At 45.7% G+C, this 115,343-nt stretch carries 101 protein-coding genes, 3 tRNA genes and 1 riboswitch (1 of these 105 cut by a window edge); of the genes, 38 read left to right on the top strand and 66 right to left on the bottom strand.

What is annotated here, in order from left to right:
• Positions 1-93, bottom strand: the 5' portion of a protein-coding gene (locus tag ACO0KY_RS06130; RefSeq protein ID WP_423044858.1) for a hypothetical protein. The gene continues 807 nt to the left of window position 1, outside the view; the window shows 93 of its 900 coding nt (coding positions 1-93); it begins with the start codon at positions 91-93; its stop codon lies beyond the left edge, outside the window.
• Positions 94-327: 234 nt separating this feature from the next.
• Between ACO0KY_RS06130 and hpnD the strand changes: the two genes are divergently transcribed.
• On the top strand, positions 328-1,161 hold the full coding sequence (gene hpnD / locus ACO0KY_RS06125) for a presqualene diphosphate synthase HpnD (RefSeq protein WP_423044857.1): 834 nt from the start codon (positions 328-330) through the stop codon (positions 1,159-1,161).
• Positions 1,154-2,503, top strand: a complete 1,350-nt coding sequence (gene hpnE, locus ACO0KY_RS06120; RefSeq protein ID WP_423044856.1) for a hydroxysqualene dehydroxylase HpnE — start codon at positions 1,154-1,156, stop codon at positions 2,501-2,503. The genes hpnD and hpnE overlap by 8 nt, the downstream gene beginning before the upstream one ends.
• Before the next feature lie 28 nt (positions 2,504-2,531).
• Here the strand turns inward: hpnE and radA are convergent, their stop codons facing one another.
• On the bottom strand, positions 2,532-3,911 hold the full coding sequence (gene radA, locus ACO0KY_RS06115) for a DNA repair protein RadA (protein WP_423044855.1): 1,380 nt from the start codon (positions 3,909-3,911) through the stop codon (positions 2,532-2,534).
• Positions 3,912-4,046: 135 nt separating this feature from the next.
• Here radA and lplT point away from each other — a divergent pair, with 135 nt between their 5' ends.
• On the top strand, positions 4,047-5,309 hold the full coding sequence (lplT, locus tag ACO0KY_RS06110) for a lysophospholipid transporter LplT (protein ID WP_423044854.1): 1,263 nt from the start codon (positions 4,047-4,049) through the stop codon (positions 5,307-5,309).
• A gap of 15 nt (positions 5,310-5,324) precedes the next feature.
• Here lplT and ACO0KY_RS06105 read toward each other — a convergent pair whose 3' ends face one another.
• From ACO0KY_RS06105 to tsaB, 4 genes are all read right to left on the bottom strand, one after another.
• Positions 5,325-6,305, bottom strand: a complete 981-nt coding sequence (locus ACO0KY_RS06105; protein ID WP_423044853.1) for a DUF1853 family protein — start codon at positions 6,303-6,305, stop codon at positions 5,325-5,327.
• Positions 6,302-7,162, bottom strand: a complete 861-nt coding sequence (locus ACO0KY_RS06100) for a uracil-DNA glycosylase (RefSeq protein WP_423044852.1) — start codon at positions 7,160-7,162, stop codon at positions 6,302-6,304. The genes ACO0KY_RS06105 and ACO0KY_RS06100 overlap by 4 nt, the downstream gene beginning before the upstream one ends.
• A complete protein-coding gene (gene rimI, locus ACO0KY_RS06095; RefSeq protein WP_186910557.1) occupies positions 7,162-7,608 on the bottom strand; it encodes a ribosomal protein S18-alanine N-acetyltransferase in 447 nt (148 codons plus the stop codon). Before rimI ends, ACO0KY_RS06100 begins: the two co-directional genes overlap by 1 nt.
• Before the next feature lie 67 nt (positions 7,609-7,675).
• Complete coding sequence (gene tsaB, locus ACO0KY_RS06090) at positions 7,676-8,365, bottom strand: tRNA (adenosine(37)-N6)-threonylcarbamoyltransferase complex dimerization subunit type 1 TsaB (protein WP_423044851.1); 690 nt, start codon at positions 8,363-8,365, stop codon at positions 7,676-7,678.
• Between the two features lie 72 nt (positions 8,366-8,437).
• Here tsaB and ACO0KY_RS06085 point away from each other — a divergent pair, with 72 nt between their 5' ends.
• On the top strand, positions 8,438-8,848 hold the full coding sequence (locus tag ACO0KY_RS06085; RefSeq protein ID WP_186910555.1) for a thioredoxin family protein: 411 nt from the start codon (positions 8,438-8,440) through the stop codon (positions 8,846-8,848).
• A gap of 121 nt (positions 8,849-8,969) precedes the next feature.
• Here the strand turns inward: ACO0KY_RS06085 and ACO0KY_RS06080 are convergent.
• The 5 genes from ACO0KY_RS06080 to hpaR all read right to left on the bottom strand — a co-directional run bounded on the left by ACO0KY_RS06080 (position 8,970) and on the right by hpaR (position 13,233).
• Positions 8,970-9,046 (bottom strand) — tRNA-Arg (locus ACO0KY_RS06080).
• Between the two features lie 243 nt (positions 9,047-9,289).
• A tRNA-Arg gene (locus ACO0KY_RS06075) sits at positions 9,290-9,366 on the bottom strand.
• 56 nt (positions 9,367-9,422) lie between these two features.
• Complete coding sequence (locus ACO0KY_RS06070; protein WP_423044850.1) at positions 9,423-11,312, bottom strand: potassium transporter Kup; 1,890 nt, start codon at positions 11,310-11,312, stop codon at positions 9,423-9,425.
• Between the two features lie 232 nt (positions 11,313-11,544).
• On the bottom strand, positions 11,545-12,483 hold the full coding sequence (locus ACO0KY_RS06065; RefSeq protein WP_423044849.1) for an exopolyphosphatase: 939 nt from the start codon (positions 12,481-12,483) through the stop codon (positions 11,545-11,547).
• A gap of 294 nt (positions 12,484-12,777) precedes the next feature.
• Positions 12,778-13,233 carry a homoprotocatechuate degradation operon regulator HpaR gene (hpaR, locus tag ACO0KY_RS06060; RefSeq protein ID WP_423044848.1) on the bottom strand — a complete coding sequence of 152 codons (456 nt, stop codon included), beginning with the start codon at positions 13,231-13,233 and terminating at the stop codon, positions 12,778-12,780.
• Positions 13,234-13,424: 191 nt separating this feature from the next.
• Here hpaR and ACO0KY_RS06055 point away from each other — a divergent pair, with 191 nt between their 5' ends.
• Both ACO0KY_RS06055 and ACO0KY_RS06050 read left to right on the top strand, forming a co-directional pair.
• Positions 13,425-14,366, top strand: a complete 942-nt coding sequence (locus ACO0KY_RS06055; protein WP_423044847.1) for a bestrophin family protein — start codon at positions 13,425-13,427, stop codon at positions 14,364-14,366.
• Between the two features lie 86 nt (positions 14,367-14,452).
• Positions 14,453-16,024: an acetyl-CoA hydrolase/transferase family protein gene (locus ACO0KY_RS06050; protein WP_423044846.1), complete on the top strand. Its 1,572-nt coding sequence runs from the start codon at positions 14,453-14,455 to the stop codon at positions 16,022-16,024.
• Positions 16,025-16,120: 96 nt separating this feature from the next.
• On the opposite strand, the gene ACO0KY_RS06045 is transcribed toward ACO0KY_RS06050, so the two are convergent.
• Complete coding sequence (locus tag ACO0KY_RS06045; protein ID WP_423044845.1) at positions 16,121-16,984, bottom strand: substrate-binding periplasmic protein; 864 nt, start codon at positions 16,982-16,984, stop codon at positions 16,121-16,123.
• A gap of 471 nt (positions 16,985-17,455) precedes the next feature.
• Between ACO0KY_RS06045 and ACO0KY_RS06040 the strand changes: the two genes are divergently transcribed.
• Entirely contained in the window at positions 17,456-19,171 is a 1,716-nt protein-coding gene (locus ACO0KY_RS06040) for a PAS domain-containing sensor histidine kinase (protein WP_423044844.1), read from the top strand.
• Positions 19,172-19,218: 47 nt separating this feature from the next.
• On the opposite strand, the gene ACO0KY_RS06035 is transcribed toward ACO0KY_RS06040, so the two are convergent.
• From ACO0KY_RS06035 to ACO0KY_RS05995, 9 genes are all read right to left on the bottom strand, one after another.
• Positions 19,219-20,007: a thioesterase II family protein gene (locus tag ACO0KY_RS06035; RefSeq protein ID WP_423044843.1), complete on the bottom strand. Its 789-nt coding sequence runs from the start codon at positions 20,005-20,007 to the stop codon at positions 19,219-19,221.
• A gap of 70 nt (positions 20,008-20,077) precedes the next feature.
• Positions 20,078-20,917, bottom strand: a complete 840-nt coding sequence (locus ACO0KY_RS06030) for an alpha/beta fold hydrolase (RefSeq protein ID WP_423044842.1) — start codon at positions 20,915-20,917, stop codon at positions 20,078-20,080.
• Position 20,918: 1 nt separating this feature from the next.
• Positions 20,919-22,442 (bottom strand): MFS transporter, encoded by a 1,524-nt coding sequence (locus tag ACO0KY_RS06025; protein ID WP_423044841.1) that lies wholly within the window; start codon positions 22,440-22,442, stop codon positions 20,919-20,921.
• A 128-nt stretch (positions 22,443-22,570) separates the two neighbouring features.
• Positions 22,571-22,948 carry a nuclear transport factor 2 family protein gene (locus tag ACO0KY_RS06020; RefSeq protein ID WP_423044840.1) on the bottom strand — a complete coding sequence of 126 codons (378 nt, stop codon included), beginning with the start codon at positions 22,946-22,948 and terminating at the stop codon, positions 22,571-22,573.
• Between the two features lie 36 nt (positions 22,949-22,984).
• Positions 22,985-23,959, bottom strand: a complete 975-nt coding sequence (locus ACO0KY_RS06015) for a 3-oxoacyl-ACP synthase III family protein (RefSeq protein WP_423044839.1) — start codon at positions 23,957-23,959, stop codon at positions 22,985-22,987.
• Positions 23,960-23,966: 7 nt separating this feature from the next.
• Positions 23,967-24,947 (bottom strand): ketoacyl-ACP synthase III, encoded by a 981-nt coding sequence (locus ACO0KY_RS06010; protein ID WP_423044838.1) that lies wholly within the window; start codon positions 24,945-24,947, stop codon positions 23,967-23,969.
• Positions 24,948-25,031: 84 nt separating this feature from the next.
• On the bottom strand, positions 25,032-25,262 hold the full coding sequence (locus tag ACO0KY_RS06005) for a hypothetical protein (protein WP_423044837.1): 231 nt from the start codon (positions 25,260-25,262) through the stop codon (positions 25,032-25,034).
• Positions 25,263-25,274: 12 nt separating this feature from the next.
• Complete coding sequence (locus tag ACO0KY_RS06000) at positions 25,275-25,940, bottom strand: HAD family hydrolase (RefSeq protein WP_423044836.1); 666 nt, start codon at positions 25,938-25,940, stop codon at positions 25,275-25,277.
• Between the two features lie 19 nt (positions 25,941-25,959).
• Positions 25,960-26,676 (bottom strand): AfsA-related hotdog domain-containing protein, encoded by a 717-nt coding sequence (locus tag ACO0KY_RS05995; protein WP_423044835.1) that lies wholly within the window; start codon positions 26,674-26,676, stop codon positions 25,960-25,962.
• A 388-nt stretch (positions 26,677-27,064) separates the two neighbouring features.
• On the opposite strand from ACO0KY_RS05995, the gene ACO0KY_RS05990 reads away from it, so the two are divergent.
• Complete coding sequence (locus ACO0KY_RS05990; RefSeq protein ID WP_423044834.1) at positions 27,065-28,693, top strand: FAD-dependent monooxygenase; 1,629 nt, start codon at positions 27,065-27,067, stop codon at positions 28,691-28,693.
• A 143-nt stretch (positions 28,694-28,836) separates the two neighbouring features.
• Here ACO0KY_RS05990 and ACO0KY_RS05985 read toward each other — a convergent pair whose 3' ends face one another.
• From ACO0KY_RS05985 to ACO0KY_RS05960, 6 genes are all read right to left on the bottom strand, one after another.
• Positions 28,837-29,559, bottom strand: a complete 723-nt coding sequence (locus ACO0KY_RS05985) for an autoinducer binding domain-containing protein (RefSeq protein WP_423044833.1) — start codon at positions 29,557-29,559, stop codon at positions 28,837-28,839.
• Positions 29,560-30,162: 603 nt separating this feature from the next.
• Positions 30,163-30,256, bottom strand: a tRNA-Ser gene (locus ACO0KY_RS05980).
• Positions 30,257-30,421: 165 nt separating this feature from the next.
• Positions 30,422-31,672 carry an aspartate kinase gene (locus ACO0KY_RS05975; RefSeq protein WP_186910547.1) on the bottom strand — a complete coding sequence of 417 codons (1,251 nt, stop codon included), beginning with the start codon at positions 31,670-31,672 and terminating at the stop codon, positions 30,422-30,424.
• A 610-nt stretch (positions 31,673-32,282) separates the two neighbouring features.
• Positions 32,283-32,852, bottom strand: a complete 570-nt coding sequence (locus ACO0KY_RS05970) for a DUF1415 domain-containing protein (protein WP_422992646.1) — start codon at positions 32,850-32,852, stop codon at positions 32,283-32,285.
• Between the two features lie 145 nt (positions 32,853-32,997).
• Positions 32,998-34,584: a malate synthase A gene (gene aceB, locus ACO0KY_RS05965; protein WP_423044832.1), complete on the bottom strand. Its 1,587-nt coding sequence runs from the start codon at positions 34,582-34,584 to the stop codon at positions 32,998-33,000.
• Positions 34,585-34,635: 51 nt separating this feature from the next.
• Entirely contained in the window at positions 34,636-35,316 is a 681-nt protein-coding gene (locus ACO0KY_RS05960; RefSeq protein WP_423044831.1) for a haloacid dehalogenase type II, read from the bottom strand.
• Between the two features lie 204 nt (positions 35,317-35,520).
• Here ACO0KY_RS05960 and ACO0KY_RS05955 point away from each other — a divergent pair, with 204 nt between their 5' ends.
• On the top strand, positions 35,521-36,426 hold the full coding sequence (locus ACO0KY_RS05955; RefSeq protein ID WP_186910543.1) for a LysR family transcriptional regulator: 906 nt from the start codon (positions 35,521-35,523) through the stop codon (positions 36,424-36,426).
• Between the two features lie 78 nt (positions 36,427-36,504).
• Here ACO0KY_RS05955 and ACO0KY_RS05950 read toward each other — a convergent pair whose 3' ends face one another.
• The 3 genes from ACO0KY_RS05950 to ACO0KY_RS05940 form a co-directional block, all read right to left on the bottom strand.
• Positions 36,505-38,229, bottom strand: coding sequence for a methyl-accepting chemotaxis protein (locus ACO0KY_RS05950; RefSeq protein WP_222612983.1), 1,725 nt, complete (start codon positions 38,227-38,229; stop codon positions 36,505-36,507).
• 260 nt (positions 38,230-38,489) lie between these two features.
• Positions 38,490-38,693 carry a cold-shock protein gene (locus ACO0KY_RS05945; RefSeq protein WP_186910542.1) on the bottom strand — a complete coding sequence of 68 codons (204 nt, stop codon included), beginning with the start codon at positions 38,691-38,693 and terminating at the stop codon, positions 38,490-38,492.
• A gap of 303 nt (positions 38,694-38,996) precedes the next feature.
• Positions 38,997-39,476 (bottom strand): thioesterase family protein, encoded by a 480-nt coding sequence (locus ACO0KY_RS05940; RefSeq protein WP_186910541.1) that lies wholly within the window; start codon positions 39,474-39,476, stop codon positions 38,997-38,999.
• 290 nt (positions 39,477-39,766) lie between these two features.
• Between ACO0KY_RS05940 and ACO0KY_RS05935 the strand changes: the two genes are divergently transcribed.
• Positions 39,767-40,201 carry a hypothetical protein gene (locus tag ACO0KY_RS05935; RefSeq protein WP_186910540.1) on the top strand — a complete coding sequence of 145 codons (435 nt, stop codon included), beginning with the start codon at positions 39,767-39,769 and terminating at the stop codon, positions 40,199-40,201.
• 1 nt (position 40,202) lies between these two features.
• Positions 40,203-41,240: a CapA family protein gene (locus ACO0KY_RS05930; RefSeq protein ID WP_186910539.1), complete on the top strand. Its 1,038-nt coding sequence runs from the start codon at positions 40,203-40,205 to the stop codon at positions 41,238-41,240.
• Between the two features lie 6 nt (positions 41,241-41,246).
• Here the strand turns inward: ACO0KY_RS05930 and ACO0KY_RS05925 are convergent, their stop codons facing one another.
• On the bottom strand, positions 41,247-41,558 hold the full coding sequence (locus tag ACO0KY_RS05925; protein ID WP_186910538.1) for a 2Fe-2S iron-sulfur cluster-binding protein: 312 nt from the start codon (positions 41,556-41,558) through the stop codon (positions 41,247-41,249).
• Between the two features lie 106 nt (positions 41,559-41,664).
• Here ACO0KY_RS05925 and ACO0KY_RS05920 point away from each other — a divergent pair, with 106 nt between their 5' ends.
• Positions 41,665-42,003, top strand: a complete 339-nt coding sequence (locus ACO0KY_RS05920) for a hypothetical protein (RefSeq protein ID WP_186910537.1) — start codon at positions 41,665-41,667, stop codon at positions 42,001-42,003.
• A 96-nt stretch (positions 42,004-42,099) separates the two neighbouring features.
• Here the strand turns inward: ACO0KY_RS05920 and ACO0KY_RS05915 are convergent, their stop codons facing one another.
• The 4 genes from ACO0KY_RS05915 to ACO0KY_RS05900 all read right to left on the bottom strand — a co-directional run bounded on the left by ACO0KY_RS05915 (position 42,100) and on the right by ACO0KY_RS05900 (position 44,899).
• Positions 42,100-42,396 (bottom strand): SCP2 sterol-binding domain-containing protein, encoded by a 297-nt coding sequence (locus tag ACO0KY_RS05915; RefSeq protein WP_186910536.1) that lies wholly within the window; start codon positions 42,394-42,396, stop codon positions 42,100-42,102.
• Between the two features lie 115 nt (positions 42,397-42,511).
• Positions 42,512-43,165 carry a class I SAM-dependent methyltransferase gene (locus ACO0KY_RS05910; RefSeq protein WP_423044830.1) on the bottom strand — a complete coding sequence of 218 codons (654 nt, stop codon included), beginning with the start codon at positions 43,163-43,165 and terminating at the stop codon, positions 42,512-42,514.
• Entirely contained in the window at positions 43,158-43,961 is an 804-nt protein-coding gene (locus ACO0KY_RS05905) for an HAD family hydrolase (protein ID WP_423044829.1), read from the bottom strand. Before ACO0KY_RS05905 ends, ACO0KY_RS05910 begins: the two co-directional genes overlap by 8 nt.
• A complete protein-coding gene (locus tag ACO0KY_RS05900; RefSeq protein WP_423044828.1) occupies positions 43,958-44,899 on the bottom strand; it encodes a CysB family HTH-type transcriptional regulator in 942 nt (313 codons plus the stop codon). The genes ACO0KY_RS05905 and ACO0KY_RS05900 overlap by 4 nt, the downstream gene beginning before the upstream one ends.
• Before the next feature lie 118 nt (positions 44,900-45,017).
• Here ACO0KY_RS05900 and ACO0KY_RS05895 point away from each other — a divergent pair, with 118 nt between their 5' ends.
• Positions 45,018-47,273 carry a patatin-like phospholipase family protein gene (locus ACO0KY_RS05895; RefSeq protein ID WP_423044827.1) on the top strand — a complete coding sequence of 752 codons (2,256 nt, stop codon included), beginning with the start codon at positions 45,018-45,020 and terminating at the stop codon, positions 47,271-47,273.
• A gap of 45 nt (positions 47,274-47,318) precedes the next feature.
• Here the strand turns inward: ACO0KY_RS05895 and ACO0KY_RS05890 are convergent, their stop codons facing one another.
• Both ACO0KY_RS05890 and ACO0KY_RS05885 read right to left on the bottom strand, forming a co-directional pair.
• A complete protein-coding gene (locus ACO0KY_RS05890; protein ID WP_423044826.1) occupies positions 47,319-48,485 on the bottom strand; it encodes an ABC transporter substrate-binding protein in 1,167 nt (388 codons plus the stop codon).
• Between the two features lie 137 nt (positions 48,486-48,622).
• The gene (locus ACO0KY_RS05885; protein ID WP_423044825.1) at positions 48,623-49,615 is read right to left on the bottom strand and encodes a fumarylacetoacetate hydrolase family protein; all 993 of its coding nucleotides are present in this window, start codon (positions 49,613-49,615) and stop codon (positions 48,623-48,625) included.
• Between the two features lie 176 nt (positions 49,616-49,791).
• On the opposite strand from ACO0KY_RS05885, the gene ACO0KY_RS05880 reads away from it, so the two are divergent.
• The 4 genes from ACO0KY_RS05880 (at position 49,792) to ACO0KY_RS05865 (ending at position 55,345) form a co-directional block, all read left to right on the top strand.
• Complete coding sequence (locus tag ACO0KY_RS05880) at positions 49,792-51,504, top strand: methyl-accepting chemotaxis protein (RefSeq protein ID WP_423044824.1); 1,713 nt, start codon at positions 49,792-49,794, stop codon at positions 51,502-51,504.
• 186 nt (positions 51,505-51,690) lie between these two features.
• Complete coding sequence (locus tag ACO0KY_RS05875; protein ID WP_423044823.1) at positions 51,691-53,544, top strand: DUF885 domain-containing protein; 1,854 nt, start codon at positions 51,691-51,693, stop codon at positions 53,542-53,544.
• Positions 53,545-53,769: 225 nt separating this feature from the next.
• Positions 53,770-54,645 carry an HDOD domain-containing protein gene (locus ACO0KY_RS05870; RefSeq protein ID WP_186910527.1) on the top strand — a complete coding sequence of 292 codons (876 nt, stop codon included), beginning with the start codon at positions 53,770-53,772 and terminating at the stop codon, positions 54,643-54,645.
• A 172-nt stretch (positions 54,646-54,817) separates the two neighbouring features.
• Positions 54,818-55,345, top strand: a complete 528-nt coding sequence (locus ACO0KY_RS05865; protein WP_423044822.1) for an NADPH-dependent FMN reductase — start codon at positions 54,818-54,820, stop codon at positions 55,343-55,345.
• A 98-nt stretch (positions 55,346-55,443) separates the two neighbouring features.
• Here the strand turns inward: ACO0KY_RS05865 and prpF are convergent, their stop codons facing one another.
• The 4 genes from prpF to prpB form a co-directional block, all read right to left on the bottom strand.
• Complete coding sequence (prpF, locus tag ACO0KY_RS05860) at positions 55,444-56,634, bottom strand: 2-methylaconitate cis-trans isomerase PrpF (protein ID WP_423044821.1); 1,191 nt, start codon at positions 56,632-56,634, stop codon at positions 55,444-55,446.
• 49 nt (positions 56,635-56,683) lie between these two features.
• The gene (gene acnD, locus ACO0KY_RS05855; protein ID WP_186910524.1) at positions 56,684-59,278 is read right to left on the bottom strand and encodes a Fe/S-dependent 2-methylisocitrate dehydratase AcnD; all 2,595 of its coding nucleotides are present in this window, start codon (positions 59,276-59,278) and stop codon (positions 56,684-56,686) included.
• Between the two features lie 125 nt (positions 59,279-59,403).
• Complete coding sequence (gene prpC / locus ACO0KY_RS05850) at positions 59,404-60,558, bottom strand: bifunctional 2-methylcitrate synthase/citrate synthase (protein ID WP_422999047.1); 1,155 nt, start codon at positions 60,556-60,558, stop codon at positions 59,404-59,406.
• A gap of 127 nt (positions 60,559-60,685) precedes the next feature.
• Positions 60,686-61,576, bottom strand: coding sequence for a methylisocitrate lyase (gene prpB, locus ACO0KY_RS05845; protein WP_423044820.1), 891 nt, complete (start codon positions 61,574-61,576; stop codon positions 60,686-60,688).
• A 323-nt stretch (positions 61,577-61,899) separates the two neighbouring features.
• Here prpB and prpR point away from each other — a divergent pair, with 323 nt between their 5' ends.
• From prpR to phnE, 8 genes are all read left to right on the top strand, one after another.
• Entirely contained in the window at positions 61,900-63,513 is a 1,614-nt protein-coding gene (gene prpR / locus ACO0KY_RS05840; RefSeq protein WP_423044819.1) for a propionate catabolism operon regulatory protein PrpR, read from the top strand.
• 101 nt (positions 63,514-63,614) lie between these two features.
• The gene (locus ACO0KY_RS05835; RefSeq protein WP_186910520.1) at positions 63,615-63,974 is read left to right on the top strand and encodes a response regulator transcription factor; all 360 of its coding nucleotides are present in this window, start codon (positions 63,615-63,617) and stop codon (positions 63,972-63,974) included.
• Positions 63,975-63,976: 2 nt separating this feature from the next.
• Positions 63,977-64,588, top strand: coding sequence for a chemotaxis protein CheC (locus tag ACO0KY_RS05830; RefSeq protein ID WP_186910519.1), 612 nt, complete (start codon positions 63,977-63,979; stop codon positions 64,586-64,588).
• Positions 64,588-65,577, top strand: coding sequence for a diguanylate cyclase (locus ACO0KY_RS05825; protein WP_423044818.1), 990 nt, complete (start codon positions 64,588-64,590; stop codon positions 65,575-65,577). The genes ACO0KY_RS05830 and ACO0KY_RS05825 overlap by 1 nt, the downstream gene beginning before the upstream one ends.
• Positions 65,578-65,694: 117 nt before the next feature.
• Complete coding sequence (locus ACO0KY_RS05820; RefSeq protein WP_423044817.1) at positions 65,695-66,573, top strand: putative selenate ABC transporter substrate-binding protein; 879 nt, start codon at positions 65,695-65,697, stop codon at positions 66,571-66,573.
• Entirely contained in the window at positions 66,573-67,427 is an 855-nt protein-coding gene (locus ACO0KY_RS05815) for a phosphonate ABC transporter ATP-binding protein (RefSeq protein ID WP_423044816.1), read from the top strand. Before ACO0KY_RS05820 ends, ACO0KY_RS05815 begins: the two co-directional genes overlap by 1 nt.
• Positions 67,428-67,438: 11 nt before the next feature.
• Complete coding sequence (locus ACO0KY_RS05810; protein WP_423044815.1) at positions 67,439-68,284, top strand: PhnE/PtxC family ABC transporter permease; 846 nt, start codon at positions 67,439-67,441, stop codon at positions 68,282-68,284.
• A complete protein-coding gene (gene phnE / locus ACO0KY_RS05805) occupies positions 68,281-69,102 on the top strand; it encodes a phosphonate ABC transporter, permease protein PhnE (protein WP_423044814.1) in 822 nt (273 codons plus the stop codon). The genes ACO0KY_RS05810 and phnE overlap by 4 nt, the downstream gene beginning before the upstream one ends.
• A gap of 27 nt (positions 69,103-69,129) precedes the next feature.
• On the opposite strand, the gene ACO0KY_RS05800 is transcribed toward phnE, so the two are convergent.
• Positions 69,130-69,630 (bottom strand): Dps family protein, encoded by a 501-nt coding sequence (locus ACO0KY_RS05800; RefSeq protein ID WP_281388275.1) that lies wholly within the window; start codon positions 69,628-69,630, stop codon positions 69,130-69,132.
• 307 nt (positions 69,631-69,937) lie between these two features.
• On the opposite strand from ACO0KY_RS05800, the gene ACO0KY_RS05795 reads away from it, so the two are divergent.
• The 3 genes from ACO0KY_RS05795 to ACO0KY_RS05785 all read left to right on the top strand — a co-directional run bounded on the left by ACO0KY_RS05795 (position 69,938) and on the right by ACO0KY_RS05785 (position 75,001).
• Positions 69,938-70,753 carry a mechanosensitive ion channel family protein gene (locus ACO0KY_RS05795; RefSeq protein ID WP_423044813.1) on the top strand — a complete coding sequence of 272 codons (816 nt, stop codon included), beginning with the start codon at positions 69,938-69,940 and terminating at the stop codon, positions 70,751-70,753.
• Between the two features lie 297 nt (positions 70,754-71,050).
• On the top strand, positions 71,051-71,863 hold the full coding sequence (locus tag ACO0KY_RS05790) for a substrate-binding periplasmic protein (RefSeq protein WP_423044812.1): 813 nt from the start codon (positions 71,051-71,053) through the stop codon (positions 71,861-71,863).
• Positions 71,864-71,998: 135 nt separating this feature from the next.
• Positions 71,999-75,001 carry an ATP-binding protein gene (locus ACO0KY_RS05785; protein ID WP_423044811.1) on the top strand — a complete coding sequence of 1,001 codons (3,003 nt, stop codon included), beginning with the start codon at positions 71,999-72,001 and terminating at the stop codon, positions 74,999-75,001.
• Between the two features lie 57 nt (positions 75,002-75,058).
• Here ACO0KY_RS05785 and ACO0KY_RS05780 read toward each other — a convergent pair whose 3' ends face one another.
• The 4 genes from ACO0KY_RS05780 to ACO0KY_RS05765 all read right to left on the bottom strand — a co-directional run bounded on the left by ACO0KY_RS05780 (position 75,059) and on the right by ACO0KY_RS05765 (position 77,548).
• Positions 75,059-75,520 (bottom strand): DoxX family protein, encoded by a 462-nt coding sequence (locus ACO0KY_RS05780; RefSeq protein ID WP_423044810.1) that lies wholly within the window; start codon positions 75,518-75,520, stop codon positions 75,059-75,061.
• A 71-nt stretch (positions 75,521-75,591) separates the two neighbouring features.
• Positions 75,592-76,371 carry a putative DNA-binding domain-containing protein gene (locus tag ACO0KY_RS05775; protein WP_423044809.1) on the bottom strand — a complete coding sequence of 260 codons (780 nt, stop codon included), beginning with the start codon at positions 76,369-76,371 and terminating at the stop codon, positions 75,592-75,594.
• Position 76,372: 1 nt separating this feature from the next.
• The gene (locus ACO0KY_RS05770) at positions 76,373-77,254 is read right to left on the bottom strand and encodes a DUF692 domain-containing protein (RefSeq protein ID WP_423044808.1); all 882 of its coding nucleotides are present in this window, start codon (positions 77,252-77,254) and stop codon (positions 76,373-76,375) included.
• Between the two features lie 36 nt (positions 77,255-77,290).
• Entirely contained in the window at positions 77,291-77,548 is a 258-nt protein-coding gene (locus ACO0KY_RS05765; RefSeq protein ID WP_186910509.1) for a DUF2282 domain-containing protein, read from the bottom strand.
• 440 nt (positions 77,549-77,988) lie between these two features.
• Here ACO0KY_RS05765 and ACO0KY_RS05760 point away from each other — a divergent pair, with 440 nt between their 5' ends.
• Positions 77,989-78,207, top strand: a complete 219-nt coding sequence (locus ACO0KY_RS05760) for an RNA-binding S4 domain-containing protein (RefSeq protein WP_186910508.1) — start codon at positions 77,989-77,991, stop codon at positions 78,205-78,207.
• 21 nt (positions 78,208-78,228) lie between these two features.
• Here the strand turns inward: ACO0KY_RS05760 and ACO0KY_RS05755 are convergent, their stop codons facing one another.
• On the bottom strand, positions 78,229-78,666 hold the full coding sequence (locus ACO0KY_RS05755) for a hemerythrin domain-containing protein (RefSeq protein WP_423044807.1): 438 nt from the start codon (positions 78,664-78,666) through the stop codon (positions 78,229-78,231).
• A gap of 174 nt (positions 78,667-78,840) precedes the next feature.
• A complete protein-coding gene (locus ACO0KY_RS05750; RefSeq protein WP_423044806.1) occupies positions 78,841-79,059 on the bottom strand; it encodes a YjfB family protein in 219 nt (72 codons plus the stop codon).
• 303 nt (positions 79,060-79,362) lie between these two features.
• On the opposite strand from ACO0KY_RS05750, the gene ACO0KY_RS05745 reads away from it, so the two are divergent.
• Positions 79,363-79,938 (top strand): outer membrane beta-barrel protein, encoded by a 576-nt coding sequence (locus ACO0KY_RS05745; protein WP_423044805.1) that lies wholly within the window; start codon positions 79,363-79,365, stop codon positions 79,936-79,938.
• 82 nt (positions 79,939-80,020) lie between these two features.
• Here the strand turns inward: ACO0KY_RS05745 and ppc are convergent, their stop codons facing one another.
• The 4 genes from ppc to edd form a co-directional block, all read right to left on the bottom strand.
• Positions 80,021-82,807, bottom strand: a complete 2,787-nt coding sequence (ppc, locus tag ACO0KY_RS05740) for a phosphoenolpyruvate carboxylase (protein ID WP_423044804.1) — start codon at positions 82,805-82,807, stop codon at positions 80,021-80,023.
• Positions 82,808-83,058: 251 nt separating this feature from the next.
• Positions 83,059-84,693, bottom strand: coding sequence for a glucose-6-phosphate isomerase (gene pgi / locus ACO0KY_RS05735; protein WP_422992734.1), 1,635 nt, complete (start codon positions 84,691-84,693; stop codon positions 83,059-83,061).
• Between the two features lie 158 nt (positions 84,694-84,851).
• Entirely contained in the window at positions 84,852-85,493 is a 642-nt protein-coding gene (eda, locus tag ACO0KY_RS05730; RefSeq protein WP_423044803.1) for a bifunctional 4-hydroxy-2-oxoglutarate aldolase/2-dehydro-3-deoxy-phosphogluconate aldolase, read from the bottom strand.
• Between the two features lie 16 nt (positions 85,494-85,509).
• Positions 85,510-87,351: a phosphogluconate dehydratase gene (gene edd / locus ACO0KY_RS05725; RefSeq protein ID WP_423044802.1), complete on the bottom strand. Its 1,842-nt coding sequence runs from the start codon at positions 87,349-87,351 to the stop codon at positions 85,510-85,512.
• A 339-nt stretch (positions 87,352-87,690) separates the two neighbouring features.
• Between edd and zwf the strand changes: the two genes are divergently transcribed.
• The 4 genes from zwf (at position 87,691) to ACO0KY_RS05705 (ending at position 91,823) form a co-directional block, all read left to right on the top strand.
• Positions 87,691-89,151, top strand: coding sequence for a glucose-6-phosphate dehydrogenase (gene zwf, locus ACO0KY_RS05720; RefSeq protein WP_422992740.1), 1,461 nt, complete (start codon positions 87,691-87,693; stop codon positions 89,149-89,151).
• Positions 89,152-89,156: 5 nt separating this feature from the next.
• Positions 89,157-89,834 (top strand): 6-phosphogluconolactonase, encoded by a 678-nt coding sequence (pgl, locus tag ACO0KY_RS05715; protein ID WP_423044801.1) that lies wholly within the window; start codon positions 89,157-89,159, stop codon positions 89,832-89,834.
• A 148-nt stretch (positions 89,835-89,982) separates the two neighbouring features.
• A complete protein-coding gene (locus ACO0KY_RS05710) occupies positions 89,983-90,876 on the top strand; it encodes an SIS domain-containing protein (protein ID WP_422992744.1) in 894 nt (297 codons plus the stop codon).
• A gap of 104 nt (positions 90,877-90,980) precedes the next feature.
• Positions 90,981-91,823, top strand: coding sequence for an HDOD domain-containing protein (locus tag ACO0KY_RS05705; RefSeq protein ID WP_423044800.1), 843 nt, complete (start codon positions 90,981-90,983; stop codon positions 91,821-91,823).
• 100 nt (positions 91,824-91,923) lie between these two features.
• On the opposite strand, the gene ribA is transcribed toward ACO0KY_RS05705, so the two are convergent.
• Complete coding sequence (ribA, locus tag ACO0KY_RS05700; protein ID WP_186910497.1) at positions 91,924-92,556, bottom strand: GTP cyclohydrolase II; 633 nt, start codon at positions 92,554-92,556, stop codon at positions 91,924-91,926.
• 356 nt (positions 92,557-92,912) lie between these two features.
• The gene (gene ilvD, locus ACO0KY_RS05695; protein WP_423044799.1) at positions 92,913-94,790 is read right to left on the bottom strand and encodes a dihydroxy-acid dehydratase; all 1,878 of its coding nucleotides are present in this window, start codon (positions 94,788-94,790) and stop codon (positions 92,913-92,915) included.
• Positions 94,791-95,010: 220 nt separating this feature from the next.
• Here ilvD and ACO0KY_RS05690 point away from each other — a divergent pair, with 220 nt between their 5' ends.
• Entirely contained in the window at positions 95,011-95,682 is a 672-nt protein-coding gene (locus ACO0KY_RS05690; RefSeq protein WP_423044798.1) for a hypothetical protein, read from the top strand.
• A 24-nt stretch (positions 95,683-95,706) separates the two neighbouring features.
• Here the strand turns inward: ACO0KY_RS05690 and ACO0KY_RS05685 are convergent, their stop codons facing one another.
• The 11 genes from ACO0KY_RS05685 to ACO0KY_RS05635 all read right to left on the bottom strand — a co-directional run bounded on the left by ACO0KY_RS05685 (position 95,707) and on the right by ACO0KY_RS05635 (position 107,766).
• Positions 95,707-96,168, bottom strand: coding sequence for an AraC family transcriptional regulator (locus ACO0KY_RS05685; protein WP_423044797.1), 462 nt, complete (start codon positions 96,166-96,168; stop codon positions 95,707-95,709).
• Positions 96,165-96,704: a GNAT family N-acetyltransferase gene (locus ACO0KY_RS05680; RefSeq protein ID WP_423044796.1), complete on the bottom strand. Its 540-nt coding sequence runs from the start codon at positions 96,702-96,704 to the stop codon at positions 96,165-96,167. Before ACO0KY_RS05680 ends, ACO0KY_RS05685 begins: the two co-directional genes overlap by 4 nt.
• Before the next feature lie 50 nt (positions 96,705-96,754).
• A complete protein-coding gene (locus ACO0KY_RS05675) occupies positions 96,755-97,177 on the bottom strand; it encodes a DUF6691 family protein (protein ID WP_423044795.1) in 423 nt (140 codons plus the stop codon).
• A gap of 18 nt (positions 97,178-97,195) precedes the next feature.
• Entirely contained in the window at positions 97,196-97,630 is a 435-nt protein-coding gene (locus ACO0KY_RS05670) for a YeeE/YedE family protein (protein WP_186910491.1), read from the bottom strand.
• Positions 97,631-97,735: 105 nt separating this feature from the next.
• A complete protein-coding gene (locus ACO0KY_RS05665; protein WP_423044794.1) occupies positions 97,736-98,962 on the bottom strand; it encodes an MFS transporter in 1,227 nt (408 codons plus the stop codon).
• 161 nt (positions 98,963-99,123) lie between these two features.
• Entirely contained in the window at positions 99,124-103,158 is a 4,035-nt protein-coding gene (locus ACO0KY_RS05660; protein WP_423044793.1) for a translocation/assembly module TamB domain-containing protein, read from the bottom strand.
• Between the two features lie 115 nt (positions 103,159-103,273).
• The gene (locus ACO0KY_RS05655; RefSeq protein ID WP_186910488.1) at positions 103,274-105,229 is read right to left on the bottom strand and encodes an autotransporter assembly complex protein TamA; all 1,956 of its coding nucleotides are present in this window, start codon (positions 105,227-105,229) and stop codon (positions 103,274-103,276) included.
• 6 nt (positions 105,230-105,235) lie between these two features.
• A complete protein-coding gene (locus tag ACO0KY_RS05650; protein ID WP_423044792.1) occupies positions 105,236-105,679 on the bottom strand; it encodes an ExbD/TolR family protein in 444 nt (147 codons plus the stop codon).
• A gap of 13 nt (positions 105,680-105,692) precedes the next feature.
• Positions 105,693-106,388: a protein TolQ gene (gene tolQ, locus ACO0KY_RS05645; RefSeq protein WP_423044791.1), complete on the bottom strand. Its 696-nt coding sequence runs from the start codon at positions 106,386-106,388 to the stop codon at positions 105,693-105,695.
• A gap of 87 nt (positions 106,389-106,475) precedes the next feature.
• Positions 106,476-106,877 (bottom strand): tol-pal system-associated acyl-CoA thioesterase, encoded by a 402-nt coding sequence (ybgC, locus tag ACO0KY_RS05640; RefSeq protein ID WP_423044790.1) that lies wholly within the window; start codon positions 106,875-106,877, stop codon positions 106,476-106,478.
• Between the two features lie 136 nt (positions 106,878-107,013).
• The gene (locus ACO0KY_RS05635) at positions 107,014-107,766 is read right to left on the bottom strand and encodes an SDR family NAD(P)-dependent oxidoreductase (protein WP_423044789.1); all 753 of its coding nucleotides are present in this window, start codon (positions 107,764-107,766) and stop codon (positions 107,014-107,016) included.
• Positions 107,767-108,022: 256 nt separating this feature from the next.
• Positions 108,023-108,150: riboswitch (ZMP/ZTP riboswitch) on the top strand.
• A 105-nt stretch (positions 108,151-108,255) separates the two neighbouring features.
• On the opposite strand from ACO0KY_RS05635, the gene glyA reads away from it, so the two are divergent.
• From glyA to ACO0KY_RS05620, 3 genes are all read left to right on the top strand, one after another.
• Positions 108,256-109,506, top strand: a complete 1,251-nt coding sequence (gene glyA, locus ACO0KY_RS05630) for a serine hydroxymethyltransferase (protein ID WP_186910483.1) — start codon at positions 108,256-108,258, stop codon at positions 109,504-109,506.
• 99 nt (positions 109,507-109,605) lie between these two features.
• Positions 109,606-110,085: a transcriptional regulator NrdR gene (nrdR, locus tag ACO0KY_RS05625; RefSeq protein ID WP_186910482.1), complete on the top strand. Its 480-nt coding sequence runs from the start codon at positions 109,606-109,608 to the stop codon at positions 110,083-110,085.
• A gap of 633 nt (positions 110,086-110,718) precedes the next feature.
• Positions 110,719-111,597, top strand: a complete 879-nt coding sequence (locus ACO0KY_RS05620; protein WP_423044788.1) for a hypothetical protein — start codon at positions 110,719-110,721, stop codon at positions 111,595-111,597.
• A 129-nt stretch (positions 111,598-111,726) separates the two neighbouring features.
• On the opposite strand, the gene ACO0KY_RS05615 is transcribed toward ACO0KY_RS05620, so the two are convergent.
• The gene (locus ACO0KY_RS05615) at positions 111,727-114,945 is read right to left on the bottom strand and encodes a PAS domain S-box protein (protein WP_423044787.1); all 3,219 of its coding nucleotides are present in this window, start codon (positions 114,943-114,945) and stop codon (positions 111,727-111,729) included.
• Positions 114,946-115,343: the final 398 nt, after the last annotated feature.

Here is a 115,343-nt window from a genome sequence, read left to right as displayed (position 1 = left end):
AGTACCACCAACAGTCGTATAGACGAAGCCACCACAGCCAGCGAGGACAATGGCCACACCGCTTAAAATTCCAGCAATTTTCGATTTATTCAAGATATTTGTCCAAATTTAGAGTTTTGTACCAAAAGCAAGCTCATTTTTATCTGAGCAATAATATAATGCGCCCACTATTATACGAGCTAGCGCATTTTGGATTCAGAATTCTGCGATCCGATTACATTAAGATACTTATTTTAGCCGCGTCATGGCAAGTACTTCATGTTTGCACAAAGTTTGTTAGCATATCGACTTTACTCGGCTTTGTGCCGATTACTTACATAAAAAAGCATGTCTCCAGACGAATATTGCCAACAAAAAGCAGCCCAGAGCGGCTCCAGTTTTTATTACAGCTTTCTGTTTCTGCCAGCAGAAAGAAGAAAAGCCATCACGGCACTCTACGCATTTTGCCGCGAGGTTGACGATGCCGTCGACGAAAGCAGCGATGATATGCTCGCTCGCACAAAATTGGCCTGGTGGCGAAAAGAGCTTCAAGCTATGCTGGAAAATGCGCCAACTCACCCGGTAACCAAAGCCCTGCTTCCGCATATGGCAACCTACCAGCTACAGTCAGAACATTTATTTGCCATCATAGACGGCATGGAAATGGATCTCAACCAGACGCGATACCTGGATTTCACCGGATTACAAAAATATTGCTGGCATGCCGCTGGCGTTGTTGGTATTTTGTCCGCAAGCATTTTTGGTATAACCAACCCCAAAACCCGCGAATTTGCGGAAAAATTGGGGCTGGCTTTCCAGATGACCAACATCATCCGCGATGTTGGAGAAGATGCGCGTAAAGGCCGGATATATCTACCGGTCAACGAGTTACAAGAATTCAAAGTCACCGCCGCTGATATTTTGAATGCAAAACACAGTCCGCAATTTGAAGCCTTGATGCAATTTCAATACGAACGTGCGCAAAAATTATATGACGAAGCGCTCGCTTTACTACCAGCAGAAGATCGCCGCGCACAGCGCACGAGTCTGATTATGTCATCCATCTATCGCACTCTTTTAGTAGAAATTCAGCGCGATCATTTTCAGGTGTTGAATCAACGTATTTCCTTAACGCCGATCCGGAAACTGTGGCTCGCCTGGAAAACCTACGTCCGTGGCTAAATCCTCACGTAAGCACATTGCAGTCATTGGCGGCGGCTGGGCAGGTTGTGCGGCCGCGGTCCAATTAACCAAGCAAGGACACCAGGTTAGTTTATTTGAAGCGTCGCGCACGCTCGGCGGACGTGCACGCGCCGTTGAAGTGAATGGGCTCAAAGTCGACAACGGTCAGCACATTCTACTTGGCGCTTATCAGCAAAGTCTGCAAATGATGCGCGAAGTCGGTATCGATATGGAGCAATCCTTCTTACGCCTGCCTTTGCAAATGATTTACCCATCTCATGAAGATGGTATGCAGTTCATTGCGCCAAAATCCGGATTCATCCCTGCCCCGCTGCACTTATTGATCGCTTTGTGGCAATCAAAAGGATTAGAGAAAGCCGACAAACTGGCACTCGCTCGCTTCTCTTCGACAGCGCGCTGGATGGGCTGGAAGTTATACCAAGACTGCAGCGTCAGCGAGTTGCTGCAACGTTTTGATCAGACCGAACGCTTATGCCGGTTGATGTGGAACCCCTTATGCGTTGCTGCTCTCAATACACCACCTGAACGCGCATCAGCGCAGGTATTTTTGAACGTTTTGCGAGATAGTCTTGGCGCCAAGCGTGCAGCATCCGACATGTTGATTCCACAGTTGAATTTATCCGCACTGTTTCCGGAGCAAGCCGCGGTTTTTATCCAAAGCAAAGGTAATAAGCTGAATTTAGGACAAGCCGTCACAGGGGTAAGTCAACATACGGGTATGCCGGGTAAATGGCAACTCAATTTAAGCAAACAAGAAACATCAGACGAGCATGCGTATTACGATGGCATTATCATTGCCACCGACTGCAGCAACGCAAAACGTTTATTGAAGTCAGCGAACAGCGATACTGTCTTGCCAGAATTTGCATTTGAAGCGATTACTACCTGCTACCTGAATTACGCAGCCGATATACGGCTACCAGGTGCGATGCATGCCTTATGCGATGCGCCTCAACAGGAAAAATGGGGGCAATATGTATTTGATCGCGGCTACTTGCACATTGAACATGCTGGCCTCTTGGCAGTAGTAATCAGCGCGCCACAAAATCCCAATTCTATCGAACACGATAAGATTGCCAGCGCGATTGCAAGCCAGTTGGCTGAGAGTTTTCAGTTACCTGCATTAAAACTACCGCTCTGGCATCAGATCATCACAGAAAAAAGGGCAACGTTTAGTTGTACACCTGGGCTTGCTCGCCCGCCAAACACGACCGACCAGACAGGTCTGTTGTTAGCGGGCGATTATACCGCTGGCGATTATCCCGCCACTATCGAGGCAGCAGTAAGAAGCGGCATTTCTGCCGCCAAACGACTGCAATAATAACCGGCATACCACCAATCAAAAGACGCTAACTCGCATCATCAACGTCACGTATCTTGCTCATTGCTTCATCAATACGATCAACCGCAATGATGGTCAGGCCTTCTATTTTTTGCTTAGGGGCGTTCGCCTTGGGAATCATGGCAATGGTGAAGCCAAGTTTTGCAGCCTCTTTGAGCCGCTCCTGACCGCGCGGCGCTGGTCGTATCTCACCCGCCAAACCAACTTCACCAAACACCACCAGACTGCGCGGCAAGGGCTTATTGCGCATGGACGAGTTAATTGCCAACAAAACTGCCAGATCAGCCGCAGGCTCAGCAATTTTGACTCCGCCAACCGCATTGATGAACACATCCTGATCAAATGCCGCAACTCCCGCATGTCTGTGCAAGACTGCCAACAGCATTGCCAGCCGGTTTTGTTCTAAGCCGACTGATAAGCGACGTGCATTTGGCGCGTGGGAACTATCCACCAATGCCTGAATCTCTACAAGCAACGGACGGGTTCCCTCTTGCGTCACCATCACGCATGAGCCTGCGACTTGCGCATCATGCTGCGATAAAAATAAGGCGGAGGGGTTTGATACACCTCTCAAACCCCGCTCACTCATGGCAAATACACCCAACTCATTGACCGCGCCAAAACGATTTTTAATGGCGCGTACCAGACGGAAACTGGAATGCGTATCTCCCTCAAAATACAACACCGTATCAACAATATGCTCAAGTACGCGCGGCCCAGCTAGCGCGCCTTCCTTGGTCACATGACCAACCAGAATCATCGTGATATCCATAGTCTTGGCGACACGCGTCAATTGCGCCGCACATTCGCGCACCTGTGCCACCGAGCCGGGCGCCGAGCTTAATGCATCCGAATATAAGGTTTGTATCGAATCTATCACCACAACTTGCGGCTTATGATCCGACAGGGTGTTAAGAATTTTTTCAAGCTGAATTTCCGCCTGCAAAGCCAAACCCTTGGTATCAAGACCAAGCCGATTCGCACGCAAAGCAATTTGCGCCCCAGATTCTTCACCACTCACATACAAAACTTTTTTGATCTTGGCCAGATTGGAGAGCGCCTGCAACAACAAGGTTGACTTACCGATACCAGGATCACCACCAATGAGCACCACACCGCCAGGCACCAGGCCACCACCCAACACCCGATCGAATTCTTCAATACCGGTGCCAAAGCGCGGTACGTCCGACGCTTCGATATCAGATAAATTCAGCACAGGCGCCGTTTGCGCCAGGCTTTGATGTTTTCCAGAAAAACGATTACCTGCAGCCTCAACCACCGTTTCGACCAAGGTATTCCACTGCCCGCAAGATGGGCACTGTCCCGCCCATTTATTAACGATGCCACCGCATTCAGTGCAGGTGTAATTTGTTTTTGCTTTCGCCATATTTTTCCAAAAACCGAGTAAACACTGGTATTTTACTCAGTATTCAAACATAAGCTTGTGCTAATTCACATGGTTTTTGAGTTTTTCATGGTATAAAGCTGACCGATAACACTTTGTAACAGGCAAATCATAAGCATGAAACGCGGTTTCTATACGATTATGGCGGCACAGTTTTTTTCATCGCTGGCCGACAACGCATTGCTCATCACTTCGATGGCCTTACTTGCAAGCATGAACTCGCCGAGTTGGATGACCCCACTCCTCAAGTTATTCTTTGTATTGTCATACGTTTTGCTGGCTGCCTTTGTTGGCGCTTTTGCCGACGCACTTCCCAAAGGGAAAGTGATGTTCATCACGAACATGATCAAGGTTACCGGTTGCGCGCTCATGTTTGTTCATGTGCACCCGCTGATTGCATATGGCGTGGTCGGCTTTGGTGCCGCAGCGTATTCACCGGCCAAATACGGAATCCTGACAGAGCTACTCCCACCCGAACACTTGGTAGCAGCCAATGGCTGGATTGAAGGCTTAACTGTCAGCTCTATCATTCTGGGAACCGTGCTCGGTGGCGCGTTAGTAACGCCACATGTGACAGATATCCTACTCAGTATGAAATCGCCCCTGATTCACTTACCCATCAATACCGCTATGGAAGCCGCATTGACGGTCATTACCGGGTTTTATGGTCTGGCTGCGATTTTTAATTTGAGAATTCCCGACACCGGCGCACGTTATGCGCATCAAAAACATCAACCCCTGCAATTGATTGCTGATTTCTCGAATTGCTTCATGAAGCTTTGGCAAGACAAGCTGGGTCAAATTTCTCTCGCTGTCACGACTCTGTTTTGGGGTGCAGGTGCAACCTTGCAATTCATCGTTTTAAAATGGGCCGAAGCCTCATTGCACATGCCACTAAACCAGGCAGCCATCTTGCAGGGCATCGTCGCCGTTGGAGTTGCCATCGGCGCATGTGCTGCCGCCAAATTTGTACCGCTCAAAAAATCATTATCAGTCATGCCTATGGGTATCGCGATGGGCGCGGTAGTAATGACCATGATTTTTGTTCATAGCAAAGAAGTTGCTTACCCATTGCTCATTTTAGTTGGTGCGTTATCAGGTTTCTTTGTGGTTCCGATGAACGCTCTTTTACAGCATCGTGGTCATGTTTTGATGAGCGCTGGTCATTCCATCGCTGTACAAAATTTTAATGAAAATTTATCCGTACTAACGATGTTGACGGTGTACGCAATCATGATCTCACTAAACCTGAATATTCAAGTTGTGATCGTGTTGTTCGGTGGATTTGTGATGAGCACCATGTTTATGGTAATGAAAAAGCACCAGGCCAACCAGCGTGAATTTGATTCCATTGCCTTAATTGGTGAACACAAGCATTAACGTTTCAAAGCGTAGTCAAGCAAGAGGCGCTAAGCGCTTCCTTGCGTCAACCGCCTGCCGCCACCAATTATCAGGCACAACCATGCCGCGGCAAACTTCTCTCGCATAGCCATTTTGCATTTCGGTGATCGCCAGCACGACTGGTGTTTTAACGAGCGTAAATTGCACTCCAACTTGTTCAATTAACTGTTCTTTACTGAAAACTTTGTGGGCAGAGAGCTGAACCGGCGCCAGCCACATCAGGCGATCAAGTATGACACCAGAAAAATCCTCCATATCGTAAAAATCGCTCATTTGCCAGATGTAGCCACGACAATGATCCGCTGCGACGCCATCCACCAGATTTGCCACATCAAGTGCTAAGGGTTTACGGTAAAACAACCAGCCCTTGATCAAAGCTTGAGCGGTAGTAACAGGAAATGGCAATTGAACGCGTGCTTGCGGATGCTCACTCAGACGCAATTGTTGATTCACAATCTTGTGCATCTTAGCACCTAGCGTATCGGCTAGATTTGGGCCTAGATAATCGAATAAATCCGCATGTTTGCTATCGGACTCGAAAATGTCGTTTTGAAAGAAGAGATAAAATTTAGTCGCAAGCTCCCAGTGACTGAGACTTTGACCGTTCTGCACCAAAAAATCAAACTCGCCGATCGTCCGCGATTTGTCATCATGAATTTGCAAGCCGTGCGCATATAAATTGCTCAACTGCGACAGATAGAAAGCTAACAGTGCTTCAGCATATAAGCCCAAACGTCTGGTTGGATGTAAAGCTAAGGCAGCATACAAAGCGGCAGGATCTCGATCAAGTGCATGCAAAAAATCACTTAAACCAGATGCACCCGGCAAAGCCGGCGCAATATTCGCGCCATTCCAGATCGGCGTATCGTTATTAAGCAGATGCGGTGAGCTCAACAACCATGCCAAGGCGCGCACATGCGGATCGCGTAACCCACCCCACTCAATATGAAATTGCTGTTGCACGGTGAAAGTCACGCGGCTTTTCCATCAAGTGCTTGCTGAGCCAGACATAAATCCTGCCACGCTTTGCTCTTCTCCCTTGGTTTGCGTAACAGATACGCTGGATGATAAGTTGCTACCATAGGAATCCCGGCTACGATATGTACTTTATTGCGCAATTGTGTAACTGGCGTATCAGGATCAGATCCCGTTAAAGCAATCGCTGCAGTTTTACCCAAAGCCACAATCACTTGTGGTTGAATCAAAGCGATTTGCCGCTGCAAATACGGTAAGCAAGAAGCAATTTCATCGGCGACTGGAGGCCTATCGTTACCATTCTGATCGTTTGGCCTACACTTGACCACATTCGCTATATAAGTGCGATCACCACGGCGCACACCGAGTGAAAGCAACATATTGTCGAGCAATTGTCCGGCAGCGCCGACAAACGGTACACCCTGAATATTCTCTTCCGATCCCGGACCTTCACCTACAAACAACCAAGCTGCCGAACGTGCGCCGACACCGAATACAGTTTTTTGTCGTCCCGCGCATAAGCCACAAGCACGACATGATGTGACTGCTTGCTCTAAATCATCCCAGCCCATCTCCGACACTGATTGCACCACGGACAATGGCAATGCAGACGCATCAGGAACTAGAAGCTCATCAAGCCATGCGACTCCATTTACTTTTGTCTCGCCAGTTGCATCAATACTCGGCTCTACTACAGTCGCAAAAGACGACTTCTCAATATGCACAGGGCCAGCATCAACTAATACAGAAACCCCGCCCACCTCGTGGCTCGCTTCCGCATAGCGCGGCAACCAAACAGGTCCGATTCCCATCTCGGTCAACATTTTGATCCGAGCCGTCGCTTGGTTCGAGTGCATTAACATAATCTCCGCATCACTATGGCGTCTTCTCGCGCATCACCTTCCAACGGGTAATAGCCCTTGCGACGGCCAATTTCTTCAAAACCATCACTCAAATAGACTTCGATGGCGCGATAATTGCTGCGCCTTACTTCCAGCAAGATAGACCCATATCCATGCTCTATCGCATATTCACGCATGTATTTCAGCATCGCACTTGCGTAACCTTGTTTTTGATTTTGCGTTCTGACCGCAAAATTAAGCAGATGCAACTCGTCTACCACTGGCATCACCAAAAAATAGGCGATGATCTGACTGGACTCATCACGCAAACCAAACGCGTCATGGCCATTCATCAAGGAATCTGAAAAATTACCGCGCGTCCAAGGGTGCGAATAAACCGCCTCCTCAATAGAGAGAATCTGATCAATATCTGCAAATCCCAGCCTTACAAATTCATGCATATATATTCCACCGGAAAATCATCACTTTCGATCTTTTCACGTCAGTTCTGGCCTATAAATAATTCGATTACTGCGCTTCTTTTGCAATTGCCCGTTCGGCGGTCGTCAATGCAATTTTATTACGCAAATACAAAGGCTGCGCGTCTTCAGGCGAGACGCACGAACCCGCCTTAAAACCCCGCAAGCCTAATTGCGCTACTTGTCTTGCATGCGGCATTAATTGCACAGGAGTGTGTGATTGTAATTGCGATGGCAACACCAAGCCATTACCCAACACCACGAGGGCGTGTGCATGCTGCTCAGAGACTTGAATATCGTCGAGCTTCGATAAAGTGGGTGGACTCATTTCTGTCCAGGCATCGCCATTCAATTGGTAATGCGCCCAATATACCTCGCTCATACGGGCGTCAAGCACGCACACGAAATCGTTCACGCTGCTGTTTTCAGCCGCCGCCAAAGCCATTGCATGCAGACTCACCACCGGAATCACGCCAATATCTGCGCCAAATGCCAGACCCTGCACAACCCCGCAGGCGGTTCGTATACCAGTGAAGGCACCAGGCCCACAGCCAAAGGCGATCGCATCGCAATCGCTTAAAGCAACACCCGCCTCTGTGAGCAAGCTTTGCAGTGCTGGTAAAATTCCCTGAGAATGTGTCTGAACGCCGGATAATTCGCGTACGAACATCTGATCTTCAACAAACAAAGCTGCTGAAGCGAGTTCTGTCGTAGTTTCTATTGCTAAAATCGTAGTCATGGACGTATTTTACCGTGTTCACCGCTCAACAAGGCTGAATTCTCAAGCGCTTGGATAGGTTAAAATTGAAAAATGACTGCTTATACCCACTCCGATGACCTGAAACAGGTGCAAACCCAACTCGCCAACAAAAATTGGCTGGTCGCCTGCCTATGCGCTGCCTGGTGCGACACCTGCACCGCTTATCGCTCCGCATTCAACCAATTAGCAGCACAACATCCGGATAAATGTTTTACCTGGATAGATATAGAAGACTGTGCGCATCTGGTAGAAGAGATAGAAATTGAAAACTTCCCTACCATTTTGATACAACATCTCGATCAAGTTGCTTTTCTGGGCACGATGCTCCCAGATACGATGCAATTGCACCGACTGATTAACTCACTCGATGACAGTATCAAAATTGGTCCAATCAAGCGCAGCGCACTCAATCAGGAAGCGCCAGAGGATTGGAGTCTCAGGCAACTGATCTTGACTGAATGAACACTACCTCCGACTTAAAAACAAAAGCCGCCAATGACACTTTGGCGATTTTTTATTACCCCGTTTAATTCTGAACTAAAAAAGAAAAAAGGGACTAGATTTGCATCTAGTCCCTTGAATCTGGTGCGGCTGGCAGGAATCGAACCCACGACCCCTTGGTTCGTAGCCAAGTACTCTATCCAGCTGAGCTACAGCCGCGAAGAACAAAATTATAGCAAACCCAAGCACTCGTGAGAAGCCCCTTGGCGCAAAAACTTTGGAAAAGCTTACTGAAACCTCAAAAGCATTGGAAACACTTAAGTAAATAGCACCAAATATTTATACAAAAGCACCAGCAAGAAGCAACCGACTCGCAAATACTCTCAGCAAAGGATCGCAAATACGGAAATCAAAAACACAAAAAGAAAAAAGGGACTAGATTTTCATCTAGTCCCTTGAATCTGGTGCGGCTGGCAGGAATCGAACCCACGACCCCTTGGTTCGTAGCCAAGTACTCTATCCAGCTGAGCTACAGCCGCGAAAAACAAAATTATAGCACAGGGGTTTTGATTTGATAAGCCCCCATGCCAAAGTTTTAGATTTCGACCTGCGAACCCACTTCAATCACGCGATTAGTTGGAATGCGATAGTAGTCCGCGGCATCACGCGAATTGCGTGACATGGTCACAAACAACCACTCGCGCCACAAGGCCATGCCACGCTCTGGCTTGGAAACGATAGTCTGTCTGGAAATGAAATAAGAAGTTTCAAGCGGCTCGAATGTTAAGCCTTTGGATGCACAAAGATCCAATGCTTTTGGAATATCAGGCTCATTCTTGAAGCCATATTTCACATCCACCTGGAAACAATTATGTCCAAGATCAGTCACCTGCACACGATCAGCCACTGGAACCCAAGGGATTTCTTGGTTATGCAAAGTTAAGAAAATCACTCGTTCGTGCAAAATTTTGTTATGCGATAAATTATGCAGTAAAGCATGTGGCACACCATCAGCTTCACCGCGCAAGAAAATAGCGGTACCCGCGACACGCTGCGGTGGCGAAACAAACAAGGATTCCAAAAAGTCATTCAAAGGAATCGCATGTTTTTTGAGATTGTTAAACACCAATTCACGACCACGCTTCCAAGTCATCATCACAACAAACATGACCACACCCAACACTAGCGGGAACCAACCACCGTGGAAGATTTTCAAAGCATTGGCTGAAAACAGCGCCAAATCAATCATCACAAAAAAGCCCGTCGCCAGGAAACACAGCAATGGGTTGTATTTCCAACCGTAGCGAATCACAAAAAAAGTAAGCAACGAGGTTACTAACATTGTGCCAGTCACTGCGATACCGTAAGCAGATGCCAGATTTGAGGAAGAACCAAATCCAATAACCGCCGCAACAACAACGACCAACTGCGCCCAGTTAACTGCAGGAATGTAAATTTGGCCAATTTCTTTCGCCGATGTATGAATGATTTGCATACGCGGCATAATTCCAAGAGAAATCGCCTGCTTTGTCATTGAGAATGTCCCGGAAATCGTCGCCTGAGAAGCAATCACCGTCGCTACCGCAGAGATGACGACTAAGGGGTAAATACTCCAAGCCCCCAACTGCTGGTAGAACGGGTTACTCACTGCAGCAGGATTAACAATCAACAAAGCCCCCTGCCCCAGATAATTCAAACCCAGCGCCGGAAATACCACGAAAAACCATGCGGTACGAATGGGTTGACTACCGAAATGACCCATGTCCGCGTACAGCGCCTCAGCGCCAGTAAACGCCAGTACGACAGCACCCAAAGCCAAAAACGCAACCCAACCATGCACCTGCATGAAGCGTATCGAATGCATAGGGTTTAAAGCGCCGATGATCGCAGGATCTTTCGCTATGTTATAAACACCCATCACCGCCAGCGCAATAAACCAAATCAACATAATCGGGCCAAACCAATTTCCAATCCCGGCAGTACCTTTGTACTGAACTGCGTACAACGCAACAATGACCACTACTGTGATTGGTACCACATAAGGGCCAAAAGCCGGGGTCGCCACCTCCAACCCCTCAATCGCAGAGAGCACAGAGACGGCCGGCGTGATCACGCCATCGCCATAAAACAAGGCTGCGCCAAACAAACCCAGTACAAATAGGGTTAAATGGAGTTTTGAAGATTTTCCAACCGACTCCAGCGCCAACGCTGTCAGCGCCATGATACCGCCTTCGCCTCGATTATCGGCTCGCAGAATCAGAGTAACGTACTTCAATGCCACGATGATTATTAGACCCCAACAAATCAATGAAATAACACCGAAGATGTTGAATTCATTGAGCTCGAGACCGTGTTCCGGGGAGAATACTTCTTTTATTGTATAGAGAGGACTAGTGCCAATATCGCCATAAACGATCCCGATAGCGGCAAGTGATAAAGCAGCGAGACTGCTTTTAGTGTGATCCTGATGATTTTCCAATTGCATACCTTATTGTTTTTTGTTGCATTGCACAGTAGGCGAATCTGACATCAATTTCAATAGTACTTAACAAAAAATCTCTTTATAGAATTTTTACACAACACTTCAATACTTTTACAAGCACTTTTGTGATAATAAAAATATCGACAAAAAATTGATTCTGCCAGCAAACACAAAGCAATCGCAATCGCTAAACAATCAACGCACCCCCCTCCCCTCCAAAAAAACAACAAGCGCGCTACCCATCCGCATTAATCCTATGGACCAGTGCCGACAAAACATCTTCCATCAAATCATTCTCGATCTGACAAGTACCCGCATTTTCATGTCCACCACCACCATACTCCAACATCAACGCGCCAATATTGGTTTTTGAACTGCGATTCAGTATTGATTTACCAGTTGCAAAGACGGTATTTTGGTTTTTCAATCCCCACAGGACATGAATGGAGATGTTAATGTGAGGGAAAAGCGCATAGATTAAAAATCTGTTACCAGCATAAATAATCGGCTCGTTCCGTAAATCCAAAACGACCAGATTGTGATGGATCTTCGAGCAACGCAAAATCTGCTCTTTGCATTTTTCCTGGTGCTCTGCATACAAATCCACCCGCTCTTTCACATCGGGATGTTGCATAATTTCAGCGATGGATTGCGACTTACATAGGTCGATTAATTCCATCATCAAGGCATAATTTGAAATTCTGAATTCACGAAAACGCCCCAACCCCGTGCGGGCGTCCATTAAAAAGTTCAACAAATCCCAGTCTTTTGGATGCAGGACTTCTTCGCGATTAAACTGGGCTGAGTCACCTTTATCGACCGCAGCCATCATTTCATCCCAAGATTTTGGGAAAGCCTTTAAACCGCCGTAATAGTTATAAACGACCCGCGCAGCAGAAGGTGCGTCAGGGTCAATGACATGGTCAGTGCGCTCACCGCTATTGCGGATGGTTTCAGATGAGTGGTGATCAAAGGCGATATGAACGCCTGCAACGTAAGGTAAGTTGGTGCTAATGTCGTTACTGGTGACAGTGACCTTGCCATCCTGCATATCCTTAGGATGAACAAACAAGATCTCGTCAATCATATTGAGGTGCTTTAACAGCACGGCGCAAACCAATCCGTCAAAGTCACTGCGAGTAATGAGTCGGAACTTCTTAACTTCAGTAGACATAATATTCCCCTGGCAGTTAGTGGCACGCAAAAACAATAAGAATTTCGCAGATTTTTTGAGTAAGGTTCAGGCAAGACTTGGAGCAAAACACGTGCAGCCCATAGATTGGCGCATCCATCCATTTAAGCCCAATTCAGGCTGTCTTGCATAAGTCCTAATGTAGTGCCTTTTAATGCTGATGTCCATCTATCCCCGTGCGCATCTCACAAAATCTTGCTTTTTACGACACTGCTTCGCGTGGATCCTTGCCCCCTCAAATGACACTTCCGGAGGAAATTTCTAAAATGAAATTATTTACTTGAGCTCCACATGCTCAACCGTTTCCTCAGCTGCTGCATTAAACTTCTCCAGCGTCGCAACCAATTCGCTCATTGCTTCCAGACCAAAGGTGTGCTCTATGTGCTTGTATTGCAAATCGATCAGTGGCGCCATTTCAGTCATCAATACATCTCCCGAAGCAGACAATCCTATGGAAACGCGGCGCTGATCGCCACTGACTGGGCTGCGCTGTATCATGTCCAACTCCTCCATGCGCTTTAACACGCCAGCCATGCTTGGACTAGAAATCTGGCACAAATCACATAATTCTCGTGGCTCCAGTTGCCCGTACTCATCCAACACCCGCAAGATGCGCCACTGCTGATCTGTGAGACCAAAATGACCAAGGATGGGCTTGAAATGCGCCATCAAATTTCCACGCGCTTTTAAAAACAATTGTGGCAAATTGCGGTATGCAATTTTGTGACTCATTACGACTCCTGGCTTTCTCAACAACTCAATCTGATGACATTAACATCAATCTTAATATCAGCTTCAACACCGCTATTGTACATACTGAACCAGCGTACGATTTGACTTACTAACATATTAGTGATTTAATTCACTAATATGTTAGTAATAGTCGGGGCGAATTTGAACCACATCAAACAAATGGGCGCAGCATGATCGTCCGGGACAGGCCCTCAGGCTTTCGCCTGTTTTTACTATTGCGCGGATCAGTATTGCCACGCATCCTTCCTGCGCTCATCATCAATATCTTCATTGCGACCCTCGTTACCCTTTCTCATGGTGACCTGTTCGAATTAAAAATCACGCTCACCACGATTCCATTCACCCTCATCGGCTTACCAATTTCTATTTTCCTGGGCTTTCGGAACAACGCTGCTTACGACAGATTTTGGGAAGCACGTAAGTTATGGGGGGAACTACTCCTGCGCAGTCGCAACTTATCGCGCCAATGCCAGAGTTTGATTGATTATCCCGACCCAGCGTTCGCCAGCAACGGATTCAATGACATCCGCGTGCGGATGGTGTTCCGCTCGATTGCTTACTGCCATGCATTGAGAGATCTTTTGCGCAATCAAGAAACCAAAAGCGAAATGCAGCAATGGCTCAAGCCCGATGAAATGCATCAGCTAACAAAGGCCAGAAACAAACCTGATTTACTCATGTTAAATATGGGACAAGATTTGCGCCAGAGCTTAAAAGAAAATCGTATCGATGGATGTCTTGCTGCAAATTTGGATGCTACCTTATCAGCCATTACCGCTGCTGGCGCAGCCTGCGAACGAATTCGTAATACACCAATCCCGTTTTCTTACACACTACTTCTTCATCGCACTGCCTACATTTATTGTTTCTTACTACCGTTCGGTCTGGTCGACTCCATCGGCTTTATGACGCCATTTGTGGTGGCAATTGTGGCGTACACTTTTTTTGGCCTCGATGCTTTAGGTGATGAAATCGAAGAACCATTTGGACTCGAAACAAACGATCTTCCATTAGATGCCATTTGTCGCACTATAGAAATTGAACTACGTGAATCTCTGCAAGACAGCGAAATTCCTGAAGCTTTAATACCGATTAATTACTGTCTGACGTAAACACATCAAACAGATGCAAACAACAAACAATAGATCAACAATCAGCCGTGAAGAAACTATCGATTTCCAGATACAAAGGAAGCAAAATGCCTGAAGCTACGCAATCGCAACACACCGGATTAACACAAACAGCACGGGAAATTCAAGAGCAAAGAATACGCCTGCCGGAATTAAGAAACCGTATATGTAGCGCTGAACATGCAGCCTTATGGATAGAAGATGGCATGACGATAGGTATGAGCGGATTTACGCGCGCAGGCGATGCAAAGGTCGTGCCATTAGCGATCGCTGAACGTGCGAAGACAGAGCATTTAAAAATTAGCTTGATGACTGGTGCCTCGTTGGGCAACGACGTGGACAAGACCTTAACTGAAGCAGGAGCAATGAGTCGCCGCATGCCATTTCAGTCCGATCCGACACTACGTACCGCAATTAACCGTGGCGAAGTGATGTACGTCGACCAGCATCTTTCTGAAACTGTAGAGCAGTTACGGACGCGGCAAATCAATGCCATTGATGTGGCCATTATCGAAGCCATTGCTATCACCGAAACGGGCGCCATCATCCCTACTACATCAGTGGGCAATAGCGCCAGTTTCGCGATTCTCGCAGATCAGGTCATCGTCGAAATCAATCTGACACAATCACTGGAACTCGAAGGACTGCACGATATTTTTATCCCAAAACATCGTCCACGACGCGAACCAGTTCCCATCATGTCGGTCAGTGATCGCATAGGCAGCACTGCGATTTCCATCCCGCCAGAAAAAATCGTCGCCATCGTTATCACACAAAAATCGGATAGCGCATCCACAATACTTCCTCCCGATCATGACACCGCCAAAATCGCGAGCCATCTGGTCAATTTTTTCAAAGATGAAGTACGAGATGGTCGCCTGTACAACAGCTTGATGCCATTGCAGGCTGGGATAGGCACCATCGCCAATGCTGTCATGAGTGGCTTTATAGATAGCCCGTTTGAACATCTGACGATGTATTCTGAAGTATTGCAAGATTCAACGTTTGATTTATTTGATGCTGGTAAACTTGATTTTGCATCTGGTTCATCGATTACACTTTCTTCGCAAAAAAGTCGCGAAGTTTTCGACAACATCGGCAAATACAAAGATCGCTTAATTCTCAGGCCACAAGAAATCAGCAATCATCCAGAAGTAATACGCCGCCTGGGTCTGATCACGATCAATACTGCGCTCGAGGCGGACATCTATGGCAACATCAACTCCACACACGTGCTTGGTACGCATATGATGAATGGCATTGGTGGCTCTGGTGATTTTGCTCGCAATGCCTATTTATCTGTGTTTGCAACAAAGTCGACTGCCAAAGATGGGAAAATATCCAGCATCGTCCCTATGGTCACACATGTGGATCATACCGAACATGACGTCGACATCATCGTCACAGAAATTGGCCTAGCAGATCTGCGCGGCTTAGCACCACGTGAACGCGCACAAAAAATTATCCAGCATTGTGTCGCCGAACCTTACAAACAAATGCTATTCGACTATCTTGCTGAAGCGGAATTACGAGGCGGACACACGCCTCATGTGCTGGAAAAAGCCTATGCGTGGCACACCCGCTATCGCGAAACGGGTACGATGTCAGAGGCTGCGGGCACACGCAAAGCAGTCGCTTAAATACTCAGTAAATAACTCAGTATATCCATCAATGCAAAAACGGAGTGAATATCACCCCGTTTTGCATTGAATCCAGCATGATCAAATCACCGAAATTTACTTCACGTTAGCACAATCAGCATTGTAATCATCCCAAACTTGTCTCTGGATTTTCTTGATCGTGCCGTCTCGTGCCATCTCTTTTAAAATTTGCTCCAATTTAGGTATTAAATTCTGATGTGTGGCACTAAGCCAATGATATCCCAGAACACTTGCAAGCGACGGCTCCAACATAACGACATTGTTAAGCCCTAATTTCTTTGCAGTGCAAAGGCTGGCTCGCGACTCAACCACAAGATCGGTGCGACCTGCTGAAAGCTTTCTTAACAAAGATTCTTCACTAGGGGCAGTTTCAGTGCGCATCTCTTTGAGGTTATCATCAAAAATACGGGCACCGTTCAGATATCCGATCGAATACGGACGCAAACTCTGGTATCCATTCACAACAAACTTTTTGTCGACCGTATAAACGCAAAGGTCTTCGCTAGTTATCGGAACCGATAGCTTGACTAAATTCTGGATCGGGGCATCAGAAAAACGATAACTCATCCCATCCACCTCGTGATTCTCGAGCAAAGTCTTAGTGCGCAGGTTTGGAACCAGAAGAAAAGTAATGCCTATCCCCATACGCTGATAAGCAGCACGCAAAACTCGTTGGGCAACAATTGAACTGGGAAGCTGATCAACAATGTCAGTAAATATCAGTTGCGTTTTTTCCCCGCTAAAACTTGGCGGGCAGAAAATCAACGCCAATATGCAAAACAAAACCCTGATATTTTTATTATTTACACACAACTTCATTCTCTGAATCCATCTGACCATCACCGAAATCTCATGCCATTTGCACAAAATAACGAAATGAGCGCATTTTGTGCACTCATCAAATTCAATCTTTAACCGGTGACATTTGTATTTGGTCAACAGCTTCGCATACGGCGCTATCTTCCCAAACTTGCCTTTTGTGACAAGATAAGGCTTTTACCATTGCAAATACTAAAGCATTGCAGTGTTACAAAACGCCAAAGAACAAGGCATACATTCAAAAATACTGCATGCCTTAATAACCCGATCATACCACTGACGAATACAACTTGGCTAACGCTGCCGCTAACACCATGACAATCTGACGGAGTTTTTACTGATGCGTAGGTAGTTTTAAAAAGATGCGAAAACTGGATTCACAATTTTTTTCATCAGTATTTTTTTATTTATATAAAATAAGTGACTAAACTTGCTTGAAATTTTAATAAAGCATCCAATCCATACTCGCTATTTCTCACAGGAAATTAATTTCCAAAAGTATTTTAGCAATATCTTCTTGCGACCTTTATCTTTCATGAAGATTTGATCATCTGAAATGAAACCTCATTTATAGAAGTGTAAAGATCAGATATGGGACTTCTCTCTCGCTTCATGCCTCCAGCATTCAAACATTGGATTCTTGCCGAACTTGGCGATGGTGAGGAAAAATTTACGCGCATCTTTCACACCAGTGCGGATTGGATCGTGATCACCAGAATTAGCGATAGTAAAATCGTTGAAGCCAACGCTGGCTTCGAAACAATCAGCGGTTACAGTCGCGATGAAGTCATTGGACACCCAATCAAGGACTTTAACGTCTGGGCAGTTCCGGAACAACGTGTTGAACTAGTTCAAGAACTCATGGCCAAAGGTAACGCGCGCGACTATCTGGCAAAGATGAGAACAAAAGACGGCAGCATTCGTGACTGCCTGGTGAATTGCGCCTTAATCGCCCTCAAAGGCAACGTCAACTCTCACGCAGTCTGGATCGCACGTGATATTACTGATCAATTAATCGCCTCAGAACAATCCAGCGCTGCGTTCCGCCTCACGCCTGATTGCATGACGATATCGCGCCTGAAAGACGGTACCTATATCGAGGTCAATAGTGCATTTGAAAAAGCGATGGGAATGCATCGAAAAGATATTATTGGCAAGACCGCCCAGGATTTAAATGTATGGAATTCTGCTGACGATAGAAGTAAGTTAGTTTCATTGTTACGACAAAATACTACCGTCATCGATTACCCAGCTCAGATCAAGTTAGGTGATGGCAAAACCAGGGATATCCTGATTAACAGCACCTTATTTGAATCGCGTGGCGAAGAACTCATGATCGCCCTGCTTCACGATGTAACCGAATTACGCGCTGCGGCAAAGGAAATCCTGAATCTCAACGCCAACCTCGAACATCGAGTACAAGAACGGACCGCCGAGTTGCAAGCGGCAAACCTCGACCTAAAGACAGCACTCGCGACCCTTAATATAGCGAAAGACCAAATCGTACAATCAGAAAAGTTAGCCGCATTAGGCTCATTGGTCGCAGGCGTTGCTCACGAACTTAACACGCCAATCGGCAACAGCTTAACGGTAGCAAGCACACAAGAAGAAATGCTAAACAGACTAGTCGAGCAAATCGATACGGGCCTAAAACGTTCGGACTTAAAGAAATTTGTCTCAGAAATTAGTATGGCTACCGATATTCTGACTCGCAATCTTATGCGTGCAGGTGATCTGGTCACCAGCTTCAAACATGTGGCCGTAGACCGTACCAGCTCAAAACGACGTAGATTTTCATTAGCAGAATTAACTTCAGAAATTTTGCTGACAATGAATCCAACCTTGTCAAAGAAAAAATGCACCATACAGACGGATCTCAACGACGCCATTATTCTCGATAGCTTCCCCGGCGCTCTGGGGCAAGTCCTGATCAACTTGATCAATAATGCAATTGTTCATGGCTTTGATTCAGACTACGCAGGCATGATCAGCATTTCGGCAAATTTTACCGAAGATCAACATGCCATAATTGAGGTACAGGACAACGGAAAAGGAATTCATCCCGACAATTTACGGCGAGTGTTTGAGCCTTTTTTTACAACACGCCTGGGTCAAGGTGGGTCAGGGATGGGGTTGCACATTGTACACAATCTGGTCACTGGATTACTTGGTGGAAAAATCAGCGTATTAAGCGACCAAGGGATCCATGGCACCACATTCAAATTAATTTTACCACTAGAAGCGCCGTATATTGACGCAGACAATGACACTAATCAGTTACCAAATGACACTCGTTCAAACATGTGAAAGAGGGAAATTCAGCATCCTATAAACCAACGTTGGTGATTAAAATATTATTCGTCAGAAGTTAAGCTTACCTCTGGCACCGAGAATAACGCTTTCTGAATATGAAAAATCATTTCCTCAGTGCTTTGAGATTCAAAAAAATGCCCGCCAGACAGCGTATAAAGCTGACAGTCCCTACTCGTTTCAGCTTTCCACGCGCATAGTTCCCCCTCAGAAACCAACGGATCTGCCGAACCTCTAAAAGCAACAATTGGCAGCGCCAGTAATCTATCCGACATAGGTTGATAACATTCTGATAGCCGCAAGTCAGCGCGCAATGTCGGCAGCAATACCGATATTGCCTTCTTATTTTGCATAAGAGAAGCTGGCAAACCGCCCAACATTTTTAATCGCTCAATAACCTCATCATCTGACCGCACATGGATCGGTGAACGTCGCAACGGACAACTGGGAGCACGATGTCCGGAAACCGAAAGCAGAAAAGGTATTGATAACTCGGCAGAAATAAGCTGATGAGTCAACTCAAATGCGATCAGCGCCCCCAAACTATGGCCATAAAAAGCGAAAGGTACAGGTGTAGGATCCGCCTCCTGCCGTAATGCAATTGCATGACTCAATTCAACTGCCAACGCGCGTATGCTAGCCTCCCTTTCAACATTCGCTGCGGCGTAACGATGAGGTAATTGAACGGCAACGATTTCAACCTCCGCCGAGAATAAATTGGCCCAAGATAAAAATGCTTTCCCAGTTCCCCCCGCATGGGGGAAACAATAAAGTCGAATTACCGGACAATGCGTCGCGGCATTTCGTATCAAGATAATCGGTTTTAATTGCATTGCAATTCAAAAATCCTCTGTAAGATATTTTCGCGATTTCTAGGTAATATCGAGATATCAATAAACCAAATTATAGGCAAAGTGCATGAATAAACTGATGAATGTAATTCGCACAACTTTCAGGATCTTCAAGATGCGGTATATGACCGACATGATCCAGAATATAGACAGTGCTCTCCAGGGCAGGAACTATTTCACTCAACTTGCGATAATGTTCACTCCCAATAAAAACATCATTACGTCCACCAATATAAATCTGCGGAACTAAACTTGTACGCAAGTTCTTAATTTCGTCTGGCCATATCTGCATCGGCATATGCCGGACAATCTGTTCACGGAACTGACCATCAGCATGAAATATATCTTCAAACATTAACCGGTGCACATCACTATCCCACTTGGATGCGTCAATAAATGCGCGAGTCAAGGTATTCACTTCATCAACAGTTAGTACCCGTTTTAAGGATAACTTACTTGGCGCATCTGGATTCACCTGATTGAAAAAATCTTCTTTACCAGATGAATGAATGCTAGCCATTAAAATTAAGCCCTGCAGCCCGTTAAGTGAAGGCATAGATTGTGCAAGTATGTTTGCACCAAGACTATTACCCGCAGCAATATAATTTGAAAAACCAATAGCCGCTAGCACGATTTCGATCACCTTTTTCAATCCTTCCATGCTGTAGTAATAGCAGAAAAGATCCGCATTTAAAAACTCAGACTTCCCATGTCCGGGAAAATCTAATGCGACCAAATTGAAATCGTTATCAAGAAGTCGCATCATCGGCAGAAATGAAGCCGCAGACGATGCGTTGCCATGTAAAAGAAAAAGATTGGGTCGATCATCTCGCCTTGAATTAGCGATGTAATGCAATCGACCGAATTCGCACTGTATAAAATTTGAGCGCATATCAAACACTTCTTTCGTTAAAATTTGTCTGCGGGCGGAGCATCAAAGAACCGCATAATGCGATGGCTAACATAGATAAACCCGCATTGAAAAACATTAAGGTACGGAATGCGGAAAAGAAACTGACTGAAGCTAAAGTTGACAGATTGCCAGACACAAAATTCAAATGTGTTGATGTTAGTTCGTTAATGTTATGACTACCGTTAGCGTAAGAAGCAAGTGTTAAAAATTCAGGAGTATTAATACCAATCGAATCACCCAACATTTGCGTAAGCTTAAAATGACTGAATAAATCAATAAATAAACCAGAAATGCTGACACCAAACAATGACCCGATCATAACCAATGTAAAAAAAAGTCCCATCGCGGTACCCGCCTGCCCCTTAGGTGCATTTGCATTAACACCGGCAATAGTAGAGGTCGTTAATATTCCATTGGCTACGCCAAAGCACAACAATCCCATAGAAAATAGTGCAATTGGCATCGACTCTCCTGAGAATGAAAATGCAAGGGAACAAAATGTCAACAATAGTAGCGCTACAAAAATTGGTAGTTTATAGCCCACCGTATCCACCACTTTACCGGCAAGAGGGGCAACAATAGCAACCGAGAAAGTCATGGCGAGTAACCAGATACCAGACTTTAACTTCGAATAATTGAGAACATTCTGCATCAGGGTCGGTAGCACAAATAAAAAGCTTGCCATGGTGTAGTTAAAAATCATTCGGATTAAGATGATTTTTAAATAGCTGACATTCTTCATCAAGGAGACATTTATCAACGGAAAAGATACTCGAACACTTCGTTGCACAAACAAGAATGTACCAATCAGAAAAAGTCCGAAAACAAGAGCGCTTTTAAGAACGCTGATGTGGTTCACCATATTCGATAAATAAATGAGACATCCCAATGCAAAGAGATACAGCGGAACACCTGGCAAATCCAGCTTCAATTTACTTTTTTCTGCTGGGTCATCCTTGTCGACCGTCAATATAACGAGAGTAATAGATAACAAACCCAACGGGACATTGATCAAAAATATCCATCGCCAATCGAGATATTGCAAAATGACCCCACCAAGTGGCGGCCCTAAAGCCATACCAACACCTGTCACCGTGACTGCAACACCAGTCGCAAACCCTTTTTTGTCTTGAGGAAACGCTTTAGCAATAAGCAGTAACGCGAGTCCCAAGGTGGCAGCAAAACCTGCACCCTGTACAAACCGTGCGAAAATCACTTGTTCAATCGTCGCTGCCCACACACCGATATAAAGAGAAGAAAGAGTGAATAACAAACTACCAAATATAAATACGCGTCTTTTACCAATTGAATCTGCTAATCTTCCGAATAAACAAAAAAATGCGGCTGCGGCAGTTAAGTAACTCACAACAACCATCTGAATTTGTGGCATCGTTGCCCGAAAGACTTGAGAAAACTCGGGCAAAGCCAAGTTCACGATGGTCATATCTAAATTAGCCAAAAATAAAAAAATACCTATTGAGAAAAGTACCAACCACTTTTTCATTGCGCTTCCTCATTGAGTTCTGCGTTAAGGCGCGAAAACGATTTTTTTCGCAGAATACGCTTCTGCAACAATCAAAAATCAGGCCGCATTGATCATTACGATCAATAGCGGCCCCTTGCATACTTCGTTTAAGCCAATTGTTTTTCCAAAGTTTTTAGATCAAAGTAATCTTTAAATTTAATCAGCTTGCCGCTATCGTTAAATTCAAGAATAACCAGCATTGGCAAGGAGACATTTTTATCACCAAAAGCTAATTGACTAATACGCTCAACGACGACTTTTTTTCCATCGACAATAATGTCATTTAAGTCCCATTTGTAGTATTGGATTTTTCCAAAAAGATCTGAAATTTTCCCAACAACATTAGATTTTCCCTTGTGCTTATCTGCCATTGGTACATCTTCCAAAACAATATCGTCAGCCAAAATATCAGCAACTGCGTGGATATCTTTATTTTCAAAGGCACTAATTAATTGTTTGGCCAGTTGTGTTACTGCTTGAGTCATAGAACCTCCTTGTAAATCATAAATATTCTCGCAAAATTAATAGTCCATAATGCAAGAATTCCAGGAAAGTCCGGCGCCAAAACCTGCAAATACAACTTTCTGACCCGGTACTAACTTTTTGGCTTGAATTGCTTGAGATATCGCAATAGGAATACTAGACGACCCTGTATTTCCGACATCATTCATAGCAACAAAGAATTTGTCACGTGACACGTCCATTTTTGCGCGAACGCTTTCCAGCATGTGCGAATTTGCCTGATGAAAAATAAATAGATCAATATCACTTAATTGCAAAGACATCCTTGCAATTAATTTCGAGATCAAATCGGGTAAGGTAGAAATAACAAAATTAAATACCTCGCCTCCGTTCATTTTGAAATCCTGCAAATAAGGCGAACCACTTAATAGCCCCTTCACTCCTGAAAATTCAGCCGTTATTGATTGCGCACCAGCTCCATCAGTTCCAAATTCAAAATGATGAAATCGACGGTCATTACCAGCAGCACTTATCACTGTCGCCGAAGCTGCATCGCTCATAATTGTTTTCAAACTTCGGTCATCTGGATGTAGCAGTTTGGTGTACGTATCCGCAGTAATTAAGAGAACGCGCTCGGCATGCTGACACTGGATCAGACTATTGGCGAGCATCAAACCAGTTACGTAACCGGAACATCCTTGATTTAGATCAAAAGCACCAATATGTGTAGGCAATCCCAGTGCATGCTGCAACACGCAAGCCGAGGTCGGAATTAAAAATTTTGGCGTCTGACTACAAAAAATCACGTAATCAATGGAATCTGGTCGTATGTCATGTTCAAGAAAAAGCTTCCTCCCGGCTTCAATGGCCAACTCGAGACTAAAGCAATTTTCTTTAGAAATATGACGTAAATGAATTCCCGTTTTTTCTGCAATTTTGTGAACAGGCCAATCCGGTTGCCTCGCCGTCAAAGTTTCATTATCGAGCTTTTCTTCTCCAAGATAAAAGCTAACAGCTTCAATCATTGCTCCCATACCACCCTCATTTATATTGATAGATTAAAGGCAAGCACTGAATTCGCTTTTGCTCTAAAAATGCGCCCCCCCAAGAAAAACCAACACCAAACCCAATCATTCCCATTTTTGTAAAATTTGATTCCATTCGTGCGGAAAACTGTTCACTCACCATCAACAACGGAATTGATGAAGGGCTAGTATTGCCGAATCGAGCAACGTTCATAGGAAATTGTGCTTCTGTAACTCCAAATTTTTTCGCAAAATATTCCACCATGAATTGATTAGCCTGGTGAAATAGCCATTGGCTCACATCCCCTTGCTTCCAGCCAGAGACTTGATATAGTTGGTCTACGAGCGCCGGAACATGTTTAAGCGTTAGTCCAAATACCGCGGCTCCGTCCATATAGAGATCTTCAAGTGAACGAGCGCTTCCATCTTTTTCATTTACCTCCCGTACGGAAGTATGTTCATTACTGGGTTGCCTGTAAGCACCCGCTGGAATAATGAGAGATTTACTCCCTGCCCCGTTTGTTCCAACAACAAAATGACTCTCCCCAGCATCTTCGTCAAACGTGATAGCGGTAGCCGTTCCAGCATCACCAAAGAGGATATTGGCGGGTATATCAAATGGAGAAATCATTTTGCTTGGTGTATCACCAACCAGTAGCAAAATCCGTTTCATCCCTTGTTTTGCTAACATGCTAAATGCTGTCATCAAAGCATAGACATAGCCCGAACAGCCCAAACCCATATCAAATGCGCCACATGCATGAGACAAGCCAATGCGCTCATGAAGAACACAACTTGTTGCTGGCACAATATAGTCTGGGGTCTGCGTTAAATAGATCAACAAATCAACGCTCGATTTTTCCCAACGAATTTGATCAAGCAAGGCTTCTGCCGCGGTATAGCAAAGATCAGATGCACACACATCGCTCGGGGCAATATACCTTTGCTCCACTCCGCAAATTCTGGCAGTCCTGTTCACATCCTCAACCGTACCCAAGATATCTGCATTAGATCGGCAAATGCGTGGAACGGCAGCAGATACACCTACTATTCGAGCGTGCTTGAACGTGCGATATCCCATTTAGACCTCAGCAACTTCCAATATGTCGAGTAATTGCCCGAAACGTACCACGTTCATGAGCTCAGCCGGATCGACTACCATTTGGTAATGCTTATCGATCAAAGCCATTGTGCTGAGAAAAGCTAATGAATCCCAAACAGCCCCCTCAACCAGATTAAAATCCGACGTTAGTTTCTCGCAAGGTATTTCCAACACCGCCGCAAAGTCTTTCTTAAAATCTTCATGACACATCTTGTTCTCCATTTAAAAATCTAAACATTGCCAGCCCCGGCTAACTGCTAGCTTTTTCAATTCGACTGAATTGCCTACTGCACATGGATGATCAACAAGTTCTAGCATTGCCACGTCGGATATGTGATCGCCATAGCCATAACTATCTTTCATGTTGACCTGATGTTCTTTGACAAAGCTTGCCAATGCTTCGGCTTTTCCAACACCAATCACTGGGCTTCCAAAAATACGTCCGGTATAACAACCATTTTCAATTTCCTGGTTCACACATAAGACATAATCAATACCCAGGTCATTTTTGATCGGTAAAACTGCGTCAAAAAATGAGCCGGTAACGACGACAATCAAAGTACCGTTATCTCTATGACGCTTAAGTTCTGCCACAACAGCATCGTTATAGATGGCGTACTTTTCACGCAGAAACCACGCCTCTGCCGCGCGTCTAATCCGTTGCCGCTCAAAGCCAGACATCAGATGATAGAAATAGCGATTTTGTTGTTGGCGACCCTCATTACTTTCAACAAACTTGCTGATGTGGTCCATAAAATCAGTGAAGCCAACATCTCTGGATTTTTCAATATCACTGCCAAGTTCAAAATATTGCCTCACCACAGATAGCATGCTTTTTTGTCTGATAATGGTTTCATCCAAATCAAAAACCGCAATACGATTTCTCATCTCTGCTTCACCTCATCATTCATGCTGCCAACCTGGCATCAATTCCTTTTAATGCCATCGACTCCAATGTGGAGACAAATTTTTTATCCATCACCGTGAAAGAAATGACGATCTCAGCAACGCGCTTTCCCGACTGGAAAAATTGAATTTGTGACGTCAACTTACCGTCACCAGAAGCGCGTATTTTTTTATCCAACATCAAAAAATTTATATCGACAGCAAAAGGATACGCAAATGATTCAAAGCTGATATTCATATTTTCTGCCATATAAATTTTGGAGTCATTTGAATAAAATTTTTGCGTTACGGCATTTGCCATTTGTCGGCCAGCTTCGATCAGAACCATAAATTGAAGATGCTTGCCAGTGACGTGATCAGATAACTCGGCACATTCATCGTCAATCATTAATATGCTGTGAAATATATCCTCATCAATTTTTCCTGGATCTGAGATCAGCGTATTTTCTGCTTTTAGCTTATGCGTCAACACACCATTACAGCGTTGATATTGATCGAAATACGAAGTCAAGATCGGTGCTTTAAATAGCCCCACATTGTCAATTGCCTCTTTGATCCTGATTGCCTGAGTATGAGATACACCTTGCTCGATTGAAATACCATCACTCAATAAAGCCGGATCAATGTTTTGTAATTTCAACGATGCCAAAAACTGATCAACGGTTTTGACGGAATTGCCGTTTGATACGCCAATAAATTTGTTTCCAACAATTTTCATTTTTCTTCCTAAATCATGATCACATTAAGGTAACCAGTTAATCGACGATTAAACTTGCGAAGCATGCTCAACTCAAACGCCTTTGATACTTTTCGATATTGCAGCCGTATAAGAGTCATCGATAAATTTCATTATTGATGTTCAACAAATCATCTCGGTTGTAGCACTTTCTTTTTTCTTTTAATCGATCGTATAAAATTTATATACGCTTCAATATGACGTAATGACATAAGAAAAATTGAGTGTTTCGATTCAGATATGGATGCAATGTTAGCAGCGAAAAAAATAACAACAAGTGTAAAAAAGTACAGCTGACAAACCGCTATTTGAGGGCTAGCATCTGAATCATTTTTAATTATTTTTATTGATTTTTGGGAGGCAAGAAAATATGAAAAACGGAAATACGGTATTGATCGTTGGTGCAGGACCAGTTGGTTTGGTTCTTGCAGCACAACTCACTATTTATGGAATTAAAGTTCGAATTATTGAAAAACGACAAGAAAAAATGCAAGGCTCTAAAGCATTAGGGGTGAATGCCGCATCGCTAAAAGCATTTCAGCAAATGGGCGTGGCAGACAAGTTCATCAGCGCCGGAATAAAGATCAAGCATATTTATTCTTACTGGTCAAAAAAGAAGTTAATGCACATTGATTGCGACAGACTCTCGCACTCCCCTTACCGTTACTCAATTGCATTACCTCAACCGCAGAGTGAGCAAATTCTTGAAGATCATCTCAGTAGTTTGGGTATCCAGGTAGAAAAAGGCACTGAATTAAAACATCTTGTTCAAAACAATGGTGGTGTAGAGGCCACTTTACACCAGGCACCAGGAAAAATAGAAACTGCTACTTTTGAATTTGCGATCGGATGCGATGGTAGCCGAAGTAAAGTGAGAGAATTATTAGGCGTCGCATTTGAAGGTAAAAATTACAATGCTTTCATGAGGCTTTTTGATGCCGAAATAGTATGGAAGAATAAGCAACGTGAAGATGCGCATTATTTCATTCAAGAAGAGGGCTTCCTGATTGCAATCCCCATTCCAGGTGGCTTGACGCGTATCGTCATTTCCGAAAACCATATGCCTATAGATTTAATAAATCAGAAACTCAAAAAAGACGACTACCAGCAGATATTAAATAAATACGCCGATGAAGAAGTGATGGTCCGGGAAATCACTTGGGAATCAAGTGCACCTTTATATAATCGGCTTGCATCAAGATACCGCGTTAAACGCATTTTTTTAGCAGGAGATTCGGCACATTTATTTAGTCCCATCGGTGGACTAGGAATGAATACAGGCATTCAGGATGCCCGCAACCTCGCCTGGAAACTTGCTGGCGTCATACAAGGTGATTATTCCGAAAGTATGCTCGACACCTATGAAATCGAGCGACGAAGAAAAGCGGAACAGCTCATTGCCAGCACCGATGACACAACTGAAATTATCAGTTGCGGCAATCCAGGCAAACTTTCCAATATTCAATATTGGTTACCAACGATGAGTAACCGTGGACACTTTAGAACAACCCTGCCGCATGCATTTTCTGGCTTAAGTCAGGTCTACGATTCCAATTCAATTATACGCAAGTCGAGTATCACATCTGCGGTCGGAGGGCATGTTCCTTTTGCAAATTTAATTGATGGCAATCATCAGCACGTCACGACCTACCAACTATCAGACTCACATTTACTAATCGCAATTATTTTTGATAACGATGGCCGCCATTTTGATTGCACTCGCCATTTGATGGAAGCATACAGAATCACTTTTTTTGCAGTAAGTGAGAAAGGTTTAAAGAATATCCCGTCGGCGCAACATAATTTACTTGATCGGTTCGCCACGCTACAAAAAAGTCTTGCGGCCAAAGAAGGCGACGTCGTACTAATACGGCCAGATGGATACATCGCTTATCACGCAGAAAGCAAAGATTTACATGCTTTGAATGAAATGCTCGCAGAGATCTTGAGAGGGGTAACTCAAACTGAGAAGGTAGTGTGCGCACCTGATTACGCCTGACATCTCATTGTTTCATTTGACGACCGCATGCAAGAGCAAAGCACAGCTTCAGCTCCTCTTCCACAGATGTGCCATTGCCACACAACCATACGAATAAGTATTAACCTGAAACAAGTTCAGGAGCCTGTAAATAACTTTGTTTTTTATATCAGCGTTCGAGGAATTAGGCCCAACAAGGCAGCTGTCACCACCGTTTGGGTCTTATTTGAGGTATTTAGCTTTTTCATGGCATTCTGAATATGGAACACGATATTACGCTCAGATATATTCAAAATCATTGCCACCTCGGTTACTGTTTTCCCTTCGGCAGACCAGAGCAAAATTTCTTTCTCTCGATTGCTTAACTTCGCAGCGCCGTTGGGAAGCATTTCAAAATAAATTTTATTACTTAAAGTTGCGTGCGCAGTTTGTGCTATCCAAATCATTTTTGGAGTAATCTCATTCAACTCATTCAATGTCATCTCTTTACGATGAGATGCTGCAGAAAAAATTCCAATGCAACCACGGTGATCCCTCACCGCCTGTGACCACCCTGCATGTATCTTATGAGCAGCAGCAGTTTGCCAATACTCTTTATTTTGCGGGTCAGAAACATCCCAAATAAACGGCTTAGTACAATTCAGACCATATTTAAGAATTGGATCACGGTCCATACCAAATTTATCTGATCGCTGAATTTCCCACGCATCCGGAAAATTACTAAATATTCGTGTATTTAATTTTGTTACCGGTGTCGCAACAATCAACGTATAGGAATAATAATCAAATCCTAAGTCCTGCACATGCTTCTGCAGCTTTGAAAACGCTTGATCAAATGTTTCCTCAGGTAATTCTGAAACAACTTCATCTTTCCAGCTATGCCGCATATATCACCATAATCATCGTTGATTGCCCCTGCCAAATGCATGTACGCTGAGTCCAGACTTCGTCATCACAGGTCAGCATGCATCACTTCAGTCTGAACATTTCATAAGAAGCATTGGCATATCTTCCTGTACTACGTGTATTCGATAACCCAAGTACTCAAGAAAAAATGAGAAGCAAATATTTTGTTAACTAATTGTACATTTCAAAATATTCTTCGTAAACCATCATTTCCCAGAGTAAACATTCAAATCTGACATCATTGCTTCGATTGCAGTAAAAAGGTTAACGGTTCGATCATAATCCAGCATATCCCTTCGGTATTTTCTGACTAATTGCTGTAAACAATGTCACGAACAGTTGATTCACTACATCGAATTTAAGTTGATCGTAGGTCAGAACAGAGATAGCTGGTTGCAGTGAACGAAGTGATAAGCATGACCGCAGGAAAGACCCTGGCGGGATGATAAGCGATACCGTTGCAGTACGCCTTCGAGTGATCTTCGCATTTTAGCTAAAAGCGTTGGTGATCTATCGGCCAAATATAGCGAGTCATCGCTAAAAAGAAAAAGCCCCTGACGAATCAGGGGCTTAATCAGAATTACTGGCGGAGGCGGTGAGATTCGAACTCACGATACAGGTTTAAGCCCATATGCTTCCTTAGCAGGGAAGTGCCTTCGGCCACTCGGCCACGCCTCCACACTATTACAAACTTTGCCCTAGAGCTCGGTAGTAATCGAGATCAAGATAATAGCGGTTCAACTGCTTTTGGTCAACTATTGCGACCAACAAAAATAGTTTTTTTCAAACTACAACAGCATTAAACCGCCAACGATCGCTCTGATCGCGGTTACAACTTAAGGATTAAGAGTTTTCCAGACCAAATGCCTTATGCAATGCACGCACTGCAAGCTCCATGTATTTCTCGTCGATCAGAACAGAGATTTTGATTTCAGATGTAGAAATCATCTGAATATTGATCCCCTCTTCCGACAAGGTGCGGAACATCTGGGATGCAATACCTACGTGGCTACGCATACCTACGCCAACCACGGAGACTTTCGACACTTTGGAATCGCCGACGATACTGGTTGCGCCGATGTGGGCTTTAACACTACCTTCGAGCACTTCCATCGCTTTTTGGTACTCGCCGCGTGGAACAGTGAAAGTGAAGTCGGTTTTTCCTTCTACCGACTGGTTTTGTATGATCATATCGACTTCGATATTTGCATCAGCAACCGGGCCGAGAATCTGGTACGCAATACCTGGACGATCAGGCACGCCCAGAACGGTAATTTTGGCTTCATCACGGTTAAACGCGATGCCAGTGATGGTAGCTTGTTCCATGTGTGTATCTTCCTCAAACGAAATCAGTGTGCCGGATTTTGCTTCTTCTTCCAGCGGCATTAATGGGTCAGTCAAAGATGACAAAACCCGAGTAGGCATCCGGTAATTACCCGCAAATTCTACAGAGCGAATTTGCAACACCTTGGAACCTAAGGATGCCATTTCCAGCATTTCTTCAAAGGTCACCGTGTTCAGGCGACGTGCATCTGAGACCACGCGCGGATCTGTGGTATAGACACCATCAACGTCGGTGTAGATCAGGCACTCTTGCGCCTTTAAAGCTGCCGCAACGGCCACCGCCGATGTATCGGAACCACCGCGCCCCAGCGTTGTAATATTGCCTTGCTCATCTACACCCTGAAAACCAGTAATGATGACAATCTTGCCCGCATCCAGATCAGCTTTTACTTTTGCATCATCAATCGATGCAATACGTGCTTTGGTGTAAGAAGAGTCGGTCTTGATGGCAACTTGCCAGCCGGCATAAGACACAGCTTGCTTACCAATAGCCTGCAAGGCCATTGCCAGCAATCCAACGGAAACCTGTTCGCCGGTCGAGGCGATCATGTCGAGTTCACGTGGATCAGGTTGCGCCATAATTTCTTTAGCGAGACCGATGATACGATTTGTTTCGCCAGACATTGCCGAAGGCACCACAACTATCTGGTGACCGGCATCATGCCATTTGGCGACGCGCTTGGCGACGTTCTTGATGCGTTCTGTTGAACCCATCGAAGTACCGCCGTATTTGTGGACGATTAAAGCCATAGATATAGAAGACTAAGGGTGAGAAATGAGGTAAATCAACCTCTTACTGTACATGCTGCTCTGCAAAATAACAAGGAGCTTTTAGGCAAAATTTCTGAAGAATCCGCGGCATTGCTGAGAGTCAGAGCGAATTTTCCACAGAAAATGAGCCAAACAAATAAGAAAACTGAAAATCAACATGACAAAAAACATGCCTGACGGCAGCAATCCGCGCACATCAGCGTCGACAAGAAACAGATCCGGCATGCTGTAGTGAGTGTAGAAACACATAAAAATCAGGGAGTATATTTAATTTATCGCCATATCTCATTGATATATAAGGATAAAAAATTATACTCCCCCTCAGTACAAAATCCGGTTGTCGATATTCACTACTCAAAATCAATTCTGTGACAAATCGCTTATCACGATAATGCGACTACAAAAAAACAAGAATCGCCACATGACTTTTTCATATATCGATATAAATAATTAATTGCAGAAAAGCGGCAACCCTATTCTTTTTTTGCTGCAAATTCGTAAATCACTCGAGTCCAAGACCTACTTCATGAACGAATCCAAAAAAATCAAAGCGAGTTTAGAAATACCGCGGCCTGGGCACTGATAGCGGTTATTTATTCAAGTAAGAAAGATCCAATTTATCCCAGCCCTCAAAACCAAGTTTTTGCATGGTTTCGATATTCTTTTCATAAATCATGCCAGCATCAGGAAACGCTTCTACCGCCCTATCGATACTTTCTTCACGTAACAAATGCATCACTGGGTAAGGCGAACGATTAGTATAGTTTTCAATATCATCAATTTCTGTACCATCAAACTGGAAATCAGGATGAAAACTCGCCACCTGCAAAATACCATCCAGTTCCAACTCTTCCAGCAAACCATCAGCGACGTCGAGGAAGTCATTAAAATCCAAAAAATCTGTTAATACCTGAGGGTGAATCAATAACGTCGTATCAATCTTTTCCGGACTCGTTTCAGCCAACAATTCCAACTCGCTGTGCAATTGTTCCAGCAAAGCTTCTGGTGTCGTCGCTTCGCTGACCACATAGCGGATTTGCTTTTTTACTTGCACCGCTTTAGCAAACGGACAGAGGTTGAGACCGATAACCGCTTTTTCCAGCCATTCTTCAGTATGGGCAATGACGGTTTCTGGTGAAATAGGTGTGGACTGAGGCATGATCAATACGCTTTCAAAAAACTGCAGGACAAGACGTCGCAACACAGTGTAGAAAATAAAACGACAGTATGCCACCACCAATAAAAACAGCCCGTTTTTTTCGGGCTGTTTTTTTGATCCTGACTAACTTTAGTAATGAAATATTTTAGATTTCTTCGTATAAAGGCAAAGTCAAAAATTCTGCAAAGTTTTCGGAAGTCGACATTTCTTCAAAAATGACGGCAGCTCTGTCATACGTTGGGCCATCACCCGCAACTTCTTTGACCTTCGCCAATTCTTCAGGAATCATGGCGCGCACCATTGCCGCTGTCACTTTACGTCCATCTTCCAGATTACCTTTGGCAGACCGTATCCATTGCCATACTTGTGAACGACTAATTTCAGCAGTCGCTGCATCCTCCATCAGATTATGGATAGGCACACAACCGTTGCCCGCTAACCATGCGCCGAGATAATGAATACCGACGTTGATGTTGTAACGCAAACCTGCTTCTGTGATTGGCGTTTCAGGCTGGAAATTCAACAAATCTTTCGCTGTCACTTCGATGTCAGGACGCTGTTTCGAAATTTGGTTAGGTGCATCACCCAACACTTTTTTGAATTCCGTCATCGCCAACTCGACCAGACCCGGATGGGCAACCCAACCACCATCATAGCCATCTGTCGCGTCACGTGCCTTGTCATTACGTACGCCGCCCATGGCGATCTCATTTTTTTCAGGATCGTTTTTGATCGGAATCAACGCAGCCATTCCACCAATTGCTGGCGCATTACGTTTGTGGCATGTTTTCAACAACAGCAAAGCATAAGAACGCATAAATGGCGCTGTCATCGTGACTTTAGCGCGATCAGCGAGGCAAAAGTCTTTATCGTTTTTGAATTTTTTAATGCAAGAGAAAATGTAATCCCAACGACCCGCATTCAGACCCGAGCTATGTTCACGCAGTTCATACAAGATCTCATCCATCTCAAATGCAGCGACGATAGTTTCGATCAAAACAGTTGCCTTGATCGTCCCTTGTGGAATACCGATTTCATTTTGTGCCATCACAAAAATATCGTTCCACAAACGCGCTTCCAGATGTGATTCCATTTTTGGCAAATAGAAATATGGGCCAGCGCCGCGAGCCAATTGTTCTTTGGCATTGTGAAATAAGAATAAAGCAAAATCAAAAATACCGCCTGAAACTCGTTTGCCATCAACCAGCACGTGTTTTTCATCGAGATGCCAACCGCGTGGACGTACCACGAGAGTGGCGATTTTGTCGTTCAGTTTGTAGGACTTGCCATTTTGCTCCAGGCTGATCGTACGACGAACTGCATCGCGCATATTGATCTGACCGCTGATCTGATTATCCCAATTTGGTGTATTGGAATCCTCAAAGTCAGTCATATAACTATCTGCACCTGAATTAAACGCATTAATGACCATCTTGCGTTCAACCGGACCAGTGATTTCTACGCGACGGCATTCAAGTGCTTTAGGAATAGGGGCAATTTTCCAATCGCCTTCGCGGATATGCAAAGTTTCTGGCAAAAAGTCAGGCTGCTCACCAGCATCGAGGCGCTTTGCACGTTCGACACGTGCTGCCAGTAACTCTTGACGGCGCGGTTCAAATGCACGGCTCAGTTTCGCTACCAATGTCAACGCGTCAGGCGTCAAAATTTGCTCAAAACCTGGTTTGATTTCACCAGTAATTTGCATACCTGCAGGTAAGTTCAATTGCGTCATATCCATCTCCAAGCGAAAATTAAAAATAAGAATAAAAATGAAAACTAAATTCTAACTACGAAACTTTTCCACAAAATCAATCACATCAGTCAATGTGCTACCAATACCATGGGGCACCACACCCAGCTCTTCCAAAGGCGCACCTGCGCGGTTCACCCAAAAAGTGGTGTAACCAAACCAGGTGGCGCAACATACATCCCAACCATTACTCGATACGAATAAAATATCTTTAGCTGGCACACCAAACACGTCAGGTCCCAATTGATAGGCCTCAGGAGCTGTTTTATATTTGCGCACTACCTCTACCGACATCAAATGACTAAAAATACCCTGCATTCCGGCTGCATCGACCGCTGATTGCAACATCGGTGTCGTGCCATTGGACAAAATAGATAACTTAACGCCGGAAGCGCGCAACGTTTTCAAGGCTGCCAAATTCTCGGGAAACGCCTCGAGGCGTGCATATTGCCCCATCAAACTATTTTGCGCATCCAGGCTTAAATTCAGACCCAGTTTTTTACAAACATAGACCAAAGCATCCTGGGTTACTTCCCAAAATGGCTTGTACATACTGCACATGGTACGCAATTGGGTATATTCAATCTGCTTACTGCGCCACATTTGCGCTACCTCAGTGCCACGCCCCGGGAAAAATTTTTCCGCAAGTTGAGCAATCGAATACACATCGAACAAAGTACCGTACGCATCAAAAGCAATCGCGTGGATAGCCATGAATTTTTATCCCTCAATTTGGCAATGCAGACAATACAGACAATACGCTGTAGTGTATTCAATAAAAACCAACATAAATACTTAGTTTTATCACTTTATCTTTTACTTTTAGTTAAAAATAGACACACAATCAACCGTATAGACTATCAACATTAGCGACAATGAGCAGCAATTATTGATCAACTTACAAGTTCAGAGAAAAACATGGATCAATTCAAACAAATCAGCACCTTCGCTGAAGTGGCGAATCGCGGCAGCCTATCCGCTGCAGCCCGCGCAGAAGGTGTTGCGCCAGCGATGATCAGTCGTCGTCTTGACGCACTGGAAGCGAGATTAGGGGTCAAACTCATACAAAGAACGACGCGAAAAATTGCCCTCACTAATGAAGGCGCTGCATTTTTAGATGATTGCATGCGAATACTGGCCGATCTGGAAGAAGCCGAATCCTCGGTCTCTGAGCGTAGTGCGCATGCGAGCGGCACGCTGACAGTTTCAGCACCGGCAGGCTTTGGAAGACAACACGTCGCGCCCTTAATTCCTTCATTTCTGACCGAACATGCAGATCTGAAATTGACCCTGAGTTTGAATGACCGGGTGGTTGACCTCATCGGAGAGGGCATTGACGTTGCCATCCGCATCGCGTCGCTGACTGATTCGAATTTAATTGGCGTTAAATTAGCTGATAACAAGCGCGTGGTGGTCGCAGCACCGAACTACCTTAAGCGCTATGGCGCACCAAAAAGCATCGATGAATTAAGCGACCACAACTGCTTAGCCTTTAGTAGTGACGGCAGCCAACGAGGCTGGACCTTTCGCCAACATGGCAAAAACGTGACCATCAAAGTCGATGGCAATATGGTCTGCAATGACGGCGAAGTCTTACACGACTGGGCAATGGCAGGCAAAGGACTGGCGTGGCGCTCGATGTGGGAAGTTGGCTCTGAAATTGAATCGGGAAAACTCATCACCGTGCTAGACGAATATACCGCACCAGGCAATGATATTTATGCCATTTTTGCGCAACGACGACATCTTCCTTTGCGGATTCGTGCGTTCATTGACTTCTTACGTCAAGCGTATAGCAACCCTTACTATTGGAAGAAAAAATAGTCGTTTGAACTTCCTATCCATAAAAAAACGGGCCGCAGCCCGTTCTTTTGTTCGGTCTATAGCTCTGTATAGCTCTACTCAGAACTCCTCCCAATCACCATCACCGCTGGATTTCATTGGTTTTACTTCACGCGGTTTAGTCTTCGGTGCTTCTGATCTGGCAATCGCCGTTACTGGTTTCGCTACGGATTTAGACTGACTCGCCACGTGCTTGATCACTGGTGCTGGCGTCGAATTCACTTGACGCACATGAGTTTCACTCGCCTGCACTTTAAAAATTCCCACGGCGTGATTCAAATTATTTGCCTGTTCACGCATGCTACCTGCGGCAGCGGCGGCCTCTTCGACCAAAGCCGCATTCTGCTGTGTGGCTTCATCCATCTTGGTGATTGCCTGATTGACCTGTTGAATACCATCACTTTGCTCAGCGCTGGCAGCCGTAATTTCAGCCATGATATCGGCAACACTTTTAATGGATACCACGATTTCATCCATGGTTTTACCAGCATCATCCACCAGACGCGAGCCTTCTTCTACCTTATCTACCGAGTTACTGATCAGCTCTTTAATTTCCTTGGCTGCACCAGCTGATCGTTGAGCAAGATTGCGAACTTCACTTGCAACCACTGCAAAACCGCGACCTTGCTCGCCCGCGCGGGCAGCCTCGACCGCAGCGTTTAACGCCAGAATATTGGTCTGAAATGCAATGCTATCGATGACGCCGATGATATCGACAATTTTTCTGGAGCTTTCTTTAATCGAAGACATGGTATGCACAACATCACCAACCACCCGGCCACCTTTGCTTGCGACATCGGACGCTGTCAACGCCAAAGTATTCGCCTGCCGCGCATTATCTGCATTTTGCTGCACGGTTGATGTCAATTCTTCCATAGAGGATGCGGTCTCTTCGAGGCTAGCTGCCTGAGCCTCAGTACGGGAAGATAAATCCATATTACCAGCGGCGATCTCTTCTGCTGAAATAGCAATAGAACCACTACTTTGACGCACCATCGTCACAGTTTGCACCAGACTCTGGCGCATATTTTCCAAGCCAGAGACCAACTGCCCCATTTCATCATTAGACTCAGGTTTCAATTGATTTGTCAGATCGCCATCACCAATGGCAGTAAATTGAACCAATGCCTGCTGCAAAGGATGAGAAATGGCACGCAACAAGAAATGTGCGGATATAAAAACCGCCGTCAAGCCTGCGATGACGCCTAAAATATCAACCCACATAAAAATCGTGAAGTCGCTTTGGCTTTTTTTTAGTAAGTCTGCCGAACTGGCAAACTGATGCTCGGCAAGCTCGCCAATTTTTGCCGAGTAAATAGAAAATTTAACCGGAACAACCTCAGTATTAATTCGATCAGCTTCTTCTTTATTACCCGCCTTAATTGCCGCCAACATAGGTTGGTGAGCTTCTTTTAAATAGGTATCACGAAGTGAAATAAGATCCGTTGCTAATTTTTTTTCTGCCTCATCCTGCGGCAAAGCAAGATATTTTTTAAAACTTTCATCAGACTTAACAACGAACTCTTCCGACTTACTTATCGTTGTCGATACATCTGTAGCATCTGGATGGGCAATCGCCCTATCAAGTGCGGTTCTGGAACTCAATAGCCAGACCCTGGATTGCTCTAAACTATCGACCGAAGGTAACTGATTTGTGAATAGCTCCTGGATGACTGCATTACTATTACGTACACCGTAAATACCCATCAAGCCACCAATAGTCAGCATGATAGCCATAAAGGTCATGGTACCAATCAACCTCAGCCTGATCGTTAAATTCATCATCACTACCCTCTCAATCAGTTTTTCTCAAATACGCCAGCGTACAAATATCAAAAAAATTGGTATTGATCAGAAACAAGAATAAGTAAAAAATGTTTCAGCAAGGCATCATCTTCACTATTCAAGATTTCATCCATGTGCTACGCAGTATAAAGTTGTTTTATTAAAAAGTGCGAGACACATTTACAACGACCAAAAAAAATCCCCGACAAATCGGGGATTTCTTATTGCAAGGCTGTTATATCAGCCCATCAACTCTCTAATTACAGAGGAGCGATGTTGGAAGCTTGCTTACCTTTAGGGCCTGTCGTTACTTCGAAAGAAACGCGTTGGTTTTCTTTCAAAGATTTGAAGCCGGAAGATACGATTGCGGAGAAGTGAGCGAACAAATCTTCGCCGCCTTCATCAGGAGTAATGAAACCAAAACCTTTAGAATCATTGAACCACTTAACAATACCTGTTGCCATTACTATTTCCTATTTCAGTTAATTTGGGCATTTGCCCGATAGATCGTTTCAACCAAGTAAGAAATGACAGACTGATACTGCACTACCACTTTGAATCTCAACGACTAGTTGATTATACGCACAATCTGCAAGAGAAAGTAAATAAAAAATGAAGATATCTACAAATATATTCAACTTTTAGCGCAACTTGTCCAATTTCAGCCAAATTGGCGACCTCATCTGCATCAAATCGATACTAAATGTTAGCTATAAGGCATTTTCATGAGCGCATTCAAAGGTGCGCACAGCCAAGCGGCATCTTACTTAAGTACGTCCGTGCAACATAAATGCAGCAGCACCGGTTGCAATACGCTCGTTTTTTTCATTTCGCAAATCCATCAAGACATTCGCGACACGCTTACCCAATCGCGTCACTTCTGCATTGGCTGTAAAACTCGCCCCCTTCCCTGGTTGCAGATAATCAATTCTTAAATCGATCGTGCTCATCAGGCCAAATTCTCTTAGTTGAGAAAAGACATCTTCTTTAGGATGTAACGCTGCCATTTTTAACAGAATCGCGATACCAGCAACGCTATCGAGCACTGAGGCAATCACTCCGCCATGCAACATGCCTTGCGCAAAATTACCAAGTAATTCTTCACGCATATCAAACTGGAGTCGAGGACGATCCGGATCAAGACTGGCAACCTTTACGCCCAACAAGTGACAAAACGGGATTTTTTCTTCTAACACCTGCGTCAGCAAAGTTTGAAATTCTGGATTGTTCACCATCTCTTGTTTCATTCGTTGACCATTTAAAAAATTTCTATCGTGGATGAATGCCAATAAGGTCGGGGATTAGAAAGGACACGCTTGGCAAGACGATAAACTGTACCCGAAATAAACAAAAGAAAAAGACACTGCGACAACATCTGGACGAAAACCTCTAGACCGGCACTACATTTCAGGACTTACGGACAAAGCTTCAATCGCGAAAAATTAACAATATGAGTAGCAATTTCTCACAAACCCAACATATAGAAGACTGAGTTGGCGTTATGATACGGCACCCACATTTTCTCGCGTGTACGAGTATGCAAATTCCTTTATCAAAAGCAATCTTCAATTTTGCCATCAAGAATTTTCTCTTATTTGGAGCCTTGAGTGTTGCAGGCCTACAAAGTACGGCACAGGCCGCGCCACTTCTGCGCTGTTACGCCACATATGCGGGAGAGACACAGATTATCGAAGCGCACCCCTCCGACAATCCCTATCAAATTGAACCAGTTGATATCGGTGGCCGCTTTAAATTAAAGATGGAAATGAACGGCGAGCAGAATGCCATTAACTACATCAAAATTTACGCTTACTTTCAAACCTCGCACGGCGACGTCCCCATCCACGAAGCAAGTTATTACCCGCCTTTTCAACGACGCAACGAAGAATCTGTCTTAACACCATTCAATCGCCTATATGCAGGGCCACTAGAGCGCGAGCTACAATATCATTGCACTTTGCAGGACAAATAATATGAAACTTACCTCAACACTGCAACAAACCGCACGACTACTGGTCATCGTTTCAAGTTTTATTGTCACAAGCAACACAACCCTCGCCATCAGCGCCGAAACACCAAAACCTACAGTCAGCATGTTATTCGCTGGAGACATTGTTCTAGACGGAGTGCCAGCGCAGTGGATCGCAGAAAAAAAAGATCCTCTAGAGGCTTATTCTGCCATCTTAGCGAGCACTGATATCCGTATTGGCAATTTGGAGTGTGTAGTTGCAACAACGGGTGACAAAGCGGAGAAAATTTTTACTTTTCGCGGCAATCCCATCGCCCTACCAACGATTCATCAGCATTTTGATGCCGTGTCACTCGCCAACAATCATTCAGGAGACTTTGGTCGCGCCGCTTTCACAGAAATGTTAGGGCATTTAGAACAACAAAAATTCTCCTATTTTGGCGGTGGCAGAAATTTAAAAGCAGCGCATAAGCCACTGATACTTGAACGCAAAGGAATCAGGATCGCCCTATTAGGTTACGACGAATTCATGCCGCGCAGTTTTGAAGCAACAGCAACGGAAGCTGGCGTCGCCTGGAGTGAAGACGATGAACAGGTGGTCCGCGATATTAAAAATGCCCGCCTCACCTACCATGCCGACGTAGTTATTCCATTCATGCATTGGGGCTGGGAAAATGAACCATTATCCGGAGAGCGGCAACACCAGCTTGCTCATCTCATGATTGATGCGGGCGCCGACGCAGTGATAGGCGGACATCCGCATGTAACTCAGGATACCGAACAATATAAAGGCAAACCTATCATATACAGCATTGGTAACTTCATGATCGATTCGCTTGATAATGAACCACAAACCCGTGGTTGGATAGTGAGGCTAGAGGTGAGCACTTCGGGCGTTAATGCATGGGATACACGCCTGGCAAGACTCAACGATGACGGGATTCCCTACCCCGACAAAGAGGCTATGACGCCATGCTGGCATGGCAAGGGTGAGGCAATACAACAGTGTAGCAATGCGGAAACACGATTTATTCCGCATTAATCGACATTAATCCGCATCCAACTCATTAATGGCAAGCGGCGCCTGAATGACCAGGTGTCCGTTCGCTTCCGCTACACAAGGCAAAATCCAGGTTTCTGCTTTCTCTTCCGCACTTAAGCCCGGCCATTCAATACGATATTGAATCGTTCCCTCAAGCAACTTACACATACAAGCGCGGCAGACACCGTTTCGGCACGAGCTCGGTAAGCGTATGCCTGCGTTCAACGCAGCCTCTAATATAGTTTGCCCCGAAGGAATCTGGCAGGACCACCTTTGCGGCAGCACAAGTAATTCCTTAGCATTATTACTTTGTTCCATGAGTTTCAAAGCATCCCTTGTTATTCCATCCGAATTTTACTAAATTGAGGTGCGCCTCCGGATTATTCTCAAAGTCAGGGCGCAAGTAACATTTCAGGAGTTCAACATGAATCATGTTAGCAGCACTGTGATACAAGCACAGCCACACTTCTCCAGCGAACGCAGAAATCAACGCGCACCAGAATTCACCCTGCTAGAAGTAGACCCCAGAGATGTGGTCGATGGAGCCATTGTAGACGGCGGATTTTATGCTGAAGATGTGCAATCGGTAGGCAAGATGCGCGAACATTGCCCTTACTGTATCACGGTACAATTGCAATTGGTCTTACGTTACAAACACGTCAAACGTTCGCATTTATTCTGCAATTCATGCACCCGTTGCTTTGATGCACTATACCCGGATGGCACCTCTGCATTGATTGTTGGCGCGATGTCGCTGGTTTAGCATTTTCCAATAAAAAACCGCAGCATCGATAGATTTCTGCGGTTTTTTTCCGGCTTTAGAATTCAGATTTGAATTCTGGCTTGAAGTAACAAGTTCTTAGACTACTGTTTGCAAGCGCATTGCGACGCCCATATCGCCAGCGACTTTCAACTTGCCCATCATAAATCCATTCATAGGGTTCAATTCACCCTTCAACAAAGCTGCCAAGTTTTCCAAAGAAATGGTAATTGTGCAGGAAGCTTCTTTATTTTCATTGGATACCGTGTTTGGCGTCGCTGTCGCATCGACAAAAACCACGCCATCACTACCACAATCAAATTTCAGGGTGGCATTCAAACCGCTATCATCACCAACTTTAGTGCGAATTGTCTCTGTGCATGTTTGTAAATCCATGTCTACTCCTTCTATCCAAGTTTAAAAACCCAAGCAATGTAGCACGTCTCGGTTTCGAGGAACAATACTAGACGCCTAGGATTAAAAATAAATTACCAATTAAACTGAGCTCAACTTACTTCAGAATACAGGTCAATAACCAGTAATGTTCGTTCCGCACCACCCTGATATCTCTGACCAATGGACCGAATTTTTTACGCAAAGCACTATCAGTCGGGAAATTTTTGACGATCAAAACCCGTTCACCATCGGCGCGTATGCGAAACTGAAAGGTATTTCCTTCTGCATCTGTACGGGCAATAGGGGTACTGCTACCTTCAATATAATTATTATCCATCAGTACCAACAAACTCCCCTTACCCGCACCCTTACTTAACTTTGCCAACAGGGCGGCTTGTTCTTCGCGCTTCACATGTGACCAAAAAAATCCTGCAAAGCAAGCTGAATATTGCCCCTCTTTGGCATCTGGCAAATCATAAATGTTTGCCAGTGCAAATTCAGGTTTGACATCCGGATAGTTTTTAGCTTGCGCCAAGTCAAGCATAGGTTGATTGATGTCTGTCGCGTACACCGATTGCGCATGTGGCGCAAATTTCTCAGTCCAATAACCTGTGCCGCAAGCGACTTCCAGTACTTTATGATTCTTCAGCAATTCGCAGACGCGTTGCTGCATCTCTTGCAAATCTGCCTGACGTTCTGGTCGTTGATACACTTGCTCCAGGGTTTGCGCGCGTTGAGCATAATATTCGCGCATCGTTTCTTCAGTCATTTTCTTCATCTAATAAAAAGTTAATCAATTCGACAAATCCGGCACCACACGCTTGTTCGGTAACATAGAGCGGATGTGCATCAAATCTGTCTAGGTATTTTTTCACATTGGCCACGCCCACCGACCATGGATAATGGGCAAACATACTCGCATCGTTTGGCGAGTCGCCGACAAACACACAGCATTCACGCGCGTGATGATCTGCAATATCAAACACTTCCGCCAACAATTTCTGCGTCATGGTCTGCTTAGAAAAATGCATAACAGATGCATGCGCATGGATACTACTGGTCGTTGCATACAAACCGTGCTCTCGTATGAAGTCCGCAATTTCTGCCGTTCTGGCTAATGGTAAAGGCGTTATTTCTTCGCCTATATCAAACGCCAGGTCACCGATGCGCTGAGGTGCATCAGATGCAACTTTCACCTCTGGAAAACGCGCTTGCAATATCACCGCAAATTGCTCCAACTGTTGACGATGTTGCTGACGAAGCTCTGCTTCCGCATAAAACATTGCTTGCTGTTTGCCTGCTTCATCAAGCCAGAATGCGCTCGCCCCATTCTCGGCAATTACCGCATCAAAATTACACAAACGCAGTAAGGGTAAAGTCCAGAAAGTCGGTCTGCCGGTCACGGCAATCCGCAACCAACCAGCCTGCTTGGCTCTATCCAACACTTGCAGCGTTGCTGCGCTCAGCTTACCTGCTGTTGTCAACGTATCGTCAATATCGGTCAGGATGACTTTCAGTCGGCGACGCTCAGTCAGCGGCCAATCACGCAAACGCTGCATGCTCATAAATCGTAATTATCTTTGTTACCTTGCAAAGCACTATCAACCATCTTGCGATTCAGGGTAGGATTCAAGAGTTCAATAAAGGTGTAGATGTAACTACGCAAATACGCCCCTTGTTTAATTGCAACGCGCGACACGTTCATACCAAATAAATGTCCGACCGGAATAGCGCGTAAATTTTTATCACGCTCAGCGTCAAAAGCCATTCCTGCAATGATACCAATTCCCATACCCAGTTCAACATAGGTTTTAATGACATCTGCATCTATCGCCTCTAACAAAATATCTGGCTTCAAATTACGAACCTGAAACGCATGATCAATTTTACTTCTCCCGGCAAAAGCCGCGTCATACGTCACCAATGGATAGTGGGCAATTTCTTCCAGTGTGATATTTTTTAACTTCAACAAAGGATGATCTACAGGTACTACAACCACATGCTCCCACTGATAACAAGGAAGTGAAATCAAACCATCAAAGCCGGAAATTGATTCAGTCGCAATCACCAGATCCGCCTGGTCGCGCATTACCATTTCAGCGATTTGTTTAGGATTTCCTTGCAACAGAGACAGTCGCACCTTGGGGTACTTCAGCATAAACGCCTGCACTACCTTAGGCAAGGCATAGCGCGCCTGGGTGTGCGTCGTAGCAATGGTAAAACTACCGCTATCTTGCGCCGCATATTCTTTACCAATGCGTTTTAAACCATCAATTTCCTGCATAATCAGTTCAACCGACTTCAAAACGGCACGCCCAGGTTCGGTCAGCCCACGGATACGCTTGCCGTGTCGGGTGAAAATATCGACCCCTAATTCCTCCTCCAACTCAATAATTGCCTTAGAAACACCAGGTTGTGAAGTAAATAAAGCTTTTGCGGCCTCAGTCAGATTAAAATTCTGCCTGACAGCTTCCCGGACAAAGCGTAATTGATGTAGGTTCATAGGTAGCGAGAGTAAATTGGCTTATACCATTAAACTTCGGTAAAGCTTAGTTGATATACATATAGCAGTATATAGAGACCACGACAAGAATTCTATGCTCAATCACAAATACCGTCACATGAAAAGCAGTTTTTTCAAGATTTTGACTGTTTTCATATTATTTTCATATGTTTTTACTGCAAGAGCGGAAACACTGAACCCACCGCAAACGCAAACCAAACCACTCAAGGTCTGTGTCGTCCTCTCTGGCGGCGGTGCACGCGGGTTTGCCCACATTGGGGTACTTAAACAACTGGAAGCCATGCACATTCCCATCGACTGTATCGCTGGCACAAGCATGGGAGCGGTTATTGGTGGTTTATATGCCTCTGGTCTTTCAGCCTCTGACATCGAGCAAAAATTGCAGAATCTAAAACTCAACGATATAGCACTTGATCGTGTGGAACGTCGATCATTGCCCCAATCGGTCAGAGAAGATGATGATCGGTACCCGTTAGGCGCCACTTTAGGCTTGAGTGAAAATGGCGTACGCCTCCCAGCTGGCGTCGTTCAAGCGAGCCAATTTCAAGAATTAATTCAAAATTGGACCGCCCATTTACCTTCGGACATCAATTTTGATCAATTGCCAATTCCATTTCGCGCAGTAGCAACCGACCTCGAGACAGGTGAAATGGTGGTCTTCAACAAAGGCTCGATACATAAAGCAATACGTGCCAGCATGGCCGCGCCCGGCGTATTCGCGCCAACAGAGATAGACGGACGCCTGCTGTCCGATGGTGGACTGGTACGCAATCTGCCTGTCGATATCGCTCGCAGTATGGGGGCAGACGTCGTTATTGCAGTCAATATTGGAACACCTTTACTTCCGAGAGATAAGCTACAAACTTTATTCAACGTCAGTCAGCAAATGGTTAACATCTTGACTGAACAAAATGTACAAGCACAAAAAGCCTTACTCCAGCGGCAGGATATTCTGATTGAACCGGATCTGGGCAACATCGGCTTTATGGACTTTGGGCGCTCCGAAGAAGCCACATTGATTGGTGAGAAGGCTGCAGAAAAAATGCGGACACAATTGCAAGCTCTATCCTTACCGACCGCGGTATTTGTCAGCGCGCAACATATGCGTACCCATCCGCAATTACCGCCGATAACAATAGGCTTTGTCGATATAGATAACAATAGTCAAATTCCATCAGTTGATATCCGACGACAATTACGAATACCAATCGGCAGCATCTACAACGCTGATGAGATTAATCGAAAGCTGGCCATTTTAAATAACGCCCGCGAATTTGATAGCATCAGCCATGAGCTAGTACAACGCGACAATGAATATGGTGTGCGAGTGGACGCGCGAGGCCGTAATTGGGGCCCGCATTTTTTACGATTTGGCCTAAATTTATCCAGTGGCTTCGATGGTGCCGGAGGATTTCGCTTGCAAGTCGGTCATCGACGCCCATGGTTAAACGAGAGCGGGCTAGAATGGCGAACAGATGCCACTTTTGGAAATGAAACCAGATTACATACCGAATTGCGGCAACCGCTGTTTGAGCGCGAGGGTATGTTTATCTCGCCATATATCGAATTTAACGACACGACGGTTAATCAATACGTGGACAATACGCGCGTTGCAGAATACGATTTACGCTCCGAAAAAGCCGGTACAGACATAGCATTCAGACTTGGCGATGAAAGTAAACTAGGAGAGGCTCGAATAGGCATTAACTACAATCGGTACAACATACATCCCAAACTAGGTGGTTACCTGCTCAATTCCGATAATTCACTGACGAACATCAATTTGCCATCTGGTAGCTTGCAACAATTAGGTATCAAAACATCGATTGTCATTGACCAATTGAGTGACCCTAGCTTTCCAAGGGATGGCTACAAAGTCGCTGGCAATGTGTTTTTTGGTTTAAATAAGAGTGACCACAATTATCAGGAAACGTCGTTCACATCGGAGTGGGCGAAAAGTTTCGGTAGCCACAGTGTTAATTTAAAATTGAGCGCCGCCGGCCTATTTCAGTCAAGCACCGCATTGCAAGGCATAGGCTCAACCTTAGGCGGGTTCCAAAAACTATCGGCTTATCAACAGGATCAGTTCAGTGGAAACTACATGCTTTACGGTAGTGCCACTTATTTATTGCGTGCAGTGAATTTTGAAATGGCGGGCCAAAGTCTGTTCCTGGGATCATCATTCGAAGCTGGCAATGTCTGGGATACAGGCAAAGATATCTCGATTCCTTCTTTACGAAAAAGTCTGAGTCTGTTTGCTGGATTTAATAGCTTTATGGGACCGATTTACTTGGGTTTTGCAGTGGGTCAAGGTGGCGCGAAAAGTGTGTTTTTCCAGATGGGCCGACAATAACCAGGTTGTGTACCTTGGTGGCTAAGCTATCACATGTCAGATAGCTTAGCCACCGCTCAAATACACAAACTTTCCATTCTGTATCCGCGCCATCACTCGCGAACGCTGATCGAGTCCAACATGATCTGTTACCGACATATTGACGACACCTTGTGGAACGACTAAATCATGCGTATTTTCAACCGCATTTCTCAATGCAATCCTGAACTCTTTGGTTCCGGGATGCGCCAACTTAATGGCATCAGGGATTGCCCGTGCCATCAGCATGTAGGCACCCCAAGCGTCAGCAGCAAACTGATTCAGACCGTTCACACTATGCTCATTCGCATAAGCAGCCTGGAATTGGCTCGAAAAATCCAGCGCTACTTTCTTTACCTGATTACTTGCTGGCAATTGCGACGCAACAACCGCTGGCCCAGTTGGAAATAAGGTTCCTTCAACATCCTTACCACCAAGGTTTAAAAATTCCTGACTCGCAATACCGTGCGTCTGATAAATCTGTCCTGAGTAACCGCGCTCTTTCAAGGTCTTTTGCGGCAAGACTGCTGGCGTACCCGATCCGGCAATTAAAACGGCATCCGGCTTACTTGTCATAATTTTTAAAATCTGTGCGGTTACACTGGTATCTGTTCTTGCATAACGCTCATTGGCAACAATACTGATTTTTCTGAGCTCCGCAAATTTAGAAAATTCATTCGCCCAACTCTCGCCATACGCATCAGCGAAACCAATAAAAGCAATACGCCTATAACCTCGCTCTGCCATATTTTGCGTTAGTAATGATGCCATATGACTATCGTTTTGCGGCATTTTGAAAACCCATTTTCGTTTCTCGTCCATGGGAGAAACGATAGAAGCAGCAGCGGCCAAGGTAATCATAGGTGTAGAACTTTCAGCGAGACTGTCAAGCATTGCCAAAGACGCAGAAGTCAAATTAGGACCAACAATGACATCGACCTTATTTTCATTGATCAGCTTGTGTGCATTGCGAACTGCATTACCAGGATCGCTGGCATCATCCAGCATGATGTACTCAAGCTTCTGGCCGGCAATTTCTTTAGGCCAAAGTAAAACCGCTTTTTTTGATGAGGAACCAATGGAAGCCGCCGCGCCTGTCATGGACGCGTCAACACCGACTTTAATTTGCGCCAACACGGATGTACTGACGAAAACTAGCGGCAAAAAAACAACCTGACGAGACATCTTAAGCATCTAAACGGCTCCGAAAAAAAGGCATTTTGACGGCGACTTAATTCGCAAATATGTCGAACAATTCATTAATCATGATCGCAAATACTCAAGCGACGTTCGTGCCGCTAAAGCCAAGCGGCAACGAAGTTATGGTTTAATTAATTTGCGGAGTCGGTCTCAACAACACTCTGCTCAATCGCGCCAAAAATCGATTTGCCATTTTTATCGAGCATCTCAATTTTGATCGTGTCACCAAAGCGCATGAACGGCGTTACAGACTCACCCGTCGCGATCATTTCCAGAGCACGTTTTTCAGCAATGCAACTAAAACCTTTGCTCGCATCCTTATTGGACACGGTGCCAGAACCGATAATGGTGCCAGCGCGCGCGTTGCGAGTTTTGCATAAATGCGTAATCAATTGCGGAAATGAAAACACCATATCAACACCGGCATTTGGCTGCCCAACCAGATTGCCGTTCCAAGTCGAGCGCAGTGGCAAATGAACTTTACCGTCTTTCCAAAACTCGCCTAACTCGTCCGGCGTTACCGCCACGGGCGAAAAGCTGGAAGCGGGTTTCGATTGGAAGAAGCCAAATCCCTTTGCCAATTCTGACGGAATCAAATTTCTCAGCGAAACATCGTTGACCAACATCAGCAAACGAATATGTTCACCGGCATACTGCACTTTCTCGCCCATTGGGATATCACCAGTAATGACAGCGATTTCACTTTCAAAATCAATACCCCACTCCTCAGACGCCAACACAATGTCGTCACAGGGACCAATAAAATCGTCACTCCCTCCCTGATACATCAAGGGATCATGCCAAAAACTCTCGGGCATTTCAGCATTGCGTGCCTTTCGCACCAACTCTACGTGATTCACATAGGATGAACCATCTGCCCATTGATATGCCCTTGGCAAAGGTGCCATACATTTTTCAGCGACAAAATCAAAACTATTGACCGCACGGCCAGCATTCAGACGCGTATATAATTCATCCAATTGAGGAGCAATAAAGTTCCAGTCATCTAAGGCGCGCTGCAAGCTTGGCGCAATACCATTGGCAATACATGCGGTCTTCAAGTCACGGGAGACCACGATCAACTGACCATCGCGTGATCCATCTTTTAAAGTTGCAAGCTTCATACATTTCCTTATTTTTCGAGCGCTTGATGATTTTACATGAACAGAAGTTTGAATTTCACTGTAAAGTTTGATGCTGATACTTCGACTATGGATTCATTACCTGATTTATTGGCTACATTTGAGATATAAGCGACAGATTCAACGGGTTTTACATCTACGACAGAAGGCAAATTACTATGAATTTCAATAATCTTAAAATTGGCAAACGACTCAGCATAGGATTTAGTCTTACCTTAATCATTATGCTCATCATGGTTATCGTCAGTATTGTCCGACTCAACGAAATATCGCGTCGTAGCCAGGAAATCCTTGACAACAATGCGGTTAGCGTTGCCAGCGGATTGGAAATCGCCTCCCTGATACAGGAAAATGGCAGTCGCACCCTCGAGATGATCTTAACTTCGGATCAAAACGGACGCACAAAATTATATACAGCGATTGATACCAACAAAAAGAAAATCAATGAACTTCTCGAAACAATCGGCCAATTAGCACAGACCGACGAAGAGAAAAAATCCCTGGAAAAGCTCAAAACCTCAATGACAGGTTTTGTCACGGCATTTAGCAAAACGGCTGACCTCATCGAATTAGATCAAAAAGATGATGCGACAGCCATGATGCAGAGCACGACTTTCCCAGCTCTAAGGCAAGCATTAAACGACATTGCCCATCTGTGCGATATCCAAAAAGCTGCGATGACAGAAAATGGCAATCAGATTAAGAGTAATATCAGCTTTTCACGCAACCTGATGTTGATTTTAGGTTTGGCAGCCTTGGCAATCAGCAGTGCATTTGCAGTTTGGATTGCGCGCTCAATCACACGCCCCCTGGACGCTGCAGTATCTGTTGCAAAAAAAGTAGCAGACGGCGACCTGACCGGAAAAATTCAAGTCAACTCATCTGATGAAACCGGACAGCTGCTTAGCGCCCTGGCAGATATGAATAATAATCTGGTCATGACTATCAGCCAGGTACACAGAAGTACTGAAATGATTTCCACTGCATCCGGAGAAATTGCTGCCGGTAACGCAGATCTCTCTTCCAGAACAGAAAATCAAGCCAGCTCTCTCGAAGAAACCGCTTCCTCTATGGAAGAACTGACCTCTACTGTCAAGCAAAATGCAGACAATGCAAAGACCGCTAATCAGCTTGCGATCTCTGCATCCGACGTAGCAATCAAAGGCGGCAGCATAGTAGGCCAGGTAGTAACGACGATGGGCTCAATTAAAGATAGCTCGGGAAAAATCGTTGATATCATCGGCGTTATTGACAGCATTGCATTCCAGACTAATATTCTGGCCTTGAACGCCGCCGTAGAAGCCGCCCGTGCTGGGGAGCAAGGACGTGGCTTTGCGGTCGTTGCTACCGAAGTGCGCAATCTGGCTCAACGCAGCGCCAGCGCAGCAAAAGAAATTAAAGGTTTGATTGATGATTCTGTCGAAAAAGTGAATTTTGGTAATGAATTGGTCGGTCAGGCTGGCGTTACGATGGAAGAAATTGTGACATCAATTAAACATGTTGCCGATATCATGAGTGAAATAACGGCGGCAAGCCAGGAGCAAAGCGCAGGTATTGAACAAGTCAATCTTGCCATTGCCGAGATGGATGAGATGACACAACAAAATGCAGCTCTCGTTGAACAAGCAGCAGCCGCCGCAGAAAGCATGCAAGAGCAAGCCAGTGCTCTTGCACAGGCAGTCAGCATCTTTAAGCTCACCAATATATTGCAAACGCCAGCAAATCGTCCAAATAACAACACCGGAACACTAACAAAAAAAGCACCTGTTAAATCGGTGAATCATAAAAAGGCTGCCAGCAACCCGCAATTAAGCAACAAATCCAATGTCAAACAAGCTGCACCTGAAGGCAATGATTGGGAAGAGTTTTAATTCTTTATCAAAAACTGACCTCAACGCCCCCCCCTCTTTCACTACACATCGGCACAGTGCAATCGCTGCACTGTGCTATGCGCCATGGCACACTTTACAACGACATCCATTTTTAGTCCGTCTCGCGTAAAATAGCGCCACACTTTTTGCCGCGACATGGCACCATCTTATTTTACGGAACAAGCAATGAGCAAACCTGGCCGTCTTCGCCCTGTAATTACACTCTTTAGTCCACTAGTATTAAGCTTAATACTGAATGCGGGTGTACAGTTGGAGGCTTATGCGACATCAGAATTATCGAACAAAGCGAGCTCTCATACCACTTCTCAGGCAAACAGCCAGGAGTTACTCAAACTAGCTGCCTACTATTACGACCAGCAATCCGAATTTGAGCCCATTTCGTCTACCTACAATGGAGATAATCGTTACGATGACCGCCTTCCACAAACATTGAATCCAGCGGTTAAAGCCAAACACACCTTTGTTTTGCGACATATCGCAAAACAATTAAGCCAGATCAATTACGGAAGTTTGAGCGCTAATGACAAAGTAACCTACGATTGTCTTAAGCATGAAGTCGAAGGTGCCATCGAGATGGCAAAGTTTGACGACATACTGATGCCTATCAATCAAATGGATAGTATTCCTTTAACACTAGCACAGTTTGCCAGTGGACAAAGTGCGCAGTCACTCAACACCGTAGCCAACTATGAAGCATATTTAAATCGCCTGAAACAACTACCTGCGTGGCTAAAGCAAGCAACGATCAACATGCGTGTTGGTATGCGTCGCGGGATTGTTTTACCAAAAGCGTTGGTGATTTCAACACTTCCACAATACAAGCAACTACTGGCAGACAAAGCCGAAGATCAGGCTTATTACCTACCAATCAAAAATTTCCCAAAAAGCTTCACTGAAAAAGACAAAACACGTCTTAGAGAACAATATCGCAATGCTATCGAACAACTCGCCTTGCCAGCTTTACGCAAGTTTAACGAATTCCTTAACAATGAATACCTGCCTGCCGCCCGCACCAGCACTGGCTGGGGAGCACTGCCAAATGGCGACCAATGGTACAAGGCATGGGTACAAGATCAGACAACCACGCAACTGACGCCAGAGCAAATTCACGCAATTGGCCTTAAAGAAGTCGCCCGCATTCAAAGCGAATATGTCACGCTCGGTCCACGCCTTGGTTATAGTGGCGACGCAAAAGGCTTGCCAGCCTGGATGGAGCAGCAAACACAGTATCGTCCATTTAAAACCGAAAAAGAAGTTCTTGACGCCTACCGCGCAATTGACGCCCAGGTTCGTCAGAAGCTACCGGAATTATTCGGTCGCATTCCCAAGGCTCCCTTAGATATACGCCCTGAGCCCGAAATCAGCCGTGAAACCGCATCAGACCATTATTCAGCGCCAGCCATTGATGGTTCCCGCCCGGGTGTGTTCTGGGCCGTCATTAACAATCCCGCTGATTATGCAACGACTGGTATGAAAACGCTGTTCTTGCATGAGGGACAACCAGGACATCACTTCCATCTGGCGACCTTGCAAGAATTGGACGTGCCAAAATTCCGCAAAGTTGGTGGCAATAACGCCTACACTGAGGGTTGGGCACTCTACGCCGAGACCCTTGGAACAGATATGGGTATTTACCAAAATGACCCAAGCGCCTATTACGGTCATTTGAGTGATGAAATGCTACGCGCAACCCGCCTCGTGGTCGACACTGGCATGCACGCCAAGGGATGGACCCGTGAACAAGGTATTCAGTATTTACAAGAGACACTGGGCTACAGTGAAGCCGTGTCTCGCCAATGCATAGAACGCTACATGGCATGGCCAGGACAGGCACTTGGTTACAAGATCGGTTCGCTGAAGATAATGGAACTACGCCATAAGGCAGAAGCAGCTTTGGGCAACAAATTTGACTTGCGTCATTTCCATGATGCAATTCTTAGTGATGGTACCCTTCCATTATCTTTACTTGAGACTAAAATGTTGAAATGGATTGCCGAACAACAACAATCCACAAAATAAGCTTCTGATTTAATTTATATTGATGCTCGATTGACCTTATAGGTTAAGTCGAGCAAAATGAAACAGTCAGGCTCATTCTTTAAAGTAGATGCATTAAAGCGGACTATTTTTCTTTTTCAGAATGTGCAGTGAGCAACGAAGGGACACATTTTCTTCGAGAGGGGTTCTTAGAAAAAATGCACAGAACCTCAGCGATGCTTAACCCAACTTAGACAGACCTCTGCAATGAACAGATCTAAAGCGCTCAAAAGCATAGTCGAACAGGCAAACCGAGGCGATTTGGTATTTCCGACCAATGTCGCTGCATCGCTCAAAATTCAGCAAGCATTAGATGACCCTGATTGCGCAGTAGACATCGCAACCAAGCTCATTATGAATGAGCCCTTGCTTGCAGCGCGCGTGGTGGCCATTGCCAATTCAGCCGCCTATAACCGGGGTAGCGATGTCACCAATGTCAAAGCTGCCATTAATCGACTTGGCTTTCGGTCTCTCCGCGCGGTTGTAGCTACAGTGATCGTCAGGCAGTTAGCAGGCACGAGTAAAGATCGCAACATCAGAAACATCACCAATAAGTTGTGGGAACATACTGCACAAGTTGCCGCGCTATCGCAAGTCATTGCACGCCGTATTACAAAATTGGACGCAGACACTGCGATGTTTATCGGCATCGTTCATGAAGTAGGAAACTTTTACCTGTTATCACGAGCCGAAGAATTTCCATCGTTGTTAGAGCAAGACTCTTCTTTTGACGAAGATGAACAATTACCTGAATTTTCGGACACTATTATTGACTTAGAATCAACAGAAGCAGTGATCGGACGTGCCGTCATTAAGAATCTGTATGTACCCGTTCCCGTCATTGAGGCCTTGGAAGCAATGTGGTTTGGCTTACGTGCGATGCCCCCAGAAACCTTAGGTGACACGATATTATTAGCAAATGAACTGGCAAGCACACAATCTCCACTGGATTTCAATTCTTATTCTGAATCAGAACGTTTCAGTTCAGAAATTGATTTTGTCGTTGGTGATGGAACGCTGAACAGCATACTTGAAGAATCTGACGAAGAACTTCGCGCACTAACAGCTGCATTGATGAGCTAATGCAGCTAATGCAGCTAATGAGTATGTAGTACTGCTAATTAGCGTAGAAAAGAAAGACCCTATTTTTTCAGGGGCATTCTTCTACTTGCCATAATAGCCAGATATGATAGGTACTGACAGAAATGTCAGATATCAATCATTTCAACGCAACATAGCAACAGAAAGAAAGCTCATGAAAATCATTGCATTTGCAGCATCAAACAGTCGCCAATCTATAAATAAAAAGCTTGTCACGCACGCAGCAGGACTGATCGAAGGCGCCGAAGTTGAAGTTTTGGATCTGAACGACTTTGCTGCCCCGATTTATAGCCAGGATCACGAAGCTGAGCACGGACATCCGCAGCAAGCTAAAAACTTCTTAGAAAAAATCAATGGCGCAGATGCTATCCTGATTTCATTCGCTGAACACAACGGCTCTTACACCGCTGCGTATAAGAGTTTGTTTGACTGGTCTTCACGCATACAACAAAAGGTTTTCAATGAAAAACCAGTGATTGCGCTGTCAACATCGCCTGGTCCTGGCGGTGCAAAATCAGTGTTGCAAGCCGCAACGACTTCTTTACCGTATTTTGGTGCAACGGTAAAAGCTAGCTTATCGATCCCATCTTTCCATAGCAACTTCGATGCAGCTACGGGCGAACTCAGCAATCCTGAATTAAAACAACAATTACAAGCGGCACTGGCGACTTTGAAAGCTTAAGTAAAGAAAGCGCAATTACGCAAAAAAAAAAGCGAACATCGCCAAATTAAAGCGATGTTCGCGATATATCTGATGGAAATGTTCGGTTATTACTAAAACTAAAAACTATCCGCAGGAATTCTTACGCAGCCTTCCATCAGAACCCGTGCACTGCGGCTCATGATCGCTTTTTTCACTACCCATTCACCGTTGAGCTGGGTTGCCTCCGCACCGACACGCAACGTTCCTGAGGGATGGCCAAAACGTACTGCTGTGCGCTCACCACCACCCGCTGCCAGATTGACCAAAGTACCCGGAATCGCCGCTGCGGTACCAATGGCTACCGCTGCCGTACCCATCATGGCATGATGCAATTTACCCATAGACATGGCACGAACCAGTAAATCAACGTCGATTGCAGAAACCGCTTTACCACTTGAAGATACGTAATCCGCAGGAGGCGCTACAAACGCGACTTTTGGTGTGTGCTGACGTTGTGCTGCTTCATCAATATGCTTGATCAAACCCATGCGTACTGCGCCGTGCGCACGGATGGTTTCAAACATGGTCAACGCTTTAGCATCACCATTGATCGCATCCTGCAACTCGGTGCCAGTGTAACCAATCGCTTCTGCGTTGACGAAAATAGTCGGAATACCTGCATTAATCATCGTTGCCTTCAATACCCCAACCCCTGGCACATCTAAGTCATCGACCAGATTTCCGGTCGGGAACATAGAACCACCAGCCCCCTCTTCGTCTGCAGCCGGATCTATAAACTCAAGTTGTACCTCGGCCGCAGGAAAAGTGACACCATCCAGTTCAAAGTCGCCCGTTTCCTGCACTTCGCCATTGGTGACGGGAACATGCGCAATAATTGTTTTTCCTATGTTCGATTGCCAAATCCGTACCACGGCCACGCCATTTTGCGGAATACGATCTGCCTCTACCAAACCAGCACTGATCGCAAAAGAACCAACCGCGGCAGATAAATTGCCGCAGTTACCGCTCCAGTCAACAAATGCTTTATCAATCGCTACCTGACCAAACAAATAATCGACATCGTGATCTGCGCGCGTGCTTTTCGACAAAATCACTGTTTTGCTTGTCGACGAGGTCGCCCCTCCCATGCCATCAATTTGCTTACCATAAGGATCGGGACTACCAATTACCCGCAACAACATCGCATCACGTGCAGAGCCCGGCACCTGCGCTGCAAGCGGTAAATCCTGCAAACGGAAAAATACACCCTTACTAGTACCGCCGCGAATATATGTCGCAGGAATTTTAATTTGAGCTGGATGAGCCATTTTTCATCTTTCGTATTTTAAAACTGAAAACATCGTTCCCGATACCAAATCAAGCAGCCTTGGTTGACTCTAAAAAGTCCTGAGCAAAGCGTTGCAACACGCCGCCTGCTTCGTAAATCGACGCTTCTTCAGCGGTATCTAAACGACAGGTCATTGCTACTTCAACTCGTTCACCATTTTTACGATGGATAACCAAGGTCAGATCTTGACGTGGCTTACGCTCACCAATGACGTCATACGTTTCAGAGCCATCGAGATTTAATGTCAGGCGATTCACACCTGGCTTAAATTCGAGTGGCAATACGCCCATGCCAATCAGATTCGTGCGATGAATACGTTCAAAGCCTTCCGCTGCAATCACTTCCACACCCGCCAGACGCACCCCTTTAGCTGCCCAATCACGTGAAGAACCCTGGCCATAATCAGCGCCAGCGACGATGATTAATGGCTGTTTGCGTTCCATGTAAGTTTCAATCGCTTCCCACATGCGAGTTACCTTACCTTCTGGTTCAATACGCGCCAAAGAGCCTGCTTTGACCTTGCCATCAGCATCGCGCACCATTTCATTCTTCAGCGTAGGATTCGCAAACGTGGCACGTTGCGCGGTCAAATGATCACCGCGGTGGGTTGCGTAAGAATTGAAATCTTCTTCTGGCAAGCCCATTTTCGCCAGATATTCACCTGCAGCACTATCGAGCATAATCGCATTCGATGGTGACAAATGATCGGTCGTGATGTTGTCGCCCAATACCGCCAAAGGACGCATGCCTTTCATGGTACGCTCGCCTGCCAAGGCACCTTCCCAATATGGCGGACGACGAATATAGGTGGTTTGTGGACGCCAGTCATACAGCGGGCTCACGGTATTTGCAGATGCTGCCTGAATCGCAAACATAGGCTCGTACACTTTGCGGAACATTTCTGGCTTAACGCTGGATTTAACGATAGCATCAATTTCTTCATCAGCAGGCCAGATATCTTTGAGACGAATTTCTTTGCCATCAACAACAGCCAACACATCTTTTTCAATATCAAAACGGATCGTACCAGCGATCGCATAGGCAACCACTAAAGGCGGCGACGCCAGGAAAGCTTGTTTTGCGTAAGGATGAATACGACCGTCAAAATTACGGTTACCAGACAAGACTGCCGTTGCGTACAAATCGCGATCGATAATTTCTTGCTGGATCACCGGATCCAAAGCACCCGACATCCCATTGCAAGACGTGCAGGCATAGGCAACAACGCCAAAACCCAGCTTTTCGAGATCAGTCATCAAGCCCGCTTCTTCCAGGTACATCGTGACTGCTTTAGATCCAGGCGCTAAAGAAGACTTGACCCAAGGTTTGCGCGTCAGGCCAAGGCGATTGGCGTTTCTTGCCAACAAAGCCGCGGCGATCACGTTGCGCGGATTGGATGTATTCGTGCAACTGGTAATTGCCGCAATAATCACCGCACCGTCAGGCATTTGGCCTGGTACATTTTCCCATGCGGCCGCAATGCCTTTTGCAGCCAAATCAGCCGTCGCTACACGTGCGTGTGGATTCGATGGGCCTGCCATATTTCTGACGACGGTTGACAGATCAAACGTCAATACGCGTTCGTATTCTACTTTCAACAAAGTATCAGACCACAAGCCAGCTACCTTGGCATAAGTTTCAACCAAAGCCACTTGCTCATCTTCACGACCTGTCAATTTCAGGTAATCAATAGTTTGCTGATCGATGCTGAACATCGCCGCAGTTGCACCATATTCGGGTGCCATGTTGGAGATCGTCGCACGGTCGCCCAAGGTCAATGCAGCTGCGCCAGCACCATAAAATTCAAGGTATGCACCGACCACTTTGGATTTACGCAAGAACTCAGTCATGGCCAACACCACATCAGTCGCGGTAATACCTGGCTGCGGCTTGCCGCTTAATTCAACACCAATGATGTCTGGCAAACGCATCCATGACGCGCGACCAAGCATGACGTTTTCTGCCTCCAGACCGCCGACACCAATCGCAATCACGCCAAGCGCATCCACGTGCGGTGTATGACTATCCGTACCAACTAAGGTGTCCGGAAATGCCACGCCTTGCTGTGAGTGAATCACTGGCGACATGCGTTCCAGATTGATCTGATGCATGATGCCGTTGCCTGGCGGGATCACATCAACGTTTTTAAACGCTTGCTTAGTCCAATTAATGAAGTGAAAGCGATCTTCATTCCGACGATCTTCAATCGCGCGGTTCTTTTCAAACGCATCAGGATCAAAACCGCCACATTCGACGGCCAGTGAATGATCAACAATTAATTGTACTGGCACAACTGGATTAACCTGCGCCGGATCCCCACCCTGATCAGCGATGGCATCGCGCAAACCAGCCAGATCAACCAACGCTGTCTGACCGAGAATATCGTGACAAACAACGCGCGCTGGAAACCATGGGAAATCCAGCTCACGTTTGCGTTCGATCAGTTGCTTTAAAGAGTCAGTCAGGGTCGCGGGATCGCAACGACGTACCAAATTTTCAGCCAAAACGCGGGACGTATATGGCAAGGTATCAAACGCACCTGGCTGAATCGCCTCGACAGCGGCGCGCGCATCGAAATAATCGAGCTTAGTACCAGGTAATGACTTACGGAATTGTGTGTTCATATTGTGCTCGCTCAGAGTAATGAGGCTATGGAAACTATGGGGACGATAGAAACCAATGACACCGCAGAGGCAACCCGTCAATTAGTATCGCCAGGGGCTCTGCGGTTGAGATGAGATATTTTTACTTATTTACGTTCGTTCAACGGTACAAATTTCAAATCTTCAGGACCGACATAATTGGCGCTTGGACGAATGATTTTGTTGTCGATACGTTGCTCGATAATGTGCGCAGCCCAGCCAGAAGTTCGGGCAATCACAAACAACGGCGTAAACATCGCTGTTGGCACGCCCATCATGTGGTAAGAAACGGCAGAGAACCAATCCAGATTCGGGAACATTTTTTTAATGTCCCACATCACTGTTTCCAGGCGCTCAGCGATATCAAACATTTTGGTCGAGCCAGCTTCGACAGACAAGTTGCGCGCTACCTCTTTGATCACTTTATTACGTGGATCAGAGATTGTGTACACAGGGTGACCAAAGCCAATCACCACTTCTTTGTTTTCTACACGTTTTTTGATGTCCGCTTCTGCTTCATCCGGATTGTCGTAACGTTTTTGAATTTCAAATGCCACTTCGTTCGCACCACCGTGTTTAGGACCGCGCAAGGCACCAATTGCACCAGTGATCGCGGAATGCATATCAGAGCCGGTACCAGCAATCACGCGACCAGTGAATGTGGATGCATTGAACTCATGTTCGGCGTACAAAATCAGGGACGTATGCATCGCTTTTTCCCAGGATTTGCTTGGCTTTTTACCGTGTAACAAATGCAGGAAATGACCGCCGATAGAATCATCGTCAGTTTCAGTTTCAATACGTTTGCCGTTATGGCTGAAATGGTACCAGTACAGCAACATAGAACCAAGGGATGCCATCAAACGATCTGCAATATCACGCGCACCAGGCAAGTTATGGTCATCTTTTTCTGGCAAAGTGCAACCCAGAACGGAAACACCAGTACGCATCACATCCATAGGGTGCGAAGACGCTGGCAAAGTTTCCAATGCAGCTTTCAAATTTGCTGGCAAACCGCGCAAGGCTTTTAAAGTTGTTTTGTAAGCTGCCAGTTCAGCTGCATTAGGCAACTTACCGTGCACCAGCAAGTGGGCGATTTCTTCGAATTCGCAAGCGTCCGCCACATCAAGAATATCGTAACCACGATAGTGCAAATCGTTACCAGTTTTACCAACGGTACACAAAGCAGTGTTACCTGCTGTCACGCCGGACAAGGCAACGGATTTTTTTGGTTTAAATGTGCTTGTAGTTTCGGTTGTCATAGCTATCTCCAAATTTTAAATAAACCTCTCAACACAGAGACTCAGAGGCCAAGGATGTATCTTTATTTACGCTCAAAAGAGAAGATGCCAACGCACATCTCTTCAATGAGCATGTTCATCTGAAAAATTACTTCGCTTTTTGCTGCGCAAACAAGGCATCTAATTTTTGTTCGAAATCATGATAGTTAATGCGCTCATACAATTCCATGCGGGTTTGCATCGTATCGACCACATTTTTTTGCGTGCCATCACGGCGAATCGCGGTATAGACGTTTTCTGCTGCCTTGTTCATGGCGCGGAACGCTGAGAGCGGATACAACACCAAACCAACATCAGCAGACTTCAATTCTTCAACGGTATATAAAGGAGTGGAACCAAATTCTGTAATATTAGCCAGAATAGGCACTTTAACGGCGTTCGCGAATTGCTTGTACATATCTAGCTGCGTAATCGCTTCAGGGAAAATCATGTCAGCACCCGCCTCGACACACATTTGCGCGCGTTCAATCGCGGCATCCAGACCTTCGACTGCCAAAGCGTCAGTGCGCGCCATGATCACAAAGTTATCGTCAGTACGTGCATCAACGGCCGCTTTAATACGATCAACCATTTCTTGCTTAGAAACAATTTCTTTGCCCGGGCGATGTCCACAGCGCTTTGCACCGACCTGATCTTCTATGTGCATTGCTGCCGCGCCAAACTTGATCATCGATTTGACGGTACGCGCAACATTAAACGCGGAGGATCCAAAGCCTGTGTCAACATCGACCAACAAAGGTAAATCACACACATCAGTAATACGGCGCACATCAGTCAGCACGTCATCCAGATTAGAGATGCCCAAATCTGGCAACCCCAGCGAACCTGCCGCCACACCGCCGCCAGATAAATAAATCGCTTTAAAACCAGCGCGTTTCGCCAGCAAAGCATGGTTTGCATTAATCGCGCCGACCACTTGTAACGGAGATTCTTCTTGCATCGCCTTGCGGAAGGCAGCACCTGCGGAGTAGTTGCTCATAGTGTGATTATCTTTCAGGTTAATTAGGTTTCGTCCTACCAGTTTCAGAACATTGACCTCAATGAATGAACAGAATTCCGTGCTCTTAATGCAATCTGCGTGCCAAGCACAGCATGCTGCGCCGTAGAATAGGCGTGGGATTATAAAAATCAAGGACTTATATCTAAATTCTCTACGCTACCAGCTGGATAAACTGGATATTTCGTTTCACTTAATGTTTCAGTTAGCGTTTCATATAAATTTCACGAAACATAAAATGCAACATAAAATGAAACATATAATGAAACATATCTGACAACGCCTTTTACGCCGACAAATTTAACATGAAGCATCCCACCAGCCAACGCGATCCCCAAGACAAACCCATCATCTGGACAGTATCGATCTCACGCCTGTTCGATATGTTTCGGGACATCATGGTGGAATACGACGCCAATGCAGACATCGTCCCTTTACACATGGGCTTTGAAGACGCCGTTCAACACATCCGTGAACGCCTGCAAACCGAGCGTTGCGACGTGGTCATTGCAGCGGGTTCAAATGGTGCGTATCTCAAAAACCGGTTACCGGTACCGGTTGTTATTGCAAAAGCCAGTGGTTTTGATGTCATGCAAGGTTTAGCAAGAGCACGCAAAGTGTCAAGCGAGATTGGCATTATCACTTACCAGGAAACCATGCCCGAACTAGCTGATTTCAAAACCACCTTTGGCTTCAATATCGAGCAAAGAACCTATGTCACCGAAGAGGATGCCAGAGCGCAAATCGGTGAACTTAAAGCGAGCGGTATACAAGCTATTGTTGGTGCTGGTTTAATTACCGATCTGGCGGAAGAAGCCGGACTAACGGGTATTTTTATGTATTCCGCCAGCTCAATACGCCAGGCATTCGACGACGCGCTGGAATTGGCGCGACTAACTGCCTTAGAATCTGCCAAAGGTCGCCGCCCATCCACCGATGCGCCGCGCGCCAGACATGGCATCAAAGACTTGCGTGGCGACTCAATGGCGATGCAAGCCACTCGACGCGCAATCGAACTCTATGCCCGTTCAACGAGCACCGTTCTGCTCCAGGGAGAAACCGGCACAGGCAAGGAACTTGCAGCGCAAGCAATTCACAAAGAAAGCCCCCGGACGCGGTTTCCTTTTATCGCCATTAATTGCGGCGCTATCGCTGAAAGTTTGCTGGAATCAGAGTTATTTGGTTATGAAGACGGTGCATTCACCGGTTCACGTCGCGGTGGTCATGCAGGTTTACTAGAGGCAGCACATCGCGGCACCCTATTTTTAGATGAAATCGGCGAAATGCCCATCAATTTGCAAACACGCTTGCTTCGGGTGCTAGAGGAAAGAGAGATCGTCAGAGTTGGGGGGATACGCCCCATTCCCGTTGATGTTCGCGTCATCAGCGCGACCCATTGTGATCTCGAAAGCCGCATTCAAGAAGGTCGCTTCAGAGCTGACCTATTCTACCGTCTGGCGATTTTGCGATTACCGTTGCCCCCACTGCGAGATCGCCATGAAGACATCCTGCCTTTGACGGAATGGTCGCTCAAGCAGGCACTGGCAAATCTGGGAACACGCCCGCATATCAATCTACATGCAGAAATCAACACTTGCAGACCGCTATTGGAACAATATTCATGGCCTGGCAACGTCAGAGAATTACGAAATATGATGGAAAGACTAGCGCTGTTTCTGAGCGCAGAACCTTTGCAGGCACTGACTTTGAACTTTGTCCGAAAAATTTGTCCGGAACTGATTTCATCGAGCTATTCGTCGGTCAACACTGAGAACGAGTTTTCAGTCAAAACACCCTCTTCAGAAGAAAATATTTCTATAGAACAAGTAATGGAACGATTCAATCATAACCGTGAAGCCGCAGCCGCCTATCTCGGAATCAGCCGGACCACCTTATGGCGCAAACTCAAGAAACATTAATTGAAGATTTTTACATGTTGAAATGTCGAAGCTGTGAGGTAGAATGATCTAGATAAAACTTGATAACACTAACAACAATCTATAAAACATCGCAATATATTATGAAAAAATTACTCATTGTTGATGACAGCAAAGTTTCACGTATGGTAATCCGCGCCCATATTAAAGCAGTGCAACCTGATTGGGAAGTTTTTGAAGCCGGTTGCGGAGAGGATGCGATCAAAATGACCCAAGAACAACATCTGGATTTCTGCACGATGGATATCAATATGCCTGGCATACTTGGTACCGATGCAGCAGAACAGATATTGCAACTGCATCCTCATATGCGCATCGCAATTTTTTCCGCCAACGTGCAAGACACAATGCAAACGCGTGCGAATTCCATTGGTTCAATTTTTGTAGCTAAGCCAGTTACGGATAAATCTATTTCTATCGTCGTCAACTACTTTATGAGTTAATAATGGACTCCTTAAGCGAACTTCATCTTGACGCGTTAGCCGAAGTGTTCAACGTGGGCGCAGGAAGAGCAGCGGCCAGTCTCTCGGAAATTGTCGGAGATGAAGTACAACTCTCTGTCCCCTCTGTTGAAATTCGCAAATCGTCCGAAATTAATAAAGAAGTAATTGGCTTAGACACTGATAGGTTTGGTGCCGTACATCAAACCTTTACCGGTGTCTTTGAGGCAGAGGCAATATTACTATTTGCCGAAGACCATGCGCTAGAAATTGTGCGCGACATGATGAATTCACAAATCAGCATAGAAGATCTGGCCGAGTTTGAACAAGAAGCCATGTGTGAATTAGGCAATATCATCCTCAATGCATGCCTTTCAGCCATGGCAGATATGCTAAGCATACCGATGGATTGTTCTTTACCTGATTATTCTGTCTCGACAATTGACGAGATCGTTCAGCGTATTAACGCTGGAGAGGATGATGCTTACTTATTGCTGCTGCATATCGATCTCGTGATCGAAAAACGCCGCTCCAAGGGGCATTTGATTTTTGTTTTAGGCTCTACATCCTTAGCAAAACTAGTAGTAGAAATAGAGCGTTTTTTAGGAGCTATTTAATGTCCGATTTGCTCTCAAATTCATCAACGGACATCAAAGAGATATTCGACTCAATCAATCTAGGGCTAATTGTTGTTAATAGACAACAAACCATTACTCTCTGGAATGGCTGGGTTGAAAAGCACAGTGGAGTCCCCTCGATAAACGCCTTAGGTAAAGATATTTCTATGGCTTTTTCTGAGCCACCAAGTTCAGCATTAATTTCTGCTATTTCCAATGCAATTAATTATGGTTTACCAGTTGTATTATCGAATGCACTACATCGCTCTCCCTTGGCGTTATATGAGCGCAATTTCGAACAACGTGATAAACGCATACAGCAATCTATTTCGCTCACTCCTATCAATATCGGCGGGGAACGGCACTGTCTTATTCAGGTCGCAGATTCGTCAACTTCGATAAAACGCGAAAAAATTCTACGAACTCACTCTGAATTACTTAAAAAAGAAGCCACTACCGACGGACTAACTGGCATCTACAATCGTCGTTTTTTTGACGAACATTATAAGATGGCGCTCGCCCAAGCTGTACGACAAAGCAGTCCGCTATCAATATTCATGGTCGACATTGATTTTTTCAAACAGTTCAACGATTACTACGGACATATTGCAGGTGACAAAGCCTTAATAGCGGTTGCAACAGCTTTAAAAAAACAGCTACAGCGTGTAAGCGATGTGGTTGCACGCTTCGGAGGTGAGGAATTTGTATTAATGCTGCCAAATATGCAGCAAGAATCTGCAGCGCAATTTGCAGAGAAGTTAAGACTAGCGATATGGGATCTACATATTCTTCACGAAGAATCTGACATTGATCAGCAAGTGACTGTCAGTATCGGTTACAGCACTTTTTCTGGCACCGATACTTGCGACCCACATGCCCTTTTAGACACTGCCGATAATGCTTTATACAACGCTAAACGTAGTGGCAGAAACAGATCCGTTTTCTTGAGCTACCAGCCTTTAGAAGAACAAAAAGCAACCATTCCTTAGTCACAACCGCTTTCTCATTCAATTCAACGCAATCAATCCGAGCAATTTGACCATCGGTATTCATGCTCGTCAATTTCGAGATAAACTCTCTATTTTAATCTCAACTCGGGACACACCATGCCAAACGCCACTATGCCGCGTCGACGTTTTCATTCTCTTATTTCTGTTGCATTGCTTAGTTGCGGGCTCATTTGCAACCTCAGCATGGCACAGCAAGTGCTGCGCGTTTCTGCGATTCCTGACGAAGCGCCTACAGAATTACAAAGAAAATTTAAGCCCTTGGGCGCTTATCTGGAGAAAAAATTAGGCGTCAAAGTCGAATTTATCCCAGTAACCGACTATGCTGCTTCAGTTGAAGGCCTGATCAATCACAAGTTAGATATGGTCTGGTTTGGCGGCTTTACCTTTGTTCAGGCCAACGTACGTAGCAGAGGTCAGATCGTTCCCCTGGTGCAGCGAGAAGAAGATGAGAAGTTTCAATCTGTCTTTATTACCACTAAAGGCGATATTAACAAGCTAGAGGATCTGAAAGGTAAAACATTCAGCTTTGGCTCTGAATCTTCCACATCAGGACATTTAATGCCTCGCTCGTATTTGTTGGCGGCCAAAATTAATCCCGACACTGATTTAAAACGCATTGCATTTTCTGGCGCACATGACGCCACGGTTGCAGCAGTCGCCGGCGGCAAGGTAGATGCGGGCGCATTGAATATCTCCGTCTGGGAAAAACTCATCGCACAAAACAAAGTCGATACCAAGCAAGTACACGTGTTTTACACCACCCCTGGTTACTTTGATTACAACTGGTCGGTACGTGCAGACATGCCATCTGAAATGCAAAAGAAAATTACGGAAGCATTTTTAACACTGAACCCGGCTTCGCCACAAGATAAAGAAATTCTGGAACTACAGCGTACCAAACGATTCATTCCAACGAAGGCAGAGAACTACAAAGCGATCGAGGCTGCCGCCCATAATGCCGGACTGCTAAAGTAATGACAGCGCCACAACTGCGTTTGCAAAACCTGTTTGTTCAGCATCCAGATGCGGTTACCGGAGTTTTTGAAGGTAAGCAACCAGCGTTAAAAAATAATGGCAAGTTTGCGCTTCATGATATCAATTTAACGATAGCACGCGGTGAGCAAATTGCCATTATAGGGCCGTCTGGCGCAGGCAAAACCACCCTACTGCACACACTAGCCTTTGCACATCAGGCAAGCTCCGGGGTGATTATTTTTAACGAAAAATCACCCTGGGAGCTGTCAAGCAGCGAGCGCCACGATTTGCGGCGACAATTATTTTTAGCGCCGCAAACACCACCACTGCCAGCGCGCCAACGCGTCGTCACTGCGATACTGGCCGGCAAACTTCCGCAGTGGTCATTTGCAACAGCACTCAGAAACCTCATCAAACCCGTGGCGCCGCTTGAGGCCTATCAGGTGTTATCACGCTTTAACCTGCAAGATAAGCTATATGCACGGGTCGACAAACTATCCGGCGGAGAACGTCAACGTTGTGGACTTGCACGCTTGCTGTTGTCCACCGCTCAGCTTCTATTAGTCGACGAACCGCTATCCGCGCTTGACCCACAACTCGCCGCACAAACGCTTGAGACACTGCAACAGGAAGCCAGCACACGAAATGCAAGCCTCATTTGCAGCTTGCACCAGGTTGACCACGCCCGCAGCAAATTCACCCGCATTATTGGTTTGCGTGAAGGAAAAATTCAATTCGACAGTCATCAGGTTACCGACCAAATGATTGCTGACTTGTATCAGAACACGCTGCCGGAAATGAAGACGGATGCATATCCCTTAGTCAGTCACATAGACAAGCCAGTGTGCTACTGAAGCTAAAACTCATGCAAAATAACCAGCTAAAGCGGCAAACCACCCTTTTAAATGATCCTGCGTGGCGTTCTCGCGTGATGACTGGATTGGTTTTTACCATACTACTGTGGCCAGCATTGGTATTGACTGAATTTAAACCTTGGTTACTACTTGATGCACAAAGTATTTATGCGACGAGTCGATTTTTAGGGGATTTTTTCCCGCCCGCCCATGATCCTGAATTTTTAGATGTGGTCATCAGTGCCACCTGGCAAACCATCGCGATGGCCACTACTGGTAGTGTGTTGGCGATGTTGGCAGCAATTCCGATGACTTTCATCGTCAATGAGCAATTGTCAATTTCGAGTCTGGGAAGACATCAGATGCACTGGCTTGCTCGTTTAATCAGGCAAATTGTGCGCTGGATATTGGTGTTATTGCGCAGCGTGCCCGAACTGGTTTGGGCACTACTGCTCGTCCGCATTGTTGGCCTCGGCCCTACCGCCGGTGTGCTGGCCATCGCGCTGACTTATAGCGGCATGCTGGGAAAAGTATATGCAGAAATTATCGAAGCTAGCGAACCTCGAGCAACTAAAGTTTTACTTGAAAATGGTTGCTCGCGTATGCAGGCTTTTTTCTATGGCACCTTACCGAATGCTGCGCCTGAGCTAATCTCGTACACGATTTATCGATGGGAATGTGCCATCAGAGGCTCGGTTGTGATGGGATTTGTCGGCGCTGGAGGGCTAGGACAACGCATGGACGAATCGATGAAAATGTTGGCAGGTGGTGAAGTATCAACCATACTCATCGTATTTGTGTTGCTAGTTGGGGTTGCCGATATCATCAGCTACTTATTTCGCAGAGGCTTGGAATGAAGCATACTAACTCCAACTTCAACGAGTACGCAGATATGCCTCAGCCTCCAGCAATGATTGAGCTAAAAACTGCGCTAGCGCTACTTGCACTGATTGTTTTAACAGTCGCCAGCTTTCTAAGTGTAAATATTGACTGGAACAACTTATTCAGTAACGAAGCAATGCGGAGCAGCAAAGAATTCTTGCTTGGGTTCGCGCCGCCAGATCTTAGCTCAAACCTGTTGAACAAGGTATTGATAGCCACCTTAGAAACACTGGCGATGTCAGCCTTAGGAACAGCGATTGCTGCAGCGTTTGGACTGGCTCTGGCAGTTCCCGCTAGCGGTCGCTTTGGAATTATCGCAAAACATGGTACTCGTTTATTTTTGAATTTCTTTAGAGCGGTACCGGAATTGGTGTGGGCATCGGTCATGCTTATCGCAGCAGGCCTAGGTCCGTTTGCCGGAACGATTGCACTGGCAGCACATACATCAGGAGTACTAGGTCGCTTATTTGCCGAAACCCTGGAAAACCTACCAAAAGAATGTGAAAGCACGCTGCGCATCAATGGTAGCAGCGCTACCATTGCTTTCTTGTACGCGAGCTTATTTCAGGCCCTTCCACAACTTCTATCTTACACGCTATACCGATGGGAAAATAATATCCGTGCTGCAGCCATTTTAGGTGTCGTAGGTGCCGGTGGTCTGGGGCAAATGCTTAAATATCATCTATCACTTTTTCAAATGCCAACCGCCGCCACCGTCATTATCGCTATGCTGATTCTGGTGGCGATGGTCGACGCTCTAAGCTTATGGATGCGTCGACATTTGACAGACTAAATATCGCCTCATCCCAAAAAACAAAGATTAATCTTCAAGCAAACTTCTCAACATCCAAGCGGTTTTTTCATGTACCTGTAAACGTTGGGTCAACAAGTCTGCCGTTGGTTGATCATTGACCTCTGACACAAACCCAAAAAGGTTTCGCGCTGTTTTTGCCGTCGCTTCCTGAGCTTTCACCAGATAGCGCACCATATCCATGGCTTTTGGTGTGCCCTCCACTTCTGCAATGGATGACAAGCGAACGAATTCTTTGTACGTTCCTGGCGCATGATGACCTAATGAACGGATGCGCTCAGCGATCAAATCCAGCGCATTCCACTGCTCAGTATATTGCGCCATGAACATGGTGTGCAGCGTATTAAAGTGCGGCCCAGTGACATTCCAATGAAAATTATGCGTCATCAGATACAAGGTGTAGCTGTCAGCCAGTAAAACTGACAACCCTTGGGCAATTTGCATACGGTTTGCATCATTGATGCCAATGTCAATACTGTTCTGGCGAGGTAAATTATTCATCGTTTCCATGTTGAACTCCTTTGTAATCTGTCCAGTGTAACTCTCTGGAATGAGACAAGTTTGCACCTATTACCCAGGGTTTTCCAATGGTATTTAGCTATCAAATCAATAGCTGAAAAATATTGAAATAAAAAAATCAATATATTTTAAGAATAATATTGTGCACTCACCCACAAAATATACACATAGTCATATCCACTCAGGTAGTGCAAATTAATACTGTTTTTATCAATGCTTTACATATTTTACATTGACAATAAATTCACAAAAACCGATATTAATATATCTCTCAGATCCATTTTTTAAAAGGACAACCATGCCAAACATCGAAGTCGAACAACTTGTAAATATGTATCTCATTCCGTTTGGAATAAAAATCCTGTCAGCAATCGCGATCTGGATCATCGGTGGCATCGTCATCGGCATGCTGACCAATTTATTACGCCGGGCAATGACACTGCGTAAAGTTGATCCAACATTAATTAGCTACAGCGAATCATCATTACGTGTCGCTTTGCGCATTGCTTTGGTCATGGCTATTCTGGATGTATGCGGAATTCAAACAACATCTTTTGCGGCCTTGATCGCTGCTGGTGGCGTGGCGATTGGCGTCGCGTGGTCTGGCTTGCTGTCGAACTTCGCTGCGGGTATTTTTCTTGTCATTTTGCGCCCGTTCAAAGTCGGCGATGCAATTAGTGCAGGCGGCCAGACTGGCGAAGTCACAGAAATTGGCTTGTTTTCTACCACCATGACAACCGGTGACAACTTGCGTGTCTACGTCGGCAACAGCAAAATTTTCTCCGACAACCTGGTGAATTATTCTTCCAATCCACATCGCCGCGTCGATCTGAAATGTCAGATTGCCAATGGCGTCAATCCGTTAGAGGCAATTGAGGTTTTAAAACGTCACGTTGCGAAAGTAGCCAACATCACCGGCACACCAGAACCGACGATAGAAATTCTGGAATTCAATGCAGCTGGCAGCCTGATTACCGTACGTCCGTACTGCAACAACAAAGATTACTGGCAAGTCTACTTTGATACAAACAAAGCCATTGCAGCAGCCTGCGCTGAGGCTGGCTGGCCTGTTCCGGCCGTACATCAGGTGGCTATTCACCAAAGTCACGTTTAATCGTGTAGTCATTGAGGCTATGTCAAACTAGACAGCAATAACAAAGTGAACCTCGGCAAATCCACGTTCACTTTGTTTATCAGCCTTCAGGCTCAACAGTAAGTAATTTTTTCTATCTTTACTGCAACAATGTTAAGAATAAGAATTTCTGTAAAACAAGTTAGATAATTGCATGTATTTAACCAAAATTTAATTGCACTTCATACCAATTTGTCGTCACACTGATCTTATTTGATAAGCATTCACATCAAATGCTTACCAAGCTTATCTTTGTTTGACTCCATTAGGACCAGCACCGTGAAAACAAATCTTCCAGCTTTTATTATCGCGACCCTGTTAAGTGCAATAAGTTGTGTTTCCCTTGCCGCGCAACCAAACTATCAAAAAGCGAAGCTACAGCAAATTTTGCAATCAGGCGAACTCAAAGTGTGCATTTGGCCTGACTATTACGGTATTACCTTCAAGAATCCTAAAACCAAAACCTTGACTGGTATCGACATCGATATCTCCATCGAGCTTGAAAAAGATCTCGGTGTAAAAATCAGGTACATAGACAGTTCATTTCCGGAGCTGATCGACAATCTGTTAAAAAACAAATGTGATATCGCCATGCACGCAGTGGGCATTACACCAGCGAGACTTGCACAGCTTGAATTCTCGCAACCCTATTTGCGTAGCGACATATATGCGATCAAATCAAAAGCCAACGACACGATCCAATCCTGGGATGACATTGATAAGCCAGGGCGCATCGTTGCCGCTCAGGATGGCACCTTGATGGTATCCATCATGCAAAAAACGCTGAAGCAAGCAAAGTTACTAGTCGTGGCACCGCCGCTCACGCGCGAGCAGGAAGTCGAATCAGGACGTGCGGACGTCTTTATGACGGACTTCCCTTATAGCCGCCGGATGTTGGAAACCACCGACTGGGCAAGAATGATTTCTCCAATTAAGCCATTTCACATGACGGATTATGCCTACGCTATAGCCCCTGGTGATCCAGCCTTCTTAGCCCGCATCAATTCTTTTATTGATAAAATTAAAAGAGATGGTAGATTACACTCCATAGCGAGCAAGCATAAATTGGATCCCATCGTCGTGACCAACTAAGTACGGGGCACGCAAAACTGGCATTCGCAACCTTGTGGCTCTGAGTTTTCAACATGGTACATGCTTACTATGTTCATCAGCACTCTTGGTCGGGGCAATTTGCGCAAGTTCTATCTACGAAACGAATAACCAAAAATGCAAGCCAACACACAGATACTGCGCATCTTACGCAAATTTCCTTTATGGATGATTTCCGGTGTGATTTTCAGTGTCGGCATTTTATTTGCAACGATCTATTTACTAAATCACGACAAAGCACTCGCAATCCAGGAAACCAATGTTCGCGGTGAATTATTGGCGAAGATGCTGGAAAGTCATCTCACCAGAACTTTATCGTCGATTGATAATTCCTTAAACGTCATTGCTGGCATATTCAAAAATAGTGGGCAAGCTTCCAGTGCTAGTGTTAGTGTTAATGACATGGAAGTACGAAAAATTATTGACGCAACGGTCAACAACTCCACGCATCTGCGATCGATATCCATTTTAAGTAAAGACGGAACAGTTTTAGCCAGCTCTAACCGTGCTGAATTGGGCAAACATATTGACCTTCAATGGATGGGTTTTAAAGATACCCCTGGCACTGCGCTGGAAGCAGGACGACCGGTCTTCATCCGTGACATTCATGAGCTAGACGCCAATGGCGTCGCCAAAGAAGAAAACCTGAACGGCACGCATTGCGTTCCTTTTGCCAAGCAAGTCACGGTCAAAGGACAGGATTACATCATGCTCACCATGGTGAACCCACAATATTTATTGACTGATTTCAATAGCATGCTGGGCGCAAAAATCAATTTTGTGACGATATTCGATTACAGCGGCAAAGTACTCAACACAACACCAAATGAACATTTTTCTCTCGGCAAATCTTACCCCGACTTACCGATATTCAAGCTTTTGCAAAGCGAAACGGAATACGGGCAAATCCATTTAACAATTTCAGATAGCTTTTCGTCGCAAAACACCTATATCATCAATTTCCGCTCGCCCCACAGCTACCCCATCGTCGCCATTAGCGCCATATCAGAAACTTATGCCATCGCCAAATGGTACGAAAGCTCACGCAACTTAAAATGGACCGGTATTGCACTCGCGTGTTTCGTTCTGGTCTGTGCAGCTTTGCTCACTTGGCTGATGCGTATTCGTGATCATTATGAATCCGCATTAGAAATTGCTAAAATTCGTGCTGAACAAGCCAATCATGCGAAGAGCGCATTTTTATCCACCATGAGCCATGAAATTCGCACGCCAATGAACGGCGTCATCGGCATGACCAATTTATTGCTAGACAGCGCACTCGATCCCAAGCAAAGAGAATTTACTAAAGTTATTGATGAATCTGCCAACTCGCTGATGGCGATCATTAATGACATTTTAGATTTCTCAAAAATTGAAGCTGGAAAAATGCAAATCGAGCAAACCGAATGTGACTTGCTCAATGTCGTTGAAGCCAGCGTTGAAGTTTTGTTAGAAAGAGCCAAAAGAAAACATCTTCGCATCATTAATTTTATCGAACCCACGCTACCTGAAATCGTCAGCACCGACCCAGGTCGACTACGCCAGATCTTGTTAAATTTAATCGGAAATGCGATCAAATTTACAGAAAATGGTGACATCACTGTCAAAGTCACTTCTCAAGGAAAAACGCTCAACACCCATTTGATTCGCTTCGAAGTTATCGACTCGGGTATTGGCATAGCACCAGAAATACTCCCCACCCTGTTTACTCCATTTACGCAAGCAGACAACTCAATCACACGACGTTTTGGTGGTACAGGTTTAGGCCTATCTATTTGCAAGCGTCTCGTCGAATTAATGGATGGTGAAATTGGTGTTGAAAGCCAGCCAGGCTCAGGCTCCCGGTTCTGGTTTGACATTCCGTTAGTGAGTGTTAATAGCAAAACTATCTCGCAACGCCATCGTCAGCAAAAAGAAATCAATGTCCTTGCGTTTTGTCGTGGCGATGGTTTGTCCCAAGGAGTCAAAGCATATCTCATGTCTTATGGCATATCGGCAGCAATAGCCGAGCATCCAGAGGAATTTTCTCAGCACATACAGGAGTTTTCGGAGATTCATGTCTGTCTGTTTGACTCTCAACTGATCGAAACCAACAAAAATCTCCTTGAACAACTCAAACAAAAACATCCAGACACCTACATCATTCTGCTAGATAGTGAAGGCATTCAAGATCTTCATAGTAAAGAACCGGAATATGCGACGTCACTTCCGGTACCTATAAAATACAGCAGCCTCTTTGCTGCTATTCAGCAGGGACAAGACCGCAGGCAACGTGCAATACCAGGAACGCCTTTACGAAGAAATGAAGACCAAATTTTTACCAACAAAATCATCGAAAATTACAGTGAAAAAATTCTGATCGTCGAAGACAATCTAATCAATCAAAAAGTGGCCGTCAGTATCCTGGAGCAATTAGGTTACCGGTCTGATATTGCTAACAATGGTGAAGAAGGCGTGACAATGTCGCGCACAGGAAAATATGCGTTGATACTCATGGATTGCCACATGCCAATCATGGATGGCTTTGAAGCCACACGACGCATCCGCAAAATTGAAAGTAATAGCGGGAAACACATTCCTATCGTTGCACTAACGGCAAATGCAATGCGCGAAGAAAAGCCGCAATGTATAGAAGCTGGAATGGATGATTACTTATCAAAACCAGTCAATAAATCTGAATTAAAAGCTGTGTTAACAAGATATTTGAGGACAACAAATATCATATCTGATATAGATTCCACCGAAAATTCAGGGATAGGTAATACGGCTGAAGCCGCCCCCATGATTGATCAAAGCAGATTAGTCGATATGTTGGGCGACGATAAAGGTATGCACATTGAAATTTTAAATCTTTTTCTAGAAACAACGCGACCACTGATAAGCCATTTACAAGTGGCAATTAATCAAAAAAATTTCGCTGAAGTGAAGGCACTTGGACATCAGATCAAAGGCGCAAGCGCTAATTTAGGTATATCAGTCATTGCGATGATCGGTGAGAACATGGAAATAGCAGGAAAGGAATCCAATTTAAATAAAGCGATTGAACTCCATGCTACATTAATCGAAGGCTTAGAAAAATTTGAACAAAATCTGCAAGCCATGCAGGCGTCGACCGCGTAACTGCTTATCTACGGCATATTAGCTCTAAGTCAGATCTGCGATCTAATCTAACTAAGCTTAAGTACGTTTAGCTTTAAAAAACTCGTCAAGGCTAAATTTACCTGGACCAAATGCCACTAAAACCAGCAAAGAAATTCCCCAATAAAAGTGATCGTTGATAGCAGCGGGACATTCGAACTGAAATAACTGCGGGTAAGAAATCACCGCCATCACGTTAACTGCCAACAAACCCAAGGCAGCTGGACGTGAGAAAAGTCCTAATGCTAGCAATACCGGAAAAAACAGCTCACCACCCGCCCCCATCACCGCAGCAACCTCCGGTGGCAAAACTGGCACTGTGTATTCATCATTAAATAAGGAAAGCGTGACAGTCCAATCCGATACTTTTATCAAACCAGCTTTAAAGAATTGCCAGCCAATAAAAAGTCGCAAACCTAAGCTGACCAGACTTCCGCCCCAGCGCTGTATTTGCTCATCAAATAGCTGGCTAAGTGTATGTAAGCGTAAAAAATAGTGCATCAGATTCTCCAAGTTGATTGATATTATTGAGTCGGCTTCGTCACTAAATTCTTACATTCAATTCATAGACCTCATAAAAAATTAATTTGTGTAAAACTACCGTCCGAAAACCAGCGCTGCAAAGCTGCACCAATATCAAATTGAGCATCCTCACTCAGCGCCAGCTCCAAAGCATCCCCAACGCTTGTTTTTTGAAATAAGGATTGCAGGACAAGATAATCAGCCTTGCTTAAAGGTGACACCAACGCTTGCCATTGCGGGCGCGATATCAAAGCGAAATTTTCTTTTTGCATGACAGCTGGGAATTCCATCGATTCGCCTTCCTGATGCGCAAGCCATATCTCCACGGCACTCATGGGCGACAGGAATAGACCAACCGCCGGATGCGGCATTAAAATCGCAGACGCAAGATCCTGCCCCGATTGTTCAGCAGCAATGACCGCATCGCGCAGACTAAGCACCTGCGCATCCGCCGCATAATATGCGCAATGTAATTGCCATTCAAGCCGGGCGATATCTTCAAAATACGGATAATCAGAAATAAAATCGCTATCACGCAGAAAATCAGATAACTGTGCGCCAAATTGATTTAAATCGCCCGACTGCGAAGGATAAGCGCGCCCATAGGCTTTCGCCATTTCCTCGAAAAAATCGATACCGACGAGCTGCAACAAAACCGGGTAAGCATTTTTTAATGCAGAAGTCCAGATGCCAGCGATATTTCCGCGGTAATAAGCGAAACGTTCATTCTGACGTGCTGATACCTGAAGTTGCGGCACCAGACTCACCATAAAGTCGGGATCCATCAATGCTTGTGCAAAATCGGCTTGTATCTGTTCTAGCTTCATCATTTTATGCCGTCGCCGTCAACGGCTGCTGCGCGTTCAATTGAAATTGACGTGCTTTTTCCGCTTCTGCCAACAACACCGATAAAGCGGGAATATCTGTATCCCATTCAATCAGCACTGGAATATCATTTCCTAGCAAGGCACACGCTTCAGAAAACAAAAACCAGACAGGTGCACTGACGTCACTACCATGGTTATCCACCAGACAGTCGTCCGTTTCCAAAAAACCTGCAAGGTGAATTTCACCCACTGTTCCGGCAGGTAGTGACGCCATACATTGCAAGGCTGCACGCGCATCCTCACCGTGATTGACTTCATTCACATATAAATTATTGATGTCGAGCAGAACGCCGCAACCAGTACGTTTAACCAGTTGCCGCAAAAATTCTGCCTCTGACATTTCATCTTGTGCAAACCGCACATAAGTTGAGACATTTTCGATCAAGACTTGTCTTTGCAATTGATGTTGCAGATCGTCGATCCGTTCGCAAACCAGATCCAAGGCAGAGCGCATCAATGGCAACGGGAGCAAATCATTCAAGCTACGACCTGCAATCGCTCCCCAGCATAAGTGCTCAGACACCAAACCGGGCTCGATACGTTCAATAAGACGTTTTAACTTTGTAATATGTTGTTGGCGGTAGCCTTGCGCCGACCCCAACCCGAGACCAACCCCATGTAGGCTTACCGGATATTGTTGGCGCAACGTTTGAAGTACAAATAAATCGTAGCCGCCTTCACCGAAATAGTTTTCGGAATGGACTTCGATCCAATCCACGGCGACAGGCGACTGAAGAAAATCGCGATAATGCGGGGTTCGCAGCCCCACCCCGGTTCCCGAAAGAACCTGGTGGGGGCGACAGCGATTAGTAGTCAGAGAAGGCATTCACCAAAAATGATATCAACTAAACAAAGCTAAAAATTAAGAAGCTTTTGCTGTATCAGTTTTGCCACCAGCTTTTTCGCAAGTGCCGGCAGGTACTTTTTTCCAGTCCGCTGGATCATTGTCTTTCTTGCCTTGACCTGCACAAGAATGGGAGCCAGTTTTCGTTGCACAATCATTTTGCCCTGCTTTAGCGATGCCGTAGCATTTTTCTGTTTTTGGTGCATCTGCTGCCATTGCCATAGAAGATCCAACCAAGCCTGCCAGTGCGACTGCGATCATTGCTTTGTTATTCATTTGATTCTCCGTAAATTGAGTAGATGAGATAGATTAAATAGATTTGATAGATAACATATTAAAAAACACGCCAACTACACTCTATAGTCGAAGCAAAACGAATAAACTTACACGCATCGCTAAAAAAATACGTTTTGCCCAACAATGATATATACGCAAAAACTTTTAGCTTAGATTCATTTTTGCAGATACTGCATCTGCATCGTACTAGGATTGGGTAAATTTTCAAGCGCTATGTTAGGTTTTACCTATGATGATCACACATATCTGAGTTTTGATGCACTGAGTGTGTGCAGTGCCTTCAGCTAAAACACGCGTGCAGTGAACATACCTGGAGACTGAGATTCATCCCCGTTGACCGAAAGATGCCAAAAGATAGCGACTAAGCGATATGTTTTGGTGTATTCTTCGCCCTTTTTTAATATTCTGTCGGAGCGACCATGCAAAAATTAGACTTCAGCCTGGAAGGTGAATTTGTTGAATTAAACCAACTTTTAAAGCTGGTTGGACTCTGCGAAAGTGGTGGCGCTGGCAAGCAAATCGTTGCCAGCGGCGACGTTAGCGTTGACGGTCAACAAGAATTACGCAAAACTGCAAAAATTCGTGCCGGACAAGTCGTACAGCTAGGCGATATAGAAATCACCGTCACCGCCGCATAATTCGTATCACACGATCCTGTCTCAGGCTGACTGACTGCTTTCTACGATTTCAGATTCCGACAATTTCTCAGGATTCGCCGCCATAAATCTGGCGAGCATATTATCCATGGTGTCGACATGGTGCTCAAACCAATGCGGCAATTCTTCTGCCAGTCGAGGTGCCAAGTCAGTGTCTCCGTCCAGTACTCGCTGACGTACTTCGCGCATCACCTCCAACACCGCATCATGCTCTTGCTTGTGGCAACCGGCTGGTGGAAATCCGGTCTCAGTCATCCAATTATTTTCTTGCTCAAAATGTGCTATCGAATGCTCAATCAGGGCATCGAGTCGTTGGATAAAGGTGGGGGGATTATCCTCAGCCAGTGCCCCACACAGTTGCACAAACTCTCTGTGGGTATCGTCCATCGGTTCGTAATTCAAACTCAGTCGATCCGACCAAGACCATGTTTCCTGACTCATTATTTTTTCCTCTTGCTATAAAGTGCCAAGATTATGGCCGAACAACAAAAACTTTGCTTGTTCAAAATCATTCTAGCAATAAAAACAGCGCACAAAAGTGCGCTGCATAAAAAATAACATGTTTAGCTAACTGGCTTTACTGCCCGGATGTAAAGTTTGAAGGTAGCTGTCAGCTTAGGCCGTTGTATTAACATTTCGCCCCAAGTTAAGAGGTAAATTAGAGACCGACGGCGTCGTTGCGACCGGGGTTGGGGTAGGAATTGCAGAAATCAAAGCCGCAGCATTTTGCGCCTCAATATCGCTAGCACGTTTTAACACGGCAATATTGACGGCATCACTCGTTCCTACTTGTGCCAGTGTTGTTGCAACATTAGCAATATCAGTAACTTCCATGACAATTCCCCTTATCTATGCGAGTGGTAACGGCAAGCCTTAACCGCTTCTTTAATTTATTTTGCTCAAAAATTATATTTAAATTTTTACGGCGAGCGCAATTACACAATTATTCTAAATAACAGATCACTTATTACATAAATAACAATAAATAATTACCCCAACTTAAATTATTAAAGAAACGAACGTTCGTGCAATAAAAAAACCAATTTGTTACAATGCAGCCCGCCTGAGATTTTACGATTACGACTATTTCAATCAAGAGCTCTCTCAGGGAAAAATTCTCATTACACAAGGTCTACCATGTTCAACACAAAAACCATGTCCGCCGTCGTTGCACTCTTCGCATTTACTTTCAGTGCCAATTCTATGGCACAAGCATACGTAGGCGGTACAGTGGGTCAGGCACGCTGGGAAACCAGCTGCTCTCAAGCAAGTTTTTGCGATACCTATGACACGTCTTTCTCAGTTTTAGGCGGTTATCATTTCAACGCGAACTGGGGCACAGAAGCCAGCTACACCTCTTTAGGCACTATTCACGCAAGCAGCTACACAGCAACCGGTCCAGCTGCTGCGTCGATCAAGGCGAAAGGATTTGATCTCTCTGGTGTCTATCGCCACCAGATCATGGAAAAAGTGGAAGGTTTTGCTAAAGTTGGTATTGCATTTACAAAGGCAGAGACCAACGGTTACGCTGGTGGTTGGCCAATCAACGGGTCATTGAACTCAACTAAACCCGTCTTTGGCTTTGGGGCCACATACGCAATCACTCCGCGCGTGGCGCTGAGAGCAGAAATCTCATCTCGCAAAGTGGATATGACTACCACTACCAGCACCACCGCAAACAATTTTAGTATTGGTCTGCAAGCAGGTTTCTAAATTTTCACAATATAAAAAAACCGCAAACACTGAAGTGTTGCGGTTTTTTTTCTGAAGAGAATGAGAGCCCGAATGCCTAGCTTCAACCACTATTACGCAAACCGGCAGCGATACCGTTAATCGATAAATGAATGCCACGACGAACGCGTTCATCTTCATCACCGTTACGGAAACGCTCTAACAACTCCACTTGCACGTGATTTAATGGTGAAAGATAAGGGAACCGATTTCTGATAGAACGTGCTAACAATGGATTCGCAGCCAGCAACTCATCCTGACCAGAAATCGCCTTTAACACCTCGATTGTCAACGCATGTTCTGCTTCCATGCGCGGGAAAATACGTGCGCGTAAAGCATCGTCCTTGACCAATTGCGCATAGCGACTCGCAATCCCTATGTCACTCTTCGCCAACACCATCTCCATGTTGGACAATACGGTCGAGAAGAATGACCACTCCTTGAACATCGCCTGCAAGGTTTGCAGACCATGTTCAGGGTGTGTTTTCAAGTAATGCTGAACCGCAGCGCCAAAACCAAACCAACCCGGCAACATCAGGCGACATTGCGACCAACTAAATACCCAAGGAATGGCTCGCAGGTCTTCAATCGCAGTCGATTTTTTTCGAGATGCCGGGCGGCTGCCGATATTCAATCCGGCGATCTCTGAAATCACCGTCGACTCCCAGAAGTATTGTTCGAAACCTTCCGTCTCATAAACCAGGTCGCGATAGGCTTTAAATGCGTGCGCCGACAACTCTTCCATTGCCGATAAAAACTCTGGCTTAGGCGGCTGTTCAGCATCTGCCAGCATACTCGCTTCCATCGTTGCTGCTGCGAGCACCTCCAGATTGCGGCGCCCTACCTCTGGATTACCGTATTTGGCAGTAATTACTTCCCCTTGTTCAGTCAGGCGAATCTGCCCTTGTACCGCACCAGCGGGTTGCGCGAGAATCGCCTGATAGCTGGGGCCACCACCACGACCTACAGAACCACCGCGACCATGGAATAAGCGCAGTCGCACTTGATGACGAGCAAAGACCTGCACCAGATCCAATTCAGCTTTATACAATTCCCAGCCAGAAGTCAGAAAACCGCCATCTTTATTACTATCGGAATAACCCAACATCACTTCCTGCGCATTGTCGCGACTAGCCAGCAGCCGCGCGTAAGCAGGAATAGCAAACAATCTATCCATTACTGGCGCACTGTTTTGCAAGTCTTCAATCGTCTCAAACAGCGGGATAATATTGACGTCGAGACGCCCTTCTGCCGGATGCAGTAAGCCTGATTCTTTGAGCAATAGCGCTAATTCCAACATATCCGACACGCCGTCGGTTTTGGAGATAATGCAATTTGGAACTGCGCCATCACCGTAGCGCTTTTTAGCGGTTGCCGCTGCGCGATAAATCGCTAATTCAGATTGCGTTTCTTCGGAATAAACCAGATACGGGGAAGCCAATGGTCGGGCAGAACTGATTTCAACAATCAAGGCCGCAATACGCTCTTCTTCTGACATCGCCAGATAACTCACTTCTGGATTCGCTGCTTGCAATAATTCAGCGACGACGCGCTCATGCACATCAGAATTCTGACGCAAATCGACTGGCGCCAAATGAAAACCAAACACTCGTACTGCGCGGCGCAGGTGACGCAGCCGGCCGCGCGTAATCGCTGCAGAACCATGCTCCAACAAAGATTGGTGAACGATATCAAGATCCGCTGCCAGCTCTTCGGCTGTCGCATACACCGGCGCATCACCGCTAGGCGCAATGGTTGGCAACAAACCCAGCAAATGCGTATACGTCGCCGCAACACGCGCATAAATGCCGCTGATCGCCAGGCGATATGGCTCATCAGAACGATGTGGAGAGTGATCGGGGGAACGCTGCGCTAAGGCCTGCAACTCGTCAGACACTTTAACCAACAAAGTCGCCATCGATAACTGAGAGCCTAAGGTATGCAATTCGTCGAGGTAAAATTTAAATGCGCGGGTGCTTTGCATCGCCAGCGTTTTTTCGAGTATTGTCGCTGTTACAAACGGGTTACCGTCACGATCACCACCGATCCAGCTACCCATTTTCATAAAACTCGGCAACTCTGTCTGCTTAAATGCAGGATCTTTACTGACGAGCAAATCCTCAAGACCCGCGTACAACTGAGGCAACTCATGTAAAAACGTGTAGTCGTAAAAGCTCAACCCATTTTCTACTTCATCAAGCACTGACAGTTTAGAGGTACGCAACATACGAGTTTGCCACAGCGTGAGTACCGCACGTCCTAATGCTTCTTCATTCGCAGCCGCTTCTTCGGGCGTCAATTGCATGCGATCACGCTCGTCAAGCAATCGTGTAATCACCATCTGGCAATTCAAGATACTCTTGCGCTGCACCTCGGTCGGATGCGCGGTCAATACCGGCACAACCTGCGCAGCCTGAAAAAAGTCAACGAGCTGCTGCGTGGTGTGTCCGGTGTTATAAAGTGCCTCTATCGTATGCGCCAAACTACCCGCACGCGGTGCAGAGCCAGCAATCTGATGGGCACGGGTACGGCGAATATGATGCTGATCCTCCGCCAGATTTACCAGATGCGAAAAATAACTGAATGCACGTATCACCTGCGTCGTCTGGTCATTGGTCAGACTATCCAAGGTCGACTCCAGCTCGGTACGCGCCGCCTCATCCGCATCACGCCGGAAGCGGATCGAGTTTTGTCGTACTTGCTCAATTAAATCGAACACTTCGTCACCGTGTTGACTTCTTACCGTATCACCTAGCAGGCGCCCAAGGCGGCGAATATCTTCGCGCAAGCTCTGGTCTTTATCGTCGTCTTTATCGTTCATTTTGTGTTGAGGTTGGAGATGAGTATTCATGCTGACGAAATTCTACGGTAGGAGTAAACAAGGAAAGATGAAAATTCTTGATGCATTACATTGCGCACGTAATTTCCTCAGGCATTCCAGCATAAAGCCATGAATTGACATGAGGCTTACATACAACAATTTATACGACAAACTACACAGATCGCAGAACACCCCGGGCGAAGGAAGCTACAGAAAGTCATTCAGATAGCGACTTTACGTTCCCCAAGCAGTTCTGCAATGAGTTTGAATGATATGGATATCTACGCAGCGTTTTTATACTTTTGACTGCGTTTAACCGCCATGAGCAGGCCTTTGGTTGAGCTGTCATATTCTTCTTTGACTGCGGCAGGATCAAGACTAATCAATTGCTGAGCCAGTGATTTGCCCAATTCGACGCCCCACTGATCAAACGCATTGATATCCCAAATCACGGATTGCACGAACACCTTATGCTCGTACAGTGCGATCAGAGCACCAAGGCTGCGCGGTGTTAATTCATTGAGCAACACGGTTGAGGTTGGGCGATTGCCCTCAAATACGCGCGGTGCCAGCATTTTTTCTGGCAAATCACCCAATTCTGCGCGTACCTCTTCCAGACTCTTGCCCCAAGCCATGGCTTTGGATTGTGCAAAGCAATTGGCCAGCAAGGCTTGATTGTGTCCAGGCAAACCAGCATCATCATCAGCGACGACAATAAAATCAGTCGGAATTATCGTTGCACCTTGATGTAATAGCTGGAAGTAAGCATGCTGCCCATTGGTCCCCGCTTCACCAAACAAAATCGGTGAGGTTGTGTAATCAACCCGATGACCTTCACGCGTGACCGACTTGCCGTTACTTTCCATTTCAAGCTGCTGTAAGTAAGCCGGCAAGCGCGTCATACGCTGATGGTATGGCGCAATCGACAACGCTTGCAGGCCAAGGAAATTAATATTCCAGACACCAATCAATGCCATTAACACTGGCAGATTTTGCTCTAACGGCGCTTGCGCAAAATGTAAATCCATTTCATGCGCACCCGCCAGCATTTCTTCAAAACGATCTGCGCCAACGTACAAAGCAATCGACAAACCAATCGCACTCCACATGGAATAACGCCCGCCCGCCCAATTCCAGAACGGGAACACATTTTCAGGAGCGATACCAAATTCAGAAGCGGCCTGCACATTGGTACTCAATGCAACGAAGTGTTGACGAATTTGATCTACAGGGCAGCCATGCGCCAGCATCCAATCACGTGCGGTACGCGCATTGGTCAGCGTTTCCATCGTCGTGAAGGTTTTTGATGCAACCACAAACAAGGTTGTTTCCGGATCAGCATTAGCGAGGGCGTCTGCAACATGACGACCATCGACATTCGAGACAAAATGTAAGGACAGGTTTTTTTGCGACCAAGGTGCCAGGGCGATACATGCCATTTGCGGCCCCAGATCAGAACCACCAATCCCAATATTGACGATAGTGCGTATCGCTTTGCCGGTATAACCAAGCCAACGTCCTTCGCGCACCGCATCACTGAAGGTGCGCATCTGCGCCAGCACCTGATGGACATCCGCCGCGATGTTGACGCCATTCAAATCAAATGACTCACCTTTTGGCAAACGCAAGACCGTGTGTAGCACGGCGCGATTCTCAGTATGGTTAATCGCTTCACCACGCAACATCGCATCGCGTCTCGCTTCAACATCCTGCTGCCGCGCGAGTGCCAGCAAATTCAGCTTCGCCGTCGTATCAATTCGCTGCTTAGAATAATCGAGCATAATCCCGCATGCTGACGCCGAAAAATGCGTAAAGCGTTGCGGGTCAGCGCGAAATAATTCTTTTAAATTAGGCAAATTGGTTGCACGTTGCTGCAACAAACACCAAATCGGAGTACGCGAAACGGAAGTAGCCATGATCTTGCTTTTACACTTTGAATTTTAGTTTTTGCAAAAATGGGAGGAATATTGCCGTCATCGCCAGGATTACCCTTTTGAATCTTAACTAACGGCGTCTCTTAAAAATATTCCACCCAGGTCGGATAAAAAATGACGAACAAAAATGACAAATAAGTTTATTTCTTACCTGCTTGTGCCGCCGCAACTGCCAGCGTCGCAATCGCAGTCCAATCGCCAGCATTAATCAGCGATGCCGGACACATCCAGGAACCACCAACACACAAGACATTTGGTTGCTGCAACAGAGCAGGTGTTGATTCCACGGTCACGCCGCCAGTTAGGCAGAAGCGCACATCAGGGAATGGACCACCCAACGCCTTTGCCATTTTGGTGCTGCCGACGATATCGGACGGGAACAATTTAACTACATCAAAACCATGCTCCAGTGCCAACATCAAATCACTCGCACCGCCAACACCCGGGAAATAAGGCAAGCCCGATTCTGCTGCCGCTTTCGCCAGTGCTGGTGTGATGCCTGGGCTGATACCAAACGCAGCGCCAGTTTCTTTCACGGCATCTAATTGTGCTTGCGTCAGAATCGTACCCGCACCAACGGTGACAGTTGGACATGCTTTGACTACTTCACGCAGCACTGTCATCGCATTTGGTGTCCGCAAAGTGATTTCAACCGCTGGCAAACCATTTTCTGCCAAGGTAGTCACACAGCGAATTGCCTGATCCACATCATCCGTTACCAAAATCGGTAATACACGGATTTGGTCCAGTTGAGTGATGATGTCTTGTTTCGTGAATGCCATAATAAACTCTCCAAAATTAATCGATAAACAAAGTCGAAGCACCATGTTCAGGCGCTGTTACTACGCGACGTTGCGCTGCAAATAAATCGCGACCATAACCAAAAGTTTCGTCTTTGCTTAATGTTCTTACTGTGCGTTGATCCCATTCTTGCTCATCGACCAAAGCACGCAGTTCGCCGGTGTGGACATTCAATTCAACCAAGTCACCATCACGTACTTTACCCAACGGTCCACCTTGCGCAACTTCCGGGCTCACATGCAGAGCTGCCGGAATACGTCCGGAAGCACCAGACATGCGACCGTCTGTGACCAAGGCAACTTTATAACCGGCCGACATCAAACTTCCGAGGATAGGTGTGAATTGATGCAGCTCAGGCATGCCATTCGCCTGCGGCCCCTGGAAAATCACGACCGCAACAAAATCCATATTCAATTCACCGGCTTTGTATGCTTTGACCAGTGCATCTTGCGATTCAAAAATCTTGGCTGGCGCTTTGACTATCCACGCTTCTTCAGGCACTGCCGATGCTTTGACGATTGCGCGCCCCAGATTGCCTTGCAATAAGCGCAGACCACCGGTAGCGGCAAATGGCTCAGTCACATTACGTACAACCGACGTGTCGGTTGAGTGCGCTGGCAAAGCTTGCCATTGGACTTGATTATTTTCAGTCAGGACTGGACGCGAGGTATGTGAATGCAGACCATGATCGCCATACACGGTCATCACATCACCATGCATCAAACCAGCGGACAGCAATTCGCGAATCACAAAAGTTGGCCCGCCTGCATCTTCAAATGCATTCACGTCTGCAGTGCCGTTTGGATAAATACGTGTCAGCAAAGGAATGACAGATGACAATTCATCAAAATCCTGCCAGTCAATGAGAATACCAGCAGCGCGAGCAACGGCAATCCAGTGAATTGTATGATTGGTGGAGCCGCCAGTTGCCAGCAATGCGATGACAGCATTGACAATAGTTTTTTCATTCACCAATTGACCGATAGGTTTGTAATTGCCGCTCTGCTCGGTCATTTGCAAGACGCGCTCGACGGCGGCGTCGGTCAATACCTGACGCAATGGATCTGAAGGATGAACAAAAGCCGCACCCGGCAAATGTAAGCCCATGGCTTCAAGCAACATTTGATTACTATTTGCCGTACCGTAGAAAGTACAGGTACCTGCACTATGATAAGCCGCGCTTTCAGCCGCCAATAATTCTTCTTTGGTGGCTTTCCCTTGCGCATAGCGCTCACGCACAGCAGCTTTTTCTTTATTCGATAAACCAGAACCCATCGGACCTGCGGGGATGAAAATGGTTGGCAAATGTCCGAACGCCAAAGCACCGATCAACAACCCCGGCACGATCTTGTCGCAAATACCTAAACACAAGGTCGCGTCAAAAGCATCATGTGTCAAAGCAACCGCCGTCGCCTGCGCGATCACATCACGGGAAAACAAGGACAATTCCATACCAGGACGACCTTGCGTCACGCCATCGCACATCGCTGGCACCGCACCCGCCACCTGCGCGGTTGCACCAAAGCGCAACGCAGTCTGACGGATTTGTTGCGGATACGACTCGTAGGGTTGATGCGCAGACAACATGTCGTTGTAGGCGGTAACGATGCCGATGTTAGGTTTTTGTGCCTGATTCAGCCAAATTTTAGTACCACTATCCATCGCCGCATTTGCATGCGCCTGATTGGCACAAGACAAACTGGCACGACGCGGGCCACGGCCACGCATTTTTTCTAACTGGGAAAGATAAGCACTGCGAAGGGTTTTGCTGCGCTCAATAATACGTTGTGTGACCTGGTTGATGACCGGGTGCAACGCGACGGAAGGAGATGTTGTCATAAACTCACCTATACCCCTGAGGGCTTCAAATAATAAAGCTTGTCAAAAATACTTATACGATGGGTAGAAAGATAGCATAATTAGATATTTTCCGTAACAAACTTTCAGAAATTTATTTAATAGCTGTTTTTTTATGCAAAACAATCAAATTTATCGTAATGAAACTACATTTCTGAAGTTTTTCTGGCATAATCAAAACGCTGGGAGAATGAGAAATAGTTTCTGCCACGTCCTTTTGCAGTGTGAATAATGGTAATCAAATAGCGGTCATCCGCTCTTTCGATAGCAAGAACATCTGGATTCAAAACAGAACAACTTAGAACACATCACGGAGTCAGTATGACCACATTTGTTTTATTTGGCGGCACAGGCGATCTCGCTAAGCGCAAGATCATCCCGGCTTTATACAGCGCGTTTGTCAATGGCCGACTGGATGACGATTTCAAATTTATCGGCGCGGCACGTGAAGGCCTGAAAGATGATGAATATCGCTCACGTGTTGGCAACAGCATTAGCGAATATGCGTCCAAAGTGAGTGGTTCTACGCCTGAAAAACTGGCGGCGTTTCTGGCATTGACACATTACACAAAAATCGATGCACGGGTACCGGAAGATTTTCAATCATTGAAGTCTTCACTCAATACCTCCGACACAAATGCAACCTTGTTCTATCTGGCTACGGGTCCGGATATTTTCATTCCTGTCGTTGAGCAATTATCCAAACACGGTCTGGTCGAAGGCAACGCGCGCGTCGTGGTTGAAAAACCGTTAGGCAGAGACGCGCAATCCGCCAAAGAAATCAATCAGTCCTTACGTAATTACCTGAACGAAAACCAGATTTATCGTATCGATCACTATCTCGGCAAAGAGATGGTGCAAAACTTATTAGCACTACGCTTTGCAAATTCGTTCCTCGAACCATTATGGAACCGCAAGTGGATACAAGACGTACAAATTTCAATTTCAGAACAAGTTGGCGTCGAATCACGCGGCGACTTTTATGACCACACTGGCGCTCTGCGCGACATGGTGCAAAACCACTTGTTGCAATTGGTTTCCATCGTAGCGATGGAACCACCAGTCAACGCCAATCCAGATGCGATTCGTGATGAAAAAGTTAAAGTACTACGCGCCTTACACAAATTTACACCGGATGAAGTCAGCAAAAAAACCGTGCGTGGTCAATACCGCGCCGGAGCGGTTGATGGTCAACCAGTGATAGGTTATCAGGCTGAGCCTGGCGTACCACAAGCCAGTCGCACTGAAACTTTTGTCGCGATCCGCGCCGAGATTGATAACTGGCGTTGGGCAGGCGTTCCGTTTTACCTGCGCACCGGCAAACGCATGGCTACCCGTAGCGCAGAAATAACGATTAATTTCAAACCAATTCCGTATTCGATTTTCGGGCAATCACAAGGACCTATGCGATCCAATCGCTTGGTCATTTCTTTGCAACCAGAAGAAAGCGTGCAATTGTTTATGAAAGCCAAAGAACCAGGCGAAGGTATACGCCTGTCTGATGTCGCACTGAATCTGGACTTTGCAGAAGCATCGAATTCCCGCCGCGTCGAATCTTATGAACGCCTGTTACTCGATGCGATGCACGGTGATCTGACGCTGTTTGTACGTGATGATGAATTGAGCGCGGCATGGGCATGGATAGATCCAATCATGAATGCCTGGCAAAATGACCATGAAGGATTGAAATCGTACATAGCAGGTAGCTGGGGTCCCTCTTCTGCCAGCTATTTATTAGCGCAACACGGTGCCGCCTGGGGCGAAGAATACGTAGAGAATTGATCAATATGTCCAATATGAATTTTCACACTTTTGATCACTTCAGCGCGCTCAGTGATGCCCTCAGCCAGCAATGGTTAGACATCATCCAAGCAGCGCCTGAAGGCTCCAGTTTTGCACTGGCTGGAGGCTCCACACCGGCGCCTATTTATCAACGCCTCGATGATTTACTGGCGCAAACGAGCCAACGTCATCCAATCAAATTGGTAGCTACCGATGAGCGCTGGGTGAGCGACGCCGATCAGCAAAGCAATGAAGGCTTGTTCCGCCGTTGCTTGCAAAAGTCAGCGCAGAAAAAAAACTGGCAGTTAGTATCTTTAAAAAACGCCAGCAACTCCCCAGAAGTAGCGACCGCTGCTATCGATGATAGACTGCAAACACAGCTACCACAGGCTTTCAGTGCGGTATTGCTGGGTATGGGTGCTGATGGTCACATTGCCTCGCTGTTTCCTGGCGCACCTACGCAACACGACAACTTGACTTGCCTGGCAGCCGTCCATCCACAAACACGTCAGAGCCGCATGTCACTCTCTCTGCCGAGACTGCTGGATACGCAAAGAATATGGTTGGTCATCACTGGTGCAGAGAAACGTCAAGTGTTGGAGCATGCAGCACAAAATAATTTACCAGTTGCGGCTCTGTTACGCGAAGCAGCTTGCGACATTGATGTTTTTTGGTGCCCTTAATTGAAAAGCTGTATTGGCAAACTGTATTTGTATAATAAATTGACATAAAGTTCGACGTAACTATTGATGTATAAAGCAGCATCAGGGCTGGCGACAATCCGCAGCCAACCGCTTAATGTTGAAACAGTCCTGATAGCAAACACACACCATGGCAAATCCTTTTTCCGACAAGAACTCAAACACCCCTTCTGAAAAAGGGCTGTTGGCACGCATCCGCACCGCTAGCACTGCCTTAAGCCGTGCTGAGCGTCAGGTAGCTGAATTTCTGCTGCAAAAGCCGCACGATGCGCTCGAAATGTCGATACGGGTTCTGGCACAAGCTTGCGATGTCAGCGAACCGACCGTCGCGCGTTTTTCACAAAGCCTGGGTTTTGACGGCTTTAAGACTTTTAAATTAGCTTTCGCCAAAAGTTTAGCCACAGGTATTCCCTATCTGCATCTGGATGTGAATCAGGCTGACCATGTAAAAGATGTCTTGCCTAAGGTATTCGACCGCACTATTGCCACATTGATGGAGGCACGCAACAACGCTAACACCGCAACTTTTGAAGCCGCGGTCAGCTTACTGGCACGCGCTCGAAGAATTGAATGCTATGGGCTCGGTTACTCTGGTGCGCTGGCAATTGATGCACAACTCAAATTTTTCCGCTTCGGCATTCCAACGACGGTATTTTGCGATGCGCATTTACAAGCGCAATCGGCATCACTGCTCAATAGTGATTGCGTGGTAGTCGCCTTTTCGCGCACAGGTCGCACGCGCGACCTGATCAACAGCGTACAGTTGGCAAAACAAGCTGGTGCCAAAATTTTAGTGCTCTGCGCCAGCGGCGGCCCCCTGGCTGATTACGCCGACGTTCACATCAGTGTTGATGTAGAAGAAGACCCAGACATCTATACACCAATGACATCGCGTCTTGCGCATTTAACTTACATCGATGCACTTGCAGTCGCCGTCACCTTATTACGCGGTCCGGCAGCCATCGATATGCTGGAAAGAGCCAAAATCAGTATTAGCGAGAAACGCCTGGATTCAAAAGTATAAAAAATAAGCTCACGGCGCTGTCAAGAGCATGTAGTAAAAACTACACAACCATCACCTACAGGACGTTTTAGGCAATACTAGGCATGTACATCAAGGAGTGAGACATGCCGATTATTGCTATTCAACAAATCATCGAAGAAGTCAAAGATTTGCCCACCCTGCCTGCTGTGGTCATGGAAATTCTGAACAATATCGACAAAGAAGATGTCGATACCCATGAGCTCGCACAAAAAGTTACACATGATATTGCACTGACAGCAAAAACACTGCGCTACGCCAATTCTGCGTACTACTCGACAATGATCAAGGTCACGACGATACAACAGGCGATCTCTTTGCTCGGTCTGAGTACAGTAAGACAAATCATCGTCACCTCGGCACTAACCGGGTGCTTTCCAGAAAATAATTGTGCTGGATTTAGTCACAAAGAATTTTGGAAACATTCCAACATTGTCGCAATCATCGCCAAAATTTTGGCACGCCGCCTGAGTTTCAATCAGGACGTGGCATTTACAGCCGGTCTTTTACATGATGTCGGCACCTTAGTGCTGGCAACATACCATGGCGCAGACTTCGAGCAAGTACTTGCCTGGCAGGCAGAACATCAATGCACACAATATAAAGCCGAAAAACATGTGATAGGAATTGATCATGCCGCGGTCGGCGAAGCACTGGCACGCCAGTGGAATTTTTCAGAACAAATGATCCTTGCGATTGCAGGGCATCATCAACCCGAAAAACCCGGTCAGGGATTTTTGGCAACCATCGTCCATGTCGCCAATGGCATTGCGCATGTTCTCAATGGAAATGCCGAACCCGATCACAGCACTCCTGAAATTACGGTATTGTCCTGGGAGAGTCTGGGACTAACTCAGGAGTCACTCGATCAGGTCTTAGCGGAAGCCAGTAAAGAATTTCAGGAACTGCAAGAAAAAATAGAGATTTGACGCCAAACTTTACACAGATTCAGAAGTCGGTTACCCCATTTTGAAATATAAAAAGCCAGCAAAATTGCGCTGACTTTTTATATTAATTTAGCGGTTCGGACTATAAGTCTGGCTGAATCAAGTGACCCAGCTTATTCGCTTTGGTATTGAGGTAACGGTTATTGTATTGATTGCGTTCAATAATCAAAGGAACATGTTCCGCCACCGTCACATTTAAGCCTGCCATTGCGGCCAACTTACGCGGATTATTTGTCATCAAACGCAAGGATTGAATACCCAGATGTTTAAGCATAGGGTCGCACAAACCATAGTTGCGCAAATCGGCGGCAAAACCCAATAACTGGTTCGCTTCTACCGTATCAGCACCATCGTCTTGCAAGTGATAAGCACGTACTTTATTGAGCAAACCAATACCGCGCCCTTCCTGGCGCAAATACAGCAAAACACCACGACCTTCTTGTGCGATTTTTTGCAAAGCCATTTCCAGCTGCGGGCCGCAATCACAACGCTGACTAAACAAGGCATCACCAGTCAAACACTCTGAATGGATACGCGCCAATACTGGCTGCCCATCAGCAACCTCACCCAGCGTCAGGGCAATGTGCTCTTTACCGGTTGCTGGTTCAAAGAAAGCATGCATATGAAAATTAGCCCAGGTTGTAGGCAATTGACAGGAATCGACAAATTCCAAAACCTGCTCTTGGTTTTCTGCAGGCGGGTTGTTGCTTAACATACGGTTCTCGCGAATTCTTCTTTTAAACAGCCTTGTGGAACGCAAGTCACTGACAAATTGTGGCAAATTGTTCCAAGTGACGGGCTAACAATACGCTGTTAGTATTAAAAATAGTAAGGATGACAAAAAAAATATCACCAAAAGAAGAAGTATAAACGACCTGCGCAAATCTTACCGGATTGCCTGAGAATTGCATCCAATTCAGTCTGAAAAGCTTAAATGATGCACATCACAGACAGGGTGAGGGCAACCTGCGCTGTGATAGTGATTGCATTGATTTGGCGGATTACACCCGCCCTAAGGTTACTTCGCCCACATGCACTAAAGATGGATGAATGTACGTTATTCAACCGTACTTATTTCCGTTTCAATTGCGTAATATCCCTCACTGCGCCTCGATCAGCAGATGTCGCCAAGGCAGCATAGGCTTGCAAGGCTTGAGAAACATAACGTTCACGATTGACAGGCTGCCACGCAGCATCGCCAAGCGCTTCCATTGCGACACGGCGTGCGGCCAAGTCGGCATCGCTGATTTTTAAATGGATACGACGCTCAGGAATATCGATTTCGATGATATCACCCTCTTCCACCAAGCCGATTGCCCCACCCTCTGCTGCCTCTGGCGAAGCATGACCAATGACCAAACCAGAAGAGCCGCCAGAAAAACGACCGTCGGTGAACAAAGCACACGCTTTACCCAGACCTTTAGATTTGATGTACGACGTTGGGTACAGCATTTCTTGCATGCCTGGTCCACCTTTTGGGCCTTCATAGCGAATAATAACGACATCACCCTCATGTACGGTATCGCCAAGAATCGCTTCGACTGCAGAATCCTGACTTTCAAATACACGCGCCTTGCCGGTGAATTTCAAAATACTTTCATCAACGCCCGCTGTTTTGACAATGCAACCTTTCTCAGCCAGATTGCCATACAACACCGCCAACCCACCATCTTGCGAATAGGCATGGGCTTTATCGCGAATACATCCTGCCTCGCGATCTGTATCAAGACTATCAAAACGCTTGTTTTGCGAGAATGCGGTCTGGGTAGGCACGCCACCTGGCGCCGCCATAAATAAGGTTTTTATTGCAGCATCATCTGTGACAGCAATATCATTATTTGCAATAGCATCTGCCAAGGTGGCGCTATGTACGGTTGGTCTGGATGTATCCAACAATCCGGCACGCGCCAGTTCACCAAGAATAGAAATAATGCCACCAGCACGATGCACGTCTTCAATGTGATATTTATCGGTCATCGGCGCGACTTTGCAAAGGCACGGTACTTTGCGTGAGATTCTGTCAATATCTGCCATCGTAAAATCAACACCGGCCTCATTCGCAGCCGCCAATAAATGCAAGACCGTATTCGTCGAACCACCCATAGACACATCCAGCGCCATGGCATTTTCGAAGGTTGCTTTGCTCGCGATTGATCGTGGTAAGACGGAATAATCGTCTTGCTCGTAATGACGCTTCGCCAATTCCACGATCAGACGACCCGCACGCAAGAACAACTCTTTACGATCAGCATGCGTTGCCAAAATCGTGCCGTTGCCGGGCAAGGACAAACCCAGGGCTTCAGTCAGACAATTCATTGAGTTCGCAGTAAACATGCCAGAACAAGAGCCACAAGTCGGGCAAGCAGAGCGTTCAATTCTACCGATTTCTTCGTCGCTGACCTTAGAATCACCTGCTTTAATCATGGCGTCGACCAAGTCGATTTTCATGATTTTTTGTTCGCCTGTTTGTTTTGGATGCAGTGTTTCCAATACTTTGCCAGCTTCCATCGGGCCGCCAGAAACAAACACAACGGGAATATTCAGACGCATCGCCGCCATCAGCATGCCAGGGGTGATTTTGTCGCAATTGGAAATACACACCATCGCATCTGCACAATGTGCATTGACCATATACTCGACCGAGTCAGCAATTAATTCGCGTGATGGCAAGGAATACAACATACCACCATGCCCCATCGCGATCCCATCATCGACGGCAATGGTATTAAATTCTTTGGCAACACCACCAGCTGCTTCGATTTCACGCGCCACCATTTGCCCAAGGTCTTTCAAATGCACGTGGCCAGGAACAAATTGTGTGAACGAATTCACCACAGCAATAATTGGTTTTTCAAAATCACCATCTTTCATGCCGGTGGCACGCCACAAAGCGCGTGCCCCCGCCATATTGCGGCCGTGGGTGGTAGTGCGTGAACGATATACGGGCATGTCTGACTCCTGTCTAACTTAGATCGACGAAAAAAGGATTTCTTTACTTTGCCTTGCAAATGCCCATATGTCAAATACGCAAATAGCCAGCGATTAATATTTTAAAAGTATAAATTAATATTTTTATCCGCACCCGGCCAAGATCTATAATAAATTTATCGATCTACTAGTTAAGTCAAGTGCATAGATAAATAAGCCATATGTAAAGGTTAAGAAAAACATGCTGTGGATAGCTGGCTCGTTATTCTTTTGCTGGATGATGGTGCGCGAATGTTTAAGCACCTTAATCACACCTGCTGGTTATGATCACCCGATTTCAAGCAAGATATCGATTCCGTTCTTAATTCTGTATGGCACACTAGCTTTAGCATTTGCCTGGCAACCATTTCAATACTGGCGTTTTGAACGTTTGCTATCAATCAAAGCAACGGAAATAGCCGACTTCCATCCAGCAAAAGTCCATTGCAACACTATTTTTGACACCTTTGTAGATCAAAATTATTTTGCAGCTGGTCATGCTGATCCTCACACCGGAAAAATCGTTTTCCAATATCCATGGTGTAATCGCCTAATGGATTATTTGCACCATCCGCAAAAAGCAAATCGCGAAGAAATCGTTAGCCTCAATATTTTTACGCATGAAAGCATGCATGTACGCGGCGAGTACAATGAAGCAAAAACGGAATGTGAAGCGGTACAGAGGAATTATCGTGCGGCAAAATTATTGGGCGTTCCAGATCAAACCGCAAAGAAAAATGCCTTGAACTACTATCTCGGTGAATACCAAAGACGCGGTGCAATTGGCGGCCTCGCTGGCTCTTATTTTTCCGCAGAATGCGCGCCTGGTAAAGCAATGGACGAACATTTGAGTGACTCAACTTGGGCACGCTAAGATGCAATATACCAACATTAAAATTCAGCGTAGAGGAAGATAGACATCCGTCACCATCTCTGATTCACTCACGTTTAGACCCACATTAACATAATGAAAAAAGAGCGGAAAACTTCTTAGTGATTCACCACTTGCTGGCAACCAGGTTTCACATAAATATCGTGCTGCACCGATGTTTTCTCGCGAACCAACATGACGCACCTTTGCACAACGCCCACCAGGAATAACTTTATTGACGACACCATATGAATTCAGTGGCACTTCTTGTTCCACCGAAATGCAAAAATCGGCGCGATATAAATCTGGCGCTGTAGTAAAAGGATCGTCGTAATGCACACCAAACGTGCGATAGCGTTCTGGCGGATAACGATGCTCAATCCGCCACGCGATCAAACGGCGCACGCTCTCATGTTCAAGATCGGGCGAACCGCGATGTTCGATAGCGGCAACTAACGTCTCTGGGAAGTCAATGATTTCTACATTCATTTTTTGCCCAATAAATTCAATTCCAAAAAATGCCAATGCGCGTGCAAGGCTTCAGGAACTTCAGTTCCGGGATATGGGCCGCACTCAATAAATCCTGTTAAACGGTAAAGTTGCTGCGCGTTTTTCATGAACGGCGCACTATCAAGTCTTAGCTTAGCATAAGCAAACTCTTTAGCATCGCTCACCACTTTATTCAACAATTGTTTTCCAAAATGCTGACCCCGAAAAGCCCCACGTATATATAAGCGCTTGATTTCAGCAACATCCTGACTGAGCGAACGCAAACCGACCATGCCAACAACTATCTTGTCTTGCTTAACCAAATAAAAAACGCTACGTGGTACTTTTTCAAAACAAATCTTATCCAGAGCGCTTTCCACGTAATCTGGAATCGACAGCCCGCTGACAACGACGAGAGAAACACCACAGACCTCCTGCATCCTCGCTGCCACCCATTCCATATATTCAATATTGATTTGAATAAGACTGGCACGGTCAGCAACTGGATCAGCAATATGAAAATCCAGTCTGCTCATACGATCTCCTTGTTCCTTCTTTATTCCGGACATGACAGTGCGTGCCTTGATTATTGAGGTGCACGTACTTTTTCTATGAATTCAAACAACAACATACCAGCAATCATGGCCGCAACAAAAATCAAAGCAGAGGGCAACCCCATACTAAGTCCAACCAAAGCTGGACCGGGACAAAAGCCTGCAAGTCCCCAACCGATACCAAACAATGCACTACCTCCAACTAAACGCAGGTCTATTGCAGTATTCGTAGGCAAATCCATTTTTTCACCAATAAAACTTACCACCCTTTTTTTTGCGATCGCAAATGCAAACAATCCAACCGCAATAGCACCTAGCATGACAAGCATTAAGGACGGATCCCAGGCTCCCGCCAGGTCAAGAAAACCTAGTACCTTACCGGGATTAACCATACCGCTAACAATCAAACCTAAACCAAACAGGAGTCCAGCAAATAAGGAAGTGAAATAAGTCATTTTCTTTTCTCAATTTTCTCAACTATGCAATACATGACGGATCACAAACACAGTGACAAATCCAGCGGCCATGAACGTCGTGGTCGCTACGAGAGAGCGTAAAGATAAGCGAGATAGCCCGCACACACCATGACCGCTAGTACAGCCAGCGCCATACCTCGTCCCAATCCCGACTAAAAACCCCGCTATTAACAAACGTCCCACACTAGCGTCTATCTGCAATATCGGCAATGGTGCGAAGCAGCTATATACGATAGGTGCAATCAACAGTCCCAATAAAAAACTGATACGCCAGTAGCCATTGCGATTAAATGGTTTCAATACGCCCGCTAAGATGCCACTGATACCGGCAACTTTTCCGTTCAGCAAGATCAACGCTGCTGCGGCGAGCCCTATCACAACCCCGCCTATCAAAGCAGACCACGGGGTAAACACGTTCCATGCAATGGACATTTTTTGCTTTCTATAGAGAAAAATAAAAAAACGTGCAGTGGAATCCCACAACACGTTTTGATTCTACAACATCGCTTTTTAATTAGCGACTGAGCTCTTCAAGCTTCAACTTACCTTGTGCGGTAGTTTCTCCAGATTAGGTAAAAAGGCCGCTGCCAACCCTAACAAAGGCAAGAACGAACAGACCTGATACACAAAATATATGTCAGTCATATCCGCTAACTTACCCAAGGCGGCTGCGCCTATCCCCCCCATACCGAACGCGAAACCAAAGAATAAACCAGAAATCGTACCTACTTTCCCTGGCACCAGTTCTTGCGCAAACACCAGAATGGCAGAAAATGCCGATGCCAATATCAAACCAATGACAACCGACAGCACCCCAGTCCAAAATAAATTCGCATAGGGCAACAACAAGGTGAATGGTGCCACGCCGAGGATAGAAACCCAGATTACCAGCTTACGTCCCACCTTGTCCCCTATCGGGCCACCAAGCACTGTGCCTGTTGCCACGGCAAATAAGAACACAAATAAATGGATCTGCGCGTCTTGTACCGACAAGTGAAATTTACTCATCAGGTAGAACGTAAAATAACTGCTTAAACTTGCCATGTAAAAGTATTTTGAGAAAATGAGCAGCATTAAAATCGCAATAGAAAATAGCACTTTATTGCGCGCCAAGATGACGTGTGAATGGGATGCCTGGGCTGGTCTGGCTTTGGCTTCCTGACGCTTACGTTTGTACCAGTTACCGATCTGCCACAAGATACCTATCGCCAACAAGGCTGCCACTGAGAACCACGCAATACTGGCTTGACCCCGTGGAATAATGATCCACGCTGCCAACAACGGCCCCATAGAACTGCCAGCATTACCGCCCACCTGAAAGATAGACTGCGCCAGACCATGACGTCCACCGGAAGCCATGCGCGCAACGCGTGAAGACTCGGGGTGAAAAATTGATGAACCAGTACCAACCAAGGCGGCAGCCAGCAGCACTAACCCGTAGTTCGGCGCAACCGACAATAATAGCAAGCCGACCAGAGTAAAGCCCATCCCCAATGCCAGTGAATAAGGTTTAGGATGTTTGTCAGTATAAAGCCCAACCACCGGTTGCAAAATTGATGCCGTGATCTGATACGTCAAAGTGATCAGTCCAATCTGAGCAAAATTCAGATTGAAATTCCCCTTTAAAAGTGGATAAATCGCCACAATCAGCGACTGGATCATATCATTAAGAAAATGGGCAAAGCTGATCGCCCCCAATACACGGAAACCGGTAACATCTTCCGTCCCGGGCGCCGCAGATAATTGCTTCGTTGCTGTTTGCATAGTCGTCATTAAAAGTAAGGGAAACCATGGAAGCGAATCAATCACGAAGAACTGATTCGAACATATGCACGCAGTGTAGAGAAAAATTGCACGTCACTATTGCGACATCTAGCCATAATTTGTCGCATTTACGCCAAATTAACACCGCATTTGTGTCTCGATCAATTAAATGAGAATGTGTAGTTAATATCGACCGCAGATTCACTACCGGTACGGCCAACTATCGTGATTCTACGCGTGAGTTGCCAGCTCAGTTTGACCGCTCCGCTGGCATCACCAAGACCACGTTCTACTGCCAATACCAAACCTGGCATCAGATGTTTACCGACACTCACTACCTGGTCGCTACCCGACGAACTAGTAGAAGTTGAAGTTGTTCCTGCGACGGTCTGCCCCGGAACATGCGATGAAGGTGCACCACTAGAATTTCCAATCGAAAACTCATCAAAACCCAGCCCCTGTACAATGTCTTTAGGAACATTACGACTGCCATCACCGCCAAATATCGCGGTCGCCGCAGACATTAATAGCGAAGCATCGCCACCAGCCAACTGATCAGAACCGCGGCCCAAGACCAGCCAGCTTAATTTTTCTGTGTCTGGCACATCAGGTTCGGAAACCAGTCGCACCTGTGGCGCCACTACGGTACCGACTACTTCGACCCCAGCCTCAACTGGTAAGCCTTTCCGCAAGGCACGAATATTCAAGCCGGGATTTGCAGGTGGCCCCTGAAAATTCAAATTGCCACGATCTATTGTCAACTGCTGTCCATATCCTTCGTAAGCGCCCTTTACCGTATTGATGGATCCGGTCGCTTGTAAAGGACTTCCGTCAAATGAACGCAAGCGCAAACTTCCGGCTAATCCGGTATCCAAGCCACGGCCAACAAATACAAAACGAGGCCCCATATCAAAATTAACGTCAATGCGGGTTTTTAAACCTTTTTTGGAGGCATTGGCTGCTGCATCTTTCTCAGTTGGCTTATCAGATTTTCTTTTAACGTTCACATCACTCGACAAACTTGGGGGCGGCAATTTAGGTAGTTTAAAATAAGCACCGTCAGCAACAACCTTGCCATTCAGACTCCAGACATTATTTGCCTCCACTATGCTGGCCTGACCCGATACTTGCAGCCATCGGTCTTTACGTTGCAACATTGGAAATTGCTTCCATTCCGCTTTGATTGAGCCGGTTTCCTTGCCAATATCTAGCTCCCCACTGGCATTAAATTCACCGCGCTTACCAATCGCATCCCAGTCCCTGAACTGTTCATGTTGTGGCAACATGGTTACTGTATTTGAAAACTGCAAGCGCGCCAGTTTTAAATGGGTATCATCGATTTGTGCATCTAACACACCATTCGGCAGTAACAGTCCTTCAGACGCAAATGCCACTTCCAGCTCTTTACCAGCAACGTTAGCGTGATAATGCGGCACACTCAAAGTTCCACTCAATTTGGCGTCAAGATTTAATTTACCTTTCAACACCAAACCCGGATTGATCAAGGAACCTACCCATTCAAGATCGGGAACAACCGCGTTAATGGTGCCGCCCAGCGGCGCAGCAGACGAAACACTCCACAGACCATTTTGCCTGCTCAAGAGAGAATCGGCCTGCATCCGAACTTGACCTAAGCGAGTTCCATCCGCATTCAAACTCAAACTCATACGTTGCCCATCTGTACCCGCAACCAGACCTCCAATGCGTACCTGCATTTTCAAGTCCTGAATACCTAATGGAATCGGTGTTCCGGTGCCGTCAGGATCGTTAAAACGCAGATCTCCGCTTTGCTTTTGTAGATTAATTTCTCCATGTACCGTATCAGCAAGCTGGATATTCCAATCAGCATTTAATTTCAGACTGCCAGTAACAGCGTATTGAGGTTTAATGAAGTTGAGTAAATCAGTCACTTTTGCATTAGAAATTCGTCCTCTTGTTTTCAATGAATCTGGCGTCCAGTCAAACTGCTCCATTTCGACATTAACCAGGCCACTCTCGAGTTGGACATTGCCCACGTGCACCGCCTGTGCAGAAATAGTGACCGGCGCTGGGTTCAGCAAGCGAGCACTGGTTTGTCCATTTAATCCCAAACTCTGTAATTGGCCAGTCCAGCCCCACGGGCTTTCCTTACCGTGCTGTGGTGGCTGCAATCCACCATTGATTTGTGCTTGTACGTTCTGCTGCCCCGGCAACTGCAACTGTAAAGCAATTTGATGTGCGTCGCGGCGACCTTTTAATCCCAATTTGATCTGTTCAATTTTATCTTCAGATTCCGAGGTCAGCTTTGTATCTGATCTCACATGGTGTGCACTGATTTCGCCATCAAAAACACCATTACTGGCGTGCGACAAGCTCAATTTTCCAAGTAAATTTTCGAGAGAATATTCCTGCTGCTTTTTTGAAAACTGAAGTTTTCCAGATTGCATATTAAGCTGACCAGCAAGCTCAGAAAACTTCCCCTCTAAAACAACATTCGCCTTAAGATCACCATTGATTGTCATCTGCTGATTCGCGAGCAATGCATTCAATTCGTTTAATTGCGGCGCATCCAACTGTAACTTAAGCACATCACTTACATTGCCCCAAGCCCCTTGTGCATTCAGATGATTGCTACCCCAGCGTAAATCCATCTGATGCACTTGTAGTTGTGCGGTTTGCCACTGCACACCCATCGTTCCTTGCACGGTCTGCCCTGCGTATTGCCCTTGTAAGTGCGGCAAACTCAATGCAACCTGGAGTTGTGGCATTAATTGACCTGAGGTGGTGAGTTCCGCTTGGAGGTGACCAGCAGGCACATCTATCCATTTTGAAGGATCAAAATTAACCAGACTTCCTTTAAAATGAAATGGCTGATTGCCAGCAAATGAGATGTCACCCTGCCCTTCAACATGCGAATCTTGCGATGCCAACTTAATTTGTTTAAGGGTCAGCAACTGCTTTTGAATATCGTAATTCAACTCCGAATTAAGCAGAGTTCCTTTGTCGTGCAATTGTGCCTGAACCTGAATATTCTCCTTGGTTTGCGCAGTAATTTCGCCATTGATCTGGGTATGGCGTAAACGTTGATCGATTTTCAGCAAGTCGATATTCGACAATTGAATTCGCGCTTCGGCTTGGGGTTGCTTTGCATGCCAATTGACTTGCGCATCACCGCGTGCAGCACCATCACCGTCAAATTGGATTTGCAAATCAGGGAGACGCAAACGCGTGCCGCGCCACTCAAACTGACTACTCATGCCTTTTATTGGTAAGGCATTTTTATCTAAAGTGGCAACCGCTGTATTAGTCACACGCAGTGATCCAATCAGATCATCAGTTTGTTTTTTTAGCTTGAGATCAGGATGTGCATCCGCCCAAATCCGCAAATCTGCGACTGGTGCACTGGCATGCCAAGCCGCCGGATTAAAGTGTTCAACATCAATCTGCAATTGCTTTAAAACTTGCTCATCGAATGGTGCGATGGTTGCGTTTGCATGGCCAGTTAATGCAGAAGATTCTGCGGCAGATACGGCAGCAGATAAACCATCCGGCTGCTTCGTTTGTTCGTTGAGTTGCGCCTGCAGTGAGAGCTTTAGCGTTTGCAAATTACCACTTGCATTCGCTAGCACATACATTGCCGGAATCTGGGGGGTGACCTGACCCTGCAAATTGGCATTACCTTTGAGCGCAAACGGTCTTTGCGCATTTAGGTTCAAAGAGTCAGACTGGATGCGCCCCCATGGCGAATTGAATGCCAGCCTGGCCTGATACTGGTGTAGATCAAAACTCATTTCTCCGGTTAGAGCACTCAGTTTCAGACTATCAGTTTGCTTGCCACCAGGCGTCAAATCAGCAATCAGCAATTCACCTACTGCAAGATCCTTTGCTGATAAGCTGAGCGGCAAGTGCAAGTCGTTTGGCAGACTAGCGGGGGAATTACTTGGTACCGTGGCAATAAGCAATGCGCTGACATGCAGTCGATCGATCAACGCCTGTTTATGCCACAGAGCGAAAGGCCGCCAGATTAAATGAACACCACTCGCTTCAATTTTTAAATCAGTTGAATGATATGATAACTTCTCGAATTCCAGCTCATCACCGACTGAGCCCTTGACACCAGTGGCCTGCAAAGATCCTGCGCTCAGAGAATGCGCGACAGAAAATAAGGTCTGAGTACCACTTTCAGTTTTAATTGCCCAGGCCAGCAATATACTCAAACATAAGAGCACCAAAAAAAATGTCGCGAATAGTAATTTCAGAACAGAAAAGCGTCTGCGCCCAGCAATTGGGGACTCATTATCAGGCGCTTGCGGAGACACTTTTTGTTCCATATCAGAAAGCAATCGCAATAGAAAAATCTAAACGTAATTTCTTAGTCTGCTTACCATAAGCGAGATCCAGGGCAATCGGACCAGCAGGCGTACGATAACGGCCACCTACCCCGAATGCCTGATACATCTTCAGGTCGCGCCAACTATCTGAGGCATCACCCGCATCAACAAAGGTAGCGATGCCCCAGGTGCGATCCAGCCAATGCACGTATTCTGCACTGACAACGGACATAACGCGACCGCCTGTGACCGCTAGTCCCTGCTGAATTCCCAGGCTCTGATAAGAGTAACCGCGCACGGTAGAACTGCCGCCCGTCCTGAACAAATAATCTTCCGGAATACCTTCAATACTGTCTGAAAACACTTGCCCGGCTTCTGCACGTAAAATAATGCTATCTGCTGTGCCAACAGGTATCCAACGTTGATATTTTCCATAGACCCGGAAGAATCGCTGGTCAGACAGGGCGGCTTTTTCCGAACCAGCTAAATCAAGTTGATAAATTTCACCTTTACGCGGGGCAAATGTATCGTCCACATCGCGCCAGGTCCAGCCTATACTTGCCACCAGCGCTCGATTAATTTGTGTTGGTTCACTCTCAATCGATACTTTTTCCCGAACCAGATTAAGCCCCAACCGTTGTTCAACATGACCATTGGTTGATGTACGTTTAATACCCACCGCATTTTTAACTGTCAGTACGTCAGAAACATTTTCACGATCAGAAATGACACCAAACGAATCAAGTTTGTTATCGTAAGGGGGTAAATAAATATCCGCGAAGCCAACCTGACGCTTTTGCTCTATCCGGATTGCACTTCGCAAATCCCATGCCCGTCCCAATATATCCCGATCGCGATACGCGATCTCACCTCGAAACCCTGTGTTAGAACTATAACCGAGACCAAAACTCAAATCACGCGGCTTACGCTCAACGAGGTTGACCTCAATGGGAACACTTTTTGCCTTTTCAGGGTCAGCTTCTATGGCTACTGCAACCGACGCAAAATAAGGTGAGTTCTGCAAAGCCCGCTGAAATTCAAGTAACCGCGCACGTGAATACAACTCACCTTCACGCGGTGGTTGATAACGATCTAATATCCAACGTTGATAACGTTTCAAGCCAGTAACCTGAAGCGCCCCAAAAGTAAAAACAGGACCACTATCAACTTCCAAAACAAGATCAGCATTGTGGGCATCAGCATCAACATTTGCTTCACTATCAATCAGCTTCGCTGAAGCATAAACATTGGTGCGCAAATTTTCCGTCAAAAGATTTTTGGATTGACTCCAGGCATCTTCAGTAAATGGCTTTCCAACAGTCAACTTCCAGGTTTTCAAGGCTTCTTCACGGCGCGCTATTGCACTCTGATCTTGCGCTTGAACGGCATCATTCAAGGCGCCGGTAAATTGAATATTGACGCTTGTTATTTTCGTCCTTGGGCCGGGATCAATATGCACATTAATCACTTTTTCGGCACTGGATCTGGCATCCCTGAGCGCTACTTCATCCAGATTTTCAAATTGAATTTGAGGAGAAAAATAACCCTCTGTCGCCAGAATATCGCCGATATCCTGACGCATCCTGCGGAGCAATGATGGAGTAATATTTTGCGGTTCAGGATTGCTTACAAATTCAGGAATATGTTCACGCAAAAGAACCGACCACTCATTTTTTTCCGTCACCAAACGAAAACTACCACTCATACGTAAGGATTTGCCAGGTGAGGTTTTCCCGGCTTCATCAACTAGAGCATCGCTGCTGACATCAGCCTTCGCCTGATCAGTCGCATCATTAGTAGCGCTGTTAGAAGCACCACCTGAAACAACTACTTCTTTAGCGTTGCTAACAAGAGTTTGCGTTTTTTCCAAAATGGCGGCTTCTTGCGCCCAACCTGATCCACTGACAATACTCATCAGCAGCAAAGTGAAACGCGGGGGGAAAAAAGAAGCAGCCATCCTTGATTATTTTGTAGCCAAACCAACGCGATTGAAGCCAAGCTTTTTCGCGTCAGAAATTACCTGGACCACATTGTCGTATTCCACCTTTTTATCTGCCGAAACCAATACAGCCAAATCGGGGTTTTTGTCGTGATACTCGCGCAGTTTTAGCATCAATTTTTCACGATCCGAGGTTTCTTCTTTATCGTCAGAAGGGTTATTGCCACTACCATCTGTTTTACTCTTAATCCCGATTGCCCAGGTATTATTCTTGGAAATAGAAATTTCAATGTAAGAAGATGGTGGCTGTGTAGATTGCCCTGCCGTCGGTAGATTAATCACGCTCGGATTCGTCATCGGTGCGCAGACCATAAAAATAATCAGCAATACCAGCATCACGTCAATATAAGGAACGACGTTAATCTCGGCTTTAAATTTGCGTTTACGTTCGCCACGCAGAGAACTCATGCAGCCTCAATGATCAACGTGACTGACGTTGCAAAATATTAGAGAATTCTTCGATAAAAGTTTCGAAGCGTATCGCCAGGCGGTCGATTTCATGCGAGTAGCGGTTATATGCTAACACCGCAGGAATCGCAGCAAACAACCCAATTGCTGTCGCAATCAAAGCCTCAGCAATACCGGGCGCTACTGCGGCGAGTGTCGCTTGCTGCACATTCGCCAGGCCACGAAAAGAATTCATAATCCCCCACACGGTACCGAACAAACCGATGTAAGGCGAAACCGAGCCAACCGATGCAAGGAAAGACAAGTGCGATTCCAACATATCCATTTCGCGCTGATAGGCAGCACGCATCGCACGGCGAGCACCATCGAGCATAGCACTGGCATCGAGTGAAGCCTTATTGGCGTTTTTGACTTTCTGGTATTCGCTCATACCCGCTTCAAAAATTCTTTCTAAAGCCCCCATCTTGCCACTTGCATTGCGTCGACTATTCGCCGCTTCCTGGTATAACTCGACCAGATTGCCGCCCGACCAGAAATTACGTTCAAAGTGTTCAGTCTGAGCGCGGGCCTTTTTGATCGCAAACATTTTGCTGAAAATATACGTCCAGCTGGTCAGCGAAACACCGAGTAACAGCACCAACACCAATTGCACCAATATCGATGCATTACTAATCAGGCTTAAAAATGAAAGATCTTGTGTAGCAGTCATAAAATCAGATAAAAAACAGATGAAAGTAAAAATGGCGGAACATCGCAACTTCAAAAAAGATCAGCGAATTTCCAGCGCGCGTAGCGACTATACAGAAATCTTTGCCAATATAACATCAGGAATTGCAGCTGGACGCAAACTGGTCGCACCAACGCATCCGACTTTAATTTTGCCTGAAACCAACAAACGATCGCCGCACCATGCTTCCTGAATAAATTGCACGGAAGCACGTCCCAGCTTTTCGACCACAACCGTGAGCCTTAGTTCATCATCAAGACGCGCTGGTGCATGATAATCGACTGCAGTTGCTTTAACGACAAACATCACCTCAAATTCTTGCGTCAGTTGTTGTTGATTAACGCCTGAGGCACGTAACCATTCGGTACGGGCACGTTCAAAAAATTTAAGGTAGTTGGCATAAAAAACGATACCACCAGCATCGGTGTCTTCATAATACACCCTGGCATTCCAGATAAAATCTTCTCGCATTATTTATTCGTTTGACGGGAGTATCCTGCATTTTACTTCTTTCGTCCCTGCAATATTGGAGCGATCGCCAGAAGTTTAAGGGTACTCCCTTGAGTATAAGGAAAAATCATTCACTCGTTGGGGATGAATTTAACAATCAGACTGGCTGACGCTTAATGTTCAAAGGACCAAAACCCTGACATGTCGGCATCATTTCTATGTAATTGATGTTCACATGCGAAGGCAAAGTGGCGATCCAATACGTGGTTTCTGCGATATCGATCGCGGTCAAGGGCACCGTACCTTCATAAACTTTGGCAGCCGCTTCATCATTGCCACGGAAACGCACATTCGAAAACTCGGTACCGCCACACAAACCAGGCGCGATATTGGTGGTTCTGACGCCAGTCCCGACCATGTCGGCACGCAGGTTTTTAGTGAACTGATCCACAAATGCCTTGGTTGCGCCATACACATTGCCACCTGGATACGCTGTCGAACCTGCGATAGAGCCAATATTGACGATCATGCCACTGTTGCGCGCCACCATCTCAGGCAAAATCGCGCGTGTCATCGTCACCAGTCCTTTGCAATTGGTATCTATCATCGTATCCCATTCGTCCTGAGATGCCAGATGCGCTGGCTCAGTACCAAGAGCCAAACCAGCATTATTGACCAAAACATCAATATTTTTCCATGTAGCTGGCAACTCTGCCAATACTTTCGTGATCGATGCTTTATGAGTCACATCGAGTTCAACAGGCAATAAATTCTCGCCCAACTCAGCTTGTAGTGCTGCCAAACGATCCACCCTGCGCGCTGCAGCGATGACTTTATGTCCCTCGCGCACGAATTTTCTTGCTATTTCCTCGCCAAAACCTGAACTTGCACCAGTAACTAATACAATCATACAATTTCCTTTAAGACAATAAGCAACCAGCAAAGTAAACTTGCACGATAGTAACGTGCAAATCCTCTGAAATACGATGCCCTCTATTCTAAGTGCTTTTGTGCATCACAGCAGGACTTCTGCTCGACCTAAGCAACGCCAAAATGGTTAAGGGGTAATTTTGCGTCAACTTGGATAAGTAGATTCCACAACTAAACAAAAGTTAGGTCTACCCGCTTGCCCATTCATAAGGCATCACGTAAAATCTGCGCACCATTTCGTCTCACGTGACTGGCGAAAACGTCGACTGGTCTGTTATTTGATCATCAACAAAAGATGGAGATCCATCGGGAAGCGTGAGATTTCGGGGTCGTAAGACCTCAGCCGTGCGCCTGGGTAGCCTGATGGTAAATTTGTGAGGCTGCCACTCTACGACCACGTCCGACTGACACCTCATAGAAAACAATCACCGATCTAGTTTTTTACATTAACAGGAAAATCAGGAAAGCCATGTTTGCCAAAAATCATACCCTCGCCAATATTGATCCAGAATTGTTCGCAACCATTCAACTGGAAAACCATCGCCAGGAAGAACATATCGAGCTGATCGCCTCTGAAAACTACACATCACCAGCGGTCATGGAAGCCCAAGGCTCCCAACTGACGAACAAATACGCTGAAGGTTATCCAGGCAAACGCTATTACGGCGGTTGCGAACACGTTGACGTAGTAGAACAATTGGCGATTGACCGCCTGAAACAATTGTTCGGTGCAAATTTTGCTAACGTACAACCAAATTCTGGCTCACAAGCCAACCAAGGCGTTTTCTTTGCATTACTCAACCCGGGCGACACCATCATGGGCATGAGCCTGGCTGAAGGCGGTCACCTGACTCATGGCATGCCATTGAATATGTCTGGTAAATGGTTCAATGTCGTTTCTTATGGCCTGGATGCAAATGAAGACATCGACTACGACGCCATGGAAAAACTGGCACGCGAAACAAAGCCAAAATTGATCATCGCTGGCGCATCCGCATTTGCCCTGCGTATTGATTTTGAACGTTTCAGCAAAATCGCCAAAGAAATCGGCGCTTACTTCATGGTCGACATGGCGCACTATGCAGGTTTGATCGCCGCTGGCGTGTACCCTAACCCAGTCCCATTTGCTGACGTTGTCACATCCACGACACACAAGAGCTTGCGCGGTCCACGCGGCGGCATTATTTTGTCGAACGACGAAGCGATTGCAAAGAAAATCAACTCTGCGATTTTCCCGGGTTTGCAAGGTGGTCCATTGATGCATGTGATTGCTGGTAAAGCGGTGGCGTTCAAAGAAGCGCTCACACCAGAATTCAAAGCGTATCAAGAACAAGTCGTCAAAAATGCTGCTGCACTGGCGCAAACATTGACAGAACGCGGCTTGCGTATCGTTTCTGGTCGCACTGAATCTCACGTGATGCTGGTTGATTTGCGTCCAAAAGGTTTGACCGGTAAAGAAGCGGAAGCGATTTTGGGCTCTGCTCACATGACTTGCAACAAAAACGGTATTCCTAATGATCCACAAAAACCGATGGTCACTTCTGGTATTCGCCTTGGTAGCCCAGCGTTCACCACACGTGGTTTTAAAGAAGCAGAAGCGATCAAAGTCGGTCATTTGATTGCTGACGTGTTGGATAATCCTAACGATGCAGCAACAATCGAACGCGTTAAAGCAGAAGTTAAAAAACTGACTAGTGCTTTCCCAGTCTACGCGAAGTAAAATAGTGTAAAGCATTTCGTCACTGATGAACGCCACTCGATGAGTGGCGTTTTATTAAGTAACATGCGACGCAACAATTAAAGAGACTAACGTACCTACATGAAATGCCCCTACTGCCATAACGACGACACCCAGGTGATCGATACTCGCGTTTCTGAAGAAGGCAATGTTATGCGCCGCCGCCGCCGCTGCGCTCATTGCGATAAGCGCTTCACAACCTATGAACGCATAGAATTGATCATGCCCGTTATCGTTAAAAAAAATGGCAGCCGCAGCGAGTATGAATCTTCCAAATTACGCGCCAGCCTGATGCTGGCTCTGCGCAAACGTCCGGTATCGGCCGAAGCAGTTGATAACGCCGTACAAAGCATAGAAGAAAAACTGCTCGCCAGCGGTGAACGTGAAATCATGTCAGTGCAACTCGGTGAACTGGTGATGCGCGAACTCAAACGTCTCGACAAAATCGCGTACATCCGCTTTGCTTCAGTCTATAAGAGCTTTGAAGATATTTCTGAATTCGCTGAAGCGATTCAAGAAGTCAATGTCGAGAACCGGCCTGCTGGCAAAAATAAAAAATAAGTCCGCTATTTGATTTTTTTGACTACCTAGGTATGGAGTCCAGCGGATAACATCAAATCAAAACTGCATTTGCAAGCCAAGATAAGTCATTACCGAACTTTGTGCTGCCTGAGTATTGTGCAAGTCATGCACCCCTGCAAGCAACAAAGTATTGTTTTCGCTTAAATCATAGTGAGCACCAACATTTAAATGAACTCACTTTGCGGTTAAGTTGACATCTATCAGAGGCAACTGATAAATGCTTGTTTGCCCGGCATGATTCATCAGAGTAGCGACGCTCACCTCCCAATAGCCATTGCCTGACGTTCCCGAATCATCAGTCATCATCGGCGGGTCACCCACTGCCAAAACGCTCAACGCTCACGAAGAACTCGCGACAATCAGGCTTTTCAAAGAATTCCGAACCAAAAGTTGCACGCAATGTGAATTATGCATGCTCAAAATCGGCTAAAACGAACCAGATTTAAGTAAGAAATAATTTCAACCGACTATCATTCAAGCAGCTAAAATCGCAGCACGCTGACCGCCTTTTTTAATCACAAACGACGTTACCTGAATGTTTTTGGCAAGCCGGTTCAACTATCAGCAACGATTGCCGTTAACCGTTACAGTAGTGTCTGCGGAGAATCTCAAATGAGCATTTCATCTATACCACCATTGCCCCCAGTTGCACCGGCAATTGCACCGGAACAAGCCAGCGTTGTGACACTCAACCCCAATGCTGTAGAACAAGCAAGTGCAGTGAACACAACCGAGACAGGCGATAGCATTGTTGAGTTGTCGAACCTTGCCCTACAACAAAACACACAACAACTATCAGTACAAAAACAAATTATCACGTTAAATAGCACTCAGGAAAATGCGCTAAAACATCTTGAAAGTCTTGCGGCCTCGACAAATGCCAATACCAGCAATAATCGAAGCGTCATCGATCAACGCACTCCTGCGACATTCGATACTACCGAAGCCTTGCTCAACGCTGAACTAAAATCCACACTAAATAACGAAGCCTTCATTGACGCGATTAACACTGAAAGTCATGCTAGTGTTCTCAATGAGGTAAACACCAATGCTATCACCACCCCGAACACCGTAGTCACCAGTCCAAGTATCACGCAGTCAATTTCAGCAACAACAGGCAATATTATTAATCCTACTAACACGGCAGCGCAGTCCGTGCAAATTTACACAACACACATCACAATATCACCGCCAGTGGACCATGCAGCGATAGCAACGATCAACTCAATGGACTACGCAACCGAAACAGGCAGCAACCCTGCCGTTGCAGCCGCTATTGCTGCTTACCAGCTAAGCAATGGCATACTTAAAGACGAGGTTGACAAAACACCTGGGAAATTCAAGTTTGACGAAGTTTCGGTAAAAGGCGTTACTTTGCTTGATGCCACCGAAAGAATCAACGATAACGATGCCGAACAAAAAGCAAAGCGTGAAATACCTTGGATATGGAAACGCGTACTTAGAATAAAAAAGAAATTTATGAAAGCTTGAGCAATTCAATTTCTCAGGCTGCTAATACGAACCTGACGGTTCACATTCATTTGCCCGACTATCAGCGCATATAAACACACATCGATGCTTGAAAAGATGCTTTTTTTGAAAAACATGGTAATTAACTGGTTATATGCACTCCCAATTTCGTTGAGCGAGCCAGTATTTGATCCAAGTTTGAATTTCCTCGCCCGGCATTGGTTTGGCAATCCCATAACCTTGCACTAAATGGCAACCCATTCTCAATAGCTCATTACCATGCGCGAGCGTTTCTACACCTTCTGCAATAACCTGTCTATTAAAAGACTTTGCAAGGTTGATTACTGCGTTAACAATTCCATGATCCTCGGGGTCAGTCAGCATATCACGAACAAAACTTTGATCGATTTTGAGTGTATCGACCGGTAATTTTCGTAGGTAAGTTAATGATGAATATCCAGTCCCAAAGTCATCTAGCGATACCATCACTCCAATCCTATGACATTCAGCGAGTATTTCAACCGTTCTCGTTACATCGCTGATTGACACGCTCTCGAGCACCTCTAACTCCAGATGGGCTGCAGGTACCTCAGGGTGTTCGGCAAGAGCTAAACGCAGATCATTTAAGAATTCTGGGTGCATCAATTGATTCGCGCTAATATTTACACTGACTTTTAATGGAAATCCTTCTATTAGCCATTGCGAAGCTTTACGGATAGCGGTGGAAATAACCCATTTACCGATAGGATATTCAGCGGTGCTTCCTTCAACCTGCGGCAGAAAGGCTGCCGGACTAAGTAAACCGCGCTCTGGATGTTGCCAGCGGATAAGCGCTTCGACACCAACCACAGCACCGTTTCTTAAATCAACTTTAGGTTGAAAGTACAATGTCAATTCATCGTTTTGTAACGCGTTGTGCAGTCGACTAATAATTTCACGTTGTCGCTGCGCTTTTTGATCGCTGTCCGGATCAAAGAGATGATAGCGATTTTTACCTGATTCTTTGGCACGGTACATTGCTTGATCTGCGTGACGTAATAAGGTGTCAGCATCCGAATGATCGTTAGGATAGAGACTCACACCTATGCTTGCAGACACACTGATAACTGCCTTGTCTATCGTAATTGGTATCTTGATGGTGTTTAATATTCTATCCAATATGATTGAACACTCCTCGGGTCGTTCGCAGCCATTGATAAGTAAAACAAACTCATCGCCACCAAGACGTGAAAGGGTATCTTCCGCCCTCAGTACTTGTTTAAGATTATTAACAATCGCAACCAGTAGATCATCGCCAGCCTGATGCCCGAAATGATCATTGACGTATTTAAATCCATCCAAGTCGAGATAGCATACTGCCAGCGATTTACCTTGACGATCCGCTCTGACTATCGATTGCTGCAATCGATCAGACAACAGTCTTCGGTTCGGTGTGCCAGTTAAAGGATCGTAGTGGGCAACTCGATCCAGTTCTGCTTCATGTTCTTTCAAATGGCTGATATCTGAAAAAATTCCTATGTAATGTTCTATGCCATTTTTTTCGTCGACCACGCTAGAAATCGAAAGTAATACCGGATAGGTTTGGTCATTTTTTCGATGTCCCCACAATTCACCATTCCAATATTTATATTTACTCAGTGACAAATGCAATTGCTCATAGAATCGTCGCTTCAGCGGAGTGGCGAAGAGCGACTGGTACGATTTTCCAATTACTTCTTCTGCAGAAAATCCAGTAATCCGGCTAAAAGAGGGATTTGTGCGGGAAACCAACCCATCTGTGTTGACTACGACAATACCGTCATAGCTATTATCAAAAACTGTTGCCGCTTCCCGCAAGGACATTTCTAATTTTTTTCGTTCAGTAATATCGGTGTGGGTGCCCGATACCATGAGTGGGTTTCTACCGTCATCCCATTCTACAACTCGACCACGAGTTAATATCCATTTCCATTCGCCAGTCTTGGTGAGGCAACGAATTTCTTGCTCAAGATTTGGTAATTTGCCCTGGATATGTTTAAGTACCGTTTCCATGACAGAAACGAGATCATCTGGATGAACCAATTTCTCATAGCCACCATTGGCAACATCAACCTCTTCGAGCGTATAGCCTAGCATTTCAGCCCAGCGCGGGCTTACTTCGAGGGAATTTGATTGGATGTTCCAGTCCCAATAACCTTGGTCGGAGCCATCAATCACACGGGTCAGGCGCTTTTCACGGTCAAGCAGATTTGAATAGGTCTTTTTGATTTCCGTGGTGTCTGTTATGGTGCCGACCAAACGCGATGGCCTTCCGAGCAAATCACGTTCCACAATTTGGGCTTGAGTTGTTACCCAACTTTCTTTGGGACTCGAATTTGCAGCCAGGCGATAATCGAACTCGATATGTTCGGTATGACCTTCCAGATATTTGTCGATGGTTTTTAGCGTTTGCTCTAAGTCGTTGGGATGGATAGTTCGTTTAAAGTGATCAAAATCGTGGGTCTCCTGTTGTTTGTCGCTACCGGTAATTTTAAGATAGAGGTCAGACAAGTACACTGTACCGTTGATAAGATCCCAATCCCATAGTCCGCTATTGGTTGCAAGTAATGCTAGTTCCAGTCGCTGCCGTTCAACGATTAATGGCGTTACATTTTTAACGATCTTGCACGCGCCAACAACTTTTCCGTCCAGGTTACGAATGGGTGACGTAGTTACGGTGACGTGTATCAAGCGTCCACTTTTGTGAACACGTACCGTCTCAAGATGGTCGATTTTTTCCCCGTATTGCAGTTTTTCAAGAATGAATTTTTCTTCATCGAGTCTGTCTGGGGGGAATAAACGCAAAATGGATCTTCCCAACATCTCTTCTGCCTTGTAGCCAAACATAGCTTCGGCAGCACCGTTCCAGCTAGTTACCACTCCATCTAATGTCTTACCAATGACGGCATCATCCACTGAGTCAAGAATCGCTTGTATAAGCCCGGTCTCATACTTATTGACCATATCAGATCTAAAACAGAGCTCAGCTTCAGTAACGTCTCGTGCAAAAGAAATCACCGATGCAACATTTCCTGAAGAGTCTCTTTCTGCAACCAAACGAGAATGAAAATCACGGTTACCTTCGACGCCAGGAAATGTAAATGTAAGATCTCTTGATTCACCGGTACGAAACACATGCTCCAGCGCTTCGTCCCATTGAGTGACCAAGTCTTTTGGCATTCCTAATTCATAGTTTGTCTTTCCAACGAAATCTTTTGGTTTAAGACCGGTGTAGTTTTCGATCGCCGAGTTGACGTAGGTATGGCGCAAATTTGAATCGAACATTGCCACAATATCGATGTGAAAATCAGCGAATTGTGAAACGTATATGGGTCGTGCAAATCGTTGCATGGGAATAGCTCGTTAATTTATTCGTTAATTTATTCGTTAATTTAAAGAGAAACTGATCTGCGATCTTTTACGCGCCGCTTAAATTTTTTTACTACTAGAACTGACGGGGAATTCTCTTTATACATAACAATAGAGTTAACTTTTTACAAATTAATCTGTTTTATATAAACTCACTATTTCAATATAGTGCGAAGTTTCACATTTATCAATTTATTTAATAAATGTGAAAAGTGACCTCGACCACTTCAAAGACAGGTATTTTTAAATTCTCGCTGCAACGTAGAGAAAGATTTATTAAAGGTACGTGAACCATATTTATGATCTTATAAAAACATTGCAATTTAAAACGACAGAAGACGAGCTAAAAAAAATCAATCAATTAAACGGTAATGGCGTCT

The organism is Undibacterium sp. Dicai25W, from assembly GCF_049340505.1.
Lineage (GTDB): Bacteria > Pseudomonadota > Gammaproteobacteria > Burkholderiales > Burkholderiaceae_D > Undibacterium > Undibacterium jejuense.
The sequence above is the reverse complement of the archived record's forward strand: the minus strand, read 5'-3'. Positions and strand labels throughout refer to the sequence as shown.

What these genes read in the sequence shown, in the direction of transcription:
- ACO0KY_RS05900 (WP_423044828.1), bottom strand. Translation starts at nt 44,899, where the DNA reads ATGAACCTACATCAATTACGCTTTGTCCGGGAAGCTGTCAGGCAGAAT.
- ACO0KY_RS05895 (WP_423044827.1), top strand. Translation starts at nt 45,018, where the DNA reads ATGAAAAGCAGTTTTTTCAAGATTTTGACTGTTTTCATATTATTTTCA.
- ACO0KY_RS05745 (WP_423044805.1), top strand. Translation starts at nt 79,363, where the DNA reads ATGTTCAACACAAAAACCATGTCCGCCGTCGTTGCACTCTTCGCATTT.
- ACO0KY_RS05880 (WP_423044824.1), top strand. Translation starts at nt 49,792, where the DNA reads ATGAATTTCAATAATCTTAAAATTGGCAAACGACTCAGCATAGGATTT.
- ACO0KY_RS05820 (WP_423044817.1), top strand. Translation starts at nt 65,695, where the DNA reads ATGCCAAACGCCACTATGCCGCGTCGACGTTTTCATTCTCTTATTTCT.
- ACO0KY_RS05905 (WP_423044829.1), bottom strand. Translation starts at nt 43,961, where the DNA reads ATGAGCATGCAGCGTTTGCGTGATTGGCCGCTGACTGAGCGTCGCCGA.
- ACO0KY_RS05795 (WP_423044813.1), top strand. Translation starts at nt 69,938, where the DNA reads ATGCCAAACATCGAAGTCGAACAACTTGTAAATATGTATCTCATTCCG.
- ACO0KY_RS05970 (WP_422992646.1), bottom strand. Translation starts at nt 32,852, where the DNA reads ATGCCTCAGTCCACACCTATTTCACCAGAAACCGTCATTGCCCATACT.
- rimI (WP_186910557.1), bottom strand. Translation starts at nt 7,608, where the DNA reads ATGCATGAATTTGTAAGGCTGGGATTTGCAGATATTGATCAGATTCTC.
- lplT (WP_423044854.1), top strand. Translation starts at nt 4,047, where the DNA reads ATGAAACGCGGTTTCTATACGATTATGGCGGCACAGTTTTTTTCATCG.
- ACO0KY_RS05780 (WP_423044810.1), bottom strand. Translation starts at nt 75,520, where the DNA reads ATGCACTATTTTTTACGCTTACATACACTTAGCCAGCTATTTGATGAG.
- ACO0KY_RS05830 (WP_186910519.1), top strand. Translation starts at nt 63,977, where the DNA reads ATGGACTCCTTAAGCGAACTTCATCTTGACGCGTTAGCCGAAGTGTTC.
- ACO0KY_RS05945 (WP_186910542.1), bottom strand. Translation starts at nt 38,693, where the DNA reads ATGGCAACAGGTATTGTTAAGTGGTTCAATGATTCTAAAGGTTTTGGT.
- hpnD (WP_423044857.1), top strand. Translation starts at nt 328, where the DNA reads ATGTCTCCAGACGAATATTGCCAACAAAAAGCAGCCCAGAGCGGCTCC.
- ybgC (WP_423044790.1), bottom strand. Translation starts at nt 106,877, where the DNA reads ATGCGAGAAGATTTTATCTGGAATGCCAGGGTGTATTATGAAGACACC.
- ACO0KY_RS05755 (WP_423044807.1), bottom strand. Translation starts at nt 78,666, where the DNA reads ATGAGTCAGGAAACATGGTCTTGGTCGGATCGACTGAGTTTGAATTAC.
- ACO0KY_RS05935 (WP_186910540.1), top strand. Translation starts at nt 39,767, where the DNA reads ATGCAAATTCCTTTATCAAAAGCAATCTTCAATTTTGCCATCAAGAAT.
- ACO0KY_RS05815 (WP_423044816.1), top strand. Translation starts at nt 66,573, where the DNA reads ATGACAGCGCCACAACTGCGTTTGCAAAACCTGTTTGTTCAGCATCCA.
- ACO0KY_RS05825 (WP_423044818.1), top strand. Translation starts at nt 64,588, where the DNA reads ATGTCCGATTTGCTCTCAAATTCATCAACGGACATCAAAGAGATATTC.
- ACO0KY_RS05690 (WP_423044798.1), top strand. Translation starts at nt 95,011, where the DNA reads ATGCTGTGGATAGCTGGCTCGTTATTCTTTTGCTGGATGATGGTGCGC.
- ACO0KY_RS05930 (WP_186910539.1), top strand. Translation starts at nt 40,203, where the DNA reads ATGAAACTTACCTCAACACTGCAACAAACCGCACGACTACTGGTCATC.
- ACO0KY_RS05615 (WP_423044787.1), bottom strand. Translation starts at nt 114,945, where the DNA reads ATGCAACGATTTGCACGACCCATATACGTTTCACAATTCGCTGATTTT.
- nrdR (WP_186910482.1), top strand. Translation starts at nt 109,606, where the DNA reads ATGAAATGCCCCTACTGCCATAACGACGACACCCAGGTGATCGATACT.
- ppc (WP_423044804.1), bottom strand. Translation starts at nt 82,807, where the DNA reads ATGAATACTCATCTCCAACCTCAACACAAAATGAACGATAAAGACGAC.
- ACO0KY_RS05765 (WP_186910509.1), bottom strand. Translation starts at nt 77,548, where the DNA reads ATGAATAACAAAGCAATGATCGCAGTCGCACTGGCAGGCTTGGTTGGA.
- prpR (WP_423044819.1), top strand. Translation starts at nt 61,900, where the DNA reads ATGAAGCATCCCACCAGCCAACGCGATCCCCAAGACAAACCCATCATC.
- prpC (WP_422999047.1), bottom strand. Translation starts at nt 60,558, where the DNA reads ATGACAACCGAAACTACAAGCACATTTAAACCAAAAAAATCCGTTGCC.
- ACO0KY_RS05975 (WP_186910547.1), bottom strand. Translation starts at nt 31,672, where the DNA reads ATGGCTTTAATCGTCCACAAATACGGCGGTACTTCGATGGGTTCAACA.
- ACO0KY_RS05985 (WP_423044833.1), bottom strand. Translation starts at nt 29,559, where the DNA reads ATGCGGCATAGCTGGAAAGATGAAGTTGTTTCAGAATTACCTGAGGAA.
- ACO0KY_RS05650 (WP_423044792.1), bottom strand. Translation starts at nt 105,679, where the DNA reads ATGAGTTCTCTGCGTGGCGAACGTAAACGCAAATTTAAAGCCGAGATT.
- ACO0KY_RS06065 (WP_423044849.1), bottom strand. Translation starts at nt 12,483, where the DNA reads ATGTCTACTGAAGTTAAGAAGTTCCGACTCATTACTCGCAGTGACTTT.
- ACO0KY_RS05870 (WP_186910527.1), top strand. Translation starts at nt 53,770, where the DNA reads ATGAACAGATCTAAAGCGCTCAAAAGCATAGTCGAACAGGCAAACCGA.
- tolQ (WP_423044791.1), bottom strand. Translation starts at nt 106,388, where the DNA reads ATGACTGCTACACAAGATCTTTCATTTTTAAGCCTGATTAGTAATGCA.
- ACO0KY_RS06070 (WP_423044850.1), bottom strand. Translation starts at nt 11,312, where the DNA reads ATGCAATTGGAAAATCATCAGGATCACACTAAAAGCAGTCTCGCTGCT.
- ACO0KY_RS05775 (WP_423044809.1), bottom strand. Translation starts at nt 76,371, where the DNA reads ATGATGAAGCTAGAACAGATACAAGCCGATTTTGCACAAGCATTGATG.
- ACO0KY_RS06015 (WP_423044839.1), bottom strand. Translation starts at nt 23,959, where the DNA reads ATGGGAGCAATGATTGAAGCTGTTAGCTTTTATCTTGGAGAAGAAAAG.
- ACO0KY_RS05760 (WP_186910508.1), top strand. Translation starts at nt 77,989, where the DNA reads ATGCAAAAATTAGACTTCAGCCTGGAAGGTGAATTTGTTGAATTAAAC.
- glyA (WP_186910483.1), top strand. Translation starts at nt 108,256, where the DNA reads ATGTTTGCCAAAAATCATACCCTCGCCAATATTGATCCAGAATTGTTC.
- ACO0KY_RS05925 (WP_186910538.1), bottom strand. Translation starts at nt 41,558, where the DNA reads ATGGAACAAAGTAATAATGCTAAGGAATTACTTGTGCTGCCGCAAAGG.
- ACO0KY_RS05960 (WP_423044831.1), bottom strand. Translation starts at nt 35,316, where the DNA reads ATGGCTATCCACGCGATTGCTTTTGATGCGTACGGTACTTTGTTCGAT.
- prpB (WP_423044820.1), bottom strand. Translation starts at nt 61,576, where the DNA reads ATGAGCAACTACTCCGCAGGTGCTGCCTTCCGCAAGGCGATGCAAGAA.
- ribA (WP_186910497.1), bottom strand. Translation starts at nt 92,556, where the DNA reads ATGTTAAGCAACAACCCGCCTGCAGAAAACCAAGAGCAGGTTTTGGAA.
- ACO0KY_RS05620 (WP_423044788.1), top strand. Translation starts at nt 110,719, where the DNA reads ATGAGCATTTCATCTATACCACCATTGCCCCCAGTTGCACCGGCAATT.
- ACO0KY_RS05810 (WP_423044815.1), top strand. Translation starts at nt 67,439, where the DNA reads ATGCAAAATAACCAGCTAAAGCGGCAAACCACCCTTTTAAATGATCCT.
- ACO0KY_RS05800 (WP_281388275.1), bottom strand. Translation starts at nt 69,630, where the DNA reads ATGGAAACGATGAATAATTTACCTCGCCAGAACAGTATTGACATTGGC.
- ACO0KY_RS06055 (WP_423044847.1), top strand. Translation starts at nt 13,425, where the DNA reads ATGATCGTCCGGGACAGGCCCTCAGGCTTTCGCCTGTTTTTACTATTG.
- ACO0KY_RS05950 (WP_222612983.1), bottom strand. Translation starts at nt 38,229, where the DNA reads ATGATGAATTTAACGATCAGGCTGAGGTTGATTGGTACCATGACCTTT.
- eda (WP_423044803.1), bottom strand. Translation starts at nt 85,493, where the DNA reads ATGGCATTCACGAAACAAGACATCATCACTCAACTGGACCAAATCCGT.
- ACO0KY_RS05675 (WP_423044795.1), bottom strand. Translation starts at nt 97,177, where the DNA reads ATGACTTATTTCACTTCCTTATTTGCTGGACTCCTGTTTGGTTTAGGT.
- ACO0KY_RS05835 (WP_186910520.1), top strand. Translation starts at nt 63,615, where the DNA reads ATGAAAAAATTACTCATTGTTGATGACAGCAAAGTTTCACGTATGGTA.
- ACO0KY_RS05955 (WP_186910543.1), top strand. Translation starts at nt 35,521, where the DNA reads ATGGATCAATTCAAACAAATCAGCACCTTCGCTGAAGTGGCGAATCGC.
- ACO0KY_RS05670 (WP_186910491.1), bottom strand. Translation starts at nt 97,630, where the DNA reads ATGTCCATTGCATGGAACGTGTTTACCCCGTGGTCTGCTTTGATAGGC.
- ACO0KY_RS05865 (WP_423044822.1), top strand. Translation starts at nt 54,818, where the DNA reads ATGAAAATCATTGCATTTGCAGCATCAAACAGTCGCCAATCTATAAAT.
- ACO0KY_RS05705 (WP_423044800.1), top strand. Translation starts at nt 90,981, where the DNA reads ATGCCGATTATTGCTATTCAACAAATCATCGAAGAAGTCAAAGATTTG.
- ACO0KY_RS06050 (WP_423044846.1), top strand. Translation starts at nt 14,453, where the DNA reads ATGCCTGAAGCTACGCAATCGCAACACACCGGATTAACACAAACAGCA.
- radA (WP_423044855.1), bottom strand. Translation starts at nt 3,911, where the DNA reads ATGGCGAAAGCAAAAACAAATTACACCTGCACTGAATGCGGTGGCATC.
- ACO0KY_RS05920 (WP_186910537.1), top strand. Translation starts at nt 41,665, where the DNA reads ATGAATCATGTTAGCAGCACTGTGATACAAGCACAGCCACACTTCTCC.
- ACO0KY_RS05655 (WP_186910488.1), bottom strand. Translation starts at nt 105,229, where the DNA reads ATGGCTGCTTCTTTTTTCCCCCCGCGTTTCACTTTGCTGCTGATGAGT.
- acnD (WP_186910524.1), bottom strand. Translation starts at nt 59,278, where the DNA reads ATGAACACACAATTCCGTAAGTCATTACCTGGTACTAAGCTCGATTAT.
- pgl (WP_423044801.1), top strand. Translation starts at nt 89,157, where the DNA reads ATGTCCAATATGAATTTTCACACTTTTGATCACTTCAGCGCGCTCAGT.
- edd (WP_423044802.1), bottom strand. Translation starts at nt 87,351, where the DNA reads ATGACAACATCTCCTTCCGTCGCGTTGCACCCGGTCATCAACCAGGTC.
- ACO0KY_RS05940 (WP_186910541.1), bottom strand. Translation starts at nt 39,476, where the DNA reads ATGAAACAAGAGATGGTGAACAATCCAGAATTTCAAACTTTGCTGACG.
- ACO0KY_RS05875 (WP_423044823.1), top strand. Translation starts at nt 51,691, where the DNA reads ATGAGCAAACCTGGCCGTCTTCGCCCTGTAATTACACTCTTTAGTCCA.
- ACO0KY_RS05885 (WP_423044825.1), bottom strand. Translation starts at nt 49,615, where the DNA reads ATGAAGCTTGCAACTTTAAAAGATGGATCACGCGATGGTCAGTTGATC.
- ACO0KY_RS05710 (WP_422992744.1), top strand. Translation starts at nt 89,983, where the DNA reads ATGGCAAATCCTTTTTCCGACAAGAACTCAAACACCCCTTCTGAAAAA.
- hpaR (WP_423044848.1), bottom strand. Translation starts at nt 13,233, where the DNA reads ATGAGTCACAAAATTGCATACCGCAATTTGCCACAATTGTTTTTAAAA.
- ACO0KY_RS06100 (WP_423044852.1), bottom strand. Translation starts at nt 7,162, where the DNA reads ATGCACTCGAACCAAGCGACGGCTCGGATCAAAATGTTGACCGAGATG.
- ACO0KY_RS06020 (WP_423044840.1), bottom strand. Translation starts at nt 22,948, where the DNA reads ATGACTCAAGCAGTAACACAACTGGCCAAACAATTAATTAGTGCCTTT.
- ACO0KY_RS05770 (WP_423044808.1), bottom strand. Translation starts at nt 77,254, where the DNA reads ATGCCTTCTCTGACTACTAATCGCTGTCGCCCCCACCAGGTTCTTTCG.
- ilvD (WP_423044799.1), bottom strand. Translation starts at nt 94,790, where the DNA reads ATGCCCGTATATCGTTCACGCACTACCACCCACGGCCGCAATATGGCG.
- ACO0KY_RS05990 (WP_423044834.1), top strand. Translation starts at nt 27,065, where the DNA reads ATGAAAAACGGAAATACGGTATTGATCGTTGGTGCAGGACCAGTTGGT.
- ACO0KY_RS06040 (WP_423044844.1), top strand. Translation starts at nt 17,456, where the DNA reads ATGGGACTTCTCTCTCGCTTCATGCCTCCAGCATTCAAACATTGGATT.
- pgi (WP_422992734.1), bottom strand. Translation starts at nt 84,693, where the DNA reads ATGGCTACTTCCGTTTCGCGTACTCCGATTTGGTGTTTGTTGCAGCAA.
- ACO0KY_RS06025 (WP_423044841.1), bottom strand. Translation starts at nt 22,442, where the DNA reads ATGAAAAAGTGGTTGGTACTTTTCTCAATAGGTATTTTTTTATTTTTG.
- phnE (WP_423044814.1), top strand. Translation starts at nt 68,281, where the DNA reads ATGAAGCATACTAACTCCAACTTCAACGAGTACGCAGATATGCCTCAG.
- ACO0KY_RS06000 (WP_423044836.1), bottom strand. Translation starts at nt 25,940, where the DNA reads ATGAGAAATCGTATTGCGGTTTTTGATTTGGATGAAACCATTATCAGA.
- ACO0KY_RS05665 (WP_423044794.1), bottom strand. Translation starts at nt 98,962, where the DNA reads ATGCAAACAGCAACGAAGCAATTATCTGCGGCGCCCGGGACGGAAGAT.
- ACO0KY_RS06035 (WP_423044843.1), bottom strand. Translation starts at nt 20,007, where the DNA reads ATGCAATTAAAACCGATTATCTTGATACGAAATGCCGCGACGCATTGT.
- ACO0KY_RS05995 (WP_423044835.1), bottom strand. Translation starts at nt 26,676, where the DNA reads ATGAAAATTGTTGGAAACAAATTTATTGGCGTATCAAACGGCAATTCC.
- ACO0KY_RS05680 (WP_423044796.1), bottom strand. Translation starts at nt 96,704, where the DNA reads ATGAGCAGACTGGATTTTCATATTGCTGATCCAGTTGCTGACCGTGCC.
- aceB (WP_423044832.1), bottom strand. Translation starts at nt 34,584, where the DNA reads ATGACGCAATTGAACTTACCTGCAGGTATGCAAATTACTGGTGAAATC.
- ACO0KY_RS06085 (WP_186910555.1), top strand. Translation starts at nt 8,438, where the DNA reads ATGACTGCTTATACCCACTCCGATGACCTGAAACAGGTGCAAACCCAA.
- ACO0KY_RS06030 (WP_423044842.1), bottom strand. Translation starts at nt 20,917, where the DNA reads ATGCGCTCAAATTTTATACAGTGCGAATTCGGTCGATTGCATTACATC.
- ACO0KY_RS05915 (WP_186910536.1), bottom strand. Translation starts at nt 42,396, where the DNA reads ATGGATTTACAAACATGCACAGAGACAATTCGCACTAAAGTTGGTGAT.
- tsaB (WP_423044851.1), bottom strand. Translation starts at nt 8,365, where the DNA reads ATGACTACGATTTTAGCAATAGAAACTACGACAGAACTCGCTTCAGCA.
- ACO0KY_RS05635 (WP_423044789.1), bottom strand. Translation starts at nt 107,766, where the DNA reads ATGATTGTATTAGTTACTGGTGCAAGTTCAGGTTTTGGCGAGGAAATA.
- ACO0KY_RS05750 (WP_423044806.1), bottom strand. Translation starts at nt 79,059, where the DNA reads ATGGAAGTTACTGATATTGCTAATGTTGCAACAACACTGGCACAAGTA.
- ACO0KY_RS06005 (WP_423044837.1), bottom strand. Translation starts at nt 25,262, where the DNA reads ATGTGTCATGAAGATTTTAAGAAAGACTTTGCGGCGGTGTTGGAAATA.
- ACO0KY_RS05685 (WP_423044797.1), bottom strand. Translation starts at nt 96,168, where the DNA reads ATGAATGTAGAAATCATTGACTTCCCAGAGACGTTAGTTGCCGCTATC.
- ACO0KY_RS05785 (WP_423044811.1), top strand. Translation starts at nt 71,999, where the DNA reads ATGCAAGCCAACACACAGATACTGCGCATCTTACGCAAATTTCCTTTA.
- prpF (WP_423044821.1), bottom strand. Translation starts at nt 56,634, where the DNA reads ATGGCTCATCCAGCTCAAATTAAAATTCCTGCGACATATATTCGCGGC.
- zwf (WP_422992740.1), top strand. Translation starts at nt 87,691, where the DNA reads ATGACCACATTTGTTTTATTTGGCGGCACAGGCGATCTCGCTAAGCGC.
- ACO0KY_RS05890 (WP_423044826.1), bottom strand. Translation starts at nt 48,485, where the DNA reads ATGCTTAAGATGTCTCGTCAGGTTGTTTTTTTGCCGCTAGTTTTCGTC.
- ACO0KY_RS05910 (WP_423044830.1), bottom strand. Translation starts at nt 43,165, where the DNA reads ATGACTGAAGAAACGATGCGCGAATATTATGCTCAACGCGCGCAAACC.